Origin of the sequence: Chrysiogenes arsenatis DSM 11915 (assembly GCF_000469585.1) — a bacterium.
In the GTDB taxonomy this organism is placed as follows: Bacteria; Chrysiogenota; Chrysiogenetes; order Chrysiogenales; family Chrysiogenaceae; genus Chrysiogenes; species Chrysiogenes arsenatis.
Genome location: NZ_AWNK01000005.1, coordinates 57,672 through 140,000, shown reverse-complemented (window position 1 = coordinate 140,000; position 82,329 = coordinate 57,672). Strand labels below are relative to the sequence as shown.

Annotated in this window: 67 protein-coding genes, 2 rRNA genes, 1 other RNA gene and 1 CRISPR repeat array (2 of these 71 running past the window's edge); of the genes, 31 read left to right on the top strand and 39 right to left on the bottom strand. The window is 50.0% G+C overall.

Annotated elements, in window-relative coordinates; translation table 11 throughout:
* A 23S ribosomal RNA gene (locus P304_RS0102975) occupies positions 1 to 2,634 on the top strand; it begins 370 nt to the left of the window's first position.
* A gap of 110 nt (positions 2,635 to 2,744) precedes the next feature.
* Positions 2,745 to 2,856 (top strand): 5S ribosomal RNA (gene rrf, locus P304_RS0102970).
* Positions 2,857 to 2,997: 141 nt separating this feature from the next.
* Here the strand turns inward: rrf and P304_RS0102965 are convergent.
* From P304_RS0102965 to P304_RS13740, 3 genes are read right to left on the bottom strand one after another with little or no spacing between them, the layout of a single operon-like run.
* Positions 2,998 to 3,930, bottom strand: coding sequence for a nucleoside recognition domain-containing protein (locus P304_RS0102965; protein WP_027389326.1), 933 nt, complete (start codon positions 3,928 to 3,930; stop codon positions 2,998 to 3,000).
* Positions 3,914 to 5,185 (bottom strand): mechanosensitive ion channel family protein, encoded by a 1,272-nt coding sequence (locus P304_RS13745; RefSeq protein WP_034763880.1) that lies wholly within the window; start codon positions 5,183 to 5,185, stop codon positions 3,914 to 3,916. The genes P304_RS0102965 and P304_RS13745 overlap by 17 nt, the downstream gene beginning before the upstream one ends.
* Complete coding sequence (locus P304_RS13740; RefSeq protein ID WP_034763878.1) at positions 5,185 to 5,682, bottom strand: nucleoside 2-deoxyribosyltransferase; 498 nt, start codon at positions 5,680 to 5,682, stop codon at positions 5,185 to 5,187. Before P304_RS13740 ends, P304_RS13745 begins: the two co-directional genes overlap by 1 nt.
* A gap of 171 nt (positions 5,683 to 5,853) precedes the next feature.
* Between P304_RS13740 and P304_RS13735 the strand changes: the two genes are divergently transcribed.
* From P304_RS13735 to P304_RS0102930, 5 genes are all read left to right on the top strand, one after another.
* On the top strand, positions 5,854 to 6,849 hold the full coding sequence (locus tag P304_RS13735) for a pyridoxal phosphate-dependent aminotransferase (RefSeq protein ID WP_051321354.1): 996 nt from the start codon (positions 5,854 to 5,856) through the stop codon (positions 6,847 to 6,849).
* Positions 6,850 to 7,563 carry a cytochrome c biogenesis CcdA family protein gene (locus P304_RS0102945; protein WP_027389325.1) on the top strand — a complete coding sequence of 238 codons (714 nt, stop codon included), beginning with the start codon at positions 6,850 to 6,852 and terminating at the stop codon, positions 7,561 to 7,563.
* Positions 7,564 to 7,730: 167 nt separating this feature from the next.
* Entirely contained in the window at positions 7,731 to 8,603 is an 873-nt protein-coding gene (gene lpxC / locus P304_RS0102940; protein WP_051321353.1) for a UDP-3-O-acyl-N-acetylglucosamine deacetylase, read from the top strand.
* Positions 8,604 to 8,707: 104 nt separating this feature from the next.
* Positions 8,708 to 11,848, top strand: coding sequence for a transcription-repair coupling factor (gene mfd, locus P304_RS15940; protein WP_051321352.1), 3,141 nt, complete (start codon positions 8,708 to 8,710; stop codon positions 11,846 to 11,848).
* A gap of 142 nt (positions 11,849 to 11,990) precedes the next feature.
* Positions 11,991 to 12,659 carry a GntR family transcriptional regulator gene (locus tag P304_RS0102930; protein ID WP_027389323.1) on the top strand — a complete coding sequence of 223 codons (669 nt, stop codon included), beginning with the start codon at positions 11,991 to 11,993 and terminating at the stop codon, positions 12,657 to 12,659.
* 1 nt (position 12,660) lies between these two features.
* On the opposite strand, the gene P304_RS0102925 is transcribed toward P304_RS0102930, so the two are convergent.
* From P304_RS0102925 to P304_RS0102870, 12 genes are all read right to left on the bottom strand, one after another.
* Complete coding sequence (locus tag P304_RS0102925; protein WP_027389322.1) at positions 12,661 to 16,314, bottom strand: AAA family ATPase; 3,654 nt, start codon at positions 16,312 to 16,314, stop codon at positions 12,661 to 12,663.
* Positions 16,315 to 16,324: 10 nt separating this feature from the next.
* Positions 16,325 to 17,551, bottom strand: coding sequence for an exonuclease SbcCD subunit D C-terminal domain-containing protein (locus tag P304_RS0102920; protein ID WP_027389321.1), 1,227 nt, complete (start codon positions 17,549 to 17,551; stop codon positions 16,325 to 16,327).
* Between the two features lie 3 nt (positions 17,552 to 17,554).
* Entirely contained in the window at positions 17,555 to 19,030 is a 1,476-nt protein-coding gene (locus P304_RS0102915; RefSeq protein ID WP_027389320.1) for a ComEC/Rec2 family competence protein, read from the bottom strand.
* Entirely contained in the window at positions 19,030 to 19,671 is a 642-nt protein-coding gene (locus P304_RS13725) for a tetratricopeptide repeat protein (RefSeq protein WP_034763874.1), read from the bottom strand. Before P304_RS13725 ends, P304_RS0102915 begins: the two co-directional genes overlap by 1 nt.
* 16 nt (positions 19,672 to 19,687) lie before the next feature.
* Positions 19,688 to 20,152 (bottom strand): pyridoxamine 5'-phosphate oxidase family protein, encoded by a 465-nt coding sequence (locus P304_RS0102905; RefSeq protein WP_027389319.1) that lies wholly within the window; start codon positions 20,150 to 20,152, stop codon positions 19,688 to 19,690.
* 8 nt (positions 20,153 to 20,160) lie between these two features.
* Positions 20,161 to 22,053 carry a methionine--tRNA ligase gene (metG, locus tag P304_RS0102900; protein WP_027389318.1) on the bottom strand — a complete coding sequence of 631 codons (1,893 nt, stop codon included), beginning with the start codon at positions 22,051 to 22,053 and terminating at the stop codon, positions 20,161 to 20,163.
* 13 nt (positions 22,054 to 22,066) lie between these two features.
* Positions 22,067 to 23,332 carry a PSP1 domain-containing protein gene (locus P304_RS16535; protein ID WP_425479990.1) on the bottom strand — a complete coding sequence of 422 codons (1,266 nt, stop codon included), beginning with the start codon at positions 23,330 to 23,332 and terminating at the stop codon, positions 22,067 to 22,069.
* 122 nt (positions 23,333 to 23,454) lie between these two features.
* The gene (locus tag P304_RS17305; RefSeq protein WP_027389317.1) at positions 23,455 to 24,402 is read right to left on the bottom strand and encodes a DNA polymerase III subunit delta'; all 948 of its coding nucleotides are present in this window, start codon (positions 24,400 to 24,402) and stop codon (positions 23,455 to 23,457) included.
* Positions 24,386 to 25,045 carry a dTMP kinase gene (gene tmk, locus P304_RS0102885; protein ID WP_160165004.1) on the bottom strand — a complete coding sequence of 220 codons (660 nt, stop codon included), beginning with the start codon at positions 25,043 to 25,045 and terminating at the stop codon, positions 24,386 to 24,388. The genes P304_RS17305 and tmk overlap by 17 nt, the downstream gene beginning before the upstream one ends.
* Positions 25,005 to 25,937 (bottom strand): WbuC family cupin fold metalloprotein, encoded by a 933-nt coding sequence (locus tag P304_RS15930; protein ID WP_051321351.1) that lies wholly within the window; start codon positions 25,935 to 25,937, stop codon positions 25,005 to 25,007. The genes tmk and P304_RS15930 overlap by 41 nt, the downstream gene beginning before the upstream one ends.
* Entirely contained in the window at positions 25,934 to 27,031 is a 1,098-nt protein-coding gene (mqnE, locus tag P304_RS0102875; RefSeq protein WP_236613293.1) for an aminofutalosine synthase MqnE, read from the bottom strand. Before mqnE ends, P304_RS15930 begins: the two co-directional genes overlap by 4 nt.
* Before the next feature lie 129 nt (positions 27,032 to 27,160).
* Positions 27,161 to 28,342 (bottom strand): BaiN/RdsA family NAD(P)/FAD-dependent oxidoreductase, encoded by a 1,182-nt coding sequence (locus tag P304_RS0102870; RefSeq protein ID WP_027389314.1) that lies wholly within the window; start codon positions 28,340 to 28,342, stop codon positions 27,161 to 27,163.
* A 127-nt stretch (positions 28,343 to 28,469) separates the two neighbouring features.
* Here P304_RS0102870 and dusB point away from each other — a divergent pair, with 127 nt between their 5' ends.
* From dusB to P304_RS0102845, 4 genes are read left to right on the top strand one after another with little or no spacing between them, the layout of a single operon-like run.
* On the top strand, positions 28,470 to 29,486 hold the full coding sequence (dusB, locus tag P304_RS13705; protein ID WP_152514473.1) for a tRNA dihydrouridine synthase DusB: 1,017 nt from the start codon (positions 28,470 to 28,472) through the stop codon (positions 29,484 to 29,486).
* A complete protein-coding gene (locus P304_RS0102855; protein ID WP_027389313.1) occupies positions 29,479 to 30,846 on the top strand; it encodes an ATP-binding protein in 1,368 nt (455 codons plus the stop codon). The genes dusB and P304_RS0102855 overlap by 8 nt, the downstream gene beginning before the upstream one ends.
* A complete protein-coding gene (locus P304_RS0102850) occupies positions 30,836 to 32,203 on the top strand; it encodes a sigma-54-dependent transcriptional regulator (RefSeq protein ID WP_027389312.1) in 1,368 nt (455 codons plus the stop codon). Before P304_RS0102855 ends, P304_RS0102850 begins: the two co-directional genes overlap by 11 nt.
* A complete protein-coding gene (locus P304_RS0102845; protein ID WP_027389311.1) occupies positions 32,203 to 33,222 on the top strand; it encodes a radical SAM protein in 1,020 nt (339 codons plus the stop codon). The genes P304_RS0102850 and P304_RS0102845 overlap by 1 nt, the downstream gene beginning before the upstream one ends.
* Before the next feature lie 227 nt (positions 33,223 to 33,449).
* Here P304_RS0102845 and P304_RS0102840 read toward each other — a convergent pair whose 3' ends face one another.
* The 17 genes from P304_RS0102840 to mtaB all read right to left on the bottom strand — a co-directional run bounded on the left by P304_RS0102840 (position 33,450) and on the right by mtaB (position 48,238).
* Positions 33,450 to 33,866: a hypothetical protein gene (locus P304_RS0102840; RefSeq protein ID WP_027389310.1), complete on the bottom strand. Its 417-nt coding sequence runs from the start codon at positions 33,864 to 33,866 to the stop codon at positions 33,450 to 33,452.
* Positions 33,856 to 33,981 carry a hypothetical protein gene (locus P304_RS17445; RefSeq protein WP_269077594.1) on the bottom strand — a complete coding sequence of 42 codons (126 nt, stop codon included), beginning with the start codon at positions 33,979 to 33,981 and terminating at the stop codon, positions 33,856 to 33,858. The genes P304_RS0102840 and P304_RS17445 overlap by 11 nt, the downstream gene beginning before the upstream one ends.
* Before the next feature lie 33 nt (positions 33,982 to 34,014).
* Entirely contained in the window at positions 34,015 to 34,482 is a 468-nt protein-coding gene (locus P304_RS0102830; RefSeq protein ID WP_027389309.1) for a hypothetical protein, read from the bottom strand.
* A complete protein-coding gene (locus P304_RS0102825; protein WP_027389308.1) occupies positions 34,466 to 34,759 on the bottom strand; it encodes a hypothetical protein in 294 nt (97 codons plus the stop codon). The genes P304_RS0102830 and P304_RS0102825 overlap by 17 nt, the downstream gene beginning before the upstream one ends.
* Entirely contained in the window at positions 34,756 to 34,878 is a 123-nt protein-coding gene (locus tag P304_RS17440; RefSeq protein WP_269077593.1) for a hypothetical protein, read from the bottom strand. The genes P304_RS0102825 and P304_RS17440 overlap by 4 nt, the downstream gene beginning before the upstream one ends.
* A 10-nt stretch (positions 34,879 to 34,888) precedes the next feature.
* A CRISPR array of direct repeats spans positions 34,889 to 35,894; the repeat unit is 29 nt; unit sequence CGGTTCATCCCCGCGGATGCGGGGAACGT.
* Between the two features lie 85 nt (positions 35,895 to 35,979).
* On the bottom strand, positions 35,980 to 36,285 hold the full coding sequence (cas2e, locus tag P304_RS0102815) for a type I-E CRISPR-associated endoribonuclease Cas2e (protein WP_027389307.1): 306 nt from the start codon (positions 36,283 to 36,285) through the stop codon (positions 35,980 to 35,982).
* Positions 36,266 to 37,186 carry a type I-E CRISPR-associated endonuclease Cas1e gene (gene cas1e, locus P304_RS0102810; protein ID WP_027389306.1) on the bottom strand — a complete coding sequence of 307 codons (921 nt, stop codon included), beginning with the start codon at positions 37,184 to 37,186 and terminating at the stop codon, positions 36,266 to 36,268. Before cas1e ends, cas2e begins: the two co-directional genes overlap by 20 nt.
* Positions 37,186 to 38,010 carry a BRO-N domain-containing protein gene (locus P304_RS0102805; RefSeq protein ID WP_027389305.1) on the bottom strand — a complete coding sequence of 275 codons (825 nt, stop codon included), beginning with the start codon at positions 38,008 to 38,010 and terminating at the stop codon, positions 37,186 to 37,188. Before P304_RS0102805 ends, cas1e begins: the two co-directional genes overlap by 1 nt.
* Positions 38,000 to 38,701: a type I-E CRISPR-associated protein Cas5/CasD gene (gene cas5e / locus P304_RS0102800; protein ID WP_027389304.1), complete on the bottom strand. Its 702-nt coding sequence runs from the start codon at positions 38,699 to 38,701 to the stop codon at positions 38,000 to 38,002. The genes P304_RS0102805 and cas5e overlap by 11 nt, the downstream gene beginning before the upstream one ends.
* Positions 38,691 to 39,728 carry a type I-E CRISPR-associated protein Cas7/Cse4/CasC gene (gene cas7e / locus P304_RS0102795; RefSeq protein ID WP_027389303.1) on the bottom strand — a complete coding sequence of 346 codons (1,038 nt, stop codon included), beginning with the start codon at positions 39,726 to 39,728 and terminating at the stop codon, positions 38,691 to 38,693. The genes cas5e and cas7e overlap by 11 nt, the downstream gene beginning before the upstream one ends.
* 18 nt (positions 39,729 to 39,746) lie before the next feature.
* The gene (gene cas6e / locus P304_RS0102790; protein ID WP_027389302.1) at positions 39,747 to 40,406 is read right to left on the bottom strand and encodes a type I-E CRISPR-associated protein Cas6/Cse3/CasE; all 660 of its coding nucleotides are present in this window, start codon (positions 40,404 to 40,406) and stop codon (positions 39,747 to 39,749) included.
* Entirely contained in the window at positions 40,403 to 40,900 is a 498-nt protein-coding gene (gene casB, locus P304_RS0102785) for a type I-E CRISPR-associated protein Cse2/CasB (protein ID WP_027389301.1), read from the bottom strand. The genes cas6e and casB overlap by 4 nt, the downstream gene beginning before the upstream one ends.
* Complete coding sequence (gene casA, locus P304_RS0102780; protein WP_027389300.1) at positions 40,893 to 42,467, bottom strand: type I-E CRISPR-associated protein Cse1/CasA; 1,575 nt, start codon at positions 42,465 to 42,467, stop codon at positions 40,893 to 40,895. The genes casB and casA overlap by 8 nt, the downstream gene beginning before the upstream one ends.
* On the bottom strand, positions 42,464 to 45,019 hold the full coding sequence (locus tag P304_RS13700; protein WP_051321349.1) for a CRISPR-associated helicase/endonuclease Cas3: 2,556 nt from the start codon (positions 45,017 to 45,019) through the stop codon (positions 42,464 to 42,466). The genes casA and P304_RS13700 overlap by 4 nt, the downstream gene beginning before the upstream one ends.
* Positions 45,020 to 45,378: 359 nt before the next feature.
* Positions 45,379 to 45,900 (bottom strand): 3'-5' exonuclease, encoded by a 522-nt coding sequence (locus tag P304_RS0102765; protein WP_027389299.1) that lies wholly within the window; start codon positions 45,898 to 45,900, stop codon positions 45,379 to 45,381.
* 73 nt (positions 45,901 to 45,973) lie between these two features.
* Positions 45,974 to 46,942 (bottom strand): helix-turn-helix transcriptional regulator, encoded by a 969-nt coding sequence (locus tag P304_RS0102760; RefSeq protein WP_027389298.1) that lies wholly within the window; start codon positions 46,940 to 46,942, stop codon positions 45,974 to 45,976.
* Between the two features lie 24 nt (positions 46,943 to 46,966).
* Positions 46,967 to 48,238 carry a tRNA (N(6)-L-threonylcarbamoyladenosine(37)-C(2))-methylthiotransferase MtaB gene (mtaB, locus tag P304_RS13695; RefSeq protein ID WP_051321348.1) on the bottom strand — a complete coding sequence of 424 codons (1,272 nt, stop codon included), beginning with the start codon at positions 48,236 to 48,238 and terminating at the stop codon, positions 46,967 to 46,969.
* Positions 48,239 to 48,354: 116 nt separating this feature from the next.
* Between mtaB and bamA the strand changes: the two genes are divergently transcribed.
* The 18 genes from bamA to polA all read left to right on the top strand — a co-directional run bounded on the left by bamA (position 48,355) and on the right by polA (position 66,096).
* Complete coding sequence (gene bamA / locus P304_RS0102750) at positions 48,355 to 50,607, top strand: outer membrane protein assembly factor BamA (protein ID WP_027389297.1); 2,253 nt, start codon at positions 48,355 to 48,357, stop codon at positions 50,605 to 50,607.
* Positions 50,608 to 50,639: 32 nt separating this feature from the next.
* Positions 50,640 to 51,188 (top strand): OmpH/Skp family outer membrane protein, encoded by a 549-nt coding sequence (locus P304_RS0102745; protein WP_027389296.1) that lies wholly within the window; start codon positions 50,640 to 50,642, stop codon positions 51,186 to 51,188.
* The gene (gene lpxD / locus P304_RS0102740) at positions 51,185 to 52,201 is read left to right on the top strand and encodes a UDP-3-O-(3-hydroxymyristoyl)glucosamine N-acyltransferase (protein WP_027389295.1); all 1,017 of its coding nucleotides are present in this window, start codon (positions 51,185 to 51,187) and stop codon (positions 52,199 to 52,201) included. Before P304_RS0102745 ends, lpxD begins: the two co-directional genes overlap by 4 nt.
* Positions 52,198 to 52,650, top strand: coding sequence for a 3-hydroxyacyl-ACP dehydratase FabZ (gene fabZ, locus P304_RS0102735; RefSeq protein ID WP_027389294.1), 453 nt, complete (start codon positions 52,198 to 52,200; stop codon positions 52,648 to 52,650). Before lpxD ends, fabZ begins: the two co-directional genes overlap by 4 nt.
* A 2-nt stretch (positions 52,651 to 52,652) precedes the next feature.
* Positions 52,653 to 53,438, top strand: coding sequence for an acyl-ACP--UDP-N-acetylglucosamine O-acyltransferase (gene lpxA, locus P304_RS0102730; protein WP_034763867.1), 786 nt, complete (start codon positions 52,653 to 52,655; stop codon positions 53,436 to 53,438).
* On the top strand, positions 53,420 to 54,226 hold the full coding sequence (locus P304_RS0102725; RefSeq protein ID WP_027389292.1) for an LpxI family protein: 807 nt from the start codon (positions 53,420 to 53,422) through the stop codon (positions 54,224 to 54,226). The genes lpxA and P304_RS0102725 overlap by 19 nt, the downstream gene beginning before the upstream one ends.
* Entirely contained in the window at positions 54,223 to 54,444 is a 222-nt protein-coding gene (gene xseB / locus P304_RS0102720) for an exodeoxyribonuclease VII small subunit (RefSeq protein WP_027389291.1), read from the top strand. Before P304_RS0102725 ends, xseB begins: the two co-directional genes overlap by 4 nt.
* On the top strand, positions 54,444 to 55,334 hold the full coding sequence (locus P304_RS0102715) for a polyprenyl synthetase family protein (protein WP_027389290.1): 891 nt from the start codon (positions 54,444 to 54,446) through the stop codon (positions 55,332 to 55,334). Before xseB ends, P304_RS0102715 begins: the two co-directional genes overlap by 1 nt.
* A 4-nt stretch (positions 55,335 to 55,338) precedes the next feature.
* The gene (gene dxs, locus P304_RS0102710; RefSeq protein WP_027389289.1) at positions 55,339 to 57,192 is read left to right on the top strand and encodes a 1-deoxy-D-xylulose-5-phosphate synthase; all 1,854 of its coding nucleotides are present in this window, start codon (positions 55,339 to 55,341) and stop codon (positions 57,190 to 57,192) included.
* Positions 57,182 to 57,535 (top strand): 30S ribosome-binding factor RbfA, encoded by a 354-nt coding sequence (rbfA, locus tag P304_RS15925; RefSeq protein ID WP_051321347.1) that lies wholly within the window; start codon positions 57,182 to 57,184, stop codon positions 57,533 to 57,535. Before dxs ends, rbfA begins: the two co-directional genes overlap by 11 nt.
* Positions 57,535 to 58,491, top strand: coding sequence for a DHH family phosphoesterase (locus P304_RS0102700; RefSeq protein WP_051321346.1), 957 nt, complete (start codon positions 57,535 to 57,537; stop codon positions 58,489 to 58,491). The genes rbfA and P304_RS0102700 overlap by 1 nt, the downstream gene beginning before the upstream one ends.
* Positions 58,484 to 59,359, top strand: coding sequence for a tRNA pseudouridine(55) synthase TruB (gene truB / locus P304_RS13685; protein WP_051321345.1), 876 nt, complete (start codon positions 58,484 to 58,486; stop codon positions 59,357 to 59,359). Before P304_RS0102700 ends, truB begins: the two co-directional genes overlap by 8 nt.
* Before the next feature lie 94 nt (positions 59,360 to 59,453).
* The gene (locus P304_RS0102690; RefSeq protein WP_027389287.1) at positions 59,454 to 59,831 is read left to right on the top strand and encodes a hypothetical protein; all 378 of its coding nucleotides are present in this window, start codon (positions 59,454 to 59,456) and stop codon (positions 59,829 to 59,831) included.
* 18 nt (positions 59,832 to 59,849) lie between these two features.
* Positions 59,850 to 60,209, top strand: an RNA gene (gene rnpB / locus P304_RS15970) — RNase P RNA component class A.
* A 30-nt stretch (positions 60,210 to 60,239) separates the two neighbouring features.
* On the top strand, positions 60,240 to 61,028 hold the full coding sequence (locus P304_RS13680) for a dihydroorotate dehydrogenase electron transfer subunit (protein WP_051321344.1): 789 nt from the start codon (positions 60,240 to 60,242) through the stop codon (positions 61,026 to 61,028).
* Positions 61,025 to 61,948: a calcium/sodium antiporter gene (locus P304_RS0102680; protein ID WP_027389286.1), complete on the top strand. Its 924-nt coding sequence runs from the start codon at positions 61,025 to 61,027 to the stop codon at positions 61,946 to 61,948. Before P304_RS13680 ends, P304_RS0102680 begins: the two co-directional genes overlap by 4 nt.
* A 17-nt stretch (positions 61,949 to 61,965) precedes the next feature.
* Positions 61,966 to 63,402: a peptidylprolyl isomerase gene (locus tag P304_RS0102675; protein WP_027389285.1), complete on the top strand. Its 1,437-nt coding sequence runs from the start codon at positions 61,966 to 61,968 to the stop codon at positions 63,400 to 63,402.
* Between the two features lie 12 nt (positions 63,403 to 63,414).
* Positions 63,415 to 66,096, top strand: coding sequence for a DNA polymerase I (polA, locus tag P304_RS0102670; protein ID WP_034763864.1), 2,682 nt, complete (start codon positions 63,415 to 63,417; stop codon positions 66,094 to 66,096).
* A 13-nt stretch (positions 66,097 to 66,109) separates the two neighbouring features.
* On the opposite strand, the gene P304_RS0102665 is transcribed toward polA, so the two are convergent.
* The 6 genes from P304_RS0102665 to P304_RS0102640 all read right to left on the bottom strand — a co-directional run bounded on the left by P304_RS0102665 (position 66,110) and on the right by P304_RS0102640 (position 76,444).
* Positions 66,110 to 67,147, bottom strand: a complete 1,038-nt coding sequence (locus P304_RS0102665; RefSeq protein WP_027389283.1) for a glycosyltransferase — start codon at positions 67,145 to 67,147, stop codon at positions 66,110 to 66,112.
* Positions 67,144 to 69,987: an excinuclease ABC subunit UvrA gene (gene uvrA / locus P304_RS0102660; RefSeq protein ID WP_027389282.1), complete on the bottom strand. Its 2,844-nt coding sequence runs from the start codon at positions 69,985 to 69,987 to the stop codon at positions 67,144 to 67,146. The genes P304_RS0102665 and uvrA overlap by 4 nt, the downstream gene beginning before the upstream one ends.
* Before the next feature lie 45 nt (positions 69,988 to 70,032).
* Positions 70,033 to 71,892: an invasion protein CiaB gene (ciaB, locus tag P304_RS0102655; protein ID WP_027389281.1), complete on the bottom strand. Its 1,860-nt coding sequence runs from the start codon at positions 71,890 to 71,892 to the stop codon at positions 70,033 to 70,035.
* 155 nt (positions 71,893 to 72,047) lie between these two features.
* Complete coding sequence (locus P304_RS15920) at positions 72,048 to 73,874, bottom strand: methyl-accepting chemotaxis protein (protein WP_051321343.1); 1,827 nt, start codon at positions 73,872 to 73,874, stop codon at positions 72,048 to 72,050.
* Positions 73,874 to 74,821, bottom strand: coding sequence for a hydrogenase small subunit (locus P304_RS0102645; RefSeq protein ID WP_034763861.1), 948 nt, complete (start codon positions 74,819 to 74,821; stop codon positions 73,874 to 73,876). Before P304_RS0102645 ends, P304_RS15920 begins: the two co-directional genes overlap by 1 nt.
* Positions 74,822 to 74,878: 57 nt before the next feature.
* Positions 74,879 to 76,444: a nickel-dependent hydrogenase large subunit gene (locus tag P304_RS0102640; RefSeq protein WP_034763859.1), complete on the bottom strand. Its 1,566-nt coding sequence runs from the start codon at positions 76,442 to 76,444 to the stop codon at positions 74,879 to 74,881.
* 267 nt (positions 76,445 to 76,711) lie between these two features.
* Here P304_RS0102640 and P304_RS0102635 point away from each other — a divergent pair, with 267 nt between their 5' ends.
* Both P304_RS0102635 and P304_RS0102630 read left to right on the top strand, forming a co-directional pair.
* The gene (locus P304_RS0102635) at positions 76,712 to 77,719 is read left to right on the top strand and encodes an efflux RND transporter periplasmic adaptor subunit (RefSeq protein WP_027389278.1); all 1,008 of its coding nucleotides are present in this window, start codon (positions 76,712 to 76,714) and stop codon (positions 77,717 to 77,719) included.
* Positions 77,719 to 80,769, top strand: a complete 3,051-nt coding sequence (locus P304_RS0102630; protein ID WP_027389277.1) for an efflux RND transporter permease subunit — start codon at positions 77,719 to 77,721, stop codon at positions 80,767 to 80,769. The genes P304_RS0102635 and P304_RS0102630 overlap by 1 nt, the downstream gene beginning before the upstream one ends.
* On the opposite strand, the gene P304_RS0102625 is transcribed toward P304_RS0102630, so the two are convergent.
* Positions 80,735 to 82,329, bottom strand: the 3' portion of a protein-coding gene (locus tag P304_RS0102625) for an adenylate/guanylate cyclase domain-containing protein (protein WP_160165002.1). It continues 220 nt past the right edge of the window; the window shows 1,595 of its 1,815 coding nt (coding positions 221–1,815); its start codon lies beyond the right edge, outside the window; the stop codon is at positions 80,735 to 80,737. The genes P304_RS0102630 and P304_RS0102625 overlap by 35 nt on opposite strands.

Sequence of the window (82,329 nt, the reverse complement as noted above, 5' to 3'; positions counted from 1 at the left end):
ACAAGTAAGCCGGGGCACGAGAAACCTTGGCCGAAGATGGGGGGACCACCCTCCAAGGCTAAATACTCCCTGATGACCGATAGTGCAACAGTACCGTGAGGGAAAGGTGAAAAGAACCCCTGTTAGGGGAGTGAAATAGAACCTGAAACCGTATGTCTACAAGCGGTTCGAAAGGACTTAGTTCCTTGAGAGCGTGCCTTTTGCATAATGAACCTACGAGTTAATGTATGATGCAAGGTTAAGCCGTAAGGTGTAGCCGTAGGGAAACCGAGTCTGAATAGGGCGCTTAGTATCATGTATTAGACGCGAAACCAAGTGATCTATGCCTGGCCAGGGTGAAGCTTTGGTAACACAAAGTGGAGGCCCGAACCGATATGGGTTGAAAACCGTCCGGATGAGCTGGGTATAGGGGTGAAAGGCCAATCAAACTTGGAGATAGCTCGTTCTCCCCGAAATATATTGAGGTATAGCCTCAGGTGTTTCTTTTTGGGTGTAGAGCACTGAATCGGCTAGGGGTCCCACCAGATTACCAAACCGAATCAAACTCCGAAGCCCATTAAGTAGAGCCTGGGAGTCAGACTGCGGGAGATAAGTTCCGTAGTCGAAAGGGAAAGAGCCCAGACCATCAGCTAAGGTCCTCAAGTGCGTGCTAAGTGGAAAAGGATGTGGACTTGCCTGGACAACCAGGAGGTTGGCTTAGAAGCAGCCATTCCTTTAAAGAAAGCGTAATAGCTCACTGGTCGAGTGAGTCTGCGCCGAAGATATAACGGGGCTCAAGCACGCCACCGAAGCTATGGACTTCAGCAATGAAGTGGTAGGGGAGCGTTGTATAAAGCGCTGAAGGTGAACCCGTAAGGGACACTGGAGTTTATACAAGTGATCATGTAGNCAAGCACGCCACCGAAGCTATGGACTTCAGCAATGAAGTGGTAGGGGAGCGTTGTATAAAGCGCTGAAGGTGAACCCGTAAGGGACACTGGAGTTTATACAAGTGATCATGTAGGTATGAGTAACGAAAAAATGGGTGAGAACCCCATTCGCCGAAAGCCTAAGGTTTCCTGTGCAATGTCAGTCAGAACAGGGTGAGTCGGCCCCTAAGGCGAGGCCGAGAGGCGTAGTCGACGGGAAGCAGGTAAAAATTCCTGCACCACAGTGTAACACGATGCGGGGACGGAGAAAGGTATCTGGGAGTTCTGTTGGAATAGGACTTTCAAGGGTGTAGGCTTGGATGTAGTGAAAAACGCATCCAGTGAAGGCTAAGGCTCGATAACGAGAGAATACATGTATTCTCAAGCCAGAAATCCTCGGCTTCCAAGAAAAGCCGCTAAGGTTAATTGCACTGTGACCGTACCGCAAACCGACACAGGTAGGTGGGTAGAGAATACTAAGGCGCACGAGAGAACTCTAGCTAAGGAACTCGGCAAACTGACCCCGTAACTTCGGAAGAAGGGGTGCCTTTGGTAGGTGATCATGCTAGCCATGTGAGCCCAAGAAGGTCGCAGAGTCCAGTCCCAGGCAACTGTTTATCAAAAACACAGCACTATGCAAACACGAAAGTGGAAGTATATGGTGTGACGCCTGCCCGGTGCTGGAAGGTTAAAAGGAGAGGTTAGCGCAAGCGAAGCTTTGAATTGAAGCCCCAGTAAACGGCGGCCGTAACTATAACGGTCCTAAGGTAGCGAAATTCCTTGTCGGGTAAGTTCCGACCTGCACGAATGGCGTAATGATCTGGGAGCTGTCTCGGCTAGAGACTCGGTGAAATTGTAGTAGCGGTGAAGATGCCGCTTAACCGCAGCAAGACGGAAAGACCCCGTGCACCTTTACTATAACTTGGCAATGATAATCGGTGTATCATGTGTAGGATAGGTGGGAGGCGTAGAAGCTGGGACGCTAGTCTCGGTGGAGCCAACCTTGAAATACCACCCTTGGTACACTGGCTATCTAACTCTCTCCCGTAATCCGGGAGGAGGACATTGTCTGGTGGGTAGTTTGACTGGGGCGGTCGCCTCCGAAAGAGTAACGGAGGCGCGCGAAGGTTTCCTCAGGACGGTCGGAAATCGTCCGCAGAGTGTATTGGCAGAAGGAAGCTTAACTGCGAGACCAACAAGTCGAGCAGGTACGAAAGTAGGTCAAAGTGATCCGGTGGTCCCGCGTGGAAGGGCCATCGCTCAACGGATAAAAGGTACGCCGGGGATAACAGGCTTATCTCCCCCAAGAGTTCACATCGACGGGGAGGTTTGGCACCTCGATGTCGGCTCATCGCATCCTGGGGCTGGAGCAGGTCCCAAGGGTATGGCTGTTCGCCATTTAAAGCGGTACGCGAGCTGGGTTCAGAACGTCGTGAGACAGTTCGGTCCCTATCTGCTGTGGTCGTAGGATACTTGCGAGGGTCTGTCCCTAGTACGAGAGGACCGGGATGGACAAACCTCTAGTGCACCAGTTGTCTCGCCAGAGGCACAGCTGGGTAGCTATGTTTGGAACGGATAACCGCTGAAAGCATCTAAGCGGGAAGCCAGCCTCAAGATTAAGTATCCCCATGAGAGTCCATGTAGACTACGTGGTTGATAGGCTGGGAGTGTAATGGTAGTAATACCTTCAGCTGACCAGTACTAATAACTCCATTGAACTTTTTAGATTTAGGACCTCGTTTGGTGCATTTTTTGATGATGGGCTTTCTAACAGAACGATTACTACTTGCACACAACAACACTCTATTCGATTCGCAAACATGTAAACACAGTTTGTCTGGTGCCGATAGGGCAGAGGTCACACCCGTTCCCATCCCGAACACGGAAGTTAAGCTCTGCACCGCCGAAGATACTTGGGTTATCCTGGGAAAATAGGTCAGCGCCAGACTTTTTATTTTACTGAAAATCAAAATAAATACAGCTCACACTGAGCAACACGAACCCCCGGCGATGTCTTCTGGCATCCCCGGGGGTTCGTGCGTTGTGATATGGCAATAGAATTTGACGCAAAATGTTTTGTAGTAAGTGATTAGAAAATCAATAGGTGCGCTATTCCTCTGCCAACAATAGCAATAGCTGCAGCTTTTAGAGCAATTTTTGCTACCAATCCAATGCGTAGGCCAGCTGAAACGAGTACTGCAATGCCAACAGGGTCGCAGGGATGAATAGTAAATCCCGCTATACGGTTTACATCAAGAGCGCTCAATAGGCCTTCTTCAACTAAATCTAAAGTAACCGCCATCATCGCAGTGCCTCCTGCGAGAAACTTTGTAACAATGGGTAATACAGCTATTCCTGGAACTCCGAAGATTTGAAAAATTGGCGAGACGAGTGTTTGTAGTAGCCCGATCGCTCCAGTGTTTTTTAGAATATTTACAGTAAGCACAGCAAGCACAAGCATTGGAATAGCTTTGAGGACAAGTTGAAGCCCTTCTTCTCCGCCGGCAAATAATGTTTGAAAAACATTTTTGCGTGCCGAAACAGGGATATCTATTGGATAAGTGGTTGCTATGGGTATCTCAGGTTTTGGGCTCCATCGCCAAGCGATCCAAGCTGCGAGCATTCCTCCAGCAAGAGACGTTCCAATAGCGACGGGAAGGTTAAGTCCAACGGCAGCGAGTGGAAATGTCGCATTTGCTTGTGACATCGTTATTACTGCGGCAAACGTTGCTGCAAGTGATCGCTGATCGATAGCCGGATCCTGCTCCATTATTTTCAAAGTAGCTACTGGTGCAGCAAAACTGACAAACAGTATTTGCAGTATCGCAAATACAGCGACTCCTGGGAGGCCGATCAGTATTGTTGCCGGCGCAAGAAATAACGCAATTCGTCTTAGTACGCCTCGATCTTCAAGTAGTCGCATAAACGCCATCATGACGACCATGATTGGGAGTAAAATAAATAATGCAAGGTTGATAGCACTTTCACCGGATCGTAATATTGTATCAATGATGATTTGCATGGAGTTCCTCATCTTGTGACGGGCATGTCGAAGCAGATTGGCTTAGCTGTCGGAAATCTGAGCCTGTGGGGTTCTGGAATGGCTGCAATCCAAATTCGTGCAGTGCGACAAAAAGGTGATCAAAAATATCGCTTTGGATTTGCTCATACTCACCCCAAGCAACAGTATTTGTAAAAGCATACACTTCGATAGGCACTCCTTCAGCGGTCGCATGTAGCTGACGCACCATGAGGGTAAGTTGCTGATGTATGCGAGGGTGATTTTTGAGGTAAGCAACGACATAGGCTCGAAAAGTCCCAATATTCGTGAGTTGCCGACGATTAAGTGGGGATTCGGTGTTTTTTTTCGTGTCATTATATGTGTGGATTTCCGTAATTTTACTATCGATATAAGGACGTAATATCTCGATAGATTTGAAGTATTCGATTTCTTCGTTGCGTAAGAAACGGATCGAATGTAAATCAATCATAATTGAGCGCTTAATCCTTCTTCCGCCACTTTCTTGCATGCCCCGCCAGTTTTTAAATGAAAATTCCACAAGTTTATAGGTTGGAATCACGACGATGGTTTTGTCCCAGTTCTGCACCTTAATAGTGTGTAGAGCGATATCTATTACATCCCCATCAGCTCCAAACTGCTGAGCCTCAATCCAATCACCCACACGAACAAGATCATTGGCGGCAATCTGAATGCTGGCGAGAAAAGAGAGAATTGTGTCGCGGAAAATCAGCAAAAGTAGAGCCATCAGCGCGCCTAAACCGCTGAGTACGCCTAACGGAGAAATACCAACCAGAATACAAAAAACAGTAATAACACCAAACACATAAAGGATAATTTTTGCAAGCTGTACATATCCTTTTACAGGACGGCGAACCGCTATCGGTTGCATTTCATAGATTGCGAGTGCGGTCGATATCAATCGATCTAACAGAATAATAAAGAGTGCACTGAGATACACTTTGCTAAGGCGGTTAAATGGTTCTTGATAGGAATCAGGGATCAAATTTATGGCATAAAAAAACACAAGAGCTGGCGCTATCCACGCTAAAAGGTCAACCATTTTGTGTGTAATGATTAGGCTGCTCCATTCAGCGGGCAGCCCTTTTGTTCCCGCTCTATTGATTAACCGTACAAGAATTCGTTGCGTAATAAAAAAGGCAATCCAGCCGCCAGTTATCATTATTACTACTGCAACTGTAATAATAAAAGGTAATGGAAGGCTTTCGACATATTCAATGTAGGGTTGGAGAGACATTAATTGGCTCCTTGATAGTGTGCGTAATGTTGAGCTAGTGCATGCACTAGCGAATTAAGGTCGCTACAGATGGTTCCACCGCTTTGGCGAATAAAGTACTCTACTTGAAGGTTTACGATACCGCCTTCGTTGTCTGCGCTTAATCGGAAATCACCTCGGTACCCGAAAATTGGCTTAGATAGGGAACATGCAAATCCAATTTCAGCCGCAGTTCCACTGTCAACATCCACACCATCCAGCACGGCAACGAGGATACGAGACGAATGAATTGCTGCGGCATTGTTTGCCCCGATTTGAAAGTTTAACGCACGCCACCTGTCAATTCTTTCCTGACTTGGTTGCATAGCTTGAATCGCATCAATAGCTGTTTGGTTAGCTAATGCCCACGGATCAATTATGGAGTATCCAAGCTGTGCTATTGCTGGAATCATTGTGTTCGTGTAAAAGTAACGACCCGCCTCGCTAAAGCCGAGCGGAGAGGCAAGATAGAGCTTCATGGTTGTTGTCCTTTATTTCTTGCAAATATCAGCATATGCTTTGTGCCGCAATAGCAGTGAAAGCTCGCTCTGTCAAGCAAAGTAAAACGCTATACTATCATAAGCAGGTGTCATGTGTTTAAACCGTTTATTCGTGCAATGAGTCCGTATCAGCCGCCCTTGGAGGGGCGTATGGCGTCAGGGTGCCGTCTGTTGGATTTTAATGAATCAACCTTGCCTCCCTCACCCAAAGTTATTCAAGCACTCACGCAGTTTTTGAATGCCGGACGCTTGCAGGTGTATCCTGAATACCAAGCGTTGCAACAAAACATTGCTGAGTATGCAGGGGTTTCAGCGCAAAATATTCTCTTTACGAATGGCTCTGATCAAGGGATCGATATCCTTTTCCGTGGTATTGTCGGGCAAGGTGATAGAGTATTGTTGCTTACACCGTCATTTGCCATGTTTGAACAAGCGGCACACTTGGAAGGGGCAGAAATCATTACCCACTCGTATGGGGCCGATTGCTCTTTTCCGTATGAGCATGTCGCAGCGACGCTCGGGACTGGTACTATCAAACTTGCGGTATTTGTTACGCCGAATAACCCCACCGGAACGCCTGTTGATCTGCCTTTCATACGTCAAATGGTCGATATGCACCCGCAAACATTTTTCATTATTGACGAAGCGTATTTTGAGTTTCATGGTGAAACAAGTAAGGATTTAGTAGTGACGTATTCGAATATGGCGGTTTTACGTACTTTTTCGAAGGCGTTTGCACTTGCTGCTGTCCGGTTAGGCTATGTTATAGCGCATCGTGACGTTATTGATGAGCTTGAAAAAATTCGCGGGCCATATGATGTCAATACTCTAGCGGTTGTTGCTGCTCAGGCAGCGTTAGAAGATCCGGCCTACATGTATCAATATCGAGATGAAGTCATTTACCTAGCAAAGCCGAGAATGCTCGATTTTTTTACTCAGCGTGGTATTGCCGTCTATGCTGGAAAAGCAAACTTTATACTATTTGATCCGGGTAACCCACAAGTCGCGATAGATTTTCTGCGCACCCGTGGGATTTTGGTTCGTCGTGGACGTGGTGCTATTGCTCACATGGTTCGCGTCACGGTAGGTACGACTGCTTGTGTTGACGCGTTTATTGGCGCTTATTCTGAATATTTGGAGTTATAGATGGTTGCAGAAATTACACTTGGGGCGGCATTTCTTGCCGGTATCCTCTCGTTTTTATCACCTTGTGTTTTGCCTCTGATTCCTGGGTATCTCTCGTTTCTTTCGGGTTCATCGCTGGAACAAATGCAGCAGGGGAAAGGACGCGCAAATTTAATGTTGCGTGCCGCTATGTTTGTTGTTGGTTTTTCACTCGTCTTTATTGCTCTAGGAGCCTCGGCGACGTCAATAGGGAGCCTTTTGCTCGGGTATATGCCGATTTTTATGCAGATAGCGGGTGTTTTGATTATTATTTTTGGTATCCATTACATGGGGATATTTCGTTTGCGGTCGTTGGATCACGAAAAGCGATTCCATATTACGCAAGCGCCCAATTCTCTCTGGGGAGCACTGCTGATTGGCGTAGCGTTTGCTTTTGGATGGACACCATGCATTGGGCCGATTCTTGCTTCTATTCTTGCTGTAGCGAGCACGCAAGAACATGTTTCACAGGGGATACTCTTGCTGGCAATCTATTCGGCAGGGTTAGGCATTCCTTTTCTGCTGAGCGCGTATGCCGTCAATATGTTTTTGGGTAAACTTGCCAAAATGAAAACTATGATGCGTTGGGTAGAGATTATTAGCGGGCTATTGATGGTACTGATTGGTGTGCTGATTTTAACTGGCAAATTAGTCGTTGTAACCGGATGGCTCTCATTTCTTAATCTTCCGCTGTAGTAATTTTGCAACAGGTATGTAGCGGTTAGGCTACCATTGAGTGTTTGCTTATGAAACATACTCTATTTAACTGTTTATATTTATATGCTTCATTGTTTGGTGGTGTGATTGCATGCTTATTCGCGACAGTATTTACTATATATCGATGTAATTATTAGAGGAATATCATGCAACAACAAACACTTCTGAACTCATTAAAAATTAGTGGCATAGGGCTGCATAGCGGTAATAAAATATCAATGACACTCAATCCAGCTCCAGCTGGAACAGGAATTCGTTTTGTTCGTACCGACCTTGGGGGGATAGAGATTCCCGCAACCGCTGAACATGTCGTAAATACGCAGCTTGCAACGACTATAGGCCTCAGTGCTAAAGTGACCGTATCGACCATAGAGCACCTTATGTCTGCGCTCTATGCGTTGGAAGTGGACAACGTGCTTATTGAAATAGATGGCCCAGAAGTCCCGGTGCTTGACGGGTCAGCTATCCCGTATGTTTTGCTTATTAACGAGTCTGGTGTTGTTAGTCAACGAGCAAAACGACAAGAAATTATCATCACCAAGCCGATTGAAATCGTTGAAGGCGATAGAAGCATCGCCATATATCCACACACGCATTATGAAATTGATTTCTCTATTGACTTCCAGCATCGTATGTTGCGCGCTCAGCGCAAATCCATCCCCATCAACCGTGAGGAGTTTACTCAGCACGTAAGTCGCGCGCGGACATTCGGTTTTAAAAAAGATGTTGATACGCTCCGTTCTATGGGGTTAGCGCGTGGTGGATCGTTGGAAAATGCTGTTGTTATTGATGAGTTTAAGGTGCTGAATACTGGCGGGTTACGGTATGAAGATGAGTTTGTTCGCCACAAAATTCTTGATTGTGTGGGCGATCTTGCTCTTTGCGGAGCGCGCATTCGTGGCCGTGTGGTAGCCGTTAAGTCGGGTCATGACCTGAATAATCGCCTGTGTCGTGCGTTAGTTTCACAGTATTGTGTGAAATCGAATCACCTTGCAATGGCAGCGATCATTGGTCAGTAACGTGCGGCTTGAGTAGCCCCCTATGAACAGATAAATCATCTGCACATGAAACCGTTTTCTGGTAACATCACCGCGCATGACGAAACCAGAAAACGGATACTTACATGAATGAATTCCATCCTTGCCTTCCCATCAGCGCACTCGCACTTCGTATAGCGCGCAGCTTGCTCGCACCTACCGCTACTGATCTTGAGACTCCACGCCGATTTTATATTTCTTTTCCCGATCATGACCGCCCGCGCACCCTATACCGCACTCTGAACAGTCTTGGTATTGCCGTGGCGTATCTGCCACCATGGGAAATTCTCCCAGGTGAGTCATCGCATTTTTTCCCGCCCAATGCCGCCGCTCGTTCGCAAGCTATTGACGCAATTATTACCGGTTCCATCTCTGTTGTGGTCGCCGTTCATAAGAGCACCGCGCAAAAAATCCCTGCCCTCTCTCAGGTGATCATTGAACTTTCGCTCGGGTATCATGCCGAAATAGGGGAAATAGCAGAAGTGCTTTCTATGAATGGTTTTGTGCGAACCTCTAATGTTGATGATTATGGGCAATTTGCGGTTCGGGGAGATATTATTGATATCTATAGCCCCGGCGGCCCGTATCGTATCGAGTTTTTTGATACCACAATCGACCGCATCACCCGTTTTGATGTAGACTCGCAAAAAAGTGTAGAAAGCGTTGATCATGTGGCAATCCTCCACTTCCGCGAATACCGCACCTCACCTTGGGAAGCTCCCCGTTGTAGTTTGTTTGATTTCCTGGGCAAACATCACGTACACATTATTGGGCAGAGTGAGCTTGTACGAACTATTGAGCAGGAACGCCGTGGGTGTTCGGCGATTGATCCTGATCTATTGTACATTTCACCAAGCGATATTCCCGATTGGACACATCAGACACCATCGTTGCCGTTGCCAACCGATGCCATTCGCGAATACCATTTGCCCCATACTGACGAAAGACTTGCGTTGCTTGCGCAAGTAACAGCTGAAGTGCCGCAAGTAATTTTCACGTATCGTTCCGCCGACGGGCTGGAAAAATTTCGTACCATGCTCTGTGAAGCAGGTGTTACGTTGCCGCTTCATCTTGCGCAAGACATTGGCGACATTCGTTGTGGAATCAATGCGCTGAAAGGGGATTTTTCGACAAGTTTTTACAGCCTTGCCGAAAGCATGCTCACCGAACGCGACCTTTTCGGAACGCATCAAATTGCTACGCGCAAACATCGAGCTTCAGGCATAACGAGCTATCTCACCGATCTTGCAGTACTCAAGCCGGGTGATTATGTTGTTCACATTGATTACGGCGTCGGTATTTATCGTGGCATAGAAAATCTTGATACCGCTGGCAAGCGGGGTGATTTCTTGCGCCTTGAGTATCAAAAGGGCGATATTCTGTACGTCCCCAATGAAAAATTTAACCTTGTCCAGAAGTATATTGGTTCCGAAGGCGGATCGCCCAAACTCGATCGTATCGGCTCTAAAAGTTGGGAAGGTCGAAAAAGTCGTGCCCGCAAAGTGGTCGCCGATATTGCGGCTGATCTGATTAAAAATGACGCGATGCGATGCCGTCCGAAAGAGCATGCGTATCCACGTGAATCTTCGATGTACGAAGATTTCATAACACTCTTTCCTTATGAAGAAACCGAAGATCAGGCGCGCGCCATCGACGAAACACTGGCCGACATGTATGCCGCATACCCGATGGATCGTTTGGTGTGTGGCGATGTTGGCTATGGTAAAACTGAAGTTGCTCTACGTGCGGCGGTTAAGTGTGCCGAAGCGGGTTTACAAGTGGCAGTGCTTGCGCCTACGACAATCCTTGTCGAACAACATTTTCGCACCTTTCGCGAGCGATTTGCCCCTTTCCCGGTTGTCGTTGAAATGGTATCTCGATTTCGCACTGCCAAAGAGAATCGCGAAGTTCTTGAAGGAGCCGCTAATGGACGGGTCGATATTGTCATTGGCACCCATAAACTCCTTGCCAAAGGAGTCGAGTTTAAGCGATTGGGTCTGCTGGTCATTGATGAAGAACAACGTTTTGGTGTGGTGCATAAAGAACGACTAAAAGGGTTGAAAGCGAATGTAGATGTGTTGACGCTGACCGCCACGCCCATTCCACGCACGTTGCACATGGCGTTGGGTGGCGTTAAGAAAATGAGCATTATTGAGACCCCACCCAAAGATCGTCGTTCGATCCGAACCGAAGTCGTTCAGTTTGACGAAGCCGTTTTACGCCAAGGATTATTGCGCGAGTTCCGTCGTGGCGGGCAAATCTATTTCTTGCACAACCGTGTCGAAAGTATTGCTACCATCGCCATGCGTGTCGCGGCGGTTCTTCCTGAGGCGCGGGTTGGTGTAGCGCATGGGCAGATGCCAGAAGCGCAGCTTGAGCGTGTGATGCTCGATTTTTCTGAAGGGGAATATGACGTTTTAGTCTGCTCCACGATTATTGAATCAGGACTCGACGTACCACGCGCCAATACGATGTTTATCAATCGTGCCGACACGCTTGGACTCGCACAATTGTATCAACTTCGCGGGCGTGTTGGTCGCGGCGATCGTCAGGCATTTTGTTATTTGATAGTACCACCGCGCGACACAATGAATGAGGATGCGCTCAAGCGAATCGATATCATTCAAGAGCTGAGTTATTTAGGAGCAGGGTTTCGACTTGCAACCTACGATCTGGAAATGCGTGGTGCCGGAAACATTGTCGGCGTCGAGCAGTCAGGGCAAATTGCGGCCGTTGGTTTTGAAATGTACACCTCTATGCTGCGTGAACAATTAGCCTTGTTGACGGGTGAAGATACTGCGCAGTGCCAGCCAAATATCCGTTCTGAATTTCCGGCTTTTATCCCAGAAGAATATGTCGAAGATACCCCTGCGCGACTTTCAATCTATAAGCGCATTGCTAGTACCAATAGCAGTAGTGAACTCAAAGAGATAGGCAAAGAGCTCGTCGATCGGTATGGCAAATGCCCTGAAGAAGTTGACCATTTGCTCGCAGTCGGGGCGGTGCGCCTAGAAGCGCAGCAGGCTTCCATCGAAAAAGTATACATTGGCAAGAAACAATTCATCTTCCATGTGGGGAATAAATCTAAAGTGCAGGTTGAATCCCTGATTCGCTATGCCAGCGAAGGGAAGCTGCGCCTTGACCCTGATGGGAAGGTGACGATGCTCGGAATAAACCCTGCTCAGGCGGCAGCATTTCTCAAGCAGATAAAACAACAAATGAAATAAGTGTATGAACATACATTGGTACAAATTATATTGTATACAAAATACAATGTATGGTATTTTCTCGTAACGAATTGAGTTTCGTGCGGCATAGCTCGCTGAGTCGTTACGTACAATACTACAACTCCTTGGGAGAAAACGTGCCATGGATTTTACTAAACCGCTGAAAGATAGGATAGCCGATAGTATCCGTGATGATATTATCCGTTGTATTCTCAAGCCTGGTGAGCGCTTAATTGAACCCAAACTGGCTGACAAACTTGGAATGAGCCGTACCCCGATTCGAGAGGCGTTCCGGCAACTTGAAAGCGAAGGGTTTGTCCGCATTATCCCGCGCAAAGGGGCAGTGGTAACGGATATTACACCGAAAGACGTTGATGATTTATACATTATTGCTGCGAAACTCGAAGGCTTAGCGGCAAATCTGAGTGTCGATTATATTGACGAATCCGACATTGCTCTGTTGTATAAAAAAAATGATGAATTGGAAAAACTCGCCGATCATATCATTGGATCTGACTATTCACTGGTGAATAACAGTTTTCACGGTGTTTTCATCAATAAGTGCCGCAATCAGCGACTCATACAAACGCTGCAAATGTTCAGCCGCCAGTTTGACCGCTTCCGTAACCTAGCGATCTCGCTGACAGACAAAAAAGATCAAGCCGTAAAAGATCACATGCAAATCATTAAAGCATTTGAAGGGCGTGATCGCCAGTTAGCGGAAAAGCTAGTCAATGAACACGTTCTGGAAAGCGGAGAGCGTTTAAAACGCCTATTAATGCGGGCTTCAGGATATACGGTCGAATCATAACTTATTCCATCACTCGGCGGCACCCGGGGCCCTGAATCCGGCTCTTGCCGCCCGTCAGTGGTGTCACTTCAATCTGTGTGGCGATCCGTTCTTTCAGGGTGGCGATATGTGAAATAAGCCCGATGATTTTCCCGTCTTGTTGCAATCCCGCCAGTGTTTCCAGTGCCGTATCGAGCGCTTCAGAATCTAATGTTCCAAACCCTTCATCCAGAAACAGTGAATCGACACGCACATTTCTACTTGCCATATTTGAAAGACCTAAGGCCAGTGATAAGCTGACCAGGAACCCTTCTCCGCCGGAAAGATTTTTCGTGGAACGGATTTCACCCGCTTGGTACTCATCAATGACATTTAACTCAAGCGGTTGTGATGAATCACGCATCAGAAGGTAGCGATCAGACATTTTGCGGAGCTGCTGATTCGCGTAGCCGATCATCATTTCAAACGTTAACCCTTGTGCAAAGTTCCGGTATTTTTTTCCGTCAGCAGACCCAATAAGCTCGTGTAAGCGCTCCCAGCGGCGGCACTCTTTCTGCTGAAGGGCGATACAGGTGAGCTGTTCACGGCGTTGCGTTTGGCGAATAGCATGATCGTGTCGTTGTTGCCGCAACGCGCCAATTTCTTGTTGAAGTCTCTTTTGCTGGTCGGTCGCTGTGGTCAACATTGCTTGCAATGTCTCGGTAGGTAGGGTCGTGATTGCTTTGGCTTGTTCACTTTCAAGCAAAAGCGACTTTTCCTGCCGCTGTAGTCGTAGTAGCTCTCCTGCTTCTGTGAGTATCTTTGCCTGTTGGCTTAGGGCTTGACGCTCTTCGTTCGACACCAGGGCGGCTTGATACTCAGCTTCGCTGGCAAAGCCAGAGGCATTGACTTGAGTAAGAAAAGACAATTCCGTGCTGGTCAGTTGGGAGGTCAACTTCTCTAAGAATACTTTCCCTTCGGTGATTCTGGATTGTAAAGAGTCATACTTTTTGCCGGCGTCGTAAAACTCTTTCTGCGCTTGTTGATACCGCTGTTCCGCAACATCAAGGCGTACTTTCTGGCGTTGCTCTTCTTCGTCAGTTTGTTTGGTACCAAACAAGGTTATCCGTTCTTGTCTACGTGCTTGATGCTCTTGTTCGAGTTGATGTAGTGATGTTCGGTCGTTTTCAATAGCCATTCTGTCAAGCTGCAATTGCGCCGCTTGTTGTTTCGTCCGTTCTTCGAGCATGATGATCGTCTGCTGCAGCGAAGCACTTTTCTTCTGATTTTCAATCCACTGACTACGGCGATTAATGAGCGTTTGTTGAAGAGTTGCGAGCGCATCCAGCGTGATTGAACCAAGCTGATAAGGGGCAAGCGCGCTGATAAGCGTATTCCACTCCGCTTCGCGTTGGAGTGCAAGCGCGTCTCGCTCAGCGGCAATCCGCACGCAATGTTCTTCCGCAGCTTGCATTGCATTTTTATGCTGTTGTACGAGGAGTTCCGCTGTTCCCAGTGAAGATGTAGCCGCTTCTCTTGCTGTGCGGAGTGTCGCGAGTTCTTGTTCTATCTGCTCGGCAGCGTTGAGTGTAGCGACACACTGATTCAGCTCGGCTACTGTTTCAGCAAGTGCATTTGCAAGCTGATCTGGCGTGATTGCGATGGGATCGTGGATGAGTTCACCATCTATAGTGGCGATAACCTGCTGCCGTTCAAAAATCTGTTGTGTACGGTGACTGATATCTTTTTGCCGCTGGGAAAGCTGAATGTTCGCTTCGGTAAGCGATCTCTGTAGATCTTTGCTGTATGTGCGGAGTGCAGCGACGCGTTCGGTGGTGGTGTCAAGGTGCGGCGTTGTGCCTACCGTAAACGGATGCTCCGTGGATCCACAGAGTGGGCACGGCGCACCGCTCTGGAGTTTATGCCGCTCAGCTTCTAGACTTTCGATTTTTTGCAGTAACGTCCGTTGCGTTTCGAGAAGTTCCTGTTCCCGTTCAGTATTTTCCAGCGCTTTTGTAATGCCAGCAATATGTTCTGTCAGTTGGGCGCATTCCTCCAAAAAAGCATCACACTCTTTGTGGTACTGTTGTATGAGTTTTTGCGACTGCTCGCGCATATTGGCGGCACTCAGCTGTGCTTCGTAGTGCGTTTTGCGGGTGGTCAGCGTCGACCATTGTGCACGCCAGAGAGTAAAATCACGGTTGCCCAGTACGCGTGCCAGTTCATGTTGCTTGTCTATAAAGGCTTGTTGATCCGTTTCGCTTTGCAGGGCAAGCTTTTGTAGTTTTTCGACGGACGCATTCCAACGCGCCGTCGCGGTGTTCAAGGAACGTTCGGCTTGTTCATGCGCCAGCCGTTTTTCGTCTTCGTGTGCCAGTACAGTGCGTAGCTGGGATAGAGTGCTGTTGATGCCGCTTAGCTGCTCCGTTAAACTTTCGTCTGCTTGTGTTGTCGCCATCTGTCGCTGGGTTGCCGCAAGCGATTGGCTATTGTTCTGAAGTGCCGTGCATTCAGTTAGATATTTTTGCTCTAAGGTTGCGTATGCTTTTTGCTTACTCTCCAGTGCATTCTGCTTTTCTTTAAGGGATTGAGCGCTCATGGCAAGAGTGTTATCAAGTTGACGCACCTCGGTTAACAGGGTGGCGAGCGTCGCCTGATCGACCTTCGTTTGCGCGACATTTTGCAGTACGTTCGCGCACTGAACTTCGGCCTTTTGTAAAGCTTGCTGCAGCGTTGGCAGCTCGTTTTGTGCATCACATAGGTGCTGTCGGGCGGTCGCTTGTTGCTTGCGCAGGGAGGATAGTTCACGGAAGTCAGCGAAGAGTTCATGCGCGATTTCTGCGCGTTTGAGTCGAAGCTCTTGAGGCTGGAAGGCCTCGCGCTGTTGCTCCCAGTGTTGCTGGCGGGTTGCAAGGGTGTGTAGCTCGTGTTCCAGTCGCTCGATTCCTTGTTGCCATACCAAGGCGTGTTGATGGAGTCGGATGTGTTGTGTCAGTTCGGCTTCTTGTTGCTCCTTGGCCGTTTGCAGTGTTTGGAGCGCGTGTTCTTCTGTGGCACTTAGCAGGGAGATTCCTTTGAGTTCAGCTTCGAGTACGTCCAACTTCTTTTGCTCATGTACCTTGCATTCGTGTACACGGATAGAAATCTGGCTATAAATTTCCGTTCCGGTAATTTGTTCTAAGATAGGAGAACGCTCATCTGGTGCCGCTTCCAAAAAGGCCGCAAAGCCCCCTTGCGCGAGCAGCATGGAACGGGTGAAGCGGTTGAAGTCCATCCCCGTGATGGATTCAATCAAGCGAGCAACATCGAGTATTTTTGTTTCGAGAACCGCGCCGGAATTAGCATCGGCAATTTCATGTTTGGGTGGTTGTAATTCGCCATCCGGTTTTTTGCGCGAACGGTGCTGACTCCAGTGACAGCAATATTTCCCTGCTGGTGTTTCAAACGTCACTTCCGCAAAGCACTCGCCGGTGTGGCGCGACATAATATCATTTCCACTTTTCGTCACTTTGTTCAGGCGCGGCGTCCGTCCATAGAGTGCCAAGCAGAGAGCATCAAGGATGGTCGTTTTCCCCGCACCTGTGGGGCCGGAAATCGTGAAGATGCCATCAGAAATATACGCCGGATGAGTGAGGTCGATTTCCCATTCGCCAGCGAGTGAATTCAGGTTTTTCAAACGTATATTGAGGATGCGCATAGGTGCCTCGTTACTCGTTGGGTGTGTCGTAGAGCGATGCAACCGCTTCTTGATACGTGCGTTGCAATGACGGATGCTCGTCTTCCGCTATCCCATGCTGCACTAGGCAGCGCAAAAATACCTCGTCAATACTCAGATCATCTAACGTCTCGTAAGGAATAGTCGGCGTCAGGCTGTGCGATAGGTTGCGTTGGTTTTTGATGCGCAGGATTTCTACCTTCGATCCGGCAACAACCATATCGAGTTGTACTTGCAAATCGCCGATAGCGGTAGTTCCATTATAAATCACTTCTACCCAAATAGAGATATCAGTTTGCACCAACTCACGCAATGCATTGCACAGCGTATCGAAGTCACCGCTTACCCGCTCCAGCTTCTGGAAAGAAGGGACAGGAACGAGTTGCACGACTGGCGGTGTGCGCGGTGTCAGCGCCACCAATGTAACGCTTTTCTGTTGCTTCGCCTCGCCAAATCCCATTGCCAGAGGCGACCCGCTGTAGCGAATCCGATCAATACCACCTACCGACTGTGGCACGTGTAAATGACCAAGGGCAACGTAATCAAATATTTCAGGAAAAATACCACTGGTCACATGGGCGAGTGAACCGACATAGAGTTCGCGCACCCCATCGCCATCATGTGTCTTGCCACCAGCGGTAAACACGTGCCCCATGGCAACAATAGGCAGAGAGCGGTTGCTCTGTTTTTGTTTTTGTTCGGCACTTTGGGCGACGGAGGCGTAGTGTTGACGTATACCATCAAGAAGTTTTTGATCTTTTGCTGCGGCGCTTTCACCCGCTTCGACCTGACGAATATCACGGTCACGCAGATAGGGAACCGCACACACAATCAGTTCTGGTTGTTGTTGACGATCCGTCAGTACGATCACTTCCTCTTCGATGGGAGTGGTAGCATGGCCGATAATATGCACGTCAAGGGCGCGCAGCAGATCTCTAGGTGCATTCAAAAAAGTGGGTGAGTCGTGATTGCCCGCAATAATCACGACGTGGCGGCAGGATGACGCTGCTATACGGCAAAGAAAGCGATAGTACAACTCCTGTGCGCGATGGCTTGGCACCGTGGTGTCAAAAATATCTCCGGCAATCAACAAAACCTCAATGAATTCCCGTTCCATTGTGTCTGCCAACCACTCAAGAAAGGTGGCAAATTCGGCATAGCGCTTTTTGTTGCAGAGCGTTCGTCCAAGGTGCCAGTCTGAAGTATGCAGAATTTTCATAGGTTATAATCCTGTCTCTCTTTTCCGAATATGTCGAAACTGTTCTTTTTCTTCTGGTGCCATATCCCAGTTTGCCACACGCCAGATGCCATGTTTCAGTAGCTCTTTTTGGGCATAAACACTATTTTCGGGACGGTAAATCTTATGCTGAAAATGGAGCGTATCGCTTTCTGGCTCATAGGAAAGCGTGTAGTAACGGTTGTCATCGCGCAGCGCCGTCGTTGAATATTGAATAGCGCCAATTCCTATGAGTGTGACGACAATTCCCATGCGCCACCACGCAAGCGTTTTCCAGCGGGCCACGATGAGTGCCAGAATCAACAGCGGCGCGCTCCACGCGGTAAAGCGAATTGGCACCACGTAGACGACTTCATTACACCATTGCAGGAGCGTATGCAGCATGCGCAGTACTGGAAACAGCAGCTCTGGCAACGCCAGTGCAAATACGCCACAATATACGAATGCCGCAAAGAGCGGAACAGCGAAGGCATTTGCCAAAAAAGAGAGAGCGTTGATATACCCAAAATACCACGCACTGAGCGGGATCGACCCAGCCATAGCCAGCAGGCAAATCCAAAGATAACGCCCCTTGTAAAGAGAACCACCGAGGATGAGTATGGCGGTGATACCGTAGGAAAAGTGGAAACTGGCGCTGATAATGGTCTGTGGCCAAAGCAGTAACGAAACAATTGCACTCAAGAAAAGGCATTGCAGTACGTCAATGTGCTTGCGCCAAAGGACACCGCCGGCAAAAAAGAGGAGAAACAAGAACGCACGGAATGCAGGGATACTTCCACCGGAAATCCATACATATAAGGCCGGTAAGATGAGACTTATCACAATGCGCCAGCGAAAGGAGAGTGGCGTGATTCCGGTTGCCAACCAGCCAAGCAGAAAAATAAACCCCACGTGCAATCCGCTAATAGCCAGCAGGTGAGCGGTTCCGGCGTATCCGAAACCCGATTGGTATTCTGGAGGGTACTCGCGTATGCCCCCTAAAACGCTGACTAAAAGCGCTCCAAGCGGTTGACCGGCAGGCAGGAGTCGTTCGCGTATCCATCCAACTGCCTGAAGACGCCACGAGGCACCTTGTAATTCGCTGAAGTCGATGCGGTAGGGGTAGATAACGCCATGATACCCTTGGGCGACAAGCGATTGCGCATATCCTTTGTAGCTGGGAAATGTGAGCCGACCCTGAAACGTAATTGCCCCTTGATCGCCACGATGGATGATTTCACTCATAGCGGCATTGTTTAATCGGAGAAGGTATTCCTTCCCTTCGGCATCAGCCACACGTAAATGTCCACCATTAAAGCGCCAATCAAATCCCTTAATCGGGTAAGTGCCTGAAAGAGAGCGCGAGAAAGGTTCGGGGATTACGATGCCGCTGGCGGCCCATGCTCCAACGATACACAACAACAAGAGAGCAACCGCATGGTAGCGGTGAAGCGGAAACCTGAGAGCGGTTTCCGCCTTCATTAACGACTCAAAAATTCATGTAAGTTCAGTGCAGCTCTGTTGTGCGGGTCGCGGCGCAGTGCCTCGCGTACGTGGGTCAATGCCGCTTCTGGCTCACGGTTCTGTACCAGTTTCCTCGCTAGCTCAACGCGATACTCGACATTGTCGCCTTGTAGGGCAACCGCACGGCGTAAGCTTTCTGTTCCGACCGCGCGGCTCTCCATATCATAGCTGATCATACCGTGGCGGAAAAATGCTTCAGCATTCTCTTGGTCAAGCGTAAAGCTCCGCGCGTATGCTTCGAGTGCTTCTGCGTATTCGCCGCGCTCTTCATGTTCCTTGGCCTTCATAAACCAGACCTTGGCTTGGTCGACATCCTGACGAACCGCCTCAGGGGACGGCGCTGGCGGACTCGCTTGAGGTTCACTACCGCCATCCTTCCGAAAGACGCTCAAAGGGATACTTTCCCCTTTTACGCCACCTGGCGGAATTTTTGTTTCTTTCACCAGTTGATCGGCTGACTTATTCATATGCGCTTCAATCAGATGAAAGTTTTTGCTGCTGAACATCGTCATGACGATATCCCACTTAGTAGCCAAAAGCACGAGTGCAATAACTACCAGCGGAAACAGCATCATTTTCAATGGGTTATGTGATGGCATACCATTTCTCCTCTCGCTATTTACGCGCTTTGCCTGTGATATGCTGGATATCGATGGCAATAACCCGTGTCAGGTGATCTTTTTGTGAAATATACGCTTTGCCTTCTTCGTGGAAGTCTGGCGAATATTTACTCAGCAATGCAAGCAACGCGTGATGGCGCTCCTCGCCAGTAGCTTCACGCGCTGTTCCGAACAGAACCACACTTTCGTATTTCGTACTGAATTGACGGGGAATGACCTCCGTACTTCCAACAACGCAAAATGAAACGAGTGGATTCTTCGCGATGTTATTGAGCTTTGCCCCTTCAAGGGCGCAATGGAAATAGATGCGTTCATTCCAGTACACGTAGCTGAGTGGGATTCCATATGGTTGCCCATCTGAACCGACTGTAGCTAAAAATCCATACTCTGCAGTATGCAACAGTGTGTTTGATTCCTCGCGTGATATAGCACGGTCTTGTCGCCGTATAGTTGAGTACACGCTACCCCTTATTTGATTTCTGTGCCCGGAGCGACATCATGGAGAAAGAGCACTTCGTGGCGGTTCCGGCTGTTTTTGGCCGCGAGTATCATGCCATTGGACTCGATGCCCATAAGTTTCGCTGGTTTGAGGTTCGCGACGACGCTCACCGTTTTATCAAGAAGCTCCTCAGGAGCATACGATTGCGCAATTCCGCTGACAATAGTTCGCAGTGTCCCTTCGCCAAGGTCGACCGATAGCTTGAGGAGTTTGCTCGATTTCTGGACTTTTTCGGCATGGACGATTTTCCCTGCGCGCAATGAAACGGCCAGAAATTGATCGAATTCAATCAGTGGCAGGGACGGAACGTCCGCCTGATTTTCCGTTGCGTTGGATGGTTGTGTTTCAGGAGTCAGCTCGACCCGCTCAAACAGGATGGGCATCTGTTCCATCTGTGCACCGCACACGGCATAGCTCATCTCATATTCGCCCGTGATCTGGATGCCAAGCGCTTGCGCGATTTTTTCGGACGATTCCGGCATAAAGGGAGCAATCGCATTGGCGCAGAGCCGCAACCCTTCGGCGGCAGTGGAAAGCGCCGTTGCCAATACATCTTCTTTACCATTCTTCTTGAGCGTCCACGGTTCCGTTGCCACGATATACTTATTGAGCAAGCTGATGATATCCCAAATCGCAATGAGCGCTTTGTGGAAGGCATACTCTTCCATCGCGTGAGTATAATCGTGCATGGCACGGTTGATGGCGGGAATAAGGTCATCTTCAAAGCCTGTCGCAGCACTGCGCAGTGGAACTTTCCCTTCACAATAGCGGAACATCATACCGGAAATACGGTTGAGCAGGTTGCCCAGATCGTTGGCGAGATCAGAATTAATCCGACCCACCAGCGCTTGCATGCTGAAATCACCATCCATGCCAAAAGGGACTTCGCGCAACAAGAAGTAGCGAATGGGATCAATACCAAACCGTTCGGCCAACATGGTCGGATCAACCACGTTCATGAGCGATTTGCTCATCTTTTTCCCTTCAATTGTCCACCAGCCGTGAGCAAAAACTTTTTTCGGCAGTGGTAGCCCAGCTGCCAGCAAGAAAGTTGGCCAGTAGACGGTATGGAAGCGGAGAATATCTTTGCCAACCATGTGGACATTCGCTGGCCAGAAGCGGCGATATTTTTCGTCTTCCGACTCATATCCAAGCGCGGTCATGTAATTGCTGAGGGCATCAAACCACACGTAGATCACATGCGCCGGATCGTCCGGCACTTTAATGCCCCAGTCAAAAGAGGTGCGCGAAATAGAAAGGTCTTTTAAGCCGGATTCGATAAAGCGTACAATTTCATTGCGGCGGCTGGCCGGTTGAATAAAATCAGGATTGGCTTTGATGTGTTCCATCAGCGGCTGCGCATAGGCGCTCATTTTGAAAAAGTAGGATTGCTCTTTCAACTTTTCGACATTGCGGCCACAGTCGGGGCACGCTATTTCGTCGCCGACTTGTGTTTCAGTCCAGAACGATTCGCACGGCGTGCAATACCATCCTTCGTATTCGCCGAGGTAGATATCGCCCTGATCGCGCAACTGACGGAATAGCTTATGCACTCCCCGCTTGTGGCGCTCTTCTGTGGTGCGGATGAAATCGTTATGCGATATACCGAGCGTTTTCCACAGTGCCTGGAAGCGAGTTACCACGCGGTCGGCCAGTTGCTGAGGTGTTTCGCCCTTATCGTGAGCCGCTCGCTCAATTTTCATGCCGTGCTCATCGGTACCGGTCAAAAAGTAGACATCATCGCCAATTAAACGATGGTAGCGCGCGGCGACATCACAAGCGACCGTCGTATAGGCGTGACCAATATGCGGAACGTCGTTGACATAATATATCGGGGTTGTGATGTAAAACGTACGAGACATAGACGCTCCTTAGTTACTCATTATTTCCGTTATTGCCGCCATGGGAATGGATGTTGCCTGGATTGCGCTTGCTCCATTGCGAACTGCCTCGCGAGATAGAGTACTGTTTTTCGCCTGACGCAGGTGCTTTTGCATCATGACGACGGTTGGTAGCGTTGCGCGGTTTCGAGCGGTTTGGCATTTCGTCATGCTCTGCCTGATCAGTCGTCACGGGAAGCGGATATTTTTCTCGCTTGGCCGAACGATCCGCACCGCCGCGCCGCGATTTCGAGCGGCGTGAGCGACCAGTGCGAGCCAGAGATGGAGCACTTTCCGGTTCATCAGATGTTTCCGTGCTGTGCATGATGTCGTCGGTTTGTTGCGATGACAAAAAGGGTTTCTCGTCTTGTCTCGCAGGTGCGACTTCATCGACTGACTCTGAAAGTTCAGCAATTTGGTCATACGCCGCGCGGACATTATAGTCTTCAAAAAAATCGTCTTCATCGGGATTTTGCGATGATTTACTGCGGTCGGAGTGGTCATCGGCTGGGGCGTTAGCAAGATGTGGCTGTGTGCGGCAGAGACTGCGGCACTTTCCACCGTTGCAATAACCACATGTTTTTGTTGGCTGTGGCGCCACTGCTTCCGCACTGAGATCGATTTCTTCCCATTTGCCCGTTTCTGTTTGGACGATGATGGTTTTTTTCAGTGGGTTGAGTTTTTTGACAATCCCTTTGATAACTCCATTGTCAAAGTTACTGTCGACGGCGGGCATTCCGACGAGCGCTTGTTCGTACTGCGAGTGTTCGTAGACCAAACAACACATCAGACGACCGCACAAACCGGAAATTTTTGTTGGGCTGAGATTCAGGTTTTGTTCTTTTGCCATTTTAATCGAAACGGGAGCGAAATCACGCAAGAATTGGCTGCAGCAACAAGGACGACCGCAGGGGCCGAATCCGCCAAGGAGCTTTGTTTCGTCACGCACACCAACTTGGCGCATTTCAATGCGAGTCTTGAATTCAAAAGCCAGATCTTTTACCAGTTCGCGAAAGTCAATGCGGCCATCAGCAGTAAAATAAAAAGTGATCTTGCTCGCATCGAATAAGTACTCGACTCGCACCAGTTTCATGGGCAGGTTGTGTTTGCGAACCTTCACGCCACCCAGTTCAAAGGCATATTTTTCGAGTTCGCGATTGGCTTGAATCATGGCGATATCGTCGGGATTTGCCAGACGGATAATGCGGCGATAAATCCTGTTTTTATCGCGATCTGTCGTGACAGCGGGGCCGACAATCACCGCATACCCTTCCCCTTTTTCGAGAGCGACAATTATCTTGTCGCCTACTTTGAGGTTGAGGGAATCATTGTTAATATATTCGTAGACTTTTCCAGCAGGGCGAAATCGGACAGAAACAACGTTTATGCGATCCGGCAGTGCTGCCTGCTCAGCAAGCTCAGCAGCTGAAATTTCGGGTTTGAGCGCGTCGTCGAGAGGGTCAATTCCAGAGCTGCGATCATTTGCAAAAGAGCGACTATTACGTATGTGTTGCATGGCACCAGCTTATAAATTTTTTCATCGTGTTGAATTTGGTTAAATAAAAGCAAATCATGAAGATAGATCCGGAAAATCTTCAGCAGTAGCGGCCAGCGTTCGGTGTTTGTCAAAACAAAACGGAGCGTTTCGTATTCTAAACGTCCGATAGCCAGACCCCGAGCAGCTTGAACAGAATTCACGGCAAACTCCACATCATCGCGGGTATAAAGGTCAGTATCGCCAATTTTGAGCAGTAATAGTATTTCATTTTTCTTCAGTTGTAAATCTTCAAGCTTCCGTTGATATTCTACGGCAAGTATTGGGCGCAGGTCGATACGGGCGGTGCGGGACTGAATGGTTGGCAAAAAGAATGATGGACGATCCGTCAGCAGGAAAATAATACTGCCCGCCGGTGGTTCTTCGAGGGTTTTTAGGAGGGCGTTTTCCTGTACGCGGTTGATGCGGTCGCCAGAAGTCATCTGATGGGCTTCGACAATAATCAGCCCTTTATATTGCAAACGCTGGTCAAGATTGGTTGATTCCAGGAACGTCGACCCTTCGCGGATTTGATCAATAGTAATCGTGTTTTTTTCTGGCTCAATAACCATGATCGCCATATAGGCTGTACGGCAGGCCGCACACTCCATACAAGGAAGCCCGGCTTGAAGTTCGCGGCAATTCAGCGACTGCACAAACATCTGCGCGAATTGTTGGGCAAATGGTGTGCTGCTATTGATAATATACGCATGGTGTGCGCCACGTCGGGTTTCGCGCTCCAGTAGCGTCGAGAGTTGTGCGCGTTGCACCGGTGTCAGTTCAGATGAGTCGCTCATGGTGCAATATCTCCAAAATAGCGTGATGGACGGTTGCCTCATCCGCGCGGGCATCGAGCAAGCGCACGTCCGCACTTTCCCGCGCCAGAATGCGGAAGCCTTCCGTGACACGTTGGTGAAAATCGAGGGAAAGTTGGTCAAAACGATTGCCAGTGCCACGTGCCTGAGCGCGTTGTAAGCCGATTTCCGGATCAATATCGAGTACGAGCGAAAGCGTGGGATTGCAGCCGTCAGTCGCCAGCACGGCCAGTGTTTCGATAAGGCTAACGTCCAGCCCGCGCCCCCACCCTTGGTACGCCAGCGTGGAAAGGGTGAAGCGGTCGCACAAAACCCATTCGCCACGCATGAGCGCGGGGCGGATCATATTGGCGACATGATCGGCGCGTGCTGCAGCAAAAAGCAGCAGCTCAGCCCGGCTGTGGAATTCTAACTCCGGCGAAAAAATCAACGTGCGGATGGCTTCCGCAGCCTGTGTGCCGCCCGGTTCACGTGTGGTACTATGACGAATGTTGCGCTCCTCAAGGGCGCGACTGAGCAGTTGGAGTTGTGTCGATTTTCCCGCCCCATCCGGCCCTTCAAAGCAGATGAATTTTCCCGCCATACTATTCGCCCGTGACAGCGGCGGCAAAATCGCAGCGCTCATATTTGAAGAGCGTCGTGAGCTCGGCAAACGACGTGCGGAACCCATTTTGGAATCCTCCGGCGGCGGGGAAAATATCGCTGTACCCTTTGAGCGAGGTATCGACGTAAATAGGCACTGATTCGAGCAGCGCAAAAGGGCTGACTGAACCGACGAGATACCCAGTTGCCGCAAGTGTTTCGACCGCTGAGGCAATGCGTACTTTTTTACCGAAGAATTTTTTCACTTTACGGACATCTACCTTGCGGTCGCCACTGAGCAGAACAATCAGCGCCGCGCCATCTTCCGTCAGCAGGACAATACTTTTCGCAATCTGCCCCACATCAACGCCAAGTGCCGCCGCCGCTTGAGCCGCTGTTTTTGTCGGTTGCTTCAGCTCGTAATAACGATCAATCAACCCTTGCATGAGTATTTCGTTGAGAACCCGCTCTTTGGTGAACGCCAGAATAATTTTTTCGCGGAATTCGCTCATCCCTTCGTCACCTTCTTCGGGTGCCCACTCGGCAAAAACTTTCGCGTTTTCAGGATGATACGGCCCTGCTTTGGCTTCAAAAAGTACCGTGCCTGGGGAGAGGGAAATAAAGGTATGAAAGGTATTGGCAGGGACTTCTAACCCCTTGCTATCAAGCTCGGCACCAATCGGCACAATCCGTTCGATAATCCCCTCTGCGGTGAAAATCGCCACTAAACACGTCCCTTGCAAAGCGAGGGCGATTTCATCTTTATCGGTGTGCGCATGGGGGCGGATATAACTGCTTGGTTCTATCGCGTTCAAAAAACGTTGAAAAGGATCATCGGCATTGCGATGGAAGTTCACATTCGCCCGCAGACGTGGAGCGTCCTGTGCGGTCTGAGTGGCTTGCGATAAAAGCTGACCATCAATGATTTTCATCATGATCCCTCCAGAGTCGTGATGGTGTCGACAACTTCATACGTTGTTGTCCGTTCGACGGGTATTTTTCCTGCGGCTTGTATCAGGTGAATCAAGTGATCTTTGGCCATCGCTTCCGGACTGGTCGCACCAGCTGCGTGGGTGATTTTTTCTTCCACCACCGTTCCATCAAGGTCGTTAACGCCAAAGCTCAGCGAAATTTGCGCAACATTTTCCCCCAGCATAACCCAGTAGGCTTTGATGTGATCAAAATTGTCGAGCAAAATACGGCTGATGGCCAGCACCTTGAGATCGTCGATGCCACTGGCATTGCGCGTCGCTATTTCAGTATTCTCAGCATGAAAAGCCAGCGGAATAAAGGCTTGAAAACCGTGTGTTTGATTTTGCAACTCGCGCAGACGCAGCAAATGATCAACGCGATCTTCAATTGTTTCGACATGTCCGTAAAGCATGGTGGCGTTCGTTTTTAGCCCCAGTTCATGTGCTACGCGGTGAATCTCAAGCCACCGTTCGGCGTCGATTTTTTCTTGGCAAATGATTTGGCGTGTGTCGTGAGCGAAAATTTCCGCCCCACCGCCAGGCATACTGCCAAGACCAGCGGCCATCAATTGCTCCAGCACCCACCGCGGTGATTCTCCGGTGATGGTGGCGAAATAGTCGATTTCAACCGCCGTAAATGCTTTGATATGACGAGCGGGAAAGTGTGATTTCAGCGTGCGCAGCAATTCCGTGTAGTACGTAAATGGCAGATCGGGATGGAGCCCGCCGACAATATGAAACTCGCGTACCGAATCAGGACAGGCTTGCGCGGCGCGAAGGGCATCTTCGATCTGCATCGTGTAGGCACCCGCTTCGTCAGGGTTCTTGCTGAACGCACAGAACTTACAACGATTCACGCAGACGTTGGTGGGGTTGATATGACGATTTTGGTTGAAGTACACCCGTCCGCCATGGCGCCGTTGGTTGAGCGTATCCGCCAGCTTACCGATGCCGAGTAAATTGGATGAGCGAAATAATGCCACACCATCCTCAAAACTGAGCCGTTCGCCCCGCAAAGCACGCGTCGCGATGGTTTCGATTCCCGCAAATATATCCACAAAAATTACTCCTTTAGCTTCCAAAGTCGCAGGCAGTTGTACGCCAAAAGTGAGAAAAATGCCAGATGCCGCTGTTATCGTATATTGTACCACTTTTTTAGGCGAACGTGTGCTGTGCCACCTTACAAATCACGCATATTGCCCCGCGCACCATCCCGAAGCCCACGCCCAATGCAAGTTATAACCGCCCAGCCAGCCCGTCACATCCAACACTTCGCCGACAAAGTAGAGTCCAGCAACGGTTTTGCTTTCAAAAGTTTTTGAAGAAATCGCATCGCAGTCGACGCCACCGCGGGTCACTTCGGCGGTGCGATACCCTTCCGTACCGTTGGGGATAATGTTCCAACAGTGAATGCACTGCGTCACGGATTCAATGTGGGCTTTGCCAAGTTGTGCGAGTGGCGTATCGCCAAGCGTCGCTGGCAGCAAAGCGGTGACCACGCGAGCGGGCAAATGTTGTGCCAGCATCGTTTTTAATTGTTGTTTTGGGTGCACGTGGCGCGCATTTTCCAGCAATGATGCTATGGGGTGATGAGGCAACCAGTCGATGGTGATTTTTTGTCCGGGCTGCCAATAGTTTGAAAGTTGCAAGATAGCGGGGCCACTCAGTCCACGGTGGGTGAAAAGGACATTTTCCTGAAAGGCCACCCCGTCGATGGAAACAACCGCTTCAATGGCGATTCCGGACAATGGTGCAAGGTTTTGTTTGTCAACTGGCTGCACGGTAAAAGGCACCAGTCCCGCGGAGGGCGGATAGACCGCAATTTCGAATTGCTGCGCAAGGCGATACCCCAGCGGACTGGCGCCAAGCGTGGGGATCGACAAGCCGCCCGTGGCGACCACCAACGCTTCGCAGCGGTATTCCCCGCGCGAGGTGCGCAGCGTAAAGCCGCTAGCGGTGTCATGCACAACCGATTCAATCGTTGTTTTCAGTTGCAGCGTCGCACCCGCTTGGCGACATTCCTGCAGTAGCATATCGACAATCGCCTTGGCGCTTTCGTTGCAAAAAAGCTGACCGTGCGCCCGCTCGTGCCACGGAATTTGGTGCCGTTCGAGTAAGTCGATAAAATCCCACGGTGTAAAGCGCTTAATCGCTGATTTCACAAAGTGGGGATTATGGCTGATATAGTGCACGGCGCGAACATCAAGGTTGGTGAAATTACACCGACCACCGCCGGAAACAAGAATTTTCTTGCCCGCCTGATCGGCCTGATCACATACCAGCACTTTTCTCCCACGCCGGGCGGCGGCCGCGGCACACATCAGCCCAGAAGCACCCGCACCAATGATAATGACATCATACTTTTGCATGATTAAACTCCATACTTCTCCGGCCTTCACACAAGGCACCTGTATAAGCATCTTGGACAAAGATCACAAGCGCTATGAGCGCAGTTGACTTTCCAAAGCCGTACTGTGTATCTTTCAGCATTACCTTGTGAAGGATATTTACTTGCTGGCACCACTCCATTTACGTCATCAATCACTTTCCGTACCACTTATGATGGCACCCGTCGCCGGAGTGTGCAATATCCCCTTCCGCATACTCGTTGGCGAATGCCACTGTCCACATATTTTTACCGAAATGGTCAGTTCCGAAGCCCTCACCCGTCAAGTGCGCAAAACCCAGCATTACATTGACGTTTCACCAGAAGAAACCATTCGCCCCTTTGTGCAACTTTTTGGCGCACGGCCTGAGGTGATGGCCGAAGCCGCGCATATTTGTGCCGAAGAAGGCTTTACCCTGATTGATATCAACATGGGCTGTCCCGTCAAAAAAGTTTTGAAGTCAAACTCTGGCGTTGCGCTCATGCAAACACCCGACCTTGCATCTGAAATTGTGGCGGCAATGGTTGCAAAAGTAGGCCATAAAGCCGATGTCACCGTAAAAACGCGACTGGGATGGAATCACGAACATACGATTGTTGATTTTGCCCTGAAGATGGAAGCCGCCGGCGCGGCGATGCTGACCGTGCATGGCCGGACGCGCCCACAGGGATTTGGCGGACATGCCGATTGGAACGCCATCCGGCCAGTCGTAGAGGCGCTCACGATTCCCGTGATTGTCAATGGCGATATTGTTGATCTTGCGACCTTTCAGCAAGCAATGGCGCAAAGCGGATGTGCTGGAGCCATGATTGCCCGCGAAGGGTATAGCCGCCCGTGGATTTTTATGGAAATACTCCAATCAATCGGCGCTTTGAGCGGCGCGGAGCAAGCCCCAGATGTGCAGGCGATCATGCTGCGTCACCTAGAACTATTGGAACAGTATCTGCCCGTTCAGGCGCACGCGCTCATGCGCAAACACGGCGCGTGGTACGCCAAAGGATTGTTAGGAGCAGCAGAATTTCGCCGTAGCCTGAACGAATGCCGCAACGCCGCTGAAATCCGTCGCCTGATTGACGACTTCTTTCGCCATAACGCTCACACCGAGGCGGTACCTGACCATGGATAAAACCCTCAAGAAAAATCTGATCCTCTTCTACCTTTTATTCACGGTGATTATCGTATCAACCGTGTGGGTATCGCTCTATTTTATTATGAACCAACTTGCCGAAAAAAGTGTCGACGTCCGCTTGAGCGAAGCCAAAGTGCACGCCTACCGCATCCAGTCGAAAATCGAAGAGCTTATGACTTCGTACGACATCCGTCGCCTGAACACTTCCGATTCCACCTACCGCAACCTTCACAGTGCGATGGATGAAATCATCCGCGCCAACGAAGAAATCGTTTACGCCCTGATTATCGAAACCAATGGCTTAGTCGTCATACACAGCGACCGCAAACGCGAAGGGTTGCTTTTTGACGACCGCATGACCGTTAACGCCCTGCGGAGTGGCTTCCCCCTCGTGCAGTCCGGACTGATTGATGGTGCCGGGTACAGCGTGGAAGGGTATGACATATCGCTCCCTATCTATTACGGTGCGACTAAAGTTGGCGTCTTCCGTTTGGGAGTTTCCAGCGCGCTGATGCGCGATTCGCTGAAAGAAGAAATCCAAACCCTTTTCCAGAAACACTCCATCGTATTCTTTGTTATTCTGACCGCCCTCTTTTTGCTGTTTATCTTTATGGTCAATCAAATCAACCGCGTGCGTACCCTGCAAAGGCGGGTGAGTGCCAACGAAAAGCTGGCCTATATCGGCAGTGTTTCTGGGAGCTTAGCTCACGAAATTAAAAACCCACTGAATGCGATTAACCTCAATATCCAACTGCTGCAAGAAGATCTGGAAGAAGAAACTCTGGAGCGCGAAGAAGCACTGGCATCCTGCCAAGTGATCGGCGCCGAAGTGCAACGGCTCAATGAACTGCTGAACGAATTTCTTGCCTATGCGCGAATGACATCGCCAACGCTCAAAAAAGACAGCATTGGCCGTATCCTTGGCGGCGTTTGCGACCTGTTCCGACCCCAGTGCGCCGCCAAAGGGATACAGCTTGAAGTCGAACGGACAGCCAAATCCGACACCCTTTTTCTCGACCGCAATCAAATCCGCCAAGTGCTGATCAACCTCGTGAAAAATGGCATTGAAGCCCTTGGCGATACACCCCAAGGTTCGATAACCATTCGCCATTACACCAAACAACGCCACCACCATATTGAAGTGATTGACAACGGCCCTGGCATCAGTTACGAAAACCAAAAGAAAATTTTCGATATCTTCTTTTCAACAAAAACCGATGGAACCGGGCTGGGGCTTCCGATAGCCCGAAATATTATCGAAGCCCACGGCGGGCAACTCACCCTCCGCAGTGCGCCCGGTAAAGGGACAACCGTTCAGATTATATTGCCAGATACCGAGGATGGTTATGCCAAATAAAGCACTTATGCCAATTTTAGTCGTTGACGATCAGCTTGCATCGCTCGATTCTATCTGCCGAGCGCTCAGTAAAAAAGGGTATACCGTCGCGCAAGCAGCGACTCTTGGCGAAGCAAAAGCGGCTTTTCTGGCTCACTCAACGCCCGTGGTGGTAACCGACCTTCACCTCCCAGATGGCACAGGAATAGATTTTCTAAAATTTATCAAACAACAAGATGAAACCGTTGAAGTTATTCTGATAACCGCATTTGCATCGGTTGAAACCGCTGTGGACGCCATGAAACAAGGCGCTTTTGATTACGTTACCAAACCCGTAAACCTTACCGAACTACGCCGTGTCGTGGCCGCCGCGTGGGATAAAGCGATGGGCGAAGATGATGAAGAAGCGGAAATTCAAGAAAATAGCGGCCAACCACCACTCACATCGCCACTTTTGGGAGAGAGCCCCGATCTGCGCGAAGTGCGCGAAAAGATTATCAGCGTGGCCTCAACCCGAGCTTCCGTGCTTATACTCGGCGAATCTGGTACCGGCAAGGAACTGATTGCCCAATCGATTCACGATTACTCTGATCGCGCCAAGCAACCATTTGTTGGCGTAAATTGCTCGGCCTTTCCCGAAACACTGTTGGAGAGCGAACTGTTTGGACACGAAAAAGGTGCTTTTGCCGGTGCCTATAAACAACACCACGGCAAATTTGAACAAGCTCACCGTGGCACCCTCTTTCTAGACGAAATCGGCGAAATTCCCATGACCGTGCAAGTGAAACTCTTGCGCGTGCTGGAAAATCGCGAAATCGTCCGCATTGGTGGCCGCGAAACCATCCCCGTAGACGTTCGCATTATTGCGGCAACCCACCGCGACTTAGCCGAAGAAGTGGAAGCCGGTCATTTTCGCGAAGACCTGTATTACCGCTTAAAAGTCGTCGTCATTACCGCGCCGCCACTCCGGCACCATCCCGAAGACATCCCGCTCCTTGCCAACCATTTCGTGCAGCACTTTGCCGCAGAAAATGGACGCGACATACAAGGGATATCATCCGAAGCACTTGCTATTCTTGGGCGTTACCCATGGCGTGGTAACGTGCGCGAACTACGCAATTGTTTAGAAAATATGGTTATTTTTGCCAGTTCACACCTGCTCACGCCACGCGACATCCCTGAAGAATACCGGCAAGAAACCTACGAAGCGGACGAAATACCAACCGAAGCCGCACCCAAACAAACTATGGAAGACATCGAGCGCGAAGCCATTGAACAAACCTTGCAGCAAGTCGGTGGCAATCGAACCCAAGCTGCGCGCATACTCGGCATCGGTCTGCGAACCCTGCAACGCAAAATCAAACAGTACGACCTCTGATGCCGTCCCCGACCAGCGCTCGCGCGCACATTATCCCCGTATTCCTTCCGATGGCAGGCTGCTCATACCGCTGCATTTACTGCGATCAACACACCATCACCACCACCCAGCAGCCACTGCTTCCCGCAGCCTTGGCAGAACACGTTGCCGCATATACCGCAACCCGTAAAAGCGCACCAGATGAGCCGTTGCCGCTAGTGGCTTTTTATGGCGGAAGCTTTGCCCAGCTCCCGCTTTGCGTCATAGAACAGTGGATACACGCCGTAGCCGCGCTAGAATACAGCGGGAAAATAGGGGGATTTGTGTGTTCCGCGCGTCCCGATGGGTGGCGAGCAGAAATCTTTGAACTTTTGCGTCGCGCTACTTGTCAGCGCGTAGAACTCGGCATCCAATCGACCAATCAAGACATACTGCAACGCGCCGGAAGACCACCCATTACCAACAGCGAAATCCGCACACTCCTGAACACCCTGCGGGAACATGGCATATCCCCTGGAGTACAACTGATGTTCGGACTCCCAGGCGAAAACAGACACACATGGCAGGCCACCATGCAGGATACCCTTGCGTGGCAACCCGATACTCTACGACTCTATCCCGCGCTGGTACTTGCCGGAACGCTGCTGGAAGCCATGTGGCGGCAGGGCAACTACCAGCCACCAACACTAACAGAAGCCGTGAACGCATGTGCCGATGCCTTTGTGCAGTGCACGGAATATGGCATAACCGTGCTGCGTGCCGGGCTACAGGATTCGACAACGCTGCGACAACAAATCGTTGCCGGGCCGTGGCACCCCGCATTTGGTGAGTTAATCCGTAGTGAATGTTACCGAAGGCAACTGCTGGCGCTGCCACCAACAGTAACCGCCATCGCCGTCCATCCGCACGAAATCAGCGCGTTGATCGGACATGGAAAATCAAATAGCGATTTACTGACAGGGTTGCGTGTGGAACGGGATCAAACCGTAGTGCGCGGAAAGATTCTTTGGAGGCAGGAGCTGTCACGCACCACTCTCTAACACCGACACACGGTTGCGCCCCGCCTGCTTATAGAGCACCATGAGTTACTGGTTCACGTATTGCCGTGTGCGCCCGTCATCTCGAACAGAGTGAGAGATCTAGATTTCTCCTCGCAGTATTCGTCGAAATGACAAGAGTTGAAAGCGACTCGACAGAGGGTGGGTACAAATCGTACCCACCCATATCTATAATTGAAGCAGGGCACAATCTGTACCCTGCTTCTAAATCACCTGCGTTCGGCATCAACCCCTAACCGTTTCTCGACATATTCAATGCGCCACACCTTTCCACGGTCATCTGTCAGTTCAACGATGAAAGTTGACATGCCAATCGACGGCCAAACGCCTTCAATATAGGTATCTATCCCAAAGTGCGCCGATAATTTTGCTGCCACCACAGCGCCAGGCGATGCCAGTCGCCTGATATTTCGGAGGAGCAAATCGCGACACATACCAGCAAGGATGCGATTTCGTTCAATATCGAACACCGTTGGTTCAATTCGTAACTCCAAGAGATCAATCGTTACTGCCCGAATTTGGTGATGAAGTGCCAGCCAAGCGTAGTGCAGAGCAGAGCCAGCAAACATATTGGCAAGCCCACTGGCAAAACTTTTGATGTATCGGCGGTTGAGGTTATTTGACATGTGGAATATCTCTCCATGTTGCCCGTGTATGAGCGGGGCGCAAGTTGCCGCCAATATTGTCAAGCTGGCGCAGGAGATCTTTCACTTCTTCGGTATTGACTTCAACGCGGAGCATACTTATCCTTTCTGTATCAAGTGCGGGGGTTTCCTACGTGGTAAAGGTTCGTATCCGGGCATAGCACCCGTGAACTATTATCTCGGTTCGATTCCGGGCACCGCACTTGCTTATTTTTTCCAGAGCACCGAATAACATTGACCGATCGGTTAGTGGTCTGGCGTCAACCTCATCTACACTACGCACGACAGTCGTCACGTATTTCACCTTCGCCTTTTCTGTCCCTGTCATTGCACTATACTCAAACGGTTCATCCCCGCGGATGCGGGGAACGTCGGAACACAAGAAAAAAGCCGTCAAGGAAGTGCGGTTCATCCCCGCGGATGCGGGGAACGTCGCCCCGCCCCACGGGTCGCGGCTTTCGTGGAAGCCGAGGCGGATGTTGTCGGCAATGGTGGTGCCGATCTCGGCTAGTAGCACTTGTGGTTCGAGTTTCTTTTCGGCAGCGCTAAGTCCGTCAATTGCTTCGCGCAAGCCTTCTACTTCAATTTTCCATGCCACGGGTTAGCTCCTTTACCCATTCGTCAGTAACGACGTCGTTGATGGCTCCAAGCGCCCCTTCGGGGTATTTCATATCCTCGGGGATGAGCGGCCCGTATTTCGCCGCTTCCTCGTGTTCGTCGCGCAGTTCAAGCAGCGACCAGATATCGGCGTATTTGCTGTCGTCTGCTTCGTACTGTTCTGCGGTAAACATCGGCTCATCTCTTGAATAGCTCCACAGCCCAAGTTCTAGCAATTCATCTTTGCTCGGATTAAGATCATAGAGAGTATTGATCACAGCACACCCCCTTGCAGCGCTTCGATAAACTCCGTCGGCTTGTTGTCTATCAGGCCAAGCATCTTTTTCACCTTCTCAATATCGCCCTTTCCGGCGTGTCCGACAATGATTTTCGCCACGTCGTCAATAGCGGTTCATCCCCGCGGATGCGGGGAACGTGACGGTAGGGAATACGCGACTGGCAACGCTCTCGGTTCATCCCCGCGGATGCGGGGAACGTGGGGAGCGACTGCTGCAATTTGTAAAGGAAGCCGGTTCATCCCCGCGGATGCGGGGAACGTGTGCCATCTGTGCATTCACGACAAAAAAGGAGCGGTTCATCCCCGCGGATGCGGGGAACGTATACTCCAGTTCAGATCGGGCGAGCTGTAACACGGTTCATCCCCGCGGATGCGGGGAACGTACCGACGAAACCATACGCGTTGCCCTGCGGCACGGTTCATCCCCGCGGATGCGGGGAACGTGCGCACATCATTGATATATCCCAGTACGGTATCGGTTCATCCCCGCGGATGCGGGGAACGTAGGATGCACTCAGGCACGGCTACGGAGCAATCCGGTTCATCCCCGCGGATGCGGGGAACGTGCTACCTCCGGCATTCGCCCAGCTTTCAATCTCGGTTCATCCCCGCGGATGCGGGGAACGTATGCAAAAGATCAAGCGCCACCATATCGAGGACGGTTCATCCCCGCGGATGCGGGGAACGTCCTGATACCACTCAGGCAGATATTCAGGGAATCGGTTCATCCCCGCGGATGCGGGGAACGTAAATGATTGATAAAGTGCAAACACGTTCCGATCGGTTCATCCCCGCGGATGCGGGGAACGTTAAGAGCACCCTTGAGGAATGCAACTGCTTTGCGGTTCATCCCCGCGGATGCGGGGAACGTCCCCTCGGATTCTTTTAGGCTGCTTGTTAATCCGGTTCATCCCCGCGGATGCGGGGAACGTTGAATATCGCGTCGCTGCACCCAACCGTGCTGCGGTTCATCCCCGCGGATGCGGGGAACGTGCCAATTCAACAGAACATCAAAATTAACAAGGAGGTTCATCCCCGCGGATGCGGGGAACGTGGCATCTTTTCCTGATTCAAGAATGCCTTTACCGGTTCATCCCCGCGGATGCGGGGAACGTACTAAAAATATCTACATTATCTACAGTGTGTTACGGCCACAAGAAAACCTACCAAGAATAACGCTGTTTGCTTTTTCGCTAATCATCATTCATCTCTCGCAGATTCGCTGGATGTTTCAGGCATGAACGATACCAATTTTACCCCATCAAATTCAACAGGTATTCGACGATTTGTGCCGCACGTTTCAAAGTCAAAACCTGCTTCGGTATTTGTGCTCCACGCCATTATAGCATTTCCTGATTCAATACCTTTTTCGACGGTTTCCCACAGCATTTCTCGGGTTCGGCGCGATACTTTGCCAACGTACACTCCCGCCCGAATTTCTAATAGCCAGATGGCGAGTCTGCCACGCAAGCGTGGTGGGGCGTTTTCAACCACGATGACCAGCATCGCCTATTCCTTCCTTGTTTGGAATTGCTACGTCGATGGCTTCTTCATGTGCTTTTGGGCGTTCAAGTTCGCCGGCAGCTAAAATCTGTTCAATGGTCGGAATGATTCGGTGCAGGATGCGCGTTTGTCGGAAGGCGTCGCGGCATGCTAGCCGGACATCACGCTCTGGGTTGCGTGGTTTCTTTGCTGCGATGCGAAATGCGACGGGAACAACGGTTTCAAATTTGAAAATATCAGCGATGTCATACACGAATGACTGTGGTTTGCCGGTGTGAATAAATCCAACAGCTGGCGCGTAGCCCGCGGCGAGTATGGCTGCTTCGCTGATGCCATACAGGCAGGCGGTTGCCGAGCTGAGGCAACGATTGGGGATATCGCCACTTTCCCACTCGGAGTAGTCATAATTGCGGTGCTTCCACTGTACGCCGTATTGTTTGGCGAGTAGTTCGTATAGCTTGCGAACACGAACGCCTTCGATTCCCCTGAGTTGTTCAACACTTCGCTTTTCTGGTGGCTTTTCGCCAAAGCGAACTTCGTACATTTTACGAACAACTTTCAACCTAGCTGCGTCATCCAGTGCGAGTTTTGCTTGATACAGAAGGCGGTCTGCGCGAGCACCACCGGGTTGCCCAGACGCGTACAGCCTTACTCCGGCTTCGCCCACCCAAAGGAGTAGGCACCCGATGCGCGATGCCAGATTGACGGCGGCATGAGAAACACGCGTGCCGGGCTCCAGCATGAGGCATGTGACACTTCCGACTGGAATATGAGTGCGGACGCCATTTTGATCCACAACCACAAAAGCGCCATCCAGCATATCGAGATTGCCGCGCTCTACGAACATAACGGATAGCCGGTCTTTGATGGGTGTTGGTTTCAGGGGAGGAAGATAGTCGTTCATTATTTCCCTTTCAGTCTTTTGACTCCTTCTGGTTCATTAATGAAGTTTTCTGTGGTGGAAATTGCGCTTTGCGTCTCTTTTTCAAGTTTTTTGCGTGCATCGCCAGCAATTTTACCTCCACGGCGCGCGGCGGTTCGGTTTTCTGTAAATCCTTGGGCATCTGTTTTACGGGTAATTTCCGTTGTGGCCGCTTCACCAAGCATGGAAAAGATCAGCTCCAGGTCGGTCATGTGGTCACGCAGATTTTCCCGATCAAGGCCCTTGTACTGTTTGTACTCGCTGGGAGTCATACCGAATGCAGCCTTACTGATTTCCGCAGTCAGAATGGCATACTCGGGTGATTCGCCAACATCACGACTTTTCCATTCCTCGGTCAGTTCCGCCCGAACAGCAATGCCGCGCATGCGCTTTTCAATCCAGGCATCGGAGTACCCTTTGGCTTTGTACAACTCGCGAGTACGGGCTGTTGCCAGCTCCGGGTCTTCTATCTCCTGCACTCGCTCATAGCCAACTTTAGCAAGCCAGCGCTTGAATGGCTCCGCCTTGGGGGAGGGTATAGATTGGATAATGCGGAAAATGCCTTCGGTGTTGGCGCAGTTTATACGCTGTTTTCCGCCTTCTGTTTCAAGCAAAAGGGGGGTGGCAATCTGCCCCCACCCTTTTGCTAACTCCTTATCTCTTCTCCGCATATCCTTTACGTAACCAGCTGCGTCTAGTGAATCAGTGAGTGCAAAAACAACATCTGTTATAGCAAACCACCACTCGTCATTATGCAGGGTGCGACGAATGTGTTTGTCTTTAAAGACGACAACTTTATCTGTCATAAGTCACCGAATCGGCATCTCCGATTTGGTGTATACAAACCCTGCGAGGTGAAAACTGCCGATTTTCACTGGCAAAGCTGACAGGAAGATCGGGCAGACTATCCTTCCCTTTACTGAAGTCCTCCACGTCTTCTTGGCGAGCGAATGCCGTAAGTGGAGCGTCACCAATCAGCAGTTGCAATGCGGCACTCTTCGTTTCGCATAAACCAGCATAGACAGGCGCACTGGGAATGCATGACTTGCGGCCAAGATATGTCCCCCAGACTGGATCATGCAAAGCTTCTGCAACCTCTGCAAGGTATTCACTTGCCCCTTCAATAATTACGCCAAATGCGGCGTCTGTAAGGTACTGACGGTGTGTTAATACGCAGTCACTGTTAATAGCTCCGCTCGCCCGGCGAGTATTCTGGACAGTGTGGTAATCCTCCAGACGACGAACGGGAAGAAACCTTTCCTTGAATTGCTTCCGGGGGATCGCGATGACAGTCATTTTAGTTACCTGAAACGCCTCCAAAAACGGTGCTTCCTCGCTACTGCCACGGGAGATACCACATGCCGCAGCGCATATTCCGGCAATGGCGCTTTTGGTAGGCATCAATCCAGTTCTGCGGCGATTATACTGGCTGTCCAAGCCCCATGATTGCATGGGGCCTTCGAGGCGCATAGCCAGAAAGCTGGTTTCAATGGACATGGCTTGTTACCTTTTCGATAAAGTCATGCAGCTTTACTTCAGGTATGGCAACCTCTGCAACAGCCTCCAGTCCCCAAGTATCCTTAAGTTTTGAATATTCATCCTGCAAAAGCTCAACCGACTTTGCTGCGTAGCCTTGTGACGTCCTGACAGGCGATTCAAAGGCATTAATCAACTGAATAGGATGCCCCTTCTCACGTACGACTCCCAATACATAGCAGGGAAGGGTGTTCCCGTTCATCGTGTTTTTTCTTGCGCCAGGGACGGCTTTAATGGTTGCCTCAATAAATGTAGCTACCACTTTCTTCCGCTCGTCAGCGCTTAATATCCCAAGGTGATCAGCGTCGGCAAGCATATCCAGGTTCAATGCCGCAAAACGATAGTATGTTGCGGAATTGAATTCCAGTGTACTGGTCATGCCTGCTCCTGACTCCTCTGCTGGCTGCAGGTCATCCACGGCGGAGAAGAAATCAATCTCATTGTCAACCTTGTGAGTTGAGAGGGCATGGGAAAACATACTTGCGGCTTCAACAGTAAGTGAGTGATCGCTAGCAACCATGCGGCCAAAAAGAGAGATATCTGCGGCATCACTCAAATGTTCTGGTTTGATCCCTTTGATTGCCTTTTTGGCATCCTTTTCTTCTGTAAATTTCCTTGCAATAGTCTCCAGTTCCAGAGGCGAAAGGAAATATAATGTCGTCGACTTTACTTTGTCTTTGCTTTTGGCATCCACCTTCACAAGGGCATCGACAATGCTCTTGGCTCCATCACTTGCTTCGTCAGCAGAAAGTCCAGCATCCTCCATGGCCTTTGCAAGTGGGGCATGCATTAAGCGAGTGCGTTCACCTTGAAAAAGGTCTGGGGCTATTTCTTTGGCCATTTCGCGAATTGCACGCTTCCAGGACTGACTGGAAACCCTGGCGCGTTGGGCACCGCCAAATACCGCTGTCTTCGGGGAGTTCAGGTCATCGCGATTCAGGCAGGAAACTGGGACCGATTGAATAATGTGTAATTCCAAATGCTTCATAATACTCTCCTTCGTAAATCAGTTCACAGGTTTCAGAAGCAGCAGACCAAAGCCGAACCCTTTTGCGCTGCCAATTCCTGCAGAGTAGGTTTGCTGAAATAATTCCCGGTTTGTCACTTCAAGTATTCCGCGAAACTGCACTCCACCATGATAGGCACTATGACTTTTCTTCCTGAAGTGACTTTCTGCCATTGGGCTGATATCCAGTGGCGCACTATCAAGTAAACGAAATCCGCCAGGTATTTCCTTTCCAGTTTTGGGGTCTCGGCAACGTGCGTCACCTTTTCTGGAAAGCCAGGATCGCAATTCCTCTGTGTCTACGATGGGGATACGTTTTCCTCGAATACGATTTCCCTCAGCATCACGCTGAACCACGTTTTTCACAGGGTTTGCCCGAACATCAAAATAATAGCGATGGTGATGTAAAAACCCGGGAGCAATCTCTTTCAGAAAAAAATTTTCTTGCGGACACCACTCGGGAAGCTGCGGTTTTCTGGCAGAAAGCAGCCAGACTCTAAATTTTCCCTCCAAAGCATCCAGGCGAGTGAGAAAATCACGAGCTGCATTCTCATCACTCGGAAAACACTGCCACACTCCTTTATGCCAGGAGTAGCTGTCAAAAAAGCGATACCTGCGAGCTGTTCCGGCATCTATTTCCATTTGAGTGAGCCATTTCATGCGCCCTCCTCCAATGGTTCTGCTCCGGGTGCCCAGAATTCGCGTGCCCATTCATTTTGCACCCGTTGGCGCTTATGGGGCCATTCGCGCAGGTCATACAAAAGTCGCTCATAATTGATAGCCACTCCCTGAGATTTTGCCAGCATCAGTATGCGCAAAACCCGGCTATTCAGCTCTTCACCGCTCTCTGCAGTAATAAGCAGCTGAAATCGACGTTCGGTAGGTGTCAATTTGCTGTCTTCCCCCCGCCGTTCATCCCGCGAGCGCTCAATGGACCGACATGCTGTACCAAGATTTCCAGTAGAGGTTTCTTCGGGATACATGGCATATAAGCCGGCAATAAACGCTGCAACCTCGTCATCGACTGGAATTCCAAGCCGATTCAGTGCAGGCCAGGCTCGGTGTCGCTTATTCGGTGTCAGGATACAGCGCAAATTTGCCATGATTCCCCGGTCATTCTTACGCTCCTGAAGCCGTTTCAGTAAACTACTCATCGCTCACTCCTTCCTCTTCCTGGTTCACTGTTTGCGCACTTGCCTTTTGGCCAGTAAGTTTTTGCCAGCCCTTGGCAAAGGCACGAATCTGTCTCGGTGTTTCCTGCCCACAAGCAGTGCGGTATGCATCACAAGCTGAATAGAACAGCATTTTTCTCCATTTCTCCCTCGTCTCATCAACGTGGTCGCCTCCGATAGACTGAACGTGCTCCATAAGGTAACCAAGATTCTTTTCTATTGCTGTCCAATAGTGCGTTGTCGCTTTTGAGTAAAGCTTCGATCTGAGTTCACCCGAACTTGCTCCGGCATTTTTTAAGCGCCCTTCCCAGCCACCATCATGTTCCATTCTATACGTCTCTACTGCCCAGCCAAGACGCGATGCAAGCTGCTCCGCCGACTTCACTTCCTTCTCATACGTACTCACTCCCACTGCCGTAGAGAGTCTGCCGGGAACATGAAAGACAGATTCAACAGTATCAACGACTGTTGCCTGATTACGAGCCAATGCCGAAACCGTAACATCACATTCATCTTCTGCGCTTAGGTTAAGCAGTGTAAGGGGGCCACCAGCCTCACCTGCTTTGCGCTTTACCATAAGAGCACCAAGCTCTCGCCACAGCTGCCGCGAGGGACGAAAAGACAACAAGGCTCGCTCTTCTTTTTTGTTTTTCATCTTCACAATCTCTGCTGCAGAGGGTTCCGCAGAAAACCCTTCCGCGTAATTCGGATAGGCCAAGCCTTCACCAAACAAAAGATGATTACCGCCAGGGTGGAGAAGGAGAAAACGCGAAAGAGGCATCAAACGTCCGGAAAAGCTCTTTGTTGCGTTATCAATCGACAGTTGATTATCCCATGAATCTGGCATGCTTTCCCATACAGGGCGGCCAACCTTATGCCCATAACATTTTCCAATATCATCGTGAGTTATCAGGTTAAGGTAAACTGTTTCAAAAAGGGTTTTTCCCCGTAAAAACGCATGTATCATGGATGCAGGCACACATGGCGCATCACGGGCTGTTTTTGCTGTTTGTTTTCCATCCCAGTAAATTTGCGAGCTGAGTCCTCCCGTTGAGAAACATAAAAAAGTAATCATTGACAGTATTGTGCTCTCAATCGGAAAAACACGGGTTTCGCACATCCCACCATGATCATTTAACGTACTGTTGTTTCCAGTTGCACATGTAAAATTCAGCTTTGACACCGAAGTCCATCCAGTCAAGTCATCAGTGGGAGTACTCTGGTCGGGGAACCTTGAGATATTTGCTATTTGCAGCCACGGTTTTTCTGGATGAAACAGGTCAAAGAAATCCTGCCATTGCTTGAGATACGCACCCGTTGCGGCAGCAATCTGATGTGGCACCTGCTCCCATTCATCAAGGTCTTTGGGCCCGTTCAACGCAGCATGAGCAACGCACAAGAGTAAACGCATCAGTGCAACCCGCTCATGGGGACGTACGGCAAAATCAGCGTACTGTTCCCCCTCGGCAAAAACATCATGGATGCTGGCAAAATTACGCTCTCCGCAGTGGTTGATTACCGGTATCCAAGGGTCAAATGCGACATTCATGTCCCCTCCTTTGCATGTTGTTTCTTTATGTACAATCCCAGGGTATCACTATAGAAAAGTTCTATATTCCCTTTTACGCCTTTACAGGAGATTGAGTTGTCTTCATGCACTATGGCAACAGCATGTCTTTCGTGCAGGTACGGGACAAATTTCGCGCAGGGAGTCTCCTTCACATGGTAATCGGCTACCTTGACAAGGTTCCTGTGAATGGCTTTTGCCATAGGAAAATTAAAGTCAGGGGAAAATGTCAGGGAAGTCCCATCCAGGAAGGTGACACTCTTGTCATCAAGATGACGGCAAAGAACCACGGGAATCGTGTCGATTTCACTGATTCTGGTCTGCACGCCTTCCTGGTCGTCAAGCGCAAGTTGCCAGATATTGCTGTTTCTCTTTGCATGCATTTCCTTGGCAGAATCGCTGGCAAACCAATTATCAGAAAGCTCCTGCCATGAAGCTGGTTCACCCTCAAGTTCTGCGTATGTGCTCTCAATCAGCCATCGAATCTGGGATGGGATTTCGACACTTTGAAGCTTCTTCCAAAGCTCTAGCGTCCGCAAAAGGATGTAAGGTGCATAAACTTTGGCCTTATTGCCAAGTGCGTTAACAATTTCCTTCGGTGGCATTACGCGAAGCTCTTCAAGAGTTGCTGTCTCGTCAATGATGCAGACTTTCGGTCCTATTGCCTCTGCTGGCCGATTACCTCTTGGGTGTCGCCATAAACGCCCAAGTCGCTGAAGCAACATATCGGTAGGGGCAAGCTCGGTTACCAGCAAGTCAGCATCAAGATCAACGCTTTGCTCGACTATTTGGGTTGAAACCAAAATGCACCCACAGCGGTTGTCTTCACCCTTACCGAGACGTTCCATCCAGAGTTCCTCAAGATTCTCACGACGCCAATAGGGGAAACGGGAGTGGAGCAAGCCAACCGGAAAATCATTTTTCACGTGTTCGCAAATCTTGCCATATTGACTTTGGGCTGATTCTACGGTGTTGCAAATCCACAAAACCGTCCCACCAGCATACGCAATGACAAGAGCCTGCTCCATGCCCGACTGATTGCTTGTAAATTCAACATTGACTGTTCGTGAAGGTGGCGGAAGGGTTGCCACGGGTGAAATACTGCCAGAACGGTTTCTGCCAGAAATCAGGGGATAGGGAGCATTATGGGCATCTGAGCCTCCTGTTGTGAGAAGCAATTGAGAACGCCGCTTCCCGGACAATGTTGCGGAAAGAATAATGACGGTACATCCAAGACGTTCCAGGGTTGAGACCAGCACATCGATCAAGGTTCCCGTGTAGAGGTCATAGGAGTGAACTTCATCCAACACCACTACTTTGCCCGCAAGAGCAAAATAGCGGACAAAAAAGTGTTTTGCTGCTACGACGGCAAGAAGAGCCTGGTCAATGGTCCCCACACCAAAGCTTGCCAGCAGCGAACGTTTCGTTGAAGCAAACCAGTCATGTCCACTGCGAGCATCTTCCGCGTGCTGGCCTTTAACACCGGTCGCAGCCGGAACAAACTCAACTTCACTCTGCATGAGCCATGATTGCCCATGTATCAAGCGACTTGATCCCTCATGGGGAGCTATTTTACTGAGAAATTCATTGATGCGCAGATGAATGCGGTTACTGGTTGCCTGGGTTGGCAAAGCAAAGTACAGTCCGTTGGCTTTACCACAGGCCAACAGTTGATATGCCGCGCCAAGTGCTGCTTCTGTTTTTCCCATGCCCATGGGTGCCTCAATAACATAGACACCTGGCTCTGCAATGGCTTCAATTGCTCTTTCCTGCATTTCATTCGGGGAGAAACCAAATATTTCGGAAAACGACAGCCCACCTTGAATTTTGGCCGGAATAAAGGAGATAGCAGATAAGGCTTCACTGGCTTTGGGGCCTGAATCAAATAACTCTTTCTCTTTTTCAGTTGGAAAAAAACGTTTATCAGAGCCAATCCAGTCGGAAACCGTCGTTAAACCAGCGAGCCACCAAGTGGCGACACTGTCACCATCGAAAGACTCCAAACCGGAAACATCTTTAATATGGAAATCTGCTAAAATTTTCTCTGCACAGCGCTGCCTCTCACCTTTCCAGTCAATTCCGATGCCATCATTTTCAGCCAGTGGAATACTTCGTCCACTCGGTTGTTGCTTTATCCTCCCATGATGGGCACCAAGAGCAGCTGCTATATATGATGCGTTTCGCCTCGGCAATCCAAGCGTAACCAGAAAATCCTGAAGAGCACCCTGAGAAACCTTACCGTGATCTGATTCGGTCTCACTTTGCCAGGAATGCTTGCGCCCAATATCCACTAAACTGTTCTCTATAAGCCAGCCTTCACATTTACACTGGAAGCCAGGAGTTATTTTACCGATGTCATGGAGCGCTGCCAGTGCCCCTGCTTGACAAGGGCTTATGCCAAAACGCTCCAGCAGGTTTGGCGAGGCATTCGCTAGGCACCGGGCAACACCACCAACGTTGAGCATGTGCTGGTGCACTGACACACCCGGTAAGTCATCTTCAGTAGTTTTCGCCCAGAAATAATGTAATCGCATTACCTTTTCCACACAGAGATTAAACCCACGCATACACCAGCTAAGGCAACTATAAGTGCGAGTGCTACCAAACCACTCGCGCTTATATTGTTTGCTGAACGAACCAATGAATCAATATGATCAAAATTCATAGGCACTTCCTTTCGTTTTTCACGACAATAGGGTGCCTGTATAAAATTGTCAAGGTATAGTCTCGTATGAGAAAATGCCGTGTATGTGTTATTGACTCATACTCAAGTTAGTGTAATATGCAAACGATCCCTGCGTAGCAGGGATGAACCAGTATATTCTCGAATGAGAGCACATCTTGAAGTAACCTCCCCGCACACGCGGGGATAAAGCCGAGTAGCGCTCGGCTTTCATTTTTCCCTCCTCATCTTTCCCCACACCATCGCGGTCAGCATGGCATCGCTCAGCGCGCGGTGGAGTTTGGTTTTTGGTGGTAATGTGCCGAGTACATGCCGTGCAAGGTGTTCGAGTGCATGGCTTCCTAGTTCGGGATATTTCTGGCGGCTGAGTTTCAGGGTGCAGTGGCAATAATTGGTAAAGGGTATTTTCAGGAGTTGGTATTCGTGGCGGATAAAGCGCATGTCAAATTGGGCGTTATGGGCGATGAGTGTGTGATTTTCGATGAAGTCGGCAAACTGTTGCCATGCTTGCGGTGGTGTTGGTTGTCCGTGCAGCATGGCGTTCGTGATCCCGTGAACGTTTGTCACGGTTTGGGGGATGCGAACGCCGGGGTTGATGAATGTGCTGAATGTTTCCACTATTTCTCCGTCTGTTCGCATTTTTACGGCGGCTACTTCTATAACTCGCGCGCCGTATGCGGGGGAAAGTCCTGTTGTTTCGACGTCTACGGCAATGATCAGGTTTTCAGGCACGCTTCCGCCTTTTTTACGTTGTCTGCGGGGTATATCGCATACTCACCCTGTCAAAATGTGGCAGGGCTCTGGGTTAACTAAATTTTTTGTGCATTTTTTCGACTTCGCGTTCAATTTCTATTTTCAGCGCTTCAGGCTCGATCACGTCCACGTCGGCTCCAAACGAGAGCACTCGCATTTTTATTTCGCGCAGGTCTGCGACGGGAATGGTTATTTCCACGCTGCCGTTGGGGTGATGGTGTGTGGTTTGGGCGGGGTGCCATTGTTGTTCGCGTATCCAGCGGCTCCGTTCTGGGGCAAAGTGCAGGGTCACGTGCTGGATGTTGTCGCCTTGAAAAAGGCCAAAGCTTTGGTTAATGCAGTGTTGGTATTCTGTTTCTGGTCGTGGTGAAAAGGTTTCCCGGGTTGGTGTAAGTTTGGTGATGCGGGCAAGGTGGAACTGCCGCCAGTCGTGTCGTGTGTGGCACCACGCTATCAGTACCCATGCACCGTGGTAGTAAAAAAGGTGGTGGGGTTCGATGGTGCGTTGTGTTTGGGTGTCGTCCTGTGGGGAGTGGTAGTTGATGGTGAGTAAGTGGTGGTTCAGGATGGCAAGGCAGATGTTATGAAAGGTGTCTGAGTCGCATGGGATGTGTTGGTCGCTGAGGGCGGAAAAGCTGCGTCGGATTTTATCGATGTCAAGGTGGCGGGCGCTGCTGTTGTAAAAGAGTTTGCTTTCAAAGGCGGCAAGTGCTTGGGCGCCGTAGCCGTCTGTGGCGCTCCCTAGCATGTTGCGGGCGATGAGCCAGCAAAGCAGTTCATCGTTGTTGAGCCACAGCGGCGGCAGGGTGTAACTGGTATTGGTGTAATGGTATCCGTTCTTTTTACGGCAGAATTCTATGGGGGCGCCGAGCCGGTCGCGCAGGGTTTCTATCCGCCTATGCGCGGTGCGTTCGGATATTTCAAATTGTTTCATGAGGGTGGTGGTGTTGGGGTAACGGTTTTGCGTGAGTTGTTCATGAAGCCAGAAATAGTCTTCAAACTCGCGTGACGATATGGTCATGCCCCCTCCCTTTTGGTTTGCACACTATGGCACAAATTCCCCCTGAAGTGGAGCGTTTTGCGTTGCTGGTGCGCAAAGTTTTACCCATGCGACTTTTTTGTGACTTTTATTGGATGGGACGACAACGCTGACGTAGTTATCGGTTTCGCCTTTGAGGTAACCGGTGTCGGCTTCAAAGATGACTTGTCGCACGGTGCCGATTTGTGACTGGTCAAAGGCGAGTTGTTGTTTATTGCTGTGGTCGCGCAGTATTTCGGCGCGTTCGGTGATGCTGGCGTGGCGCACGTGTCCGTCGAGTGTGGCGGCAACGGTGCCGGGGCGTGCGCTGAATGGGAAGACGTGCAGCATGTCTATGGGCAGGGTTTGCAGGGTGGCAAAGCTTTCGGCAAAGATGGCATCGTTTTCTCCGGGAAAGCCGGTGATGATGTCGCTGCCTATTTTAATGTTCGGGTCGATCTGTTTGATTTTTTCAAGAACGCTGGCGGCTTGCTGGGTTGTGTAGTGGCGGTTCATCCGTTCGAGGATGATGTTATGGGTGGATTGCAGCGGTATGTGTAGGTGTTTGCAGAGTTTGGGGTGCTGCAATAGCTCTATCAGGGGGGCATCGATTTCGGTGGGTTCGATGCTGGAAAGGCGCAGGCGGTTGAGGGTGGGGATTTCAAGGAGCAGGCTGACGAGTTCGGCAAGTGTTGGTGTGCCGGGGAGGTCTTTGCCATAGGTGCCGATATGGACGCCGCTGAGGATGATTTCGGGAAATTGTTCGGCTATTTCGGTGGCTTTTTCGTGGATCTGGCGCAGGGGGATGGAACGGCTGGGGCCACGGGCGATGGTGACAAGGCAGTAGCTACAGGTGTTGTCGCAGCCGTCTTGTATTTTCAGGTTGACCCGTTCATTGCCACTGGCATGGACGGCGAGTTTCAGCCTGCTTGGTGTGCGCAGGGTGGTAACTTGGTCGCGCTGATTGCTCAGGATAACTTCGGCGATGCGGTTTTTTTCGTCGTTGCCAAGGATGTAGTCGATTTCTGGCATTTGCAGGAGTTTTTCGCGCGCGACTTGCGGCATGCAGCCGATCAGTGCGATTTTGGCTGCGGGGTTTTTGTGGCGCATTTGCCGGACGTATTGCAGGGTTTTGTTGTCGGCACGGGCGGTGACGGTGCAGCTGTTGACGATGATGAGGTCGGCATTTTCGGGGGTGTCGGCAGGGGTAAGGTGATGTGCGGCGAGTTCTTCGGCCATCATGCGCGATTCAAACTGGTTCAGGCGACAGCCAAGGGTTTTGAGGTAGAAGCTTTTCACGCTATTTTTTCTCCAATCCATTTCTTTGTGATTCTGGTTTTTGCGTTGCTATCTGCTGGTTTACACTGCTTGTGAGAAGTGCTATAAACGGTGCACTTTGCTGGGTGGAGGAATGAGTGCACGACGTTAAAAAGAAATCCCTCTGTGTTCTGGCGGCGCTGGCGATAGCGGCAGGGTCGGCATCGGCGGCGACAATTGATGCGATTGAATTTCAGGGGCTCACTTCGATGAGCCGTCAGGCTTTTCTCGATAAAATCTCTTCTCGTGAGCTTCAGGAGTTTAATCCAGAAGCGCTTTCTCAGGATATTAAGTCTTTGTATTCTTTAGGATATTTTGACGATATTACGGTAAAAGCCGAAGTCATTAACGGCAAATTTACGTTGGTTTTCCAATTTGTTGAGCGGCCAAAAATAGCAAGCTTCGCGGTTGAGGGCAACGATCTTCTGACAACGGATAAGATTAACGAAGTGATTGTGGTCAAGCCGGGGACGATTTATAGTCCAGATGAGGTTACTCGTATCCGCGCAACTCTGCGTCAGATGTACGACGACAAAGGTGTGCAGGATGTGGTGATTACGGAGCAGTCTACGTTTGACGAGCGTTCGCGGAGTTACCACTTGGTGATGAAGGTGGAAGAGGGGAAAAAGGCTTGGATCGAAGATGTCGTTTTTGATGGTGCTACGGCGTTTAAGCGGAGTGCTTTTTATAAGGTAATGGAGTTGCGTGAAAAGCGGTGGTATTCGTGGATCACTGATCGTGGGATTTTTGCCAAAAATAAGGCGGAAATTGATGCGAAGCGGATTGAGCAGCTCTACTTTGATCATGGTTACTTGGAAGTTTCGGTACAAAAGCCCGTTTTTGAGCTACAGGAAAATGGTAATTATATTGTCCGGTATGTGATCAACGAAGGGCCGCAGTATACGGTTACGACGATTGGCTTTCGTGGCGTAGGGGACTTGGCGGATGAAGGGAAGCTTCGTGCGGCGGTGCCTCAGGCAGAGGGCGAAATTTTTAGTTCGGCGAAGGTGACGAAGGGGATAGAAAATCTCACGCGTTTGTTTGCCGATCTTGGGTATGCCGATGCGTATGTCCGTCCGGTGGATGATATCAATCAGGCTCGTCGCGAAGTGGCGCTGGTGTTTGATGTCAGAACGGGCGATCCGTACACGATCGGTGTGGTGAGTGTTACGGGGAACGAAAAGACGCGCGATAAGGTTATTCGCCGTCAGATGCGTTTATTGGAAGGGAGTCAGTACAGTGCTTCCGCTATCGACCGTTCCAAGCGTGACTTAACGAATCTAAACTTTTTTGAAGATGTCCGGATACTGGAGCGCAAGGGTGCGCCGCAAGAGATGGATGTAACGGTTGATGTTACCGAAAAGCCAACAGGGCTTTTTTCTATTGGCGCGGGGTATAGTTCCGTCGATCACTTGGTGGGTACGCTGAGTGTGACACAGGGGAATTTGTTTGGACGTGGCCAGTATATCAAGGCGAATGTCGAAGCGGGGAGCAAGAAAGCACTCTATTCGGTGACGTTTGCCGATCCTTTCATTTTTGATAGTAAAGTAAGTTTTTCAACCTCGATTTATAATCAAGTCCGTGAATACGATTACTATGATGATGAGCGCTGGGGTGTTTCCTTTAACTTTGGTCGTCATCTTTTTGAAGAAGTTCGCGGGAGTATTGGCTACAAATTTGAAGAAATCAATATTACCGAAATAGATTATGATCGTCTTGCGTACTATTCATATATCGAAGGGAAATCGACAACCAGCGCGATTACCCCTTCTTTAAGCCGCAATACGTTTGATAATTATATGGTGCCGACCAAAGGGAATCGCTCACAGGTGTATTTAGAGTGGGCGGGGGATCCTATCGGTGGCGACAATAATTGGTACAAAGCTGGGGTGCTGCATACTACGTACTATCCACTGATAAAGAAATTTGTCGGCGCGGTAAATGTTGAAATGCGCACTCTTGATGCTCATTCGGGTGCAGCAGAAGTGCCGGAATACGAGCGGCTGTACTTGGGCGGAATCAATTCGCTCCGTGGGTATCGTTATGACGAAGTGGGGCCACGAAACGCTATTGGCAAGGCTACTGGCGGGTATTCGAGCACGCTGGCGAATTTTGAACTGCTCTATCCTGTGAATGAAGATGGAACACTCCGTTTAGTGGCTTTTTATGATGTGGGAACATTAAGTGAAGATCCTACACCGCAGTTCGATGGTGTAAAGTCCAGTTATGGTGGCGGGGTGCGTTGGGTAAGTCCGATGGGGCCTTTACGCCTTGAGTGGGGGAAAAAGATTTCTCCTGAGCCGGGGACGGCGACTTCTCGTTGGGACTTTACTATTGGTTCAATGTTTTAATCATAAAATTTAACTCTGTCGGAGGATATTGTATGAAGATTGCGAAATCGCTTTTGTGTGCTGCGGCACTCACTACTTTAGTTGCGAATATGGCTCCGGCTCAGGCAAGTAATAATTGCCAATTGGGTTTTGTGGATGTACAGCGTGCGATTGATATTTCGAAATCAGGGAAGTTTGCGGTACAAAAGGTTCGTCAGGATTTTGAAGAGAAGCGTCAACTGATTGAGCAGCGCAAGCGAGATCTTGCCAAGATGAAGGAAACGCTCGACCGCGTCAACCCTACGCAGAGCGAGCAAGAGCGTCAGCGGATGCAAGATGATTATAATCGTCAAGTTCGCGATCTCAAACAGTTTATTGAAAACTCGAATGTCGAATTGGAAAATCAGGAACGGGCGTACACGAATCAGATTATTACTGAACTCAGTACGTTGATTCAGGATTATGGTCAGAAAAATAACTACTGCTTTATCTATGAATTAAAAACCAGTGGCATTATTTATGGTGCCAAAGATCGCGATATGACTGACACGATTGTCAATATGTATGATGAGATGAAAGCGAAAGAAGGTTTGGGTCGGTGAAATCTACCCTGATCGAGTTAGCACATTATGTCGGTGGTGTGCTGCATGGTGACGATGCGCCTATTTCTGGTGTTCGGGAGATTCAGCATGCAGTGCAGGGCGACTTAGCGTTCATTTCCAATGCAAAATACCAAAAATATCTTACTTCAACGCATGCTTCCGGGGTGTTGGTGTCGCAGGTCGACCCGAATGCCGCGGTTTCGCAAATCGTGGTGCCGAATCCCTACTTCGCGTTTGCGCGCGCGCTGGGGCATTTTTTTCCGGCAGTTCATCCGCAAGCGTTGGCTCCGTCATGGGTGCACCCTGAGGCTGTTGTTGATCAAAGTGTCACGCTTCATGGTGCTTTTGTTGATGCCGGTGCCACTATTGGTGCGGGGAGCTATCTCTACCCAGGTGTGTATGTGGGGATGGGGGCGTCTGTCGGTGTGAATTGTGTGCTGTACCCGAACGTTTGTCTTGCTCATGGATGCTCGGTGGGCAATCGTGTCATTGTCCATGCGGGGGCGGTGATTGGTTCGGATGGTTTTGGTTATGCCACCAATGCCGGAGTGCACCATAAGATCCCTCAGGTAGGGGTTGTGGTGGTGGAAGATGATGTGGAAATCGGTGCGAATACAACGATAGATCGTGCGGCGTTGGGTACGACACGCATCGGTAATGGGTCGAAAATCGATAACTTGGTGCAGGTTGGGCATAATGTAACGCTGGGTCAAGGGTGTATTTTGGCGGCACATGTTGGTCTTTCGGGGTCGGTAACGCTTGGGAATTATGTGGTGATGGGTGGTCAGTCGGCGACGGCGGGGCATTTGACGATTACCGACCGAGTGATTATCGCTGGTCGCGGTGGCGCAACGCGCAACATTGATAAACCTGGAACCTACGCGGGATTTCCTCTAAAACCGCATAAAGAATGGCAAAAAGAGGTGGTGGAGTTGCGCAATCTAAGCGAGCTGCGTCGCCGTATTGCTGCCCTTGAGGCGCAGATAAACTCTTTGGTAAAGGACGATGAATGATGAATATAACCGAAATCATGCGCTACTTACCGCACCGCTACCCTTTCTTGCTGGTCGATAGAATTCTGGAGCTTGATGAGATGCATGTGCTGGCACGCAAAAACGTTACCATCAACGAACAGTTTTTTCAGGGGCATTTCCCTGGAGTTCCGATCATGCCTGGGGTTTTAATTATTGAAGCAATGGCGCAGGCGGGTGGTGTGTTGGCCATTAAAACACTCGAAAATGAAGGTGTCGATATTCGGGGCAAGCTTATCTACTTTATGACGATCGATAATGCTAAATTCCGCCGTCCGGTTGTGCCGGGTGACACCTTAACGTTTCGTATTACGATGGAGAATCGCAAACGCAATATTATGAAGCAGCGCGGCGAGGCGTACGTTGATGATGTGTTGGTGTGTGAAGCGGAATTTAAAGCAATGGTACAGGAAAGCCCCACGCAAGGATAACTATGAATATTCATTCAACTGCTATAGTCTCTCCGCAAGCAACGCTCGGTGATGTGGTTATCGGGCCGTATTGTGTTATTGGTGATCATGTAACTATCGGTGATGGTACGGTGTTGCACTCACACGTCGTCGTGAAAGGGCATACGACTATTGGTCGGGAAAACGAATTTTTCAGCTTCTCTTCGATTGGCGAAATTCCACAAGATTTGAAGTACCGCAATGAACCGACAACGCTGACTATTGGCAATAATAATAAAATCCGTGAGTTTGTTACGATGAATACCGGCACGGTTGGCGGTGGCGGGACGACGTCTCTGGGTGATAATAACCTGCTGATGGCCTATGTGCATGTTGCACACGATTGCCTGATTGGGAACGATAACGTGCTCGCCAATGGTGTGACGTTTGCTGGACATGTCATTGTTCATGACCGTACGGTGGTTGGTGGACTGTGCGCTATCCACCAATTTGTGACGCTTGGCGAAGGGTGTATGATCGGTGGTGGCTCGATGGTGGCACAGGATATTCTGCCGTTTATTATTGCGCAGGGTGATCGTGCTGGAGCCGTGACGATAAACACAGTAGGGCTGGAGCGCCGTGGTTATGATAAAAAGGAAATTGAGCTTGCAAAAAAAGGGTTTCGAATAATTTTCCGTTCTGGAAAGTCACGTGAAGAAGCGATAGAAGATTTATTGGCGCTTGATAACACATCCTATGTTATTCAGAAAATGGTTCACTTTTACCGTTCATCAGAAAGAGGGCTGGCTCGTTGCCGGAAAAAAGAGTAGGAATTATCTGCGGATTTGGCGATTTTCCTTCGATTGTGGTTCGTCAATATCAGAAAAATGGCTATCAGGTATTTGCCGTTGTTCTGGAGGGTGAAAATCATATTGGGGTAGCGGCGGACGCGAATGTGGCGCAGGTTGTTCCTATCGAAAAAGTGGGTCGTGTTATCCGCTTTTTTCGTTCGCATCACGTTGAAGAGCTGGTATTCGCAGGAAAAGTTCATAAAAAAGTGGCCTTTGGTAAAGCCATTACCGATTTTACCGCGCTCAGGTTGCTGGGAAAAATGGCCAATTATCGTGATGCAACGATGATGGAAGCGATTATCGCTTTTCTGGAGCAGGAAGGTTTTACGGTAGCAGCACAGACGCGATATTTAGAACCGTTTCTTGCGCCAGCCGGTGAAATCTGTGGTCGGGTGACGGAGGATATTCGCCATGAGATTGCCTATGGCTACCAAATGGCACGTATGATGGCCGATCACGAAATCGGTCAGACGGTTGTGGTGCGCAAAGGATCGGTCGTCGCTGTGGAAGCGCTGGAAGGAACCGATGCCACTATCGAGCGCGCTGGGACATTAGTTGCGGGTACCATAGTGGTGAAAGCGGAGCGCCCGAAACAGGATAACCGCTTTGATACGCCAGCGATTGGTATTACGACGGTGCAAAAGGCTATTGATGCGCGGTGCCGCGCGATTGGTGTGGAAGCAGGAAAGATTTTTTTATTGCAACGCCCTGAAATAGAGGCGTTGGCTCGTAAACATAAACTGGTACTGTATGGATATACTCCATGAAATTTGAGGACAAAATCGCGCGGCTGGAAGCGCTCTCTTTGCAAATGGAGCAGGGGGAAATTCCGCTTGAAGAATCGCTGACGCTGTACGAAGAAGGGATGCGTCTGCTGAACGAATGCGAAGCGCAGTTGCAGGACGCCCAAGGGAAAATTCAATTGATTAAAGATGGTCGCGCGCAAGCCTATACTCCACCACATACTTCAGATGAGGGGCGGTAATGGACATTTTTCGTCGGGTTTTGCAAAGGTATCTTCCGCACATAGACCAACGGCTGATGGAGTTGATCCCGGCTGATGATCTTCCCGAGGGGAACGTCCACCGTGCGATGCGCTATAGTGTCAGCGCTGGCGGAAAGCGGTTGCGCCCTTTTCTGACGATTATGGGTGGAAATGTTATTGGCGATTGTTCGCCGGAGGCACTACTTGACATCGGGTGTGCCGTCGAACTTATTCATACCTACAGTCTGATTCATGACGATCTTCCGGCATTGGACAATGACGACCTGCGTCGTGGGAAGCCGACGAACCACAAAGTGTTTGGCGAAGCGATGGCGATTTTGGCGGGCGATGGGTTGCTCAATCAGGCGTTTCAGGTGTTGACGCGTGTAGCATTGCCACCGGAACGACTCTTAGAAATTATCCGGATTATCGCCGATGGTGCTGGGACAACTGGTATGATCGGCGGTCAAGTAGTCGATATCGAATCCGAAGGGAAGCGGATTGGCGCTGATTTACTGCGCTACATGCATGAAATGAAGACGGGTAAGCTGATTCGTGCTGCGTTCCTTGCTGGCGCGGTGGCCGCTGGTGCGAGTGAAAGCGAACGGCTGCAACTCGATAGATATGCCTACAATATTGGCCTCGCGTTTCAGATTGCCGACGATATTCTTGATATTGAAGGCGATCCGATAAAGCTTGGGAAGCCAATTGGTTCAGATCAGCATAATGCAAAATCTACGTGGCCATCACTCTTAGGGTTGGAAGCTTCACGCCAAACCGCGCGCGCGTTGGTTGAAGAAGCGGTAGGAATTCTTGAAACATTCAAACCATCTGATAGTACGGCAGCCCTGCAAGGGTTAGCGCAGTACGTTATCAGCCGTGAGACCTAACGCTATGAAAATTCTTGCCGAAATCAATGGCCCAGAAGATATCCAACGCTTGAATAGTGCGGAGTTAAAACAACTTGCCACCGAAGTCCGCAATTATATTGTCGATGTGACATCTCAAGTTGGCGGCCACGTTGCCAGTAATTTAGGGGTGGTTGATCTGACGCTGGCACTGCATAAAGTTTTTACTTCGCCACAAGATAAGATCATTTGGGATGTCGGGCACCAGTGCTATCCGCACAAAATCGTTACGGGTCGTCGCGATGCGTTCCCGACCATCCGACAGTTCGGTGGTTTGAGTGGTTTCCCGAAGCGGCATGAAAGTGTGCACGATCATTTGGATTCAGGGCATTCGAGCACGTCGATCTCGGCGGCGCTCGGGATGAGTGTGGCAAATCATCTTCAGGGGATACCCGGAAAAGTGATTGCGGTAATTGGTGATGGCTCTATGTCGGCTGGCATGGCGTTTGAGGGATTAAACAACGCAGGGCATCTGGATCGCGATCTCATTGTTATTTTGAATGATAATGAAATGAGCATTTCGGAAAATGTTGGAGCGTTGTCGAGCTACTTTTCGAAAATCATCAGTGGCAAAACCTACAATCGGATGCGCCGCGATATTGAAATAATTCTGGGGAATCTGCCGCGTGGCGAGCGGTTGATTAAAGCCGCGCGCAAGGTCGAAGAGGGTATTAAAGGGTTTTTAACGCCCGGTATTCTCTTTGAAGAGTTGAACTTTAAGTATTACGGTCCAGTTGACGGGCACGATATTGATACGATGGTTGAGTTTTTAAATAATTTGAAGACCCTTGACGGGCCGATCCTGCTCCATTTGATTACCCGCAAAGGGAAGGGGTATGCGCCGGCAGAAAATAACCCTTCGGCCTTTCACGGCTGTGGCCCGTATAACCGTGAAACGGGCGAAATTATGAAGTCGAGCGGTACGCCTTCATACACCGCGGTAGCTGGGGATACGCTGACGGAAATGGCGCAACATGATGGCCGCATTGCTGCTATTACCGCGGCAATGCCAGATGGGACGGGGCTCAATCCTTTTCGCGAAGCGCACCCCAGCCGTTTTTTTGATGTTGGTATTGCGGAACAGCATGCAGTGACGTTTGCGGCTGGTTTGGCGCTCAGTGGCATTCGCCCGTACGTGTTTTTGTACTCAACATTCTTGCAGCGGGCATACGATCAACTTTTGCACGATGTCTGTATCCAGAATCTTCCGGTCGTGTTTTGCATCGACCGTGCAGGAATCGTTGGGAATGATGGCGAAACGCATAATGGAACCTTTGATATTTCATTCCTCCGCTCCGTGCCGAATTTGACTCTCTGGTCGCCACGTGATGAAGAAGAGTTGCGCCAAATGATGTTGGCCTCGGTCGAATGGAATGGTCCGCTGGCAATCCGCTATCCACGTGGCAATGGTGTGGGGGCGAAAGAACGTCCGATGGTAAGCGACTTTAGTAAGTGGGAAATAGTAGTCGAAGGGTATCAATCGGTTGCCGTTATTGCTACTGGGCATATGGTTCCGATTGCTGAGGCGGTCTGCGACAAGCTTGGTGTCACGCTGATCAGCGCGCGTTGTGTGAAGCCGCTCGACGTTACTACCCTGGAAAATCTGTGCGGGGCGCATGCCCATCTTGTGAGCATGGAAGAGAATGTTCTGGCGGGCGGCTTTGGCAGTTCGCTTGCCGAATATATCACCACGCGCAGTGAAGTTGGGCCGCGGCTGCACATTATGGCATTGCCAGATCGATTTATTGAACACGGCGATCAGCCGACACTGCGAGCGCGTCTTGGCCTTGACGGAGCGTCGCTCACAACATTACTCCAAAGGATTCTCCATGAGTCATAGAACACAGAAAATCGGTGCCGTTATTCAGCAAGAGCTTTCAATGATTTTACAACGCGAAATGTCGCATAAGTGTGGCCTTGTCAACATTAACCGAGTTGATGTTTCGCCCGATCTCGCGAATGCCAAAGTCATGTATGGCCATTTTGGTACGCCGGAAGAAAAAGTGGAATTTGAAGCCTTCATCGAGCGGGCTTTGCGTTCACTGCAACATATGTTGACGCAATCGCTCCGTTCTATGCGTCGCGTACCCCGTTTAACATTCGTGCACGACACCAGCACGGAGTACAGTTTTAAAATTTCTCAAATGTTAGATGAGTTAAAGAGCGAAAAAAAGGGGGAGTAATGTCGGTTGTGCTGTATGACGAGCGGCCTCAGATATTTGAAGCTCTGGCATCCTGTAAAACTCCCGTGGTCATTTCTCACGTCAGTCCTGATGGTGATACACTTGGGTGCGGCATTGCGCTGTACCACCGCCTCAAACGGTTGGGGAAGTCGGTACAGCTTTTATGCGGCGATACCATCCCTCCTGAATACCTTTTTTTGCCGCACGCGGGTGAGTATCGGCAGCACATTACTGCAGGATATGATTTGGTAATTTGCGTCGATTCATCGTCGGCTGATCGCTTTGCGCCGTTTTTGGAAGAGGTCACGGTACCTATTATCAATATCGATCACCATATTACGAATTCCGGTTTTGGTACGTGGCGCTATGTGATAGGCGAAGCGCCAGCCACGGCTATCCTGATGTATGACATGTTGCGGTCGATGGGTGCTATTGATTACGAAGAAGCCTATGCGCTCTACACGGCACTCTTTACCGATACAGGTGGGTTTCGCTATTCATCATCGAATGCTGAAAGTCACCGTGTGGCGGCGGAGTTGCTGGAATTTGGCATCGACCCGTGGAGTGTGACGATGGAGATTTACGAGTCGATTCCCTGGCAAAAAGTGCAGCTCTATCGCCGTTGTCTGGCGAGTATTGAGCGACATAAAGGAGGAAAAGTCGCGACGATGTATATCACCGCGCAAGATCTTCTGGAGTGTCAGGCGACTCCTGCTGATACGGATGGGTTTATCAATTATGCCCGTTCGATTCAGGGGGTTGAGGTGGCAATGTTTGTGCGTGAAGACCGCGTCGGTTGTCATAAAGTTTCTTTCCGCTCTAAAGGGCTGTATGATGTTTCAGAATTGTGCGCTCGCTTTGGCGGGGGCGGACATAAAAATGCTGGTGGCTTTACGCTGGAGGCCGGCGACACTCAGGCTATCTTGCAGCAAGTATTGGCCTGCATCGATGTCTGATGCGATTTTTGCTATCGATAAACCGGTAGGGGTGACGAGCCACGATGTTGTAGCCAAAATGAGGCGCCTGCTTGGACAGCGCAAAGTTGGTCATGCTGGGACATTAGATCCTTTTGCTGAAGGGGTTTTGATTGTGTTAGCGGGCGATATGACCAAACTGGCACCATATCTTGATCATCAACGGAAGCGCTACCGAGCAACGCTGGCACTAGGAACACAAATGGACACGGGGGACTGCGAAGGGGATACGATAGCGACAGCGCCCGTACTACCGTTTGACGCAGCTCAACTCCGTCAGATTGAAGGAGTGTTCACGGGGACGATTACCCTGCGTGTGCCGCGCTATAGTGCGGTAAAAATCGGTGGCAAAAAAGGGTATGAATTAGCTCGCCAGGGGGTGACGTGTGAAATGCCACTTCGCGAAAACACTATCCATGCTATTTCCCTTGAAATACTCAATGAGCATACACTTTGCCTTGATGTTACCGTGAGTGGTGGCACGTACGTTCGTGCGCTTGGGGAAGCCGTGGCAGCGGCACTTGGCACGGTTGGTCACTTGACAACGTTAGCGCGATTAGAGTGCTGCGGTGTTTGTCGTGAAGAGTGCCATACGCTGGAAACTCTCACGAGGGATGGGGCGAGCACGATTTCGCTTTCACGGCTGCTGGGAGGATATCCCGCGTTCCAAGCAACACCATCGCAAGCGGAGTGGTTGCGCAACGGGCAGATTCCACGTGACGAACCCCTTGCTGTCGCGCCAGATCAAGACGGTTTCGTGGTGGTCTACAATGAAACTGGGGCTTTGATTTCCATTATTGATTGGGGTGCACAGAAAATTGCACGAAATTTTAGTGGTGTGGTACGATAGCATTTCGCACACATGCTTTTTTGCATACAGTTTTTTACTGACATATGACCCTGTGCAGACAGGTTCCAAGAATGTATCAATGAGGTGATGAAACATGTTACTCCAACAGGCTGCGGAGCAGACGAATTTGAACAGTGAAGAGATTCGGGCGCTGGAAAAACTCCTCAAGCGGGTCAAAGACAAGTATCAGAATGTGATAAGTACTATCATCATCTACGGAACAACGCTGCGCCAAGGGGCTGATGTGAAGCGGAAAGATCTTAACGTGCTCATCATCATGGGTCATAAAGATACGGATTTGGCACGCAAAATTTCTGAAATTGCCGAAAATATTGATAAAAAAGTGACGCTTGATCCGAAAGTTATTTCACTGGAAGAATACTGTACCGAAGCGCAATACGAAACGAGCTTCTACAATAAAGTGACTCAAGAAGGAATTGAAGTCTATAAAAACGCGGCCTTAGCCAGTTAATGGTATAAGATAGAGCGTATGGCAGGACGGATAGTCGCCGGTGAAGCAATTCACGGGAGGAAAGTCCGGGCACCACAGAGCAGGGTGGTTCGTAACGCGAACCGGGGGTAACCCTAGTGCAAGTGCAACAGAGAGTAAACCGCCAGCCCTTCGGGATGCTGGTAAGGGTGAAAGGGTGGTGTAAGAGACCACCGGCTCCATTGGTGACAGTGGAGGCCAGGTAAACCACACTCGGTGCAAGACCATATAGGAAGATATATGAAGCTGCTCGCTTCGTCTTCGGGTGGGTCGCTCGAGCTACCAGGCGACTGGTAGCCTAGATAAATGACTATCGCCTCGCAAGAGGTACAGAACCCGGCTTACAGTCCTGCCATTTTTTTATCTGTTTGGAGAATTCAGGAGCGTGAAGTGAAAGTTACGGTTATATCCAATACTCCCATCGGTGGAGCGAATTACCGGCTTGAGGTGGCAGTTTCAGGCGATTGTGTGCCACTGCCCGGTCAGTTTTGCATGCTGCAGGCCAATGTTTCCGGTTTTGATCCTCTCTTAAAGCGTCCGATTTCGATTGCTGACTTTTCCGTTGGTCGGATGAGTTTTGCGTATAAAGTGGTTGGCCGTGGTACGCAGATTATGACGACGTTTCAACCTGGCCACACGATAGATATTCTCGGGCCACTCGGGACGGGTTTTACGCTGCACGCTGAACCGGCAGTGCTCATTGGTGGTGGCGTTGGCATTGCGCCGCTCTTGCTGTTGGCGCGTCGTCTGATTGAACAAGGAACCCCTGTGACGGTTTTACTCGGTGCCGCGATTGAAGCTGACGTAGTGCTTCGTCAAGAGTTTGCCGCGTTGCCGATAGATCTGCGTGTGGCAACGCTTGATGGTTCGGCTGGTACGCAAGGGTTTGTTACCGGTTTGATTGCCGACCAAGAGTTGGCAGGAAAAGCGGTATACTGCTGTGGGCCAGATCCTATGTTGCGGGCAATTGCCCCTATGGCACATCAGCATGGAGCCGCTTTTTGCGAGCTTTCGCTCGAAGCGCATATGGCGTGCGGCATTGGTGTCTGCCTCGGGTGTGTTGTCGATACATTTGATGCCGAAAATACCGTCAGCCGTCAGCGTGTGTGCAAAGACGGGCCGGTATTTTCGTCCGAAGTGTTAGGCTATCATTTGCAGGGAGTTGGCTCGGTTCAATGATTATTTCTCTTTTTTTTCTTATTGCGGGTTTCTTTCTGCTTACCTACGGTGCCGACTATTTAGTGCGGGGAGGCAGTGCGTTAGCGGTTTCGGCTGGTATTCGCCCAATGGTGATTGGCTTAACTGTCGTCGCGTTTGGTACGAGTATGCCGGAAGCAGTCGTGACGATATTAGGGGTTATTCAAGGGGCGAACGATATCGCGCTTGGTAATATCGTTGGTTCTAACATCGCTAATATTGCGTTAGTATTGGGTGTCGCTGCGGTTATCCGCTCGTTACCGCTCGAAAGCGGTGTGTTACGTGCAGAAATCCCAATGGTAATTGTTGCCTCGGTCGCTTTCTGGTTGATGGGATTGAATGGGATGATCACTCTGGTAGATGGTCTGATTCTGCTCGCGGGGTTTGCCGGGTTTCTCTGGTTTTGCTTTCATAATCCGCAGTCAGTTGAAGAAGACGAAATTGTCCAGCAAGGGGCATTGTCGAAACAAAAGCGGTGGCTGTTTCTTGTGGGCGGCGTGCTTGGTTTGACAATAGGAGCACAAGTATTAGTTACGGGTGCTTCCGATCTAGCGCGTATGGCGGGGGTGAGTGAAGTCGTCATCGGCGCGACAGTCGTCGCAATAGGCACAAGCCTTCCTGAGTTGGTGACAAGCGCCGTCGCGGCGTGGAAAGGGAAGGTTGAAATTGGTGTCGGAAACGTGCTGGGGAGCAATATTTTTAATCTTGCGATTATAGGCGGCGTGACACTGGTTCAACCGGTTCAAGTTCCATCTTCTGTGGTGGCCTTTGATATTCCTATCATGGTCGGTTTTGCCTTGTTGCTCTATCCGATAGCGCGTCGCAAGCTCGACATTGGCCGTGGTGAAGGGCTGATTCTTCTCGCTGGATATATTTGGTACGTTACGTTTCTATTTTTATAATATGCAGGAGTTTTTTTATGATTCATGCGATGCGAAATGCCGGAAAGCCGGTCAAGATTGTTTTATGGCTTGTTGTCGTCACGTTTGTTGCGTCAATTTTTGTTGTCTGGGGTATTCAAGGCGGTAGCCAAGGGACGGCATCGTACGTGGTGCGAGTCAATGATACGGAAATCGGCCCGAATGATTTTAATCGTGCGTATAGCTCGGTGGCGGATTCGCTCAGTTCTTTGCTTGATCCTCAGAGTAATCCGCAGGCACGTCAACAGATTCGTGAGATTGTTATCAGTAATCTTATCAATCGTGCTTTGTTGTTGCAGGAAGCCAAAAAAAGCGGAATTCGCGTGAGTGACCAGGAACTACTGGCCAGTATTGCGGGCATTTCGGCATTTCAGGTTGATGGGAAGTTTGATGCAGAGCAGTACAAACAAGTGCTCAGTGCGAACCGATTGGTTCCGACCAAGTTTGAGGATTCGCAACGTGAAGCGCTTCTGGTAGAAAAAATGGAGCGTCGCATCATGGCTTCCCTCGTGGTGGGCGAAGACGATTTGCAACGTGAATATCAATGGCAGTATGGGAAAGTCGGCTTTGATTACCTGTTTATTGCTCCTGACCAATTCAAAGATCAGGTGGATCTCAGTGAGGATAAGGTACGTCAGTACTTTGATAACAACCAAGAGCAGTACCGCACACGTGAAAGTGCTGCAATCAGCTATGTTTCGGTTCCTTTTACTGATGACCTGGAATCGCAAAGGGCGGCTGCTGAAACACTCAATCAGCTGAAAGCGCAAATTGGTAGCGGTGGCGACTTTGAGTTTATGGCGAAGCAAACGGGTGGTGAGTTTGTTAAGACGGGAATTTTTGAAACCGTCAATCCGCCGGATGATATTGCATCCGAAGGGGTATTGCTGAAAGAGTTAAGCCTCATGCAAAACGGCGATTATTCAAGCGTTATTCGTGGAACGGATCGTGCTTTCCTTGTCCGTAAAGATGAAAGTTACCCCGCCGCTATTGTCCCTTTTGAGGAAGTCCGTGATCAAGTTGTCGAAGACTTTACCGCTCAGGAAATTCAGCGGATTGCCGCTGTTCGTGCCGAAGAGTACGCGAATAAAGAGCTGAGTGAAATTGCCCGCTTGACGGGTGCCGCTATCGATTCTTCTGAGCCAGCTCCATACAACAGTGCCGAAGCCGGTATGTTTTTTGGCGAAGAGGTTATGCGAAAAATATTTGAAGCAACCCCTGGCCAGACGCTCGGGCCAGTATCGGTCATTGGCGTGCCGGTTTTCTTGCAGGTTACGCAGAAAATTGATCCAGATATGACGGCATTTGATGAGAAAAAAGAAGAGCTGCGTCAGTATCTTGCGCGTAAAAAAGGGAGTGAATATCTGGCAAAATGGCTTGAAGAGCGTCGGATGAATGCCAAGATTGATGTCAATCGTGCGCTCTTTATCGATTAACGGAGCAATATGATGAAAAAACTCCTGCTGGTGGACGGAAGTTCATTTATTTATAAAGCCTTCTACGGGCTGATGCGCTTGTCAACACGGCAGGGGTTTCCGACACATGCTATTTACGGTTTTCGCAATATTTTAGAAAAATGCGTTGCAACCCTACAACCAGATGCGGTGCTGGTAGTATTCGATACGCCAGCACCTACCTTTCGCCACGAACTGTACGCCGAGTATAAAGCGAACCGTCAGAAGGCTCCGGAAGATCTCGTCGTGCAAATTCCCCACATTAAAAAGATGGTACCTGCGCTCGGCTATGCGTTGCTGGAAAAAGATGGTTTTGAGGCTGATGATTTGCTCGGTACTATTGCCGTTCATCGCCAACAATGGGGCTATGATGTTGTTGTTATTGCCACTTCGGATAAAGACTTAGGACAGGTTGTCAGCCATGGCGTGCACCTGTACGATACGTCAAAAGAGAAGTTGCTCAATGCGGATGGCGTAACGGAAAAGATGGGTGTTCCACCGGAACGGGTACGCGATTTGCTGGCGCTGATGGGTGATAGTTCAGATAACGTTCCCGGTGTTCCCGGAATCGGGCCGAAAACAGCGTTAAAACTCCTGAGCGAGTATCATACGCTCGACAATCTGCTGGATCATGCGGATACGGTCAAAGGGGCAGTTGGTGAAAAGCTGCGCCATTCGCGCGAGTTGGCACACGTATCACGTGAGCTGGTGACTATCCAGTGTGATGTGCCGCTGCAGGCCGGCGATGTTCCGATGGCTATTCGTAAGCCGGATGTTGCTGCTTTGCGTGGGCTGTATCAGGAACTTGAATTTCATGCATTGGTTGATGCACTGCCTGCGGAGATACAAAGTGAAGAAAGTCTTTTTGCCCCATCGCACTTGGAAGCAAAGAGTGATGTGTTGAGCCATTACCAGCGGCATATTGTGAGCGATGCGTCGCAGTTTGCGGCGCTGCTGCGTCAGTTAGCGGAAGTGGAGGTGCTTGCGCTTGATACCGAAACGACCAGCACCGATCCGCTGACAGCAGCGTTGGTTGGTGTGAGCCTCGCGGCATCTGACCAGTCGTGGTATCTGCCGTTTGCGCACACTGCACCGGATTCGCAGAACCTGTCACACACCTGCCTTGAGCAATTACTAAAAGCGCTTGATCGCACTTGTCTCACTATTGTCGGACAAAATCTGAAGTTTGACCTGAACGTGTTGCGCACTGCTGAAGTGCCAATCCCCGTTCTGCCACAATACTTTGATACGATGATCGCTTCCTACCTTCTGGATGCCAATCGACGTGCCCACGGGTTAGATCAACTGGCCGCTGAGTTTCTGGGTCATACCATGATTGCTTTTGCCGACGTAGTCGAATCAGGTGAAACGTTTGCCGATGTGCCCATCGATAGCGCAGCCGAATATTCCTGCGAAGACGCCTGTGCAACGCTTGAGCTGCATCGCCATTTTGCTCCACAACTCCACAGTCTTGGCTTACAAAAACTCTTTGACGAGATTGAAATGCCGTTAATGCACGTACTTGCCGAAATGGAACGGGTAGGTATTGCGCTTGATGTTGAGCAGCTGCGATTGACGGGCGATCATTTGAGTCGACGATTGTACGAAATCGAAGAAACCATATTTACCCTTGCCGAAGAGAATTTCAACGTCAATTCGCCCAAGCAAGTGGGAGCAATTTTATTTGAAAAAATGGGGATTCCCCCTAGGAAAAAGACCCGTACCGGATATTCAACTGACGTGAGTGTTTTAGAAGAACTGGCTGGCGAATACGAAATTGTGCGTTATCTGTTACAGCATCGTACGATTAGTAAGTTGCTTGGCACGTATGTAAATACCCTTGGGACGATGGTGAATCCACAAACTGGGCGCATTCATACCTCATTCAATCAAACGATAACGAATACGGGGCGCCTTTCTAGTTCCGACCCGAACCTGCAAAATATCCCGATTCGCACCGCTGAAGGGCGGGAAATCCGCAAAGCGTTTGTGGCCGCACCCGGATATTGCTTTGTCAGTGCCGATTACTCCCAAATTGAGCTGCGCATTGCGGCGCACATGGCGAATGACCCCACAATGATAGCGGCCTTTTGTGACGGGCGCGATATCCATGCCGAAACAGCGGCGCTGATTTTCGGACGCGCGGATGACGAAACGCGTCGCATGGCGAAAGCGGTCAACTTTGGTATTCTGTACGGTATTTCGCCATTTAAACTGGCGGGAGATCTGCATATTTCTCGTGCCGAGGCCAAAGCACTGATTGAAAGCTATTTCTTACGCTACCCCAATGTGCGCGAGTACGTGGCCAGCCAAATTGATTTTGCACGTACGCATGGCTACGTCTCCACGCTCTTTGGACGCAGACGCGAATTGACGGATATTAACAGTCGCAACCGCAATATTGCCGAAGCTGCCGAACGCAACGCGGTGAATATGCCGATTCAGGGGACAGCGGCTGATATTATCAAAATTGCGATGAATACCATTGCGCCAAAACTGCCAGCCTATGGGGCGCGGATGGTATTGCAGATCCACGATGAACTCCTCTTCGAAGTGCCACTGGCCGTCAAGGATGAGGTCGAAAAACTCATCCGTTACGAAATGGAGCACTGCGTAGAGTTTCGCGTACCGCTGACGGTTGATGTGGCGTGTGGTGCCAGTTGGTATGAAGTGTAACGGTTCGCCGATTTTAGGGTTTGTTGTGTAGCTTGCTCAGTACCCTGTCGCAAAGCGTTGCCGGTAATGTAATGACAGAAAGCCGTTCCAGTGACGGCACCATAGCTTCTCGCCCTTCCCAGAACGTGGCGAAAACTTCCCAGCCGTGCACCTTGAAATCTGCCTCGCGGCACACCTGAGCCGCACCTTCGCGTGAAAAATAATCCGCATTGCCATACTGATGATCATACGCTGCGTAGGGAAATGGGATAAATAGTGTGGGAACTTTCGCTGCCATCAACTCAAATGCAGAGCTAGCACCACTGCGTGCCAGAGCGCCGCATGCAGTGGCCATGAGTTCCTGAATGTCATCACGAAATGCGAATGGGTGATAGTTGTGCGGAATTGTTTGGTAGCGCGCCATAATCTCTTGCATGTAGGGTTCGTAGTTGCGCCCACCTACCTGATGGTAGATGGGGACACCGGTATGTTCAATAAGTTGTGGTAACGAGTGTGCCACAAAGGTATTCAGGCTGATACTCCCCTGTGACCCTCCCAGAATAAGCAGGTGTTGCCGCTCACTCCATGGGCGCAATGGTGGTGTTTGGCGCAGAGGCAAACCGACGGTTTCGCCAAGATTCCCAAAAGCACTAAAGGTAGCGGTAGCGATCTTCGCAAGCAATGTGTTGGTTAAACCGGTCACACTGTTTTGCTCATGGAGAAAAAGGGGGATACGTTGAGTTGCACCAGCCAATAGCGCTGCCGCGCTGGCATATCCGCCAAAACCGATCACCGCATCCGGTTTGATGGAGCGGTAGAGAGTCCGCAGCGTGACAACTCCTGCTGCGAGCTGGCGCAATGCCGTGATGCGTTGACCGATCGACTTGCCGAGGACGCCACTGAGTTCGAGCAGCGTATGCTGCGGGGTGAAGTTTTGAATCAGTTGCGCTTCGATCCCTTGCGTGGCACCAATGTAATAAGTTTCAATCCCGCGCGCGGTAAACTCTTGCAGCGTGCTCATGGCGGGGTAGAAATGGCCGCCGGTGCCGCCGCCACTGATGATGATTTTCATAGGAGTCCTTTCGAAAATATCCGCTTCAAGTACTGTCCCGTATACGACTGTTCGCACTGTGCCAGCCCTTCCGGCACCCCACTGTAGAGGAGTTTTCCGCCACCGCCGCCCCCTTCAGGGCCAAGGTCGATAATGTGGTCGGCACATTTGATGACATCAAGGTTGTGCTCAATTACGACCACAGTATTTCCGGCATCGACGAGCTTATTCAGCACTACAAGCAGTTGCGCGATGTCATGGAAATGGAGTCCGGTGGTTGGTTCGTCCAGAATGTAAACGGTGTCGCCTGAGGTGCGGCGTGAGAGTTCTTTGGAGAGTTTAACCCGTTGCGCTTCGCCACCGGAAAGGGTGGTTGCCGCCTGACCCAGCCGGATATAACCAAGACCGACGTCGCGCACGGTTTGCAGTTTATGTTGTATTTTCGGGATATTTTCAAAAAATTCCCACGCCATGTTGATGGTCATGTCCAGTACATCGGCGATGGTTTTTCCTTTATAGGTTACTTCAAGTGTATCGCGGTTGAACCGCTTGCCGTGACAGGTTTCGCAGGTCACGTAGAGGTCAGGCAGAAAGTGCATTTCAATTTTAATCGTGCCATCTCCCTGACATGCTTCGCACCGTCCCCCTTTGACGTTAAACGAAAAGCGCCCCGGCTTGTAGCCGCGCTTTTTGGATTCAGGCGAACTGGCGAACAAATCACGTATTTCAGTAAATACACCGGTATAGGTTGCGGGATTGGAACGCGGTGTGCGGCCAATGGGAGTTTGATCGATGGCGACAATTTTTTTGATTTTTGCATCATGAATGTCAAGCGTGTTGAATGGGCAAGGGGCATTGGTGCCATCAACTTCGCTCCGCAGCGAAGCGGCGAGGGCAGGAAGGAGCGTGTCTATGATCAGGGTCGATTTGCCGCTGCCACTCACGCCGGTCACGAGGGTCAATGTGGCGGTTGGTATGGTAATGTCAATGCTGTGCAGGTTGTTGCCGCGCGCACCAGTAAGGGTGATCGCTCCGCTCCCTTTGCGACGATGGGTGGGGAGAGCAATTTCGAGTTCGCGCGAGAGATAGCGTCCGGTCAGGCTGTGCGTGGAAAGAGCGATCTCATCCGGTTTTCCCGCGGCGACTACTTCGCCACCGAGCCGTCCCGCACCTGGCCCCATGTCGATGACGTAATCGGCTTGACGGATGGTGTCTTCATCGTGTTCAACGACTAAGACGCTATTGCCGTTGTCGCGTAACCCTTTCAAGGTGGCAATCAGTTTATCGTTATCGCGTTGGTGCAGGCCAATACTCGGCTCGTCAAGGATGTATAATACGCCCATCAAACGCGAACCGATTTGTGTCGCTAGGCGTATCCGCTGCGATTCGCCGCCCGAAAGGGTGCTCCCTTTGCGATTCAGCTCCAGGTAGTCGAGGCCAACATCGTCAAGAAACGAAAGCCGTTCGCGCACTTCGCGCAGGACGCGGTCGGCAATATACTGGCGATGGCCTGGCAGTTGCAATTCGCGGGCAAAATGAAGGGCTTGACGTATGGAGAGCGCACAAAAACTGGCGATAGAGATGCCACCGACGCGCACACTTAGTGCTTGCGGATTGAGCCGTTGCCCTTCACAGGCGGGGCACGGTTTTTCGGTCATATATTTCTCGACATACTCTTTGATATAGCCAACTGATGTTTCCTTGTGCAGGTTTTGCAGGTAGCCGATAACCCCTTCAAAACGCATCTGCACAGTACGCCGGAACTTGCCTTTCTCGGGAATCAGCGAGAGTTTATCTGGCGAACCGTACAGGAGAATTTCCTGCTGCTGCCGCTCAAGTTGTCCCCACGGTGTATCAAGATCAATGCGGTAGTGGCGCGACACCCCGTCGAGCGTTTCCCAGAAACGTTGTGAGCTTTTGGTCGCCCATGGGGCAATCGCCCCTTCGCGCACGGAAAGTCGTGTATTGGGAATAATCAGCCGCTCTTCGAGTTCGAGTGACGCGCCAAGGCCGCTACAGTTCGGGCAGGCACCTTCGGGTGCGTTGAAGGAAAACAGACGCGGTTCAAGTTCCGGCATACTGACGTTACAGTCGTGACAGGTGGCGGACTCACTCATGAGAATTTCACGATTGTCATCAGGGAGACTCACAAGTATCAATCCTTCAGAATAGGGGAGCGAAGTTTCGATGCTATCGGTTACGCGCCGCTCAATTCCTTCTTTCACGACGATGCGATCGACGACGATGGCAATATCATGCTTAATGTTTTTTGAAAGCTTCAGCTCCAGCGCCGCATCGATTTCGTAAATTTCGCCATCGATACGGACACGGGCAAATCCTTTTTTCTTAAAGTCTTCTAGGAGTTTACGGAATTCCCCTTTGCGGTGGCGTACCACCGGCGCGAGAATCATCAATTTCGTGCGTGGCGGCAGGCTGCAAATGGTATCGACCATTTGCTGTACGGTTTGCGATACCAACTCTTTGTCGCACGAATGGCAGTGGGCAGTGCCTGCACGGGCATATAAAAGGCGGAGGTAGTCGTAAATTTCGGTAATAGTGGCCACGGTCGATCGTGGATTTCGGCTGATACTTTTCTGTTCTATGCTGATGGCGGGGCTGAGCCCTTCGATAGCATCCACATCGGGTTTATCCATCTGTTCTAAAAACTGTCTGGCATACGCGGAAAGCGATTCGACATAGCGCCGTTGCCCTTCTGCGAAGATGGTATCAAAGGCAAGAGTTGACTTGCCACTTCCGCTGACTCCGGTGATGACGACAAGTTTATCACGGGGAATATCGAGGGAAATGTTTTTCAGATTATGTTCTCTCGCGCCACGAATGGCGATATGGTCGAGTGCCAAGGTACTATACTCCATTCACAAAATAAGTAAGAAATCTGCGCACGATTACTCTGCTGGCCAATCTGCAACCTGTCGGCCAATCTTTTGGTATAACTCCCAATACCATGCCACAAAAGCAGCAACCGTTGGGTCAAGAGGAGTCAGTGACTTCCCTTCGGTGCGGACGTAACGGCTCAGAAAGTGAAGTGCGTCGCGTTTTGGCAGGTAGGTTTCCCACGCGAGTGCGGTGTACACGTGCATATATTGTTGTTTAAGATTGGTTATAGTCGTTTCATTCAGTTGGATGGTGAGGGTCGGTGGTTCTGGTGAAAAATGCAAGACGCTGCTGGCAAAGAGGCAATGAAGGTGAATCAACCCTTCAGAATAATAGGGACGCACTTCTTCTGTTTCCATCCAGCCAATCAGTCCTACGCTGCGACGGATCAGGTCATCAATAACGGCGCTAAGCAGCTCTTGTTCGCTGGTGTCGCTGAAAAAGCTGATGAGCCCACCAGTGGTCGCCTTGAACTCTTCGATATTTTTGAAGTGCCCTGTGGTGTTCATCGTATTTTCTGAATTTTCATCGAGCCACAAAATATGACCAAACTCATGTCCAATGGTAGAGATGTCATATACCTGATGCCACTGTTCAGGGGTATTCATGAGTTGGCGATGTCGCTTGATGATCTCGTCGCCTAACACTTGACGGCTGATTTGTAGTACGGGTTTGGCGCGTGAACTTGCGAGTACCATATCGGCAAAGGCAAAGATTTTTTTGCCATAAGCGGCGCTGACAACTTCATCATTGGGAACAACTTGGGCGGAAAAAAGGCCGGAAAATCCTGCACCATAGTAGAGTGCGGGTCTGCCAAGGTAGAGTTGTACACGGCGCAAGTTTTCCAGCGTTGCTTGGTAGGCCGAGAGGCTTTGGGGTTGGCCACTTTGGGTATAGAGTGCTTGGAACATGGTTTCGACTTTTTCTGCACGATGGTTGCCATGCTGCAATTGTGGGTTAACGATGCGCACATCCCATTCTGGCGCAACGGCTTTGCGATAGTGGTCTTCATAGTATTCGAGTGGATGTCCGATTTGTATCGGCGCGGTAATCTGCATCCACTTCCGATCCACGTCGGCCCATCGTGCGACGAGTTGGTGGCGTTCCGTTTCTGAAAATGCTTCGATAAGGGCTTTGATATAATTTTTATAGTAGTCTGCTTGATCGAAAATATCGTCATTGTGCAGGCAAAGGGCATCGTGAAGCTCTTCTAAAGCAGCGATGATGGCACCAACCGCAATTGGGAAGGCCTGTACGTATGGCAACACACTCCATGTCTGGGAGTCGTGCTTGCGCAGAACACTGTAGCAACGGTCGGCGATTTCATTTTCATGCCCAAAGTCAAGAAGTTGTTTCGTATGTAACATTTCCATGATGGCGCTTTGATTTCCCTGAAAGTCAGCTTCCAAGGTGCGGTTTACGCCAGTGACAATCGTTTCGTACCAGAGGGGGTACCATTGTGTGAAAGCCAGCCCGACTTCGTGTGCGCCACGCAAAAGAGCGCGGTAAAATGGCGTCAGGAGTTGCTGCTCTTCGACGACAAGCAGGAGCTCACGGTGTTGTTGGAGGTGGTAGGTCGCTGCCCATTGATACGCCAGTTGTTTTGCGGCATCAATGCGTGGTTGATCAAATCCTGCTTGTTTCATCGCTTGTACGAGTGAATCATCGCGTAAATTGGCAATTCGTGTGATAGCTGCCAGTTGGTTTTCAGGAGTAAGTGGCAGGTCAAGCGATTGTAGAAAGCTATCAATCACCAGTTTCTGGTCGCTCTCTTCTCCTTTCAGTATGGCGTAAAATCGATTGTTATGGTGTTCGCGTTGTTCGACAAGCGTATAAAGTTTTTGTAAATCCTGCCAGAATTGGTGCGGCATACCGGCTCCTATGAGAATCATTATGTAGTATGGCAAAGTATGTCACGCAAACTGGAAATCAGGCAAGGGGAATCAGAAATGAAATCTCCCTGAGTCAGAGGTGACTCAGGGAGATTTTGTAGCGTGGCATTACGTTTGCTAGCGGGTACAACTGTTTATCGGGTGTACGGCATCAACTTCTTTGGCTCGTGGCTGTCGTCACCTTTTTGCATGTGTGCAATGGTTTGTTGAAGCTGCATGGCTTGGTTGGCCAACTGTTCAACTATCTGCTGTGAGTGGCTCATTGCTTGATCGGTTGCGATGGATATGCGGCGCACATCTTCCAGCGAAAGGGTGATTTCGGAGCTGACTTCTGATTGTTCTTCCATGGCGCGGGAGATTTGATTCATCTGCGAGGTGGCCGATTCAATAAGGGTCACGATTTCCTGCAACGACTGGCCTGAACTATAGGCGAGTTCAGTCGCGGTGCCGATGACTTCGGTTGTTTCGTCAACTTTTGTCATATTGGCTTGTGCTCCGCGCTGGATTGCTTCAACCGCAGTTGCGACCTCTTTTGTAGCGGTCATAGTTTTTTCCGCGAGTTTACGTACTTCGTCAGCAACAACGGAGAACCCACGTCCCGACTCTCCTGCACGGGCGGCTTCGATAGCCGCATTCAGCGCTAAGAGGTTTGTTTGATCGGCAATGTCGCGGATCAGATTCATGACTTGATTGATGGCCGCTGCTTGTTTTGCGAGTTCGCCCATATTCGCTTTGAGAATCAACGATTCTTCACGCGCATGGGAGATTGAGCCGACCACTTGACGAACCAAGCCTGCTCCTTCTGTGGCTTTCGATTTTGCGCTTTCGGCGGCACTGTAGGTTGAATCGGCCTGACGCGAGACGTTAATGAGCGTTTCGTTCATGACCTCCATCGCTTTGGCGGTTGTTTCGGTCTTTTTCCGTTGCTCTTCCGCTCCCGCACTGGCTTGAGCAATTTCGGTGGAAAGTTGTGCCGAAATGTCATTGACGGTGGTGCTGACTTCTCCCACTTGCTCGGCCGCTTCACGCACGGCGCCGTTGATATTTTCCATCATACGGTTGAGTGCCCGACCGAGAAGGCCGATTTCGTGTTTCTCGCGTGCCGCGAGTTTATCGGCTCTATTTCCGGAGGCGACATTCTGTGCAAAGGTTAGTGCACGTGAGAGTGGGCGGTAAATCATGAGACGGATGATGATAATCACCAAAATGAGCATGCTCATAATGATGGCGGTCAACATCAGCAGTATGCCTTGTACGCTTTCTTCCTGTTGCGCGTCGATGGCATGGCTATTCAACGTGATGCGTAAATAGGCCGCAGTTTCACCAAGATTCCAATTGGTATGGCAGCTAATACATTCTTTTTCTACCGGCATGCTGTAATAGAGGTGCGCTTGTGTTCCTGCACGGCGATAGGCGACGTTGTCGACAAATTTCAGATCAGGGGCAATGCCAATATGGCAATTTGTGCACGTTTGCCCTTTTACCGACTGCAGATGCACTTTACCGGTTTCGCTCTCTTCCATGTCGGTGAGGTGCCAATCCTTACGGTGGTGCATGCCACGGGTCTCTTTGTAGAGTTTTAAATTGGGATTAGAGAAACTCCCATTGATTTTTACGAACGGTATGCCGACGGTTGGTTCGTTGGATAGGTAGTTCATCAGGCCGTGGTTGCGGCCATACATCGCTACCTCATCAATATCACTGACGCGGGTAAAGCTATTGATAACCTGTTGGAAACTGCGTCTTTGCCCTTTAGCAATCGAGTCGGCGGTGTTTTCCTTCAGCATCGAAAGGTAGCTCAGTCCATTTTCGTACAGTCGCTTTTCGGAGAGTTCTTTTTGCCACACCAAAAAAGCGCTGAACGAAGCGGCAAATACAAGAAACGCGCAGATAGAAAGGATAACAATGGAGCGAAAGGTCAATGAATGAAAAAAAGATACCCGTTCAGTCGAGTGGTGCATTATGGCCTCCGTGGGATGATGTCGCGGGTGTCGTCGTAGTTATGGAACATAAAGCGACGTGGGAAGTTTTCTCCAGCGCACCCGACGCAAGGGTGACCCGCCCGTATACAGACGTTGGTGTTGTTATTATAACCAGTAATTAAACAGTCGCTGCGCGTTACCATCCCTTGGCAACCCATCTTGATCAGGCAACCTTGATCGCCAATGTGTTGGGCGAAATGACCCTCTTGAAAGTCAGCATAATTGATGCAGAGTTCGTGTACGGTGCGGCTGAAGAAACGGCGCGGACGGCCGTAGCGATCAAGGTCGGGGAGCTTTTTGTGATGCAAATGATACAGGAGTGTGTACACAAAGTGCTCCGGCTTCATCGGACAACCTGGAAGTAATACGATAGGGGTTGTGATACCGTTTTGATGGGCAAATCGCAACACACTCGCGTTCCCGGTTTCTGTCCCCAACATTTCGGTGACACCACCAAAAGAAGCGCACGTGCCGGCGGCGATACATGCGGCAGCTTTCGGAAGAAGTTGTTTCATCCAATCTTCCATCGTGCGGTGTCCGACCATGCAGGTATGTGGCATGCCAATCGGGATGCCTCCTTCAAAAACGATGACATACGGGATTGATGAATCTGAATGGATAAGTTTTTCGTAAATATCAGTTACTTGTGATCCGGTTGCCAGCGAGATGTCGTGGTGAAAAATCATGTTCGTGAATTTTGTCAAAATATCGACTACCGGTACGGTTTCGACGTCAAGTAGTGAGCAGGAACAGCCGGTACACGATGTGCCATGAATCCAGACAACATTGAGTGGCTTTATGGTGGCGGCATCGGCCGCCAGTAAGTCTTCAAACGTCAGAAATGAGGAGGCTCCAACGGCCGTAATCGCGCCGAATATCCTTTGCATCGCCGTGCGTCGCGTGATTTCCTGAGAAAAATATTGCATAAACAACCCTCCAGCAGTTCAGTGAGCGGTACAATTACAACATCGTTGTGCGCAACATTAATGCACAGAACAGCCGATGCATGGATCAGTGGAACGGACGATACGTGCCAGCTCCATTGGATGATCGGCTTTGGCGACATGTGTCCCTTCGAGCATCTTTTCAACGGGGCCGGGTTTGCCATCCTTATCGCGTGGTGACATGTTCCACGTGGTAGGGACAACCATTTCGTAATTACGAATCAACCCTTGGGCGTCAGTCTCAATCCAATGGCCGAGCGCGCCGCGGGTCGCTTCGGTAAGGCCAAAACCGCGAGCATTGCGGGGGATTGGGTAGTGGTCGAAGGCGCTGGCATCTGGTGTAATCATGGCAAGGTCACGCTCGATCAGTGTTAGATGGTAGTCGGCAAGAATGGCGCGACTCAGGTGGCGTCCCATAACCGATGCGTAGTCGCCAATAGTTAACCCAAGTTGTTGGTTATAGCGGTCGATAATGGCATTGAATTCGGGGTTTTTCCGGCTGAGATAGGTGGTAACAAGTCGAGCCGAAGGGCCGACTTCCAGTGCTTCACCACGATAGCGCGGGGCGCGTATCCAACTATATTTGCCATTTTCGGCTTGTTGTTCGCGATTAAACTCTGCTTGTTTTAGCGGGCGTAACGCCGTTGTTTCTAGAGGACGGAGCGCATTTTGTCCGTTGCCGTTTGGTTGATAGTACGAATAGGTGTGATCCTCTGTGATGTGTGTCAGATCAAGTTCTTCATACTTGCCACCAATCACGACTCCGCCAGGGAAAGCAAATTTTTCCCCGTTTTTGTCAGGATAGTATGGGTATCCAAGGAGGTTGCCGTACCCTTTCCCTTCACGAAAGTAGCCGGGGAACTGTTTGGCAACGGCAACAACGTCAGGGAGGTAGCGGTTGCGGACGAAATAGGTGCACTGTTGCAGCAGCGTGTGGTAGTACGCCAGTTTGTCGATGCTGGGAAGGGTTGTCACACCACCGGCTTCGATGGCAACGGGGTGTGGTGACTTGCCTCCAAAAATAGAGACCATTTTATGGATGTTGGCCATGACGGGGATAACGTCAAGATAACCACGGATGGCAGAAATGTTCACCTCTTGATCGGTGCAATAATCAGCTTCGTAGCGTGGTAGAAAAGGGGCGGCTGGGAAAACCTTATTGCTGGCCAATTCCTTTTGTACCCACTGCTTGACTTGCACCAATCCGCCGTCTTTTCCTTTGTAGTTGAGGACGGCAGTTATATCGATAAAATCAAGCGCGCAGAGTGTGTAAAAATGCAGCATAAAGTCTTTTACATGATAGGCACCGATAATCAGGTTGCGCACGAGTTGGCCGTTCGGGTTGGGTTTAATCCCCATAGCACTTTCCAGTGCCAGCGCCGATGTTTCGGCGTGGGCGTACGGGCAGACGCCGCAGCTCCTTTGTGTCACTTGTTGGGCAACCCGTGCATCATGGCCAATGAGGGCTTTTTCAAGCCCACGGTACATGTCGCCTGAGCACTTTGCAGATCCCACAATGTTATTGTTCATTTGTGTGACGACCCGCAGGTGACCTTCTATTCGTGTAACTGGATCGATAATAATTCGTCCGGCAGTTGCGGCCATGATCCCTCCTCCGCTGTATGACAAGTGAATAACAGTGTGTATTTTTTCAACAACATTCACTGGTTGTCATAAATAACACATAAAAATTGAGATGCGCAATAGAATTAAACTGTGTTTTAGTGCGGTTGTGTATTGAGTAATGGTTATATGGCTTTTTGTTGCTCAGAGCGATGTTTTATTATGTTGATGACCATTCACATCTTATAAAGAGTACGGTATAGTGCAATTATGCTTGGTCAGAGACAATCGTTTGAAAATGGAGAATGTATGATGCGTCCATTGATATATGTGTTTATTATACTGGTTTTTTTTCCCGCCATTGCGGCAGCACGTGTGGCGGTCTTTCAACAACTTGATACTGCAGAACCGCTGCGGTTGAGCTTTGTCGCGCGTAAAGAGCCAGGCGAGCTGCAGACGTTGCGTGCAGAGGTGGCGGGAGTAGTGACACAACTGTCGCTTCGCCGCGATCAAACGCTTGGGCGTGGTGACGTTGCGGTTCGTTTAACGAATGCAACGTTGCAGCACGAAGCGGCTCAGGCACGTATTGAACTGGATCGCATTGCGAAGGAACAGTTGCGGGTGGAACAACTCCGTACACAGCGGGCGATTTCTGACGAACGGTACGATGAGATTTCGGCACGCTATGCTTCGGCACGCAAGCGGATGGAATACGTTGAAGGGCAGTTGGCGAAAACAACAGTGACGGCAGGGGTTGATTTTTTTGTGACGCGAGTGTTGGTGTCTCTGGGTGACCATGTGCCCGCGTATGGCGCTTTGGCCGAAGGGTATGCGCTGCATGATTTCCAGCTGGCAATAGCGCTGCCGAGCTCATATCAGGATCTCTTTTCGCAGATGGATTTCTATCTGCGTGCAGCGGATGGATCGCTCCGTCTTTTGCATGAACCGCGCCTTGCGACGATGCGTGCTGCGTCCGGAGCGTTGCAGCTTATTTTCCCTGGGGAATTTACGGAGTTAGTGTTGAACCAGAGTGTGCACATCGAAGCGCATCTTCATTCAGGCCTCGTTGCGCTCCCGTTTCAGGCGGTTTTTCCTGATGGTAGTGGCCAATACGCAGTCTACACACTGCGATCTGATGGAAGTATTGAACGTGTCGTGCTGGTTGAGCCGCAAGTGTTTAGTGATCGTATGAGTTTTCGTAATACTGCTGGAATCGGCAATTATCTGGTTGGGGTGACAGGAGTGAATTCCCATAGCGAGGCTGAAGCGATCCTTGCTGAATCAGGTGACAGCCTCGAAATAGTGGTACGTCCGTAATGTTTGAATGGTGCCAACGGAAAATACTCGGGATTTTATTTGTTGCTGTGGCCATTGTACTCTCTGGTGCCGCCAGTTATATAGCGCTTCCCAAAGAATCAACGCCTGATATTACTATTCCTGTGGTGAATATTGTCGTGACGCAAAAGGGTGTTGATGCCCTTGATATGGAAAAAAATGTCACGAAGAAAATCGAAAGCAAACTGCGCAGTATTTCGGGAGTAAAAAAAATAACGTCTACTTCTTCTGAAGGGCTAGCGTCGATCAGTGTGGAGTTTGAAACGGCGATTGAGATCGATAGTGCACTCGCCAAAGTAAAAGATAAAGTCGATCAGGTTCAGTCGGAGCTTCCTGCTGATGCGGATGCCCCGATTATTTCCGAAATTAACCTCTCCGAATTCCACATCATGTTTTTGAATCTTGCGGGTGATGACCAAGCGACGCTGGAACGATTGGCAGATCGTTTAGAAGATGAACTCAAAGCGATTCCCGGCGTGCTGGAGGTTGATATTTATGGCAAACGCGAACTTGATATCCTTATTTCAATTGATATTCACAAAATTACGGCTGCCGGAATCAATCCTCACGTAGTGGGGAATCAAATTTTGCGCGAAAGTATCACGGTCGGTAATGGCAAGCTGTACGTTGACGATCAGGTGTTGCATATCAAAACCGATGGGGAGTTCCGCAGTCCTGAGCCTATTTTAAACTTGAAAATACCGACGCCCGATGGGCATTTCGTGTACTTACGTGATTTGGGGCGGGTAGAGTTTGTTGAAGCAGAATACAGTACCTTATCGCTGCTGAATGGTGAACCTTCTGTTAGTATCGGGATCAAAAAGCAAGCAGGGAAAAATTTATTGGCGATTTCGCAGCAGGTGTACGCTATAGCCGAGTATTTCAACGCGCATAAGCCGGATGGTGTGCGTGAAATCGTTATTAATACAGATCAATCCGTCGAAACCCGAAGCATGTTGGCCGATTTGGAAAATGGGGTTCTGACGGCGCTCCTTTCCGTCGTTCTCGTTTCATTCTTTATGCTGGGGTGGCGTAATACTATTCTTGTCGCCTTGGTGATCCCATTTTCGATGTTGATGTCGTTTTTGGTGCTCGATTCGATGGATATCACGCTGAATATGATAGTGCTCTTTAGTTTGATTCTTGCCCTTGGCATGCTGGTAGACAATGCGATTGTGGTGGTAGAAAATATTTACCGATTGTCGTCGATGATGCCTGTCAAACAAGCGGTTGTTGCGGGTGTGCGCGAGGTAGCGTTTCCAATTGCGACTTCAACGTTGACCACGTTGTGTGCTTTTATCCCGTTGTTGTTCTGGGATGGAGTGATCGGTGACTTTATGATGTATCTTCCGTTGACGTTAATTATCACCCTGAGTGCATCGCTGGCGACAGCGCTCTTTATCAGCCCACTTATTGCGCGGCTGAGTATGAAATCGCACCGCAGAGTTTTTCATCGCCCGTATGTGCTTGGTGTGTATGAGCGTATTTTAGAGTGGACGTTGCGGCACAGTAAGGTAACAATTTTCGGTTCTTTTGCCTTTTTAGTGATCATTGTTATGGCCTACGGAAAATGGAACGCCGGAATGGAGTTTTTTCCGAAAGTGGAACCGAAAAATGCCGTTGTGAAAGTTGCGATGGCGAAAAATGCTGACCGTGATGCTACGGAACGCTTGTTGCTTGATGTTGATCGAGTGATAGCCTCATTTGCTGATGTCGAAAGCCGCACGGCTACGATTAGTCAGGCGGAAGGGCGTGTAAATATTGAATTTCTTGATATTGCGTTGCGTACCCAAAGTTCTTTCCAAACTATTGACGATATTCGTAAGGCCATACCAGCGTACCCAGGTGCGAAAATTGAGATCATGGGACGCGATAACTCGCCGACATCGGCGTATGCGCTGACGATTGATGTGAGCGGCGAAACCTACCCTGAACTGGAACAGGCTTTGCGCCAAGTGAAGCGGGTGATGGAAAACGATACGCGTATCACGGAGATCATCGATAATTACAATAAAGAAAATTTCTATTTACGCGTGTTGCCTCGTCGTGATGCGTTAAGTTTTCATGAGATGACGTCAACTGATGTTTCCAATGCCTTGAGTTTGTTTTTTAAGCGGACGAAGGTAATGACGCTCTATGATGCTGCCAACGAAGAATATGATTTGGTTGCCAAAGTCGATGATGCTCAGGCCACATTAGCGCAGGCCTTGGTATATCCGGTGATGAGTCCACGCGGTATTGCTGTTCCTTTATCGGAATTGGTTGATATTGAGTACGATACGATGTTGTTTCAGGTAAACCGTAAGGATAACAAGCGGACAATTACCATTAATGCTCAGGTTGCCGAAGGGGTGAATAGTATCGCGGTGCAGCGCGATTTGGACGCCAGTGTCAAAGCACTTCGTTTGCCGGATGGCGTGCGAGTCGTCTTTACGGGGCAGGCGGAAGACCAGCAAGAAACGCAGGCCTTTTTAGTCTGGGCGTTCTTTACCGCAGTGTTTTTGATTTTTGCTATTTTAGTGTTCCAATTTCACTCATTTGTGGTCCCGCTTATTATCAGCACAACAGTGCTCTTCAGTATTATCGGCGTGCTTATCGGGCTGCTGGTTTTGCAGATGCCTTTTGGTATTGTTATGACGGGTATTGGCGTTGTAAGCCTTGCGGGAATTGTCGTCAATAATGCGATTGTGCTGTTTGATTATATTCAACGGCGTTATGACAAAACTGGTGATATGCGCCGCAGCATAGTCAATGCTGGAAAAATACGCCTCCGCCCCGTGTTTTTAACCGCCATTACGACTATTGTTGGGTTGCTCCCGATGTGTATTAAAATGAGTATCGACTTCCGCGAATTCGCTATTGTTTTTGGTACTGAGTCGTCTCAGTGGTGGCAATCTATGGCGATTGCTTTGGTTTCCGGATTACTCTTTGCGACCTTCTTGACGCTGATACTGGTGCCGACCATGTACTACGATTACTACTGTCTTAAGCAGCGGGTTATGGCGTGGTGGCAGGCGAAGAAGGAACGGTGAGTTCGTAGATGTCAAGGGGCTCACTGCGCCCTTTGACGTAGTGTGAGCCGTGGGCAATGACAGGTAGTTTCGCAGTCAAAGCATCATACGTCGCTTGGCTGATGAGAATAGCACTGCCAAACTCTTTATTGAGCCCTTCTAGGCGCGAGGCAATATTCACCGCATCGCCGAGCACGGTGTAGTTCATCCGTTCCGGTGCGCCAATATTCCCTACCAAGCAATCGCCCGTATGGATGCCAATACGGGTTATAAATGGTGCCAATCCTTGGTGTTCCCATACCGCATTCTGCTGCGTCAGTTCTTTTTGGATTTCCAAAGCGGCCAAGCTGGCGCTTTGTGCTCCGTTGGGGCAGGTGTTTGGTGCTCCCCAGAATGCCATCACGCTATCGCCGATAAACTTGTCGATCAGCCCACCATGACGTTCGATGATGGCACTTATCAACGCAAAATACTCACACAATTGTTTCAGTAACTCCTCTGGCGGCGTAGTTTCTGAAATAGTGGTAAAGTTGGCAATATCACTAAAGAAAAGCGTCAGTGTGCGCCGTTCGCCACCAATAGTTGCCAGCTTTCCGGCGCTCACCAGTTGTTGCACCATTAACAATGGAAGGTAGCGGCTGAAGTTGATTAAACTTTTTTTCATGGTTTCTAGCGATTGTTGCAGAGTGGCTATTTCGCTGATGACGGAGCCGTTAGGATTCGTTTCGTGAAAATTGAGTTGCGTAATGGCGGTTGCGTTTCCCGCAAGGCGGAGAATAGGGCGAGCAATGGCGTTGGCAAAGGTACGAACGAGGATGAGTGCAATCACGAGCACCACGATGCTGCCGAGTATACTTTCAATCAATGCTTGCTTTGCATCGCGTAGAATAACCGATTCCGGCAGGATAACGACGACGCGCCATTTAGCATGTAATCCTGGTCGTAGTGGTGCGACAGCGCGTAGGAAGGTGTCATCCCCGACAGTAAAAGGGGCTATCATGCTTTCGTTGGATATCTCTTGCACGGCTTGCGCAATGGGAGCTGGAAGTTGAACGGTGGCAAATGGCGTATCGCCAGTGTGAGTGTCGTTGCGAAGCGTTGTCGCGCCAATAACGCTATTATCGTGATTCATGATAACAATATCGCCGTCAAATCCGAGCGAAAGGGTATGCAGCAGAGCGGTTGCCCGTTCGAGCAGGATATCAGCCGCTACAACTTTTTCGACAGCACCCGTTGTTGGGTTGATGACGGGAGCCGAAAAAGTGGAACTCAGCTGACCTGTTTCAAAATCATGGTACATGGCTGACCACTGCGGTTTTTCAAATGCGTTGGTGTTGATGAACCATTGGCGAAGCCGGGGATCGTAGTCTGAATATCGTTGTTCTTTGTTGACATGCGTTGCATCGCGCAAACGGCGAATATCGTTCTTTTCGGTCGAGTCATACGTGACGCGGAGTTGCCGTTCTTCTCGCTGACCTTCACGATAGCCAGTCGCAAGGAAGTTTCCCTGATGATCGGCAATGTACAGATTGGAAAGATTCAGGCTGGTAAAGAGAGGTTGATCCGTCAAGGTAAACCATG

Coding starts and splice junctions, on each gene's coding strand:
- P304_RS0102965 (WP_027389326.1), bottom strand. CDS start 3,930: ATGCAAATCATCATTGATACAATATTACGATCCGGTGAAAGTGCTATC.
- P304_RS13745 (WP_034763880.1), bottom strand. CDS start 5,185: ATGTCTCTCCAACCCTACATTGAATATGTCGAAAGCCTTCCATTACCT.
- P304_RS13740 (WP_034763878.1), bottom strand. CDS start 5,682: ATGAAGCTCTATCTTGCCTCTCCGCTCGGCTTTAGCGAGGCGGGTCGT.
- P304_RS13735 (WP_051321354.1), top strand. CDS start 5,854: ATGGCGTCAGGGTGCCGTCTGTTGGATTTTAATGAATCAACCTTGCCT.
- P304_RS0102945 (WP_027389325.1), top strand. CDS start 6,850: ATGGTTGCAGAAATTACACTTGGGGCGGCATTTCTTGCCGGTATCCTC.
- lpxC (WP_051321353.1), top strand. CDS start 7,731: ATGCAACAACAAACACTTCTGAACTCATTAAAAATTAGTGGCATAGGG.
- mfd (WP_051321352.1), top strand. CDS start 8,708: ATGAATGAATTCCATCCTTGCCTTCCCATCAGCGCACTCGCACTTCGT.
- P304_RS0102930 (WP_027389323.1), top strand. CDS start 11,991: ATGGATTTTACTAAACCGCTGAAAGATAGGATAGCCGATAGTATCCGT.
- P304_RS0102925 (WP_027389322.1), bottom strand. CDS start 16,314: ATGCGCATCCTCAATATACGTTTGAAAAACCTGAATTCACTCGCTGGC.
- P304_RS0102920 (WP_027389321.1), bottom strand. CDS start 17,551: ATGAAAATTCTGCATACTTCAGACTGGCACCTTGGACGAACGCTCTGC.
- P304_RS0102915 (WP_027389320.1), bottom strand. CDS start 19,030: ATGAAGGCGGAAACCGCTCTCAGGTTTCCGCTTCACCGCTACCATGCG.
- P304_RS13725 (WP_034763874.1), bottom strand. CDS start 19,671: ATGCCATCACATAACCCATTGAAAATGATGCTGTTTCCGCTGGTAGTT.
- metG (WP_027389318.1), bottom strand. CDS start 22,053: ATGTCTCGTACGTTTTACATCACAACCCCGATATATTATGTCAACGAC.
- P304_RS17305 (WP_027389317.1), bottom strand. CDS start 24,402: ATGAGCGACTCATCTGAACTGACACCGGTGCAACGCGCACAACTCTCG.
- tmk (WP_160165004.1), bottom strand. CDS start 25,045: ATGAGCGCTGCGATTTTGCCGCCGCTGTCACGGGCGAATAGTATGGCG.
- P304_RS15930 (WP_051321351.1), bottom strand. CDS start 25,937: ATGATGAAAATCATTGATGGTCAGCTTTTATCGCAAGCCACTCAGACC.
- P304_RS0102870 (WP_027389314.1), bottom strand. CDS start 28,342: ATGCAAAAGTATGATGTCATTATCATTGGTGCGGGTGCTTCTGGGCTG.
- P304_RS0102855 (WP_027389313.1), top strand. CDS start 29,479: ATGGATAAAACCCTCAAGAAAAATCTGATCCTCTTCTACCTTTTATTC.
- P304_RS0102850 (WP_027389312.1), top strand. CDS start 30,836: ATGCCAAATAAAGCACTTATGCCAATTTTAGTCGTTGACGATCAGCTT.
- P304_RS0102845 (WP_027389311.1), top strand. CDS start 32,203: ATGCCGTCCCCGACCAGCGCTCGCGCGCACATTATCCCCGTATTCCTT.
- P304_RS0102840 (WP_027389310.1), bottom strand. CDS start 33,866: ATGTCAAATAACCTCAACCGCCGATACATCAAAAGTTTTGCCAGTGGG.
- P304_RS17445 (WP_269077594.1), bottom strand. CDS start 33,981: ATGCTCCGCGTTGAAGTCAATACCGAAGAAGTGAAAGATCTCCTGCGC.
- cas2e (WP_027389307.1), bottom strand. CDS start 36,285: ATGCTGGTCATCGTGGTTGAAAACGCCCCACCACGCTTGCGTGGCAGA.
- cas1e (WP_027389306.1), bottom strand. CDS start 37,186: ATGAACGACTATCTTCCTCCCCTGAAACCAACACCCATCAAAGACCGG.
- P304_RS0102805 (WP_027389305.1), bottom strand. CDS start 38,010: ATGACAGATAAAGTTGTCGTCTTTAAAGACAAACACATTCGTCGCACC.
- cas5e (WP_027389304.1), bottom strand. CDS start 38,701: ATGTCCATTGAAACCAGCTTTCTGGCTATGCGCCTCGAAGGCCCCATG.
- cas7e (WP_027389303.1), bottom strand. CDS start 39,728: ATGAAGCATTTGGAATTACACATTATTCAATCGGTCCCAGTTTCCTGC.
- cas6e (WP_027389302.1), bottom strand. CDS start 40,406: ATGAAATGGCTCACTCAAATGGAAATAGATGCCGGAACAGCTCGCAGG.
- casB (WP_027389301.1), bottom strand. CDS start 40,900: ATGAGTAGTTTACTGAAACGGCTTCAGGAGCGTAAGAATGACCGGGGA.
- casA (WP_027389300.1), bottom strand. CDS start 42,467: ATGAATGTCGCATTTGACCCTTGGATACCGGTAATCAACCACTGCGGA.
- P304_RS13700 (WP_051321349.1), bottom strand. CDS start 45,019: ATGCGATTACATTATTTCTGGGCGAAAACTACTGAAGATGACTTACCG.
- P304_RS0102760 (WP_027389298.1), bottom strand. CDS start 46,942: ATGACCATATCGTCACGCGAGTTTGAAGACTATTTCTGGCTTCATGAA.
- P304_RS0102745 (WP_027389296.1), top strand. CDS start 50,640: ATGAAGATTGCGAAATCGCTTTTGTGTGCTGCGGCACTCACTACTTTA.
- fabZ (WP_027389294.1), top strand. CDS start 52,198: ATGATGAATATAACCGAAATCATGCGCTACTTACCGCACCGCTACCCT.
- lpxA (WP_034763867.1), top strand. CDS start 52,653: ATGAATATTCATTCAACTGCTATAGTCTCTCCGCAAGCAACGCTCGGT.
- xseB (WP_027389291.1), top strand. CDS start 54,223: ATGAAATTTGAGGACAAAATCGCGCGGCTGGAAGCGCTCTCTTTGCAA.
- P304_RS0102715 (WP_027389290.1), top strand. CDS start 54,444: ATGGACATTTTTCGTCGGGTTTTGCAAAGGTATCTTCCGCACATAGAC.
- dxs (WP_027389289.1), top strand. CDS start 55,339: ATGAAAATTCTTGCCGAAATCAATGGCCCAGAAGATATCCAACGCTTG.
- rbfA (WP_051321347.1), top strand. CDS start 57,182: ATGAGTCATAGAACACAGAAAATCGGTGCCGTTATTCAGCAAGAGCTT.
- P304_RS0102700 (WP_051321346.1), top strand. CDS start 57,535: ATGTCGGTTGTGCTGTATGACGAGCGGCCTCAGATATTTGAAGCTCTG.
- truB (WP_051321345.1), top strand. CDS start 58,484: ATGTCTGATGCGATTTTTGCTATCGATAAACCGGTAGGGGTGACGAGC.
- P304_RS0102690 (WP_027389287.1), top strand. CDS start 59,454: ATGTTACTCCAACAGGCTGCGGAGCAGACGAATTTGAACAGTGAAGAG.
- P304_RS0102680 (WP_027389286.1), top strand. CDS start 61,025: ATGATTATTTCTCTTTTTTTTCTTATTGCGGGTTTCTTTCTGCTTACC.
- P304_RS0102675 (WP_027389285.1), top strand. CDS start 61,966: ATGATTCATGCGATGCGAAATGCCGGAAAGCCGGTCAAGATTGTTTTA.
- polA (WP_034763864.1), top strand. CDS start 63,415: ATGAAAAAACTCCTGCTGGTGGACGGAAGTTCATTTATTTATAAAGCC.
- P304_RS0102665 (WP_027389283.1), bottom strand. CDS start 67,147: ATGAAAATCATCATCAGTGGCGGCGGCACCGGCGGCCATTTCTACCCC.
- ciaB (WP_027389281.1), bottom strand. CDS start 71,892: ATGCCGCACCAATTCTGGCAGGATTTACAAAAACTTTATACGCTTGTC.
- P304_RS15920 (WP_051321343.1), bottom strand. CDS start 73,874: ATGCACCACTCGACTGAACGGGTATCTTTTTTTCATTCATTGACCTTT.
- P304_RS0102645 (WP_034763861.1), bottom strand. CDS start 74,821: ATGCAATATTTTTCTCAGGAAATCACGCGACGCACGGCGATGCAAAGG.
- P304_RS0102640 (WP_034763859.1), bottom strand. CDS start 76,444: ATGGCCGCAACTGCCGGACGAATTATTATCGATCCAGTTACACGAATA.
- P304_RS0102635 (WP_027389278.1), top strand. CDS start 76,712: ATGATGCGTCCATTGATATATGTGTTTATTATACTGGTTTTTTTTCCC.
- P304_RS0102630 (WP_027389277.1), top strand. CDS start 77,719: ATGTTTGAATGGTGCCAACGGAAAATACTCGGGATTTTATTTGTTGCT.